Genomic DNA, 114,706 nt, shown 5'->3' on the forward strand with positions numbered 1-114,706 from the left:
CGGTGTTGTTCGTCACGTCGAGGCGCAGCGAGAGCGTCTTGCCGGTGAAGAGGCGCAGGCCGAGCCCCACGTTGACGGCGGGCCGGAAGCCGCCGTCGCGGTCGAGCTTCACCACCGTGCCGCCGCCCAGCAGGAAGGCCTCGATGTGCAGGACGGAGGCGTTGAGGAAGGCCATCTTCCCGTAGAGCGGGCTCCAGATGAGGTCCGAGCCCACCATCCACTGCACCTGGTCCTGGAAGGCGGCGGCGTTGGGCGACGTGTTGAAGTCGCGCTCGAGCTGGCGGCGCAGGCTCGTCTGCAGGTTGTAGCTGTACGTGCCGCGCCCCACCTGCCACGCGAACGTGTCACTGAAGTGGTACGTGTAGCCGACGGTGCCTACCAGGCCCTTGTAGTAGGCGTTGGCCGGGAGCACGCCCACGCCGAGCAGCAGCTCGTGGTGCATCCGGAACTGCCGCTCCTGGATGGCGGAGACTGCGCCGGGATTCTCCAGCGCCTCGGCCTGCGCGCGGACGAGTCCGGGCGACAGGAGCAAGAGGATGAGCAGGGCGTATCGCACGGTGGGGCTTCCTGGGGGAGGGCGGGAACGGGCGCGGGCTTCGGGCCGCGTCAGTAGCCGACCGAGTTGAAGAGGAACGGGTAGGTGATGATGACGACGCCACCCTTGGGGGCAGGGAACGTCCACGACTTCAGGTTCGAGAGAATGCAGGATTCGACGGAGGCATTGCGCAGCGTGGAGGACTTCGTCTTGGCGGCCACCACGCGTCCGTTCGCGCCGATGGTCCACTCCAGCACCACCTTGCCCGCCAGGCCCGGGTCCTTGAGCAGCCCGCGCTCGTAGCAGGCGTGGACCTGGTTGAGGTGGCTGTTGATGACGCGCGCCACCGCCTCGCGGTCCACCGTGCCCTGGGTGGAGGCGATGCTGCGGGCCGTGGCGCGGGTGACGGTGCCGCCCACCTTGCCCTTGCCCACGCCGCCCGCGCCCAGCGCGCCGATGCCTCCGCCGCCCTTGCCGCGCAGCAGCTCGGCGCCCAGCGTGGCGCCGCCGCCCTTGCCGCCACCGCCCAACCCGAAGGTGCCCAGGCCGGCGTTGGCGATGGGCGCCTTCCCGATGAGGCCGGACAGCTTGTAGTTGGAGTTCTTCACGTTCTTGCTGCCAGGGCCGCTGCCGAGCTTGTCCACGGCGGCGAGCAGGTCATTCGTCGCGGGCCCACCGGCGGACAGCTTGGCCAGCGCCTTGAGCGCCTTGTTCTGCGGCGCGGCGGCGGCCACCGCCTTCTCGGGCTGCTTCGGCGGCGGCGCCTTCTCCACCGGCTTGGCCGGGGCCTTCTCCGCCACCTTCTCCTTGGTGGGCTTCTTGGCCTGCTCCTTGATGGCCTCCAGCTTGCGCTTCGCCTCTTCCTTCTTCTTCGGCTCGGGCGCGATGAGGCGCAGCGCCACCGGCGGCAGGCTCTTCTGCTGGAAGTCCGCGACCTCGGGCCGGTGGGGCTTCATGACGAGGAAGGCGGCCAGGGCGGAGGCGAAGAGGCCGAGGAACGTCAGCGTCAGCCAGGGCAGGCCCTTGAGCGGGTTGACGAAGACACGCGCGGGCTTGGGCGCGGCGTAGGCCACCAGGGACATGTGCCCCTGCGTCAGCCGCGCGGCGGCGCCTTCGCGAAGGGTGATGAAGCGGCGGCTGCCGTCGGACTCCAGCGCCGCGCCGGTGACGGGAGTGAAACGCCCGTCACCGCCGCTGCGCTCCACTTCGGTGCCCGGAGGCACGAAGACGCGGAAGGCGTTGTTGAGGGACTCGGCGAGCGTGAAGGGCGCGCCGTCCGGCAGCGTGAAGCCCCACAGGGGCATGGCTCCCTCGAGCTCCAGCGAGGCCTGCACCGGCTTCTTCTTGTCGGGCGCGAAGCGGCGCGCGTCGCGGCGCACGGCGCCCCAGTACAGCTCCAGGTAGAGCTGGGCGGGGCCCTTGCCCGGGCCGATGCGCGGCGCATGCGTGGGCCGTGCCGCGGCGCGTTCCTCCTGGAGCAGGGGGCCGGTGGGCTCCGGGAGCGGGTCGATGGCGAGGTCCGCCATCAGCTCGTCGGCCAGCCGCATGCCCGACTGCTGCGGGGCTGGCGCCGGCTCTGCCGCCGCGCGGCGTCGAACGGAGGGCACCGTCCCCGCGGGGACGTTCGCTGGAGGCTGCGCGGGCCACTGCGCCTGGGGCGCGGCGGGCTGAGCGTGCGCGGCGGCAGGCTGCGCGGGCCACTGCGCCGGGGGCGTGGGCTGAGCTTGCGCGGCGGCAGGCTGCGCGGGCCACTGCGCCGGGGGCGCGGGCTGAGCGTGCGCGGCGGCAGCTTGCGCGGGCCACTGGGCCTGGGGCGCGGCGGGCTGAGCGTGCGCGGCGGGGTGGCCCTGGGGCACCGCGGCGGGCTGTGGTGCAACGCCAGGCGGGGGAAACGCCGGCTGCGCGTACGCAGCGGGATGCGCGGCGGCCTGCTGCGGCGGGACACCCGGGTGAGGAACGGCGGTCGGCCGCGCGTGCGCGGCGGGGTGGGCGGCAGCAGGCTGCGGCGAAGCTCCGGGCAGCGGAATGGCCGGCTGCGCGTGCGCGGCGTGATGCGCCTGAGGCGCAGCGCCAGGCAATGGAACGGCCGGCTGCGCGTGCGCGGCGTGATGCGCCTGAGGCGCAGTGCCAGGCAATGGAACGGCCGGCTGCGCAAAGGCGGGCTCCGCGTGGCTTCCGTTCGCGGCGTGGTGGACCTGCGCGGCCGTGGGGAAGGCCACCTGCGTGGCGGCGTGCGGCACCTGCTGAGGCGCGCGCACAGCGGGGACGGTGGCGGCCGTCGGAGGCACGGCGGTGGCGGGCCGGAGCTGCCGCGCGGGAGCGGCCTGCTGCGGAGGCACGGCCGCCTGCGGCGGAGGCGCGGCCGGGGTTCCGCCGAACAGGGCGGCGACCTCGGGCGGCGGCTGGGGCTTGGCCTCCTGCGGCTTCTGCGACAGCACGCGCGTCTTCAGGACGAAGGGACCGCAGAGGACCTCGTCCACCGGGCGGATTTCGCAGGCGGAGACGCGGTGCCCGTTGACGAACAGGCCCGCGGTGCTCGCGTCCTGGACGGCTGCGCGACCGTTCTGGAAGTAGAGCAGCGCATGCCGCGGCTCCACGGAAGGGTCATCCAGCCGCAGGTCCGAGGCAGGATCCGAGCCGAGCGCATAAGTGCCCGGAACGAACACCTCGGTGCCGACGAGGAGACCGTCGCGGAGGATGACGACTTGCAGGACGCTGGGCTGACCGCTCAACGGTGGCGCTCCATTCAAGGGCGGGTGGGGCGGTGCGGCCTTACGGGTCGTACACCGTGGAGAGCGTCTCGGAGCGGAAGCTCTCGCGCTCGCGGATCATCGACCGCGTCTTCAACTCCTTGCGGTCGTAGAGGTACACGGCTCCGGACTTGTTCGTCTGTCCCTGGATGAGCCGGTCGTCGAAGTCGATGCGCGCGGGGCCGCGCTGGGGGGGCGCGGAGGATACGGCGGTCGTCGTGTCACCCGTCACCGGATCCATCGCCGCGGACTTCTGGGTCTCGATCTTCGGCGGAGTCTTGGGGGCTGCCTTCGGGGCCGCCTTCTTACGCGCCTTGGACTTCGCCTGCCGCGCGGAACGGCCACGACTCTGGGCCCAGGCCTCGCTCGGAGCCATCAACGTACCGATTCCGAGAAGCTGGGCGACAGCCATGCAGAGGAGGAAGCGTCGCATCATCAACAGGTTAAGCGATGCGTGTACCGAGCTGTCAACGCACACGCCGGCACCGGGATGACGCTCTGCGCGCACAGGTGTGGAGGGCACTCCACCCCATGTGGGGCGCGTCCACCACGGTGAGGCGCGGTGTTGCCGGGACGCTGGAAAGATGGCGTGCGGCGCTGTGTCTCAGAGGCGCGATTTCGCCCCCGCGCCCGGGGGGATGGTGGATGCTCCCATGCGGAGGTGATGCGAACGGATGGGCAGCGCTCGCAGGCGGGCCGTGCTCGCGGTGTTGACGGTGTCGATGGTCGCCGCGGGCGGGGCGCTGGTGCGTCATCGCCTGGGGGCATCGTCATGGACGTCTCAGTCGCCGGCCGTCGCGACGCCAAGGCTGTTGTCGGTGGGGCCTCGGCTCACGAGCAATGAGACCTCCCAGCCGCTCACCCTCCGCGGTGAGCATCTGGTTCCGGGCCTGTCGCTGGAGCTGGGGCCGCCGCTGTCGCGGCAGCTTCCGCTCGTGGTGGTCGACGCCGCACATGCCTATGCGCGGCTGCCACCGGACGTGGTGCTGCCGGACGATGCGCCGCAGGTGGTGGTGGAGGTGCGGCTGACCGGACCGGGCACGGGAGCTCGGCCCGAGGGCTCGGCTCGCCTCACTGTGGTGAACGACGCGGTCTTCACCGACCCGACGGCGATGGTGCCCTCGCCGGACGGGCGCACGCTCTTCATCGCCTCCGCGCCCACGGACACCGTGTTCGCCCTGGACGTCGGAACGGGGCGGGTGGAGCGGCTGTCCACGGGAGACGGTCCCTCGGCGCTGGCGGCGTGGACGGACGGCGCGGGGCGGCCCTGGCTGGGCGTGGCGCACCGCCATCAGGCGGAGCTGTGGCTGTATGCGCTCGACACGCCCGGGCGCGAGCGCCGCGTGCTGCCCGCGCCATCAGGCGCCGAGGGCTTGACGGTGGATGGCCCGGCAGGTGTGGCCTACGTGGCGGAGCGCGTGCGCGACCGGGTCCATGCCGTGTCACTGGAGACGGGGCAGGTGCGTTGGTCGGTCCCCGTGGACCCCAACCCGCGTGCGCTCGCGCGGTGGAAGGACCTGCTGGCGGTGGGCAGCCTCCAGACGGGACAGCTGGAGCTGCTGCGTCAGGACGACGGGGCGCGCGTGGCCACGGTGGCGCCGGGGCCGGGTGTGGCCATTGTCGGCGGCAACACCGAGCGCTTCCGGGCACATGTGATGGGGGGCAAGGCGCCCCGGTTCCTGGTGGCCAGCGAGCGGCTGGGGCACGTCTTCATGTCGAGCCTGGGGCCGAACGTGGGGCCCAACCCCCAGCGCATGGAGGTGAGCGCCAACAGCGGCGTGTCAGTGGTGGAGCCCTCGCGGGGCGTCTACGTGCGTCACCGGGGCTTCGGCGCGGGCGGAACGGAGGGGCTGGCGCTGGATGACGCGGCGGGGCTGCTGTACGCGGCGGACGTGGGGCTGGGGCTCGTGCGGGTGCTGGATGCACGGGCGCTCGTCTCAGGCGACGCGGCGGCGCGGGGCGCGTTGCTCCAGGAGGTGGCGGTGATGCCGCCCAAGGGAACGCCGCGCATCCGGCCCGAGGGGGACTTCGGACGCAAGGGGCGGGCGGGGGAGGAGCTCCACTCGGGTCCGAGCGCGCTGGCGCTGTCTCCGGACGCGAGCACCCTCTACGTGCTCAACCGCTTCACCCGGACGGTCGCGATGGTGGACGTCCGCGAGGCAAAGCTGGGGCGGGCACGGGTGGTGCGTCAGCTCCCGTTGGAGACCTCGCGCGCCCAGGCCAAGCGGCGGCTGGGGCAGGTCCTCTATTACGTGGACCTGGGCCGCACGGGCATCACCTGTGACGGCTGTCACATCGAGGGCCACACGGGGGGCGTCTTCTACGAGAAGACGCAGCCCAACCGCATCTACCGCTCCACCACGCTGCGGGGCAGCCGCGACACGCCGCCCTACTTCACGCCCGCGAGCCACGGCAGCCTCGCGGACACCGCGAGCTACGTGGGGGCCCGCAACCGGTTCCACAACCCCGACCCCTCGCCCTCCGAGGTGGAGGCGCTCTCCCTCTTCAACGCGCTCATCGTCACGCCGCCCAATCCGTATCGAACCGCGGAGGGCTCGCCGCTGGAGACGGTGGAGCTGCCGGACGGCGGGGTGGGGCGGCCTGCCCAGGGGCGCGCGCTGTTCGAGGGGAGGGGGGGCTGCGTGACGTGCCACCCCGCGCCGCTCTACACGCTGGACCAGGATGTGACGACGCGGGGCCGGTACCTCGACGTCGGGACGCCGGTGGCGTTGCCCTTGAGGCTGGAGCTGCAGGACCTGGTGCCCGGCGCGGCGGCGCCGTCGCTCGTGGGGGCGTGGGACCTCTGGCCCCTGCTGACGAGCGCCACGGCGGGCTACGCGGTGGAGGACGACCGGCTGGTGGTGGCGACGCGCTTCCCGCTGCGCGCGGTGCTGGAGTCCTCGGGGCCGAAGCACGGCAACGCGAGCGCGCTCACCCCCGAGGAGCGCAACGACCTGCTGGCGTTTCTGCTCACGCTGTAGGCACCCCGGCTGGCAGCACGCCCCGGGGAAGCTGTCACACGTCACCCGGCAGCTCACACCCGGAGGGCGCGGGAGTTCACGGCCCCTCCGGGTGGGGGCACACCCGTTCCACGAGGGGCCGAATTCTCGGGCGTTGCTGTGCCACGAGCGCATTCGTTGCGGGGTTCTTGTCACATGCGCTTGCGTTGTCACGGGGGGCTAAGGTGTAGAATCAAACTGATGCGCGCACTCACGCGGTCCGTCTGGCTTCTCATTCCCGTGCTGTTGCTGTCGTGCTCCGACGCGGGCCTCTATGCGCTCGAGGGCCGGGGCCCGGGCGGGAAGGACCGCGCGAGCTTCGAGGGAACCGTCTGCGTGCCGCTCGCCGGCGGCGAGGCGTTCCCCACCAAGGTGATTTTCGCGCTCCAGGGCGGCGAGGGCGTCGAGCGCGAGGTGGTGGGTTACGCCACCGAGGCGCTGTCCACGCTCTCCAGCCGCTTCTCCGGGCCCTTCGTCCAGTTCGCGCTCGTGGCGTACCACACGGTGGCCACCGGCCTGCTGGGCAGCTTCTCCAACGCCTCCGACTTCCAGGCCGCGCTGCCGCGCTACGCCACCTACCAGGAGTCCGGCCCCGTGAGCGTCCGCGCCGCCCTGCGGCTGGCCAAGACGCTGCTGTCGGGCGACATGCAGACGTCCTGCCGTGGCGAGGTGGCGCGCACGCGCTATGTCGTCGTCGTCGTCGTGCGCAGCCAGGACACCAGCTGCGCCAACCCGGCCTTCAACGTGGGGCTGGACTCGCGCTGCAGCGCCCTGGGCAACACCACGGCGTGCAGCCAGTGCGAGCTCACCGCCATCACCGGCGAAATCAAGGCCCTGGCCTCGCAGTTCAGCGCGGGTGAGGTGGTGGTCCAGCCCATCTACGTGCGCGGCGAGACGCCGGACCCCGTCACGCGCCAGCACGTGGCCGCCATCGCCAACGCGGGGGGCACCGAGCCGGTGGAGACGGACGCGGCGGGCCTGTCGGGCACCCTCACCAGCATCCAGTACGCCGCGCGGACCAACACCCTCAAGCTCAAGCGCTTCTTCGCCTACAACCGCAACGTGGTGGTGCGCGCCGGGCAGGTGCTCATCGACAGCGATGGGGACGGCCTCCCTGATACGGACGAGGAGCTGATGGGCACCGACCCCCTGCGCCAGGACACCGACCAGGATGGATTGATGGACGGCGTCGAGGTTCGCATGGGCCTGGACCCGCTCCAGCCAGACGTCATCAACGGCTGCAACGTGTCCCTGGACGAGGACGGCGACCGGCTCAACACCTGTGAGGAGCGGGTGCTCGGCACCAATGCCTGCATCGGTGACACGGACGGCGACGCGCTGCCCGACCTGGTGGAGTCGCTGGCCATGACCAACCCGCTCATCCCCGAGGACCTGCTGGACACGGACCGCGACGGCCTCACCAACGTGTCGGAGGTGGAAGCGCATGGGGATCCGCTCAGCGCGGACCTCGACTTCCACCGCGAGCGGGGCTACGGCTACGAGCTGGTGGAGACCACGCCCACCGCGGATGGCCGTACCTGCTACCAGGTGCGCGTGGAGAACGTCACCGTCGTCCCCACCCGCGAGCGGCCCCATCCCTTCGTCCCGGGCGAGGTCATCCCGGCGGGCACCAACGAGGTCTACCTCTACCTCCAGGCCGGCCGGGACAATGATCCACGAGGCGCGGGCATCGGCTCGCTCCTCATCCAGGAAATCCAATACAGCGAAGAGGGGGGCCGCCTGCCCGCGGGCATCATCTCCCTGGACCCCGAGACCTTCATCCCCGGGACCTGACCTGGACCTCCAGGTGTGGGGTCTGCCCCTCGCTCCTAATGGGGAGTGCCCCCCACACCCTCTGTTCGATGCGCCCCCTGACGTGCTCAACCTGCTGATATTCCAGGGCTTCTCCCAAGTGTCTGGTACGGATCGTTCCTTGCTAGGCGGCCGGTGTTGAAAGGAGTCACCATGACACGCGCTCGTTTCGCTTCGGCCCTCACGCTAGGGGCCTTCCTCGTCGTCGGTCCCACCTCGGCGCTGGCTCAGTCCAACAACAACCCGGACAACCCGGAGTGCCTGGGCGACCGGTGCGGCATGCCGCAGGAGGTGGGCGGCGGCGGCGGTGGCTGCGGCGGCGGCAGCGTCTGGGTGAACTACACGGACGACGGCGACACGCTGTCGTACACGGACGACGCGGACGGTGACGGCCGCGCGGACGACCGCGACAACTGCCCCTTCGTGTCCAACCGCGACCAGGCGGATGACGACGGTGACGGGGTGGGCAACGCGTGCGACAACTGCTCGACGCTCTCCAACTTCCAGCAGCGCGACGCGGACGGCGACGGCCTTGGCGACGACTGCGACCCGGACCAGGACAACGATGGCATCGAGAACGCGCAGGACAACTGCCCGCTGGTGCCCAATCCGGACCAGGCGGACCTGGACGGTGATGGCCAGGGCGACGTCTGCGACCTGGACGACGACGGCGACGGCGTGGACGACGGCGAGGACAACTGCCCGCGCGTCCACAACGTGGACCAGGTGCTGCCTGATGACGTGACGCAGTGCCGCGTCGATGCGGACAACGACAACATCTCCGACAGCAGCGATAACTGCCCGGGCGTGCCCAACCCGGACCAGCGCGACACCGACGGCAACGGCGTGGGCGACGCGTGCGACTCCGACATCGACGGAGACAGCGTGCTCAACGCGCAGGACAACTGCCCCACCGTCGCCAACCGCGACCAGCGCGACGATGACCGCGACGGCATTGGCGACGCGTGCGACACGCGTTACTGCCTGGTGCTCAACCCTGCGCGCCCGGAGGACTGCCTGGACCCGAAGGCGCCCTTCACCGTCAGCGCCGGTGGCTTCTTCCAGACGGACAAGGCGGGCGTCGCCATCCGGCCGCCGCTGTTCGCCAACCGCAACGGCGCGGCCATGGAGTACGAGTGGGCGGTGGTGAAGCGTCCCTCGGGTTCCACCGCGGTGGTGGAGCGCCCGCAGGGCGCGGTGACGCTCAGCCGCGACTGGCAGTACATGTACGTCGACGACAGCGTGCCCAGCTTCGTCCCCGACAAGAAGGGCGAGTACCAGCTCCAGCTCACGGCGCGCCTGGCCTTCGCCGACCGCGTCTTCCCCGACCAGCGCGTCTCCACCTCCACCCTCACGGTGCTCGTGGGAGATGACTCCGAGGGTGGCAACAACTGCAGCTCGGTTCCCGCGGGCTTCAGCGCCACCGCCCTGGGCGCCGCGCTGCTCAGCATGCTGATGCGTCGCCGTCGCCACCAGCAGTAACCTCGTCGTCCCTCGCCAGGAGGTTCCTTCCGCATGCGCCGCCTCGTTCGTACCTCGCTGCTCGCGGTGGGCCTCCTGGCCTCGGGCCTGTGGTCCTGTTCGGACGCCATGCTCGAGTCGCGCGTGGATGCGATTTCCAACCTCGATGACCGCCTCACGCTGCAGGGGCGCGTCTGCACGCGCCCGCCCAGCCCCTCCGGCTTCCCCGTGAAGGTGGTGGTGGTCATCGACGAGTCGGGCAGCATGTGCGTCTCCGACCCGCCCGGCTCGCAGCTCGACAACGGCTTCTGCCAGCGCCGCGAGATTCTGGACATCATCCCGGAGGGCGTCACCGAGCCGGCGCGCGTGCGCGCCCTCAAGCGGCTGGTGCAGCAGTTCCGCGAGGTCAACGCGCAGGGCGGCAACGTGCAGGTGTCCGTCGCCCCCTTCGAGACCAACGTGCGCAACGTGTGGCCGCCCACCACGACGGGGGACCGCTTCGCCCGTCCGGACAACAACATCGACAGCTACATCGAGGGGCTGCAGAGCCAGCTCGGCAAGGGCACCGACTACCAGGGCGCCCTGTCCTACGCGTACAGCCTCATCTCCAGCGACATCAACGCGGTGGCCCAGACGAACCCGGAGCTGCTGCCGCGCACCCGCTACGTCGTCGTCTTCCTCACCGACGGCACGCCGTATCCGCGCTGCTCGGCCACCGACAACCTCAGCGTCTACGCCGATCCGGACAACCCGGACCTGACGTGGGCGGACTCGCTGACCGACTTCTGCAACCTCACCAACACCACGGACCAGATTGATGGCTTCGAGGTGGGGACGGACCGCAACCAGAACTACCAGCTGTTCAGCTACGTGCGGCGGCTGATGGAGCTGAAGGACCAGCACAACGTGGGCGACGTGCGCATGCACACGGTGCTGCTCTTCAACCAGGAGGCGGTGCGGGCGTGCGGCCCCATCTGCCAGGACATCTACGGCGTGTACCCGGGCGTGGAGCCGGCGCAGTACCCGGAGGCTGCGAAGAAGATTGCCGCGTGGCTGCTGCGCCGCTTCGCGGACATCGGCAACGGCGTGTACCAGGAGTTCAACGACACGGCGGAGATCTCCAACCTGGGCCTGGGCGCGCTGGACTACTCGTCGTTCGCGTCGCGCAACGTGATGAAGACGCTGATGGTGGAGGCGCTCAGCTCGGCCCCGGGCGACACCGGCCGTGTGCTGGACAGCGACGGGGACGGGGTGCCGGACGCCATCGACAACAGCTTCACGCTGAAGACCAACACCTTCGTGGCCGACAGCGACGGTGACTGCCTGGATGATGGCTTCGAGTACCGCCGCGAGGACCAGGGCTTCCGGGCGGCCAATGATCTGGACGCGCGCGGGTGCGACCCGGCGTCTCCGCTCACGCCCAACTGCGTCTGCCGCGACACGGACGGTGACGGCCTGTCCCAGTTCGCCGAGGACTACCTGCGCACGCGCACCGGCATCGTCGACAGCGACGGTGACGGCGTGCCGGATGGCCTGGAGTCGCGCTGGGGGCTGAACCCGCTGGAGAACAGCGTGGCGGGCCTGGACACGGACGGCGATGGCATCCCGGACGCGCAGGAACTGCGCGCGGGCAGCGACCCCACGCGCCGCGACAAGGCCTTCTACGAGCGCTTCGGCTACCAGTACGAGACGCGCATCGCCGAGGTCCGGCCGGACGGCAGCCTCTGCTACGACTTCACCATCTCCAACCTGCAGCTCGTCACGCCGCCGGACCGCGCGGGCGTGAAGCAGGGCTACAACCTCTTCAAGGTGTGGTTCGCCGAGGCGCCGGAGAGCGGCGTGAGCACCGACTACGGCGTCTGGCGCACCGCCTGCGCGTGGGCCCAGTACGCGCCGCCCAGCGTGCGCGTCCCGCTGGGGCCGGAGCTGTCGTTCGAGGACGCTGACTTCCGCCGGCCCGACACCCTGAGCAACCCGTGGAACAACCAGAACGATTGCGTCGGAATCCCGCCCTCGGGGAGCGCCAATCCGTGAGCCGCGCCGTTCGCGTACTGGCCGGCGCCCTGGTCGCCGTGGTGCTGGTGATGGCCTGCACGGATTCGTACCTGTACGACCCGCGCCGTGACACGGACGTGCCGGTGGACCGGGCGGTGACGCTGGAGGGGCGCTTCTGCACCGTCGGCAGCAACGAGGTGGTGCGGCCTATCAAGCTCGTGGTCGCCATGGACGCCTCGCAGTCCATGCGGGTGAGCGACCCGGACGGCACCCGCGCCACCGCCCTGGTGGAGCTCATCCAGAACCTGCCCCGGGACCCCGAGGTGCACCTGGCGGTGATGCTCTTCGCCGGCAGCACCACGGCCTTCCTCACGCAGCAGCCCGGCAACCCGCCCCAGGACGGCTTCGTGCAGGTGTCGTCCCTGGACGACGCCGCGCTCCGGCGCCTGTCGGAGCAGCTCCTCACCTTCCGCAACCCCGACACCTCGCCGAACCGGGACTCGACGGACTTCGTCAAGCCGCTGTCGGACATCTATTCGCTCATCAACACGGACATCGCGCGCAGCCGCCTGGAGCCGGGCGGCGCGCAGGCCCTGGCGCAGGCGCGCTACTCCGTCATCTTCCTGTCGGACGGCAAGCCCACCAACGACCAGGACGACGAGCTGCTCCGCGGTGACGCGGTGGTGCGCATCCACCAGCTGAGGGACTTGGTGGAGGACGTGCGCGTCAACACCGTCCATGTCTTCAACCCCACGCAGCCGGTGTCCTCGGTGTGTGACTTGACGGGCGACGGCGGCTGCCCGCTGCTCATCATCAACCAGAACGCGGACCGGCTGGAGCAGATGGCGGTGCTGGGCGGCGGCAACTTCCGCGACTTCCGCAACAACGAGCCCATCAACTTCCTGGACTTCAGCTTCGGCCAGGTCCGCCGCGCCTTCATCGTGAAGGAGATGGTGGCCTTCAACTTCTCCGCGCCCCCGGGCAGCCCGGTGGGAGAGGGCGACGCGGACGGGGACGGCCTGACGGACGCGCGCGAGCTGGAGCTGGGCACGGACCCGCACAAGGTGGACACGGACGGCGACGGCTTCAGCGACGGCGTGGAGGTGTACTTCCGGGACCGCGGCGTGGACTTCAATCCCACGCAGGTGGCGCTGCCGGACGGTGGCGGCCTGGACCGCGGGTGCCCGCCGGCGCTGCGGGGCGTGGACTCGGACTGCGACGGCCTGCTGGACTGCGACGAGCAGTTCGTGGGCACCAACGCGACGCTCGCGGACAGCGACCGGGACGGCGTGCCGGACGGCATGGAGTGGCTGGGCGGCACCCAGGGCTCCAGCAGTGATTTGGACGAGGACCCGGACAACGACGGGCTGACGAACCGGATGGAGCTGCGGCTCCACACCCGGCCGCTGGAGGTGGACACCGCCGACCTGGCCGCCAATGGCTACCGCTACGCCTTCGAGGCGGACGGTCCGCCCGACGCGCTGGGCCGCCAGTGCTACCGCTTCCGCGTGGAGAACGTCCTGCTGGCGCCCACCCTGGCCTCCGCGGACGACGCGGGCGTGGTGCAGCGCGGGGCCGGCTACAACGACATCGCGCTGTCGGTGGCCATGGTGCCCGGGGACGACCCCACCGCCCGGACGATTGTCCGCACCTTCCGCGTGAATGACGTGCGCTACCCGGTGGGCGGCATCAAGTCGCCCGCCGACGGCATCATCCGCGTGGAGCCCGAGCAGCTCGTCGACGGCTGCCCCGGGCGCCCTGACGACCCGCCCCAGACGCCTTGAGAACCGACGCCATGCCCACGTACGTCCGTCTGCTGCCGCTCACGCTGCTCGTCCTCGCCGCCTGCAAATCCGGAGGCGATGAAACGCCGGATGCGGGCACCACCGTGGTGGAGGACCTGTGCAACTCGCGCGAGGAGGCGCTGTCGCGGCCCGAGTGCGAGCTCAAGCCCGGCGAGCCCCTGGAGCGCCTCCTGGCGCTCGAGAGCGAGCCGCGGGGCGGAGACCAGGACTGGTACCGCATCGTCCTGCCGCCCGGGACCAACGCGCGCACGCTGCTCAACGTCAACGGGACGTACCTGGCGTCCAGCACCGCGGTGAACCTGTCCATCACCATCCTGGGGCCGCTGCCGGATGGGAAGGAGGGCTCGCTGGCGAAGAAGGAGGACAAGCACGCCCAGGGCGCGCCCCGCCCGGTGGACATCGTCGTGCCCCTGCGCGACGGAATGGCCGGGCAGACGCTGCTGGTGCTGGTGCAGGACGCGCCGGACAATCCCTCGCGGCCCAACTTCGACGCGCGCAACCCGTACCGCTTGTCGCTGCGCATCGACCAGAACCCGGACGAGCAGGAGCCCAACGACACCCAGGAGACGGCCACGCCGCTGGTGCTGACGCAGTCCGGGGAGATGCTGATGGGCGCGGCCACCGGCTACCTGGCCACCGACAACGACGTGGACCACTTTGCCTTCGACCTGGAGGCGGGGAAGGTGGCCTACGTGCACGTCATCGCGCCCGACCTGGACTTCGTGCCCAACTGGCGCCTGTCCTACGAGCTGTGGCGCCCCGGTTTCACGGAGAAGGAAGACGAAGGCGTGGTGCTGCCGCAGGTGCGCGGCGGCGAGCTGGCCACCGCGCGCAAAATCAAGGCGGAGCACGCCGGGCGGTGGACGCTGGTCGTGAAGGGCTACCGCGGCACCAATGACCGGGACACCGCCCAGGGAGACCTCGTGCAGCGCTACGAGGTGGAGGTGCGCGTGCTGGAGGAGGAGGACCCGCAGGACCGCACCGCGCCCGGCAACGACCGGGTGCAGGAGGCCACGACGCGCAGCCTGGAGGCCGCCACGCCCGGCGGTTCTGGCTCCTCCGTGTCCTTCGCCGGCCGCTTGGGCTACGTCTCCGATCGGGACTGGTACTCGGTCCGCCTGCCGGCCTTCAGCGTGCCCACGCTGCTGCGCTACCGGCTGGTTCCACTGGACACGGGGGGCCGCTTCCCCGCGCTGCCCGTGACACCGTCGCGAGTGGTACACGTGTTCACCCTGGTGTCCACCGGCGCCAACCTCGACGAGTGGAGGGAGAACTGCGCTACCAACGCCGCCGTGTGCCCTCGGGACTTCGTAGAGAACCCGGACGCGCGGGCGCTAGTGGACCGCTTCTGCCGGCGCACGGACCTGCCGGCGCCCATGTGTGTGCACTCGTCGCGCGAGGAGGTGGTGGACAACCCGCGCTTCATCGCTCTGAGCAACTTCCGGGGCGTCATTCCCGTCCCGCCGCATACGGCGTCGCTGCAGTACTACTTCCTGGTTCAGGACAATGGTTCGTGGACGGATGACCGGGACTACGGGCTGGAGGTGAGCTGGGAGGCGGAGGACGCGGACGAGCTGTCTCGCTACGTCAATGGCGTCGAGACGTCGGTCCACCGGACGCTCGCGTCCACCACGGCCTTCCCCGCGCCGCCCGACACGGCGGAGTTCTCCGTGACGGGCCAGCTGTCCCACGGCCACGGCCGCCTGCGCAGCGGTACGGACCGCGTCAACGGGCTCGGCGTGCGCGGCCCGCTGGACTATGACGCCGTGCCTTCGGACAAGGACACCTACGTGTTCGACCTGCCCTCGGTGCCGCCTCCGGAGGACCGGACGTGGCTGCTCCAGTGGGAGGTGGAGAAGCTGGCCGATGGCGGCACGCCGCACGGGCTGGCGCTGGACCTCACCTTCTGTGACGGGGATCCGGTGGACGGAGGGACCAGCGATACCTGCAGGCCGGTGAACACGGGCAACCGGGGCCCCCTGACACTGGGCTACCGCTCGGATGCGCTGCGGGCCTGGCATACGCCGGCCAACGCGGGAACGAGCAGCCTGCAGCCGCTCTACCTCCTGGAGGAGCGGCCGAACTCCACCGTCGTCACGCTGGCGCCCTACGCCTGTGGCTGCCTGGAGCGGCGCTTCATCCGCGGCGGCACCCTGCAGGTGGCGGTCACGGCGTCGGAGCGGCTGGACTACGAGCGCGTCAACTACACGCTGCGCAGCGGCCATGGCGACTATCCGCAGAGCTACATGGTGGACGGTGGAACGATGGTGTCGTGTCCGGCCGTCACCGACGGCGGGACGACGCCTGATGGAGATGGCGGCGTCATCCAGAGCTACGCCGGGGGCTGCAACTTCACCTATCAGCCATGAGCGTGGTGGCGGCACGGCGGGAGCGCGGGCTCCCGCCTGCGGCCTGGTGGCCCGTCACGGCCTCAGGGCGCGACCCCCAGGCCGTTGAGGGTGATGACCTTCTGGGCGCCGTTGCCGGCATTGGACTCGATGGTAAGCGTGCCGCTGTACTCCGTGTCGTCCGTGGGCCGGAACGCCACCTCGAGGAAGGCGCGGTCGTACGTCTCCAGCCGGAGCGGCGTGCCGGGCGAGAAGCCCTCGGGGAACTGGAGGGTGAACTCGCGCGGCGCGGACAGGGTGATGGCGGTGATGTCCAGCGGGTCCAGGCCGCGGTTCTGGATGGCGAGCGAGTTGAAGGCCGTCTGCCCGACGTAGGTTCCGCGCTCGAACTCGCGGTTGAACGTCAGGGCTTCACGGTCGACGAAGAGGGTGGGCGCTTGGGGAAGCTCCGTCTCGTTTCCACAGCCAGCCAGGGCGAAGAAGATGATGGGGAGCCAACGGGTACGCAGATGCATGGACATCCACTCCTCGCATGAGGGTCTGAAGATGACGCCGGTTGTAACAGTGTTTGGTCGCAAGGCCCAGGCGGCCGCGGTGTTGTTGTTGGCGTCGCTGGTGGGGGGCTGCGACGGCACGCGCGAGGACTTCATCGGCGCACGTGTGAAGGATGCATGCGGCGCGGCCTGGCCCGTCTGCGACCGGGTGGCGGGCTGTATTCTCGGTCCGGAAAGTTATTCGGAAGGTCGCTTCCCGGGACGGCAGCAATTCATCGTCCAGTTGAAGGAGGCCTCCACCGTCAAGGTGAGCGTCTTCCTGGAAGACGCCACCGCGGCGGGCCGGGAGACGGTGGTGCAGTTTCACGAGGAAGGCTGCCGGGCGCGCATCCGCCGTGCGACGGAGGGCCGCGCCGTGCTCGATACGATGGAGCGGCAGGGGGCCTTCACCGAGGAGGCGGAGCTCACCGGCGTGGGAGACCACCTCATCGAGGTCGAGTCCGACATGCAGGCGCGCTACCTCATCAAGGTGGACGTGGTGCCGCTGCGCAATCGCTAGCCGTCAGCCCTGGAGCTTGCGCACCAGGTGGTCCGCCACGCGGAAGCTGTTGGCGGTGATGGTGAGCGTGGAGGGTACGCTGCCGCCGGTGGGCATGAAGCTGCCGTCCACCACGTAGAGGTTGGGCACCTCGTGGGCGCGGCAGTTCCGGTCCAGCACCGACGTCGCCGCGTCGTCACCGAAGCGGCAGGTGCCGTGCTGGAGGATGAACGTCTCGCCGCGGGTGGTGCCGCGCCGGACGTCGTCCGGGGCCAGGCGCCGGAGGACCTCCTCGCCGCGCTCCACCAGGAAGCGCGTGGCCGCCAGGTCCATGGGGTGCCGGTCCACGGTGATGGCCGCCACGGGGATGCCGTACCGGTCCTTCACCCGGCTCTCCACGCTGACGTAGGTGCCCGCGGTGGGAAGGAACTCCGCGTACACCTCGAACTGGAGGATGCGTGAGTCGCGGTACGCCCGCATCCGCTCCTTCAGCGCCTTGCCGAAGACGGCCTTCTCGCCCTTGCCCGCCAGCCCCACCGCCGCGTGGATGGGATTGGGGTGGGCCCACATGAAGCCCAGCGTGCCGCCCTTGCGGAAGCCATGCCGGGCATCCGGCAGCAGGTAGAAGTCCTGGAGGCTGCGGTTGACGAAGGGGGACGGGTCCTTGAGCCAGGGCCGCGCGGCGGCCTGCTTGGACAGGCGGAAGGTGGCGTACGCCTCACCGAAGGAGCTGAAGGTGAGGTTGCGCCCCACCAGCCCGCTGCCGTTGGCCAGCCCTCGCGGGAAGCGGCTGGAGGTGGAGTTGAGCAGCAGGCGCGCGCTCTCCACGGCGGTGCAGGAGACGACGATGACCTTCGCGGGCTGCTCGCGCGCCACGCCGTCCGCGTCGAGGTACACGACGCTCCGCGCGCGGCCCTGCTTGTCCACCTCCACCGTGCGCGCCATGCAGCCGGGGCGCAGGTCCACGTTGCCGGTGGCCAGGGCCGCGGGGATGAGGCTGGCATTCGTACCGCTCTTCGCGCCCGTCTCGCAGCCATAGCTGCCGCACAGCGCGCAGTACGCGCACGGCGCGCGGCCCCGGTAGGGCTTGCTGAGGATGCCGCGCGCGGTGGGCAGCGCGTGCCAGCCCAGGGCGCCGCAGGCCTTGTCGATTTCCTTCGCGACGGGGTGCACGTCCAGCGGCGGCAGCGGGTAGGGCCGGCTGCGCGGCTCGGCGAAGGGGTGGGGGACGGACTCGCCGGACACGCCCAGCTCCGCCTCGGCCTTGTCGTAGTAGGGCGCCAGCTCCTCGTAGGAGATGGGCCAGTCCGCCACGGTGCTGCCCGGCACCGCGCCCAGCGTGGAGCGCAGCCGGAAGTCCACCGGCTTGAGCCGGTAGAAGAAGCCGCTCATGTGGACGGTGCCGCCGCCCACGCAGTTGGCCGTCCACGCCGCGTTCGTCTTCTCGTAGCGGCCCGTCCCGCCCTGGCGCAGCAGGTGGGGCTCCTCCCACGGCACCGGCATGAAGAAGTTCCGGCGGCTGTTCAGGATTTCGTCGTGGATGAAGTCCTGGGGCTGGTAGTGCGGGCCCTTCTCGAGCACCACCACCTTGAAGCCCGCGCGGCCCAGCTCCAGCGCCATGGGCGCGCCGCCCGCGCCGCTGCCGATGATGCAGATGTCCACCTCGGGCAGGCTCACCGGTGCGCTCCGCACTCACGCAGGCACTTCGGCCCGTCGTACCCTTCGGGCGGCGCCGAGGCCACGGTGCCCACCGTGTCGAAGCCCATCAGCCGCCAGCCCACCTTGTCCTTGTTGCCGCCATAGGACGGGTCCCCGAGGAAGCCCTCCAGCGTCATCACCGTGAGCAGCTCGAAGAAGTGCGCCTCGCCGCTGCGGGGCGGGCTGTCCTTGAAGAGGGTGAGCAGCGCGTCCTGCTGCTCGGCCGACAGGGCGGCGAAGCCCTTCTGGTGCATGCGCTGGGCGCGGCGCTCCAGGGCCGCCACGCCGGAGAGGAAGTCCTCGCGCACCGGCTCCAGCTCGGGTGTCTGGAGGATGCGGTCGATGTAGACGGGCACGTCCGCGTCCAGGGCACCCGGGTCCTCGTCGCGCGGGAGAATGCGCTCGGTGGCGGCGGCCACCACCGCGTACTCGAAGGCGGAGAAGGTGCGCGGCGCCTGGTGGCCCTGCTTCGCGGCCCGCGGGCCGGTGTCCGCCGCGGGTGGCTTCTCCTTCGGCTCGGAGGAGCGCTTGCAGGCGGGGCCGAGCAACACCACGCCCCCGCCCAGGAAGGTCAGCCTTTGGATGAGGGAACGCCGGGACAGGCGCCCCCGACTGGAACGCGCGCGTGCCATACGGTGCGAGAGCCTAGCGCACGTGGTCGCTTCGCGCTGGCTTCATGAAACATGCTCGGCCGCTCCCCACCGCGCGCCGCTGGCGTAGGATGCCGCCACGACGTGCAGGGCCGACAACACACGAGGAGTGGCACATGAAACGGCATGCCTGGGCGCTGGGCCTGGTGCTCGCGCTGGGATGTGGCAAGGACAGCAACCCGACGCCCCCTGACGCGGGTGGTAACCCTGACGGCGGTCCGATCGACACCTCGCCCTTCGCGAAGTTCGTGGTGGATTCGAGCGAAGGCCAGTTCGACCCCATCTCCTCCATCGCCATGGCCGTGGGCCCCGAGGACCGCATCGGCATGGTGTACTTCGTCCGCACGGGGACGATGCGGGAGAACGTGGAGAACATGGACCTGATGTACCGCGAGTTCAACGGCGGGCAACTCGGCGCCGCGGAGCGCATCGCCACCGTGCAGCGTGTGTATGGTGTGTCCGTTGCCTTCGGGCCGGATGGCCAGCCGGTGGTGACGTACCTGGGCGGTGACCGGGAAGATCCTTCCTCGTTCTGGTTCCAGAGTGACCTGGCGGTGTCCTATCGCAGCGCCTCCGGCGCGTGGACGGAGCGCATCGTCGTGCGGCAATCGAATGAGGCGCAGCCCGTCAATCCCACGACGGACGTCGGCTTCCTCGTGGGCCTCAATCCCGCCATCGTGTTCAACGGGAGCGAGGCGATCGTCGCTTACCGGGATGCTCACAGCGGGAACTTCCAAAACCAGGACTTTGGGCCCAGTGACCTGGAGGTTGCCAGCGGCGGTCCCACGAACTGGCAGCGCCGGGTCGCGGTGTCTTCCGGTGACAACAAGCTGGGCTACGGTGGCCACATTTCCATGGTGATGGCGGGGGCCCAGCCAGCCTTGGTTCACGACAAGGCGCCAGAAGCCGCACAGGCCACCGGCACGGATGTGCACTTCCAGCGGCGCAACGCGGACGGACTCACCTGGACGCCGCCGGTACGCGTGCAGGCCGTTCCCAACACGCAGCTCGGGGCTTCGCTCGCGCATGACCCGGTCGAGGGGTTCGGCATCGCCGTGCTGAACAGGAGCTCGAACACGCTGACGTACACGGAATGCGCTGACGCCTCCGAGACGTCCTGCACGTCCGAGCGGGACTGGTCCATGCCGGACCCCGTGTTCAACAACGGAACGGGCGGCTGGTATCCGTCGCTGGCCTTCGACCCCGTGCACCACGAGCCGGCCATCGCCTTCTACATCTGCGCGCAGGAGCCCAGCCGCAACGACACCAGCTGCAACCCCAACGACGACGCGCTGGTCATCTCGCAGCGCATCGCAGGCAACTGGCGGGAGACGCTGGTGGACGCGGGCGGCGGCTGGTCGCCGAAGCTGGCCTACCTGTCCAACGGCAAGCGCGTCGTGCTGTACCGCGCGCCGGTGGTGGCGCAGGACAAGGGCGTGCTGAAGCTCGCGGTGGAGCGATGACACGCGCGTTCCGGATACTCGCCGCCGTGGGGTTGGCCGCCGTGGTCTCCGGAGCGGGGCTGGCCGGGTGCGGCCTCGCGGATAATTCGCTGGGCGGCAGCGTGTCCGAGCTCTTCCCGCTGGAGGTGTCCCGCGTGGAGGTGCTGCGCAACGCGGAGGCCTTCCAGGTCAGCTATTACCGGAACAACGACCTGGACGTGGACCTGGTCGTTCGCCTCACCGTGTCCACCGAGGGCCTGGACCTCCGTCCCGGCGCGAAGGTGGACCTCGCGGGCACCACGCCCTCGGGGCAGGCCCGGGCCACCGTGGTGCACCTCGCCGCGGGCGAGCCGGTGCGCGTCTTCGGCCCGGTGCACAAGGGCGACCTGAAGCTGGAGTCCGGAGGCAACCCGGGCGAGTCCACGCGCGGGGACTTCTCCATGTCCTTCAGCCGGGGCGACGGCTATGGCGCCGGCCGCAACCTGGAGGGGACCTTCTCCGTGGTGGCGCAGGACGCGAGCTTCGGCCCGGAGCCGGGTGAGCTGCTCGACGGGGGCGTCCCTCCCGACGCGGGCACGCCTCCCGAATAGGGGAGGGCGCGGAGCGCGCCGGGCGGGGCGCTGTTCGGAAATGTCGGGGGCCTGGTGCCGCGAAGGCCCCGACATTTCCGAACGAGTTACGGCGGCAGGGGCTACTGCGCCACGCAGGCGAGCCCCTGGCTCACGGAGGCCTGGGCCACGGTGTGCTGCGCGAGGGCCTGGGCGCCGCCCTCCTCGTACACGCGGCGGGCCACGGCCAGCGCGTCACGGGCGTGGACCGTCAGCGTGGTACCGGCGGCGTCCGTCACGGCCACCGCGCCATCCGCCGCCTCCTGGGCCTGGATGAGCATCGCGCCCGCGTCGTCACGGACGACCATGCCGTCCTCGAGCGGCTCGAAGTAGCGGACCATCGTCTCGTGGCCCTCGCGCTCCAGCTCCATGCGCATGACGCCGGTCTCCACGTCGCGCGACAGGCGCAGGGTGTCGGTGGGGCTCAGCTTGACGATGCGGGTGGTCTCCGGCTGGCCGTCAGCGCTGGCGACCGGGTTGCTGCCCGTCCAGAACTCGATGCTGTTGATGACAATCGAGTCGATGAACACGCCCAGGCCGTAGACGGGGATGATGGTCAACACGAGGAACATCAGCCACTGCACGAACTTGTTGCCGGAGATGTTCTTGTTGAAGTTCCAGATTTTCTGCGTGAGCTTGAACTGACCGAAGCAGCCGGTCGCGTGCAGGGACATGAAACCGGCGAACGCGATGGCGAGCCAGGGGGACGGACGCTTCATGGTGGACGTCTCCTAAGTGGGGGGAGGCTTGACTCCGATGTGCGCCGTGAACATGCCACGGCCCGCACCGCTGTCACGAGCCGGTTCCACACTCCGTCCGCTGTTTGCCAGTCCAGTTCACCCGAATGTTGCGGGCGGCTCAGTCCGTTTCGCTCTGAACGAGCCCGTACTTGTGGAGCAGCGAGTACAGGTGCTTGCGGTCCAGCTCGGCCTCGCGCGCGGCGCGGGCGATGTTGCCCTTGGCGCGGCCCAGGAGCCGGGTGAGGTACTCGCGCTCGAAGGCACGGATGAGCTCGTCCTTGCAGACCTTGAAGGGCCCGGTGAACTCCACCGGGAGGGAGTCTCCCGCGGCGGCGGGGGCCTCCCGGGTGAATTCGCGCAGCAGGGTGTCCCCGGCCAGCTCGGGAATGTCCACCATGTGGCGGGCGCGCTCCAGGGCGTTGCGCAGCTCACGCACGTTGCCCGGCCAGGTGTGTCCGGTGAACTGCTCGCGAATCTTCTCCGGCAGCCGCGGCCACAGGCCCTCGCCCGCGAAGGCATCCACCAGCAGGGGGATGTCCTCCTTGCGGTCCCGCAGAGAGGGCAGGCTGACGGTGAAGACGGAGAGGCGGAAGTAGAGGTCCTCGCGGAAGCGGCCCGCCTGCGTCTCCGCCCACAGGTCCTTCTTGCTGGCCACGATGATGCGCGCGTCGAAGGAGATGGGTGACGAGGCGCCGAGCCGGCGGAACTCCCGGTCCTCGATGGCGCGCAGCAGCTTGGGCTGGAGGTCCAGGGCGAGGTCGTCGATTTCGTCCAGGAAGAGGGTGCCGCCGTTGGCGCGCTCCAGGCAGCCGATGCGCTGGCTCACCGCGCCGGTGAAGGCGCCCTTCTCGTGGCCGAACAGCTCGCTCTCGATGAGGGAGTCGGACACGCTGGCGCAGTCGAAGACGACGAGCGGCCCGGTCGCGCGGGGGCTGAGCTTGTGGATGGCCTTGGCGGCGGCGCCCTTGCCAGAGCCCGTCTCGCCCACCAGCAGCACGGTGGAGTCGGTGGGGGCGATGCGCTGGAGCAGCGCGAAAATCTGCCGCATGGGCAGGCTGCGGCCCACGAGGTCGCCCAGGCGGTCCTCGAGGATGGGCTCCACCTGCACGGGGGAGACCTGGGGGCTGAAGCGCAGCCGGACGTCGCCGACCTCCAGCAGGGCGCCGGGGCGGAGGAAGGCCTCGCGCACCTGGGCGCCGTCGAGGAAGGTGCCGTTGGTGGAGCCCAGGTCCTGGACGAGGAAGCGGTCCCCCTGGCGGCGCACCACCAGGTGGTTGCGGCTCACGGTGGGGTGGTCGATGACGACGTCGTTGTCCGGGGCCTTGCCCACGCGCAGGGCGTCGTTGGCCAGGGGGAAGACGGTGCCGGCGCGCTCCGTGTCCAGCAGGACGAGGTGGAAGAGCTGCGCGGAGAGCCGCTCCCCTTGCGTCCGTGCGCCGATGACGGTGTGCGAAGGGATGGGGGCGGGGGGAAGAGCGGGCATGACCGGCGGGGATTCTAGACGGCTTCGCGCCCGGTGGTGACTTCCTGTCCCACGGGACGATGCCCGCCCAGCGGCCGGCCGTGCGTGGACAGGGGCCGGGGCTGGCTGTGGGGGCTGGTCTGGAGTGGCTCCAGGCCTCCTCGCGAGGTGGCCCGCGGTCGACGGAGACCGGCAGCGTGCCTGTCCACCGCCTTGAAAGCGCCCGGAACGCTCGATGTGAGCTATCGGTGATGTACGTGACGGCTTAGGACGCTGGGCATCGAGTCCGGAGGCCGGCACGATGTCGAACGCGAGTTCCCTGACGAGGACTGCGCAGTTGAACCGTGATGCGCTGATTGCCGCGTTGCGACAGGACCTGTCGTCGACCCGCCGGATGGGGGCGATCTTCGGGGTCCTGGGACTGGTCGCGGTGCTGGCTGGAATACCGTCCCTGCAGCAGTTCATCGACGCCGGGCCGCGTGAGTTGGCGTACCGTGTGCTGCTCATCTTCTTGGGGGTCCCCAGTTGCGTCGGCGGGCTGCTGTGCTTCTGGCTTGCGCCTCGCTACACGCGCCGGCTCGTGCAAAGCGTAGAGGCCGACGAGCGGTCCCCGATGCTGATGACGGTGGAGCGCGAGGTGCTGCCGGGAGAGGACGAGCGCATTCGCTTCGTGGCTACGCTGTTCTGCCTTCGGAGGCACCGCGTGGTGTTGAGGGACGTGTACCTGCGGCATGGGGACAAGCGCATGGCGTACCCCTACGACGAAGGCGTCACCAACGTGCCAGTGGAAGTTTATGGAATGCCCGGCGAGGGGCCCATCGTCATCGATGCGGGCTGGGGGTTCCTGCTCCCCACGAACCGGACCTATCCGTGGTTTACGTAGACACGCGATACGAACAGTCGACGGCCGGCCTTCCGTGAAGAAGACCGGCCGCCACCCGGGTTCCGCCCGAAGGACCGCTCAATCCCCGGTGTAGATGCCGATGGTGCCCGGCATCACCGTGCCGTCGCTCAACGTGACGCCCTGGAAGGCGACCAGCATGCGGCGCCGCGGGCCGGAGCGGTCCACCTGGATGTCCGGCACGCGCATGGTGGACAGCTCACGCCCGAACACGGAGAGCCCGTAGTGCACGACGGAGCCGCCCTGGACACGCGAGAGGCCGCCGCCCCAGCTATGGCCGGTCCAGATGCTGCCATTGGCCGGGTCCGCGGCGACGCTGGCCACGTGCGGCGCGGCCAGCTCGCTCTTCAGCGTGCGCAGCACCTGGCCGCTTTCGTTCAGCTCCGCGAGCCCGTGGGCGAAGGAGCCCACCCACGCGGAGGACCCCACGACGGCGATGCCGGAGACGACGTCATCCGTGCGCTGCTCCGGACGGGAGTAGACCTCCTCGCCCACCGCGTCCTTCCAGATGTCGATGCGGTTCCACGCGTAGTTCGGATACTCGGTGCGCTCCTGGCCCTCCCAGAAGTCCCGCCCGACGCTGCCGTAGAAGTAGCGCGTCGTCCGGTTGGCGCCGCCGACCCAGACGTCCCCGTCCGGCCGCACACCCAGTCCCCAGTATGCGTCCGTGAGCAGCGCGCCCTGGACGCTCCACCGGCTCCGGTCCTCGCCGTAGCGCTCCCGGTCGCCCGCCGGGTCGGAGTAGATGTACGCGTTGATGCCGGGATGCGAGTGCTCCTCCACGCCCGAGCAGAGGAGCTGGCCGTTGCAGGTGGGATTGCCGGGGAAGTCCGCGTCACCACGGGCGAAGCCGTGGTTGGCGCCGAACCAGACGCTGTTGGTGTTCGCGTCGTAGGCGATACGCCAGATGTTGCAGAGCTTCTCGCGGCCCTGGGGCTCGTCGCCGACGACGCCCGGCCCCGAGGAGATGTCGTAGTGCACGACGTCGAGCGTGCCGTCCGCGCGCAGCGTCACGCGGTCGGCGTCGCCGCTCTTGTAGCGGGCCGGGTCCGGCACATCGCTGTCCCAGTTGTTCTCGCAGTGGAGCGCGCCGTCACCCGGCATGCCCTCGTAGCCCACGAAGACGGTGTCGTTCCACGCGCCCGCCACGGAGATGACCTTGAGGTACTTCGGCCCGGGAGGCGCGCTGCCGTCCGGCATGTAGCCGTAGGGCCGCAGGCCGTCCGCCAGGGTGAAGCGGCGGAAGGTGCGCTCACCCTTCTTCATCAGAAAGAGCCCTTCTTCGCCGCCCGCTACCCAGACGTTGCCGGCCTGGTCGGCGGTGACGCCGTAGATGAAGCGGGGGCCACCGGCCTCACGGCCGAAGAACTCCCAGTTCGCCGCGGAAGGCGTGGGCAACGGCACTTCCACGGGGCCCCCGTCCGGCGTGCCGCCGTCATCCGGCGTGCCGCCGTCATCTGGCGTGCCGCCATCGTCCGGCGTGCCTGAGTCCGGAACGCCCGCGTCGGGCTCCGGCTCTTCGCCTCCATCCGGGATTCCCGGGCCCGCATCCGGGGTGCCTGGCCCCGCGTCGGGGGTTCCGGCATCGTCATCCGGGACATCGGGGGATTCCGTGGGCGGAGTGCCCAGGTCTTCGGGGCCCGTTGTCGAGTCGCTTCCGGAGCCACAGCCCGCTGTCCACACCGCGCCCGCCACGAAGAGCGCGCTCGCCCATCCCCATCCGCGCTTCATCTCGTCACCATCTCCTGCTGGAAAGCACACGGGCCCGAAGTAGGCCGTCGTGTTCATCCCCAGCCGTTCGCAAGGACGGTGCCAGCACGTCTCGCCTGGGAGCATGGGCTTGTCCGTCGAGCGGAGGACACGGTGTGGGCAATCCGCTTCCCTGGGTGCGTACGTGCCTGTCCCGGGCAGGGTCGGATTCGTGCTACTTCCCTTCATGAATGGGTGGTCATGACGCGCGGGGCCGGATGCCACTTTCACTTGTCGGTCAGGAGCCGGACCTCGTCTTCTACACACGCCAGGCGGCCGAGCACGGAGGGCCCGTCCTGGTGCTGGGCGCCGCGAATGGCCGGGTGGTGTGGGCGCTGGCGGAGCACGGCATCGCCGCGGTGGGCGTGGACCCCTCGGAGGTGATGATTCGCTCCGCGGAGGAGCGGCGCGCCTCGGAGCCCGCGGACGTCTCCAGCAGGGCGCGCTTCCTGGTGGCGGACCTCCGCTCGCTGCGCCTGCCCGAGCGCTTTCCCCTGGTGCTCGCCCCCCAGCATGCGCTGGGGCTGATGCCGGGCCGGGATGACCTGGAGGCGCTGCTGGCCACGGTGCGCCACCACCTCACGCCGGACGGCTCCTTCGTCTACGACGTGCTCAACACGCCCCGCGAGCCGGTGCTCCCCCGGGATGACGAGGCGCCCAGCGCCGGACTGGAGCCCCGCCGCCCGTTCTTCGCGCTCCACCTGCGCGAGCGGCGGCAGCCGGGCGGGCCCAGCACCATCCGCCGGCTGAAGCTGCGGCACTTCTCGCCCGAGGAGCTGGACGCGGCCCTCATCTCCGCGGGGCTCGTGCCGCGCGAGCGTTACGGCCGCTTCGATGGCAAGCCCTTCGATTTGGAGGACTCGCGCCACATCGGCATCGCCGGGCCCTGAGCCTCAGCGCTCGAAGCGGTAGCCCAGCCCGCGCACGGTGAGGAAGTGGCGGGGGGCCTCCGGGTCGGGCTCGAACTTCAGGCGCAGCTGGCGCATGAAGTTGTCCACGGTGCGCGCGCTGCCCTCGTAGTGGTAGCCCCACGCGCCCGACAGCAGCTCCTCGCGGGTGAAGGTGCGGCCCGGGTGCGCGAGGAAGTGCGCCAGCAGCTTGAACTCCTGCGCGGTGAGCTCCACGGGCGTCCCCGCGCGCGCCACCGTGCGGGCCGCCATGTCCACGCTCACGTCGCCGAACGTCACCGGCGGCGACCCCGAGCCCGCGGCCGGATAGCGCCGGCGCAGCACGGCCTTGATGCGGGCCAGCAGCTCCTGGAGGCCGAACGGCTTCACCACGTAGTCGTCCGCGCCCAGGTTGAGGCCCAGAATCTTGTCCGTCTCCATGCCCTTGGCGGAGAGCACGACGACGGGCGTGTCCCGGCCGCGCTGGCGCAGCTCCTTGAGGACCTCGAAGCCATTGAGCTCAGGCAGCATGACGTCCAGCACCACCAGGTCCGGCGCGTCGTCCAGCGCGCGGGCCAGGCCGGTGCGGCCGTCCTGGGCCTGCAGCACCTCGTAGCCCTCGAAGCGCAGGTTCATGGACAGGCCGGTGAGGATGGACAGGTCGTCCTCCACGACCAGGATGCTCCGCGTCTTGTCGCTCATGCCTTCCCCGCCGGCAGGTGGATGGTGAACCGGCTGCCCTTGCCGGGCTCGCTGTGCACGGAGATACGGCCCCCGTGGGTTTCGATGATGCGCCGGGCAATGGCCAGCCCCAGCCCACTGCCTTCCGTCCTGCGCGTCAGCAGGTTGTCCACGCGATAGAAGCGCTCGAAGATGCGCTTGCGCTCCCTGGCCGCGATACCCACGCCATTGTCCTCCACTGACAGGTCCACCCACTTGCCTCCGCCGCGCGCCAGCAGGGTGATGCGGCGGTTGTCCGGTCCGCTGTACTTGTAGGCATTCTGCAGCAGGTTGAGCAGCGCGCCGGCGACGGCGGCCCGGTCCACGTCGAGGGCAGGCAGCCCCTCGGACACGTCCACCGTCAGGTCCACGCCGTCCTCCATGCGCTGGGTGCGGAAGGCTTCCACCGCGGCGTTCACCAGCTCCGGCACCGGCACGATTTCGCGCTGGTACACCTTGCGCCCGCCCTCGATGCGGGCCCAGTCCAGCACGCGCTCGACGAAGATGGACAGCCGCTCCGTCTCGCGCATCAGCAGGTTGAGCACCTCCTGCATCTGCGCCGGGTCCTTCAGGCGTCCCAGGGCGAGTGTCTCGATGAACATTCGGATGGACGTGAGCGGTGTGCGCAGCTCGTGGCTCACCAGCGAGACGAAGTCCGTCTTCATGCGCGACAGCTGCGCCTCGCGGTAGAGCGCGCGGCCGGTGTAGACGACGCCGAAGGTGAGCGTCAGGTAGAAGAGGCCCAGCAGCACGCCGTACAGCACGCGGTTGCGCGTGGAGGCCCGGGCCACCGGGTCCTCGCCGGTGGGGAGCACCACCAGCCGGAAGTCCTGGAGGGGGGAGGGCAGCACGTGCTCGGCCAGCCCCGTGGGGCCCAGCGCGCTCGCGCGCGCCTGCGCCACCTCCGACACCAGGCGCCCCATCAACCCGCCCTCGGAGGCGTCGCGCGGCACGGGCAGCAGCGCGAAGCGGACCGGCTCGCTGGTGACGGACCGGGTGTCCACGCGCTCGGCCAGCTCGGCCTCCAGCGCCTGCACGGACAGCCGGACGCCGTGCACCACGCCGCCGCGCCGCTCCGCGGCCACCAGCACCGCGCGCCCACCGGCCGTGAGGGAGAAGACGGTGGGCGCGGTGGGCAGTCCACCTGCTTCCGGCAGTACCGTGGCGAGCGCTTCCGTCAGCTGGGGGTCGCGCGTGCGAATCTGACCGTCTTCCAGCTGAAAGGCGCCTTCCGGCTCGGAGACGCGCTGGCCATCGGGCAGCACGAACTGGAGCTGGCCGTCCAGCACCTCGAGGCTCGCCGAGGCGAGGATTCGAGGCAGCTCCTCGGAGAGCGACTCGAGCGTGCCGCGCCAGGCGGCCTCCAGCCGTTTCTCCACGGCCGCGCGCTCGTTGATGATGGCCACCACGCCGAAGCCGGACAGGCCCGCCGATGGCAGGACCACCAGGACGATGAGCAGCGCGAACGTGCGCCGGAAGTTGAGGAAGCGTGGCGGAGTGCGGGACACGGCCCTTCTCCTTTACTCCTACCCGGCGCTACACGCTCGTGGCGTTTCATCGTCGGTGCCACGGACAGTGTCCGCCACCCGTCTCCCGCGTGTGGACGGCATCGACTTCGGGTGCATTCTGGTGCAAGCATGCGCGCTCGCGGGGCAGGCGTGCGACGTGGGCCGGCCGCCTTCAGCTCCGCTCAGGACGCAGGCGCCCGGAGCCCGACGGGACGGGTGGCCGCGAGGAAGGGACCCCCTCCATGAGACGGCACGTTCTGGCCGCGGTGCTGGCTTCAGCGCTCGGGCTGTCGGCATGTGAAGACCGCGAGGTCCAGGCCACCTGGACCCAGGCCTCGGGCTCGGTGGCGCTCAGCCGGGATGACGCCTTCCTCTACGTGGTGGACTCGGACAACGGCGTCCTCGCCGTGGTGGACACCGCGCGCCGTGAGAAGGTGGGCGAGGTGAAGGTGGGCCTGTTGCCCGAGCGCGTGGCGGTGGGGCCGGACGACACCATCTACGTCTCCAACCGGGGGGCGCGCAGCGTGTCCGTCATCCGCCGGGGCGACTGGAACGAGGCGGCGCGCATCGCGGTGGGGGTGGAGCCCGTGGGGCTGGTGGTCGCTCCCTCGGGAGACACCCTGTACGTCGTCAACAGCACCTCGCTGGAGACCACGCGGTACGGCACGTTGATGGCCGTGGACACGCGCTCGCTGGCGGTGCGCTGGGAGCTGCCGGTGGGGGAGGAGCCCCGAGGCATCGCGCTGGCGCAGGGCGGCAAGCGCGCGCTGGTGACGCGCTTCCGTCAGGGCGACCTGGTCTCCGTGGACCTGACGGACGCGGACCGGCCTCGCGTGGTGCGTGAGAAGACCGACCTGTATGCGCGTGCCAACCTCGGCGTGGATGTGATGGCGCCGCCTTCCGGGCTCGAGCCCCTGCCGCCGTCCTCGGGAGTGGCGCCGCGCTTCCATCCCCGGAGCATGACGAGCATCGCGGTGACGCCCGATGGTGAGCGCGCGCTGGCGACGCTGACGTGGGCCCGGGAGGACCCGCTGTCTCCAGGGGGAACGCCGAACACGCCCCCGGGCGGCTCGCTCTACGGGGGCGGTGGGCCGTGCAACACCGGCGGCGTGGTGGCGCCGGGGCTGGCCACCTTCGACACGGAGACCGGCGCGCCTCGCGTGGATGACCTGGACCAGTGCCGGCCTCCGCCGGACCTGCCCCCTGACTTCCCGCCGTCCACCATCATCAGCCCGGAGCTGACGCACCCCATCCAGGGGCCGGTGGCGGCGGTGGTGGACCCGACAGGGCTCTGGGCCTTCGTGGTGAACCGGGAGACGGACAACGTCGCCATCATCCCCACGGGGCGGCGCTCGGGCTCCGACCTGGACGCCAGCATGGGCAGCACGGTGCGCCAGCTGGTGCGCGTGGGCTCCGGTCCCACCGGCATCGCGATGACGCGCGATGGTCGCAGGGCCTACGTCTACAACGCCTTCGACCACACCGTGACGACGCTGGTGAGCGACGGCTCGAGCGACACGGCCAACGTGCGCACGGAGGGGGCGCCGCTGCCCATCGCGGGGGACACGCTGGCGCCGCAGGAGGTGGCGGGGCGCAAGCTCTTCTTCAGCGCGCTGGACTCACGCATGGCCAGCACCTCCGTGGGGGCGTCCTGCGCCAGCTGTCACCCCGACGGTCGCGAGGACGGCCATGTGTGGGGCTTCCCGGATGGGCCGCGGCAGACGCCGAGCCTCGCGGGCCGCGCCATGACGCAGACCAGCCCGTTCCACTGGAGCGGCGAGTTCTCCACGATGCGGGACTTCCTGGACGCCACGGTCCGCGAGCGCATGGGCGGGACGGTGCTGGACGGCGTCATGGTGGCGCAGCTGTCGGACTTCATCGACGTGCTGCCCGCGCCCGACAATCCGCACAAGCGCGAGGTGCTCACGGAGGCGCAGGCGCGTGGCGCGGAGGTGTTCCGCAAGGCCGCGTGCGACGCCTGCCACGAGGGCGCGCACTTCACCAACAACGCGCAGGCCGACGTGGGCACCTTCGTCACGTCGGGCCCGCTCCAGGACGACCCGGCGGTGCGCAAGCAGGGGCTCAATACGCCTTCGCTGCTCGGGCTGGCGCGCACGGCGCCGTACCTGCATGACGGCAGCGCGCCTTCGCTGAAGGACCGCCTGCTGCAGGGGCGTGAGACGAACCGTCACGGCGCCACGGCGCAGCTGTCCGACGCGGAGGTCGACGACCTCGTGGAGTACCTGCTCACGCTGTAGACGAGAGGCCGGGGCGCCCGCGTCAGGGCGTGCCCGCGTCGCCCGCGGGGGATTGGGCGTCCGGCTCGCCGGCATCCGGGCCGTGGGCCGCGCCCGCGTCGAGGGCGGCGGGCGTGGTGGACATGAGCGCGGAGCGTGCCACTTCCACGGCCCGCTCCATCTCGCCTCCCAGCCACGTGACGACGAGCGCGCAGTCGGTGTCGTCATCCCACGTGAGGACCTGGGACATGCCCTGCGCGGGCGTACGCCGCACCGCCGCGCGTCCGAGCGCGGGGACTTCCACGCCTCCGGCCTGGAGGGTCGGGGCCAGCAGCGCGTGGACGTCCGCCTGGGCATAGCGGGCATTGCAGTCCCAGGCGATGGACACGGAGACATCGGGCTCCGACTCCGAGCGGAAGGTGCACAGCGGGCCGCAGGTGGGGCAGGTGCGCTCCTGCTCCTGCTTCAGGGTGAAGCCGGGCAGCATCAGCTCGCGGTCGTCGGGCGGGAGCAGGACCTCGCAGTCGGGGAGGGCCGCGCGCTCGACGGGCGGCGTCGTGTTGCCCGCGTCCACCGCGGGCGCGTCCGCGGAGCGGCTTCGGCACCCCACCAGTGCCAGTGCCATGAACAGTGCCGCGCGCCCTCCAGCCCTCATCCCGTGTGACTCCCTTGTGCGCTTGCTGAAGCGGCGCGGATGGTAGACCGGAGGATGCCTCACGCGGCCACGTTTCCCACCAACGGCTGACTGCTTCCGGACGCAGCCCCAGGCAGGGGCCCGGGCAGGCGGGCTTGCCTCGTGTCTTCGGAGCCCGCTGGACTAAGCTGCCGCTCGCTTCCATGGTCTCCACCTGCTCCCTGTCCTTGCTCGTGCTCGCCCTGGGAGGGGCTGCCCCGGCGCGCCCGCCGGAGGGCACTTCCACAGCGCCAGGGGCGACGAGGGCTTTGGAGTCTTCCGTCGCGCGTCATCTTGCAGCGAAGAGGGCTCAGGCCGGGCCGACTGGGGCCCATGAGGGAGCGAGCAGGGAGCCTCTTGGCGGTGCAGTGCAGGCGGGGCCGACCGAGGGCACGGCTCCCACGCATCCCGGGCCTCCCGGCGGTGCATCGCAGGCAGGGCCGACCGAGGTCCAGGCGCCCCCACGCAACCAGACTCCCAACGATGCGGAGTGGGAGGCCTTCCCGGGCGCCACCTCCGTGCCCGAGTCGAATGACGCGGCAGCGCTGCCCCGGCTCCCCGAGGTGCCCCCGCTGGTCCCGGTGAACGAGGTCCCCTTGCCCGAGCCACGGCCACCACCGGTCATTCGACCGCCGCCCATCCCCAATCGGGTGAGCCTGCTGGGCGCACGGACGATGGGAGCGGGTGGCCTGGCGGCGGGACTGTTCCTGGGCTTTCCCGTCGTGTCCGCACGGGTCGCGGTGGGGCTCACGCGCCGCATCGACGCGCTGGTGGGCGTGGACAGCGTGTACGGGCTGATGAACGAGCTGCGGCTCGGCGCGCGGTGGATGGTGTTCGATGGAGGTGCCCGCTGGAGCGTGGGCGTGGCACTGGAGGGGAGCCACGCCTTCTTCCTGCGCTCCGCGAGCGTGGAGGACCGGGGCGCGCGCTACATCAGCGGCCGCCGCAACTGGAACGTGCTGCCTGGCGTCGTCGGCAACTTCCGGCTCGCGGGAGCCCGGGCGCCGCGCTTGTTCCTCGACGTGCGCTACCTGCTCGCGCTGGACACCGAGCCCGTCCAGGGTATGCCGCTGGGCGGCCTGCCCCCCGACGTGGAGCTGTCCAGCGCCTTCCCGGTGCGGGTGGGCGCGGAGGTCCCCGTGAGCGAGAAAACGTCCTACGCTGTGACGTTGGGCGGGGACATCCGGACCCGTCCCGGCGAGGCGGGCTTCATGCCCGTCATCACCTTTGGCGTCGTCACTGGTTTCTAGCGAGGTCCTCATGCGTGGCAGTGTGATTGGCTCCGGCTCCTTCGGTACCGCCCTGGCGAACGTGCTCGCGGTGAACTGCGAGGAGGTGCGCCTGTGGGGCCGGGAGCCCTCCGTCGTGGAGGCCATCAACACCCAGCATGAGAACCCCGCGTACCTGAAGGGCATCCCCATCTCGGAGCGCGTGCGCGCGACGAACGACCTCCAGGAGGCACTCGCCGGCTCGGAGCTGGTGGTGCTGGCCACGCCCAGCCACGCCACGCGCGAGGTGGTCGCCAAGGCGAAGGCGTACCTGCCGCGCCACGTGCCCATCGTCACGGTGTCCAAGGGCATCGAGAACGAGACGCTGCTGACGATGACGGAGCTCCTGGAGGACTGCCTGCCCGAGGAGTTCCACCCGTACCTCGCGGTGCTGTCCGGCCCCAGCTTCGCCAAGGAGCTGGCGCGGCGCATGCCCACGGTGGTGACCATCGCCTCGCACTGGGACAAGGTGGCGCTGCGCTGCCAGAAGGCGCTGCAGACGGAGACCTTCCGCAGCTACACGTCCACGGACGTGGTGGGCGTGCAGTACGGCGGCGCGCTGAAGAACGTCATCGCGATTGCCGCTGGCATGGCGGACGGCCTGGGCATGGGCCACAACGCGCGGGCGGCCATCATCACCCGCGGCCTGGCGGAGATTACGCGCCTGGCGGTGCGCAAGGGCGCCAACCCGCTGACGCTCTCCGGCCTGTCCGGCATGGGCGACCTGGTGCTGACGTGCACCGGCGAGCTGAGCCGCAACCGCCACGTGGGCATGGAGCTGGGCAAGGGCCGCAAGCTGCCGGACATCCTCGCGGACATGAAGGAGGTGGCCGAGGGCGTGAAGACGGCCCGCAGCGCGCGCGACCTGGAGCTCAAGACGGGCGTGGAGCTGCCCATCTGCCACCAGGTGTACCTGATTGCCCACGAGGGCAAGAGCGCCCGCACGGCGGTGGTGGACCTGATGACGCGCCAGCCGAAGTCGGAGCTGGCGGGCGTCTAGCGCCTCAGTAGCGCCGGGCGCTGGCCTCCGGGGCCGCGCCGCGCACGCGCCACACGGTGAGCCGCTGGGAGTTGGTGTGGCTCACCACCAGCCCCTCGTTCTGCATCTGCTCCAGCAGGCGGTTCGTCTTGAGGCGGTCCAGCCCCACGGCCTTGGCCAGCAAATCACCGGGCATGCCGCTGATGTTGCGGCGCAGCTCGTTGACGATGGCGCGCTTGAACTCGTTCTTCTGGAGGCCGTCCAGGTCCTGCGTCCGCCAGGCCTGGAGGATGCCCGCGGCGATGAGGACCAGCGTCAGCACCGCCAGCGCGGGGTAGATGATGTGGCTGTTCTGCTCCAGCAGCTCGAAGTACTTCGGCGACAGGGAGGAGACAGGCTTCGCGTAGTCAGCCTGGGCCAGCAGCAGCGGAAGGGGCGTGAGGGTGGAAATCGACACGGCCCCCCGACTCTACGGGGAGCCGTGCCCACCGGGCAACCGCCCGCCTCAGACGGCGCCGATGGCCTCGGTGGCGCCCTCGGCGAACAGCGTGGTGTCCGCCTTGGCCAAGAGCGTCGCCAGGCCCTCGCGCGTCGCGGCGCTGATGGCCACGCCGCCCCGGGAGCGCAGCAGCGCCTCCACCTCGTCCGGCGGCAGCAGGTCCGCCTTGTTCCACACCATGAGGCGCGGCTTCTCCATCAGGTCCAGGGACTCGAGGATGTTCTCCACCGCCTCCACCTGGTCGTCGCGGGCGGGGTCCGCCGCGTCCACCACGTGCAGCAGGAGGCTGGCGTCGTACAGCTCCTCCAGCGTGGCGCGGAAGGCCGCCACCAGGTCCTTGGGCAGGTCGCGGATGAAGCCCACCGTGTCGGTGATGATGACCTCGCGCTCCTGCGGGAAGCGCAGCCGCCGGCTGGTGGGGTCCAGCGTGGCGAACAGCTTGTTCTCCGCCAGCACCTCGGCGTTGGTAATCGCGTTGAGGAGCGTGGACTTGCCGGCGTTGGTGTAGCCGACAATGGAGATGACGGGCAGCTCGCGCCGGTTGCGCTGCGCCCGGCGCACGCTGCGCTCGCGGCCAATCGCGTCGATGCGCTTCTCCAGGTGCGTAATCCGCTCGCGCACGCGGCGGCGGTCGATTTCCAGCTTCGTCTCGCCAGGGCCCCGGCCCCCGATGCCGCCCATGAGCCGGCTGAGCGAGTCGTCGCTCTGCACCAGCCGTGGCAGCCGGTACTTGAGCTGCGCCAGCTCCACCTGGAGCTTGCCCTCGGCGCTCTGCGCGCGCTGCGCGAAGATGTCGAGGATGAGCTGCGTGCGGTCCAGCACCTTGAGGCTGGTGGCCTCGCCGATGTGCCGGCCCTGCGACGGTGAGAGGTCCTTGTCGAAGATGAGCAGGTCCACCATGGACTGCATGGAGCGCAGGTTGAGCTCCTCCAGCTTGCCGCGGCCGATGAGGTAGCGCGGGTCCGCCTCGCGCTTCACCTGGAGCACGGAGTCGATGACCTCCACGCCCGCGGTGCGCGCCAGCTCCTTCAGTTCCTCCAGGCTGGACTCGGCCCGCGCGCGGTTGCCGTCCAGGCACACCGCCACGAGGATGGCCTTCTCCCGGCCGCCCACCTTGCGCGAGGCCGCCTTGCGGTTGAACTCCTCCTCCAGCGCGCCCAGCGTGGCCAGCAGGTCCGGCTGCTCGACGTGGACGGAGGGGAGGGTGTCGACGTGCCAGAACTCGCCGGTGCCGTTCTCCGGGACGAGGTAGGCGTAGTGCAGGACGCCGGGCAGGCCCTGGTCCTCCACGCCAATGGCCGCCACGCAGTCCAGGCGCAGCAGCGCGAGGTCCGTGAGGTCGTCCTTGGTGAGCGGCTCGCTCTTCAGGTGGGTGTGGACCAGGCGGAGGCCGCGCAGACGCACCTGTCCGGCGCGGGCGCGGCCAATGTCGGGCAGCTCGAGCTTGTGGGCGTTGCCCACCACCACGTGCTCGATTTCGCCCTTCCGGTTGACGAGCACACCCACCTGCCGGTTCGTCTCACGCGACAGCTCGGTGAGGTGCCGTGCAAGCTCGGGCGACACGATTTCGTGCGGAGACACCCGCCGGCGGAAGGTGTTGCGCAGCCGGTGCTGCTCGCTCGACTTGAGGCCCAGGGTGTTGCCGTAGATTTCCTTCAAACCTTGCTCTCCTGGCGGAGGCAGGGGCCCCCACCGCTTTCGGGTACGACTTTACGACTGCGACCGTAGGGAAAACACGCAGGACGCGCGCGCCTTCCATTTCTGACCTACGCTGGCGCCCCGTGAGTTCGATTCCCACTGGACGCACCGCCCTGCGCGCCGCCCGGCGCGTGGTGGTGAAAATCGGCACCAACGCGCTGACGCACGCCACCGGGCGCTTCAACCGCACCCACTTCGATGCACTGGGCCAGGATTTGTTGTGGGCCGCGCAGGGCCGGGAGCTGGTGGTGGTGTCCAGCGGGGCCATCGCCCTGGGGGTGGAGCGGCTGGGCCTGCCCTCGCGCCCCCGCGACATCCCAGGCAAGCAGGCGTGCGCCGCGGTGGGCCAGAGCCGACTGATGCAGGCCTACGAGGAGGCCTTCGCCGCGCGTGGCAAGGCGGTGGCCCAGGTGCTGCTCACGCACGAGGACGTACAGGAGCGCCGCCGGTACCTCAACGTGAAGCACACGCTGGAGCGCCTGCTCTCCGCGGGCGTCATCCCCGTCATCAACGAGAACGACACCGTCTCCGTGGACGAGCTGAAGTTCGGTGACAACGACACGCTGGCCGGCCTGGTGGCGGGCGTGGTGGAGGCCGACGCGCTCGTCCTGCTGTCGGACGTCGAGGGGCTCTACACCGGAGACCCGCGGCGCGACCCGGACGCGGAGCTGCTGGCCACGGTGATGCAGGTGACGCCCGAGGTGCTGGCGCTGGCCACGGGCACCACCAGTGGGGTGGGGACGGGCGGCATGAGCACCAAGGTGCGGGCCGCCGCGCGCGCGTCGGAGTCCGGCATCCACTGCGTGATTACGTCCGGCGCCGTCCCGGGCCGCCTGCGCGCGGTGCTGGAAGGAGAAGAAGTCGGCACGCTCTTCGAGCCCATGGGCAGTCGGCGCAGCGCCCGGGCCGCGTGGATTGCGCACGCCCTGCGCGCGCGGGGAACCCTCACGGTGGACGCGGGGGCCCGCGAGGCGATTGTCGGCGGCAAGCGCAGCCTGCTGCCCAGCGGCGTGCGTGGCGTCGAGGGGGACTTCGGGCGGGGCGACCCGGTGGACCTGGCGGACGCGCACGGTGCCGTGTTCGCACGGGGCCTGGCCGCCTACGACGCCAACGAGCTGCGGCGTATCGCCGGACGGCACACCGCGGACATCGAAGCGGTGCTGGGCTACCGCTACCTGGACGAGGCGGTGCACCGCGACGACCTGGCCGTGCTGTAGCGCGAGAGCGCGGACCTAGATGGAGGAAGTGGACGTCGACTTGCCGCTGTCGTCGCTGAGCTGCATCAGCGCGCGGAACTCCGGCGAGTCCACCTTCATCAGCAGCAGGGAGACCTCCAGCTCGCCCGGCACGCGGCCCAGCTGGAGCTTGCGCTCCTGGCCGTGGAGCAGCGCCAGCTCGGAGTGGCCCTTGGCCTCGGGCAGCATCAGGTCCAGCTCGAGGAGGAACGACTGGCCCTCGGCCTTGGGCGTGAGGACCAGCCGGTAGTCGGGGCTCGGCGCGCCGGGGCGCCGGCGCTCGGCGCGCAGCGTGCGGCCCGTCTCGCCCAGCAGCTTGGGCTGGGCCACCAGGCGCCCGTCACGGCGGACCTCGACGGCGAAGTACAGGGGCTCCGCGCGCACGGGGGCGGGTGCCGCCATGCTCGTGACACCCACGAGCACCGCCAGCCCGGCAACCACATTACGGACGAGGGTGATGCTGCTCATCGTGAGGCCCCTTCGGAAACGCCGCCCGCCGCGCCGGCCATGCGGCATCCGGACGGGCATGCCCCGTCCACGTCGTTCCCTATTCCACGGAATGGTGCAGGAATAACCCAGATCATGCCCGCAGTGCGAGCCCTCCGGTGGTGCGGCTCCCGTCCGGACTGAAGACAAGCGCACGTACAGGTGAATACCTGCTTGTCTGTTCAGTTGGGTCCGGCTATCTCGCCGGACGCGGACGGGCGGCCCGTCTGTTCTGCACCCGCACGTCCACTTCTTGACCCCCCCGGATCCGCCCGGCATCGTCGCCGACCTTTCCAATGGACCGCACCGAACGCATCCTCGACCTCGTGGCCCTCCTGCTCGACGCTCGCGAGCCCGTCTCCTGGGCCGAGCTGCGCGAGCATTTCCCCGGTGACTACGGCGGCTCGGACGATGCCGCCGAGCGCAAGTTCGAACGTGACAAGGCAGAGCTGGTCGAGCTGGGCTTCCCGCTGACGTACGTCCAGGGCGACGACGAGCGGCGCGACGGCTACATCGTCGACCGGGACGCCTATTACCTCCCGGAGGCGGACCTCTCGAAGGAGGAGCTGGCCGTGCTCTACGCCGCTGGCTCCGCGGCGCTGGCCTCGGGGGCCTTTCCCGGACGGGATGACCTGGCACACGCGCTGCGTAAAATCGGCTTCTTCGCGGGCCAGTCCCTGCCCACACCCCGCGTGCGCATGGAGCTGGGCTCGGTGCACGAGGGGCAGGAGAAGGAAGTCTCCGCGCGCCTGGAGCAGCTCTGGGACGCGTGCGCGGCCCGCAAGTGGGTGGACCTGACCTATGCCAGCCCCAAGCAGGCGGGCACCACGCAGCGGCGGGTGGACCCGTATGGCCTGGCGCTGCGCCGGGGGGCCTGGACGCTGGTGGGGTACTGCCACCTGCGCGGCAGCCTCCGGAGCTTCCACGTCCACCGGATTCGCGAGCTGAAGGTGAACACCGCGCGGCCGCGGACGCCGGACTTCCAGGTGCCGGCGGACTTCTCGCTGGATTCCCATGTCGCCTACTTCCCGTGGCAGCACCGCTTCCACGAGCAGGTGGAGGTGGTGCTCCACCTGTCGGGAACGCTGGCCTCGCGCGCGGCGAGCCTGCTGCCCGGCGCCACGCTGGAGCCGGCGGAGGAGGGGGCGGTGCGGGCGCGGCTGCCGGTGACCTTCGTGGATGGCCTGCTGCGCTTCTGCCTGGCGCTGGGGCCGGACTGCCGCGTGGAGGGCCCGGAGCCGGCGCAGGCGCGGCTGCGGGAGATGGCCTCGCGCATCATCGCGCGGCATGAGGATTCGCAGGACAAGGTGAGCGCATGAGCAACGTCCACGAGCGGCTCCGCCGCCTGCTGTTCCTGGTCCCCTACGTGTCCAAGCACCCGGGCGTCACGGTGGACGCGCTCGCGCGCGCCCTCAACGTCAGCCGCGAGGACCTGCTGGAGGAGCTGGACCTGCTCACGTGCGTGGGCCGGCCGCCCTTCAACCCGGACGACTACATCGACATCTACGTGGACAACGACCGCGTCTACGTGGACCTGGATCAGCGCCTGTTCGCGCCGCCCCGGCTGACGCCCGGCGAGGCCGCGGCCCTGGCCGCCTCGGCGGAGCTGCTCCGGCCCGCGACGGGGGACGCCTTGCAGAGCGCCCTCCAGAAGCTGGAGCGCGTCCTGCCGCCGGCCACCCGGGAGCGCTACCGGGAGATGTACCGGAAGATTGACGCCTCCACGGAGGCGCCCCAGGCGCTGGGGCCGCTCACCCGCGCCATCATCGAGCGGCTGGAGGTGACGTTCGCCTATGCCAGCCCGGGGCGCTCGCCGGAGCCGCGCACGGTGCGGCCCTACGAGCTGCTCAGCCACCGGGGGCAGTGGTACCTGCAGGGTTACTGCCACACCCGGCAGGACGCGCGGCTGTTCCGCCTGGACCGGATGGAGGACATCACCGTCACGGACGTGGCCTTCCAGCCCCCCGCCGACGCGCGGGCGGACGTGCCCAACCCGGCGCGGGGCCGCACCGACGCCTCGGTGCGGGTGCGCTTCTCCCCGGTGGCCGCGCCCTACGTGAAGGAGCGCTTCGGCCGGGACGCTCGCCCGCTTGCTGACGGCGGCGTGGAGGTGCTGGTGGCGGGGGATAGCGAGCGCTGGCTGACCCAGTGGGTCCTGTCCTTCGGAGGCGAGGCGGAGGTGGTGGAACCGCCCTCGGCGCGTGCGGCCGTTGCCCGAGCGGCGCGGGCCTCTGTAGGATTGTGACCCCCCATGCCTTTCCAGCTGACGATCTCCGAGGGTAGAGAAGCCGGCAAGGAGTTCGTCTTCGACCAGGACTCCGTTCTCATCGGCCGTTCGACGGATTGCGACGTCGCGCTGTTCGACCCGGGTGTGTCCCGGCGCCACTGCCGCATCTTCCTCGACGGCGATGCCTACACCGTCGAGGACCAGGGCAGCGCCAACGGGTCGCTCGTCAACGGCAGTCCGGTGAAGACGCATGTGCTCGAGGACGGCGACAAGCTGACCCTGGGCCCGGTGACGTTCGTCTTCGCGATGCTGACGGACGAGCCCGCCACGGGCGAGGAGGAGCTCCCCGCCGGCGCCCAGGAAGGCGATGGCAGCACCCGCATCGTCTCCCTCGACACCCTGAAGCGGCAGCGCAACAAGGGGCAGGCGCTGGCCCCCGAGGGCGCGAACCAGGAGGAACTGGACGAGCTGCGCGAGGGCGCCACCCGCTCCAACCTCCGGGCCCTGCGCCCGGTGTCCCAGGGCCAGAGTGGCTCGCGTCCGGCCGCCATCGAGCGCTCGGCGCCGGCCGCGCCTCCCGCGAAGCGGGCCCCAGGCGCGCCACCTCCGGTCCGGGCCCGTCCGGCGCCGTCCGCGGGTGCGGGCGGCGGACTGTCCGCGGCCGAGCGCGCCCGCATCCGCCGCGAGTCTCCGGGCGTGGTGTCCAGCGCGAAGCTCTTCTGGGCGGACGCCAGCCAGGGCGTGCGCACCGGCATCATCGGCGGTGGCGTGGCCATGGTGCTCGCGCTCTTCGGCGTCCTCTACTGGCTCGTGCTGAGCGGCGATGACGGCCAGCCGAAGGGGGAGGAGCCCGCGTGGCTCACCGGGCAGCCCATCCGCGACTCGTTCGGCCTGGGGCCGGGCGTCATGTGGGAGCGCCCGGACATGAAGGTCTTCGAGTGGGAGTACACCGCCGCCACGCGCGCGGTGGTCATCCTCCACTACCAGGCCCAGGGCATCTCCAAGGACGAGGTCGTGGTGAGCGTCAACGGCGTGGACGTGGGCAAGGTGCCGCCCGACACGCTGGCCAGCCAGGACCGCGCCATCGAGCTGATGATTCCGGCCCAGCACCTGAAGAAGGGCGAGCCCAACCGCATCATCTTCGACAACGTGAAGAATCCCCCGGGCGAGGACCCCTGGAGCATCTGGAACATCTGGGTGGAGCGCGCGTTGCTGCCGGACCTGCTGCCCGAGGAGCTCGTGCGGGAGGCCAACGAGTACTACAAGCGCGGCCGGACGAACTTCGACAGGCCGGACATCGGCGCCCGCAACCGCTACGAGGCGTGGAAGTCCTTCCGCGTGTCGTGGCTGATGCTGGAGGCCCACCCGGAGCCGAAGCCGGACCTCTACTACGAGGCCCAGGAGCGCATGAAGGCGGCCCAGCAGGAGCTGGACCGAACCTGCGCCAAGCTCCTGCTGGAGGTGGAGGGCTACTACAACCAGGGCAACTACAAGAGCGCCTCCGCCACCCTGGACCACGTGAAGGAGTACTTCCCGGAGTTCGACCAGCCGTGCGCCACCCGCGCGGAGAACAAGCGCGCGGAGTACGGCCTGTAGGGCGTCAGCGGGCCCGGCTGATTTCGCGGGCTTGCTTCGTCCGGTGCCGGACACACGCTGGCACCGGGAGCCGGGCTGCGGAATGCCTCGGGTTGCCGGGGGGCGCGGGCATCCTCACCGTTAGGAGGCCATGGGTGACCGGGAGGCGTTGACGGAGCAGTCGGGTGAACGGGGCGCGGAGGCGCCTCGGCGCGCGCCCACGCCCCCGGGGCCGGTGCCGGAGCACGGGCCGGTGTGGAGCCCGAACGTCTCCGGCCGGCTGCTGGCGCGCTACTACCTGCCTCGCCGTCACGCCGTGGTGCAGGGCAACGCGTGCACGCTGCTGCGCGACGGCGTGGAGGCCTACCCGGCGATGCTGGAGGCCATCCGCCGGGCGCGCCGCTCCATCCGCCTGGAGACGTACATGTTCGTCTCCGACGCCGTCGGCGAGCTGTTCGGCGAGGCGCTGGCGGAGGCGGCCGAGCGCGGCGTGCACGTGAAGGTGTTGTACGACGCGGTGGGCTCGTGGACGAGCCGCCGGAGCTTCTTCGAGGCGTTGCGCGCGCGGGGCGTGGACATCCGCGCCTTCAAGCCCTTCAGCCTGTCGCGCGGGCTGCGGCATCTGCTGCGCAGGGACCACCGGAAGATCCTCGTCGTGGATGGCGAGGTGGCCTTCACCGGCGGGGTGAACATCTCCTCCCACTGGGCGCCCGCGGGCGTGGGCGCGGCCTGGCGGGACGACGTGCTGCGCATCGAAGGGCCCGCCATCCACGAGCTGGAGCGGTGCTTCTCCGCGACGTGGCGGATGATGTTCCAGGGCCGCTTCCACCGGCTGACGCAGCGGCTGGAGCGCCTGCGGCAGCCGTCACCCCGGCGCGGGCAGGTGGGGCTGGCCGTGCTGTCCAGCCGGCGGAGCATCCACCGGGCCTACCTCCATGCCATCCGCCGGGCCCGGCGCAGCGTGCTGGTGGCCGCCGCCTACTTCATCCCCGACCGGCGCATGGTGACGGCGCTGCGCGAGGCGGCCCGGCGGGGCGTGGAGGTCCACCTGCTGCTGAACGCCCGCAGCGACCACCCCATCCTGGAGTTCGTGGCCCGGGCCTTCTACGAGCGGCTGCTGGGCGCGGGCGTCCGCATCTTCGAGTGGCAGCGGGGGGTGCTGCACGCCAAGACGGCCGTGGTGGACGGCGTCTGGGGCACCATCGGCTCCTTCAACCTGGAGCGGCTGAGCCTGGCCTTCAACCACGAGGTCAACGCCGTCTTCGCGGACCCCCGGTTGGGGCAGCAACTGGAGGACTCGTTCCGCAGCGACTGCGGCGACTGCCGCGAGGTGACGCTGGCGGAGTTCCGCCGCCGGCCCCTCTGGCAGAAGCTGCTGGAGCGGGTGCTGTATTCGCTTCGCAAAATCATTTGAGTCCAAGGCCTCCTGGCGACCAGCCTGACGCATGGTTCATATGAGCGGTGCTGCACGCCTCCGGTCCGAAGCGTCCGGCCTTGGATGCGCTCGCAGGAACCCTTTGCAACGCGTCAAAGGGGGACCTAGAAGTTGCCGCATCCCGCGCAAGGAAGGACGGCAACACACATGACCGACAGTTTCGGTACGAAGTCCCAGCTCAAGGTGGGTTCTGCCACCTATGACCTCTTCAGCCTGGGCAAGCTGGCCAAGGCCCACCCGGCGGTCAACCGCCTGCCGTTTTCCCTGAAGGTCCTGCTGGAGAACCTGCTGCGGCACGAGGACGGCCGCGTGGTGAAGCGCGAGCACGTGGAGAAGATGCTGGCCTGGGACCCCAAGGCCACCCCGGACGTGGAGATTTCCTTCCACCCCGCCCGCGTGCTGCTCCAGGACTTCACGGGTGTGCCCGCGGTGGTGGACCTGGCGGCCATGCGCGAGGCGCTCGCCTCCATGGGCGGCAACCCGGACAAGATCAACCCGCGCAACCCGGCCGACCTGGTCATCGACCACTCGGTGCAGATTGATTCCTTCGCGACCTCGGCCGCGTTCAAGGAGAACGCCGAGCTGGAGTTCGAGCGCAACCGCGAGCGGTACGCGTTCCTCCGCTGGGGCCAGAGCGCGTTCAAGGGCTTTGGCGTGGTGCCGCCGGACATCGGCATCTGCCACCAGGTCAACCTGGAGTTCCTGGCGCACGTGACGTTCCGCCAGGGCAGCACGGTGTACCCGGACACGCTGGTGGGCACCGACAGCCACACCACGATGATCAATGGCCTGGGCGTGGTGGGCTGGGGCGTGGGCGGCATCGAGGCCGAGGCCGCGCTGCTGGGCCAGCCGATTACGATGCTGATTCCGCAGGTGGTGGGCTTCAAGCTCGTCGGCCAGTTGCCCGCGGGCGCCACCGCCACGGACCTGGTGCTCACCGTCACGCAGATGCTTCGCAAGAAGGGCGTGGTGGGCAAGTTCGTGGAGTTCTACGGCAGCGGCCTGAAGAACCTGTCCCTGCCGGACCGCGCCACCATCGCCAACATGGCGCCCGAGTACGGCGCCACCATCGGCTTCTTCCCGGTGGACGAGGAGAGCCTCAACTACCTGCGCTTCACCGGCCGCCCGGACGACCTCGTCGCCCTCACCGAGGCCTACGCCAAGGAGCAGGGCCTGTGGCGGCGTGACGACGCCGAGGACCCCATCTTCAGCGACACGCTGGAGCTGGACCTGGCCACCGTCGTGCCCAGCCTCGCCGGCCCGAAGCGCCCGCAGGACCGCGTGCCCCTCAAGGACATGAAGTCCGGCTACGAGAAGTCGCTGGTGGAGATGCTGTCGGCCGGCAAGAGCAAGGGCGGGGAGGAGGAGGGTGGCAAGGCGAAGGCCGCCCCCGCCGCCGCGGTGCCGCCGGAGCGCCTGGCGCAGACGGTGACGGTGAAGAACGGCCGCCAGAGCTACCAGCTGGGCCACGGCGCGGTGGTGATTGCGTCGATTACGTCCTGCACCAACACCTCCAACCCGGCGGTGCTGGTGGGCGCGGGCCTCCTGGCCAAGAAGGCCGTGGAGCGCGGCCTCAACCCGAAGCCATGGGTGAAGACGTCCCTGGCCCCGGGCAGCCGCGTGGTCAGCGAGTACCTGCGCGACGCCGGCCTGCTGCCCTACCTGGAGGCCGTGGGCTTCCACATCGTGGGCTACGGCTGCACCACGTGCATCGGCAACTCCGGCCCGCTGACGGAGCCCGTGGCCAACGCCGTCACCGAGGGTGACCTCGTCGTGGCCGCGGTGCTGTCCGGCAACCGCAACTTCGAGGGCCGCATCAACCCGCACGTGCGCATGAACTACCTGGCCAGCCCGCCGCTGGTGGTGGCCTACGCGCTGGCCGGCGAGGTGGGCATGGACCTGGACAACGAGCCGCTGGGCACCGACCCCAACGGCCGCCCCGTGTTCCTCAAGGACATCTGGCCCACCAACGAGGAAATCCAGCAGGTCATCCGCACGTCCGTGAAGCCGGAGCAGTTCCGCCGCCAGTACGCCAACGCCATGGAGGGCGACGCGCTCTGGCAGCAGCTCCAGGTGGGCAAGGGCTCCACCTTCAAGTGGGACGAGACGTCCACCTACGTGCGCAAGCCGCCCTTCTTCGAGAACCTGCCGAAGGAGCCCAAGCCCACGCAGGACATCAAGGGCGCGCACGTGCTGGCGCTGCTGGGTGACTCCGTCACCACGGACCACATCTCGCCCGCCGGCAACATCGCGAAGACGAGCCCCGCGGCCAAGTACCTCATGGCCAACGGCGTGGAGCCCAAGGACTTCAACTCCTACGGCGCGCGCCGCGGCAACCACGAGGTGATGGTGCGCGGCACCTTCGCCAACATCCGCCTGAAGAACCTCCTGGTCCCCGGCGTGGAGGGCGGCGTCACCGTCCACATCCCCACCCGCGAGCGGATGAGCATCTACGACGCGTCCATGAAGTACCAGGCGGAGGGCACGCCGCTGGTGGTGCTGGCGGGCGCCGAGTACGGCACGGGCTCCAGCCGTGACTGGGCGGCCAAGGGCACCATGCTGCTGGGCGTGAAGGCCGTCATCGCCAAGAGCTTCGAGCGCATCCACCGCTCCAACCTGGTGGGCATGGGCGTGCTGCCGCTGCAGTTCGAGGCGGGCCAGGACGCGCAGTCGCTGGGCCTCACCGGCCACGAGACGTTCGAAATCACCGGCGTGGCGCAGGACCTGGCGCCGCAGAAGAAGCTCACCGTGAAGGCCACGGGCGAGGGCGGCACCAAGGAGTTCACGGTGGTGTGCCGCATCGATACGCCGAACGAGCTCGACTACTACCGCCACGGCGGCATCCTGCAGTACGTGCTCCGCCAGCTGGCCAAGGCCTAGCGCGCGGAAGGCGCAGTCACCCGCGGCCCGGAGTGCCCTCGGTGGTGCTCCGGGCCGTCGTGTCTTCAGGGCTCGCGCAGGCGGGCCCAGGCCGCGCGGTAGCGCGCCAGGCGCTCGGCGTCCTTCGGCGTCACCACGCCGAGCCGCCGCACGTCCATGTTGTCTTCCAGGTCCGCCAGCTTCACGCGGCGGGCGAGCGGGTGCGGGCGAACGCGCTCGATGAAGGCCTCGTACGTCTCGCCCTCGCGCCGGGTGAGCGCGTCCAGCGCGTCCAGCACCGCGTCCGGGTAGCCCAGCGCGCGCAGGCGCTCGAGCGTATAGGGCGTGTCCTCCACCACGTCGTGGAGGATGGCGACGGTGCGTTCCTCGTCGGTGTCCAGCCGCATCATCACCCGGAGCGGGTGGAGGATGTACGTCTGGCCGGCCTTGTCGCGCTGGCCGTGGTGCGCGGCCACCGCGAGCGCGATGGCGTCTTCGAGTGCGGGCATGCCCTCCTTCTAGCCCCGGCGCCCTCCCCAGGCGAGTGGGGAGGGCGGGGGGCCCGGGGCACCTCAGGGCGTGCAGTTGGCCGCGCTCACGTGGCGGCAGGCGTGCTGCTCCTGGGTGAGGGGCAGCTCGTACACGTTCTGCAGCACCTCGCTGTTCTCCGACACGTGCACCGCGGTGGCCTGGACCTGTCCGGGCTCCTGCATGACGACGCTGTATCTCACGCTGCCCGTAGGCGAAACCGACACCGTGGGGCCGACGTCGGTCGGCGGAGACAGCACGTCGCGCTCCTTGAAGCGCCCGTCGAAGGACGCGGCGCAGTTGGGCAGGCCGCTGAGGAAGTCCGCCTGGTAGAAGCGGGCCTTCGCGGCGGTGCTGCTGCACACCTCGCCGCCCTGCGACGGGTAGATGGTGTTCCACAGCGTGCAGCTGGCCACCGTGGCCGCGCCGCCCGCCGTCTTGTGGGTGACGTTGTCCGTGTACTCCAGCATCCACCCGTCGCCATCCGGCTGCGCTCCCGGCGCGGAGCACGCTCCGGACGCCTCGCAGGTGATGTTCGTCACGTCCACCAGGTCGCCGCTGGTGTCGTTGTCGCTGCTGCGGTCCGTGAGGCGGGCCGCGTCGAACTGGAGCGCCGTCATCGGTCCGTTCTCGTCCTCGGACACGGCGGTGGCGTCCTCGGCGAACGTTCGGCCGGTGACGCCGTACACGCGCACGCCATAGAAGCGGTTCTTCCCGATGCCGCTGATGTTCCGGGTCAGCTCCAGGTCGGCGAAGTTGGGCGCCACGTTGCTCACGTCCTGGCAGCGGAAGTTGCCCGCGGCGTCCTTCCCGCACTCGACGCGCGCGGGGCTGAGGGACGTGTAGTCCTGCGGCGCGCCCGGGCAGGAACGGGCCTCGAACGTGGCGAAGCGGGCGGACACCACCGTCTGGCCCGGATCGCCACACGCCTCCTGGGTGGACGCGGTGCGCGTCAGCGTCGTCTGCGCCAGCGCCTTCTGGGTCCACTGGTGCCGCGCCTGCGTGACGTTCTGGCCGAGCCGGTCCACGCGGTAGTCCACCTCCACGTTGCCGCACCCGTAGCGCGCGCACGCCTGCGGGTTGTCGAAGCGGCAGATGCCGGCCTGGTCGTCCAGCAGGGCGTAGCGGTCACCGGTGCCCACGAGCGCGCGCATGGCGCCGGTGCCCGGCTGGATGCCGATGGAGGGCACGTAATAGAAGGGCCACGTGCGCGTCAGGTTGTTGCCCTGCGTGCCCCCGGGCCCCACCGCGTCCCGGTCCATCTGGAAGGCGCGCGCGGCGCTCCAGTTGCGGATGAGCTTCGTGGCCGGGTCCAGCGCGCCGGGCACGGACATGCGCGCCACCCAGAGCTGGCCGCGCATATCGCCGAAGACGGCGGTGTCGAAGAAGCCGTCCTGCTGCACGCTGCCCGCCACGCCGTAGTCCACCAGCGCCACCGGCGCCGCCACGCTGTGGGTGAGGTAGCGGGCAGGCCCGTGCTGCTCGCCGCTGGCGTTCGGGTCGTATTCGAACTTCCACCACAGGTTGTCCGTGCGGCCATTCACCTCCGGCGACCACGCGTCCACCAGGTAGATGCCGCGGCCCTTCTCCTGGCCGGGAGACCAGCCGCCCGACAGCGCCACCACCCAGCGCTCCTGGGTGTCCACGTTGTAGCGGGACACGGGGCCCGGCGCGGTGCCCGCCTCCACCAGCACGGGCCCGATGGGCGGCGGCTTGGGGCTGAGCGAGAAGAGCGTCTTGCCGAAGAGGGCGGCCTCCGCGGAGTCCGGCTGCGGGTACATCCACTGCATCCGCGGCGCGCCGAAGCGGCCGGTGCCCGGGTCCGCCCGCAGTTCCAGCGCCAGGTAGTGCACGCCGCCGCGCCCCTCGGAAATCACCGCCATCGTGTGGTACTCGGTGGACTGCTTGATGCCGTCCGGCTGCGAGCCGTCCGAGCCGTCCGCCCACACGTCACGCACCATGATGTCGCCGTCCACGTAGTACTGGTGGCCATTGGCCATCTCGTGCAGGCGCGACAGCAGGTCCGGCGGGATGAAGGCCCACTCCTCCTCGCCGGTGCTGGGCGTGTACTCAATCATGGGCAGGCCGCCCTCGCAGTTGTCGGCGCTCGCGGTGCTGTCGCGGAAGGCGTGCAGCATGCCGTCGTTGGCGCCCACCAGCACCAGCTTGTCGCGGCGGCGGTAGCGATGCAGGTAGGCGTCATAGGCGTCCACCTCCACGGTGTTGCCGCAGCGGCTGATGGTCTCCTGGGCGAGCGGCGTGGGCGACACGCCCAGTTGCTGGCTGTAGAGCGTGCGCGCGCACTGGTTGCTCATTCCCAGGTTGCACAGGAACTTGTCCATGGGCGGGTCCACCAGCACCGGTGCGGAATGGAAGATGTCGCCCAGCACGGAGCGGCGCACCTCGGTGCGGTTGTTGTTGCCGTCCTCGTCCGCCAGGTCCTGGCCGCGCACGTACTGGATGAGCGTGCGCACGCAGATGTCGTTCAGCCACGTCTGTGTCTGCGTCATGCTGCTGAAGCCAGGCACCGTGACGTTCATGGCCGCGGCTGCCTGCTGCGGCGTCAGCCTGAGCCCCGTCAGCAGCTTGCCCGGGTCGATGTCCAGCGGCGACACGGATTGGACGGTGGGGCAGATGGGCGTGCCGAGGATGCCGAAGTAGCTCTTGAGCACCTCGCGGTTCTCCACCGTGAACTCGATGGGGGCCGCCGTGTTGTCCGCGGCGGTGATGCGGCCGTCCTGGTTGGTGTCCGTCACCGTGTAGATTTTGCGGCTGGCCAGCGACCGGGCCAGCAGCGCGCGGCGCGCCTCCCAGAACTGGGTGGCGGGGGTGCTGGTGCCGTCCTTGACGAAGTTGCCGGCCGTGTCCTCGACGACGATGTCGCCATCCCGGTCCACGACGAAGATGTCGTCCATGTCCCCGTCGCCGTTCTTGTCCGCGCCCTCGACGAACTCGTTGAACTGGTTGAAGCGCCACAGGTCGCCGCGCCAGGCGCTGTCGCCCGAGGCCGGAGACATGCGTGGCATCAGCGCGCTGAGCGTGGAACTGCCCGTCTGGAACGAGGAGATGGCCGCCGCCGCGAAGGCGATGTTGCGGTTCGACACATCGTCGACGATGGACTGGAGCGCCGTCTTCAGCTGGCTGGAGTTGGTGGCCGCGTAGAAGCGCCCGCCGCCCGCGTCGGCGGTGACGCGCAGCAGGTTCAGCGCCCTTGTGTTCGTCAGCGCGAAGCCCACGGTGTAGGTGGCCACCTGCTGCGACCCGTCCAACTCCGGCCGCAAGTCATGGGTCCACATCCACTTGGCGATGCGGTGGATGTGGCTGTTGGAGCCGCCGCTGTAGTTGCCGCGCCCTGCCGCGGCGCAGTTGTCACAGGGAACGTCCTCGTTCCGTACCTGATAGGGAATCTGGTCGTCGCCGTCGCCTGGCTCGTTGGGCTCGCCGTCCGTCAGCAGAATCATGGCGTTGAAGCCGCACGAGAAGCAGGTGGCGGCCCGGCCGGGGGCGGCCTCGTCGTCGAAGTCCGAGTCACGCAGGTAGCCACTGCCGAACCAGTCGGGGAACGGGTCGTCGGAGGCGGAGCGGAAGTAGGTGCTGGCGCCCCACATGGCCTGCGTCAGGGGCGTGCCCGTGTTGAAGCGCAGCCCGTTCTTCATCTTGGCGAGCAGGTTGCCTCGGTGTTCGTCGCGCTTCGCGGTGTCGAGCGACTCATCACACTTGGGACCGAAGCGCTCGAAGCGCACCACGTCCTGGCCGTCCCACTTGACCGTTCCGGTGGCGCCGCTGCCCGCGGAGAACGTCACCACGCCGAAGCGCGTGCGCTCCGAGTCCTTGAGGACCTGGCTGATGACGTTGACGGCGGAGTGGCCGCGCGGCGAGTAGAAGTTGAGGAAGTTGCCGGACGCGACGCGGCGGCTGGAGGTGTACTGGAAGTAGCCCTTCGTCGCGAGGCACTGCGCGCACGCGGCGCGCGCGGCGCTCAGGTTGTTGCCGGTGCCCACCAGGTTGGAGCACGCCTGGGTCGCGGAGTCACTGATGACCGTGTTGGGCGGGTCCTGGTCGAAGCGCACCGGGTTGGCGTTCATGCCGAAGCTGGTGTGCGTGGTGCTGCCGTTGCCGTCGAAGCGGTAGTAGCGGGTGGGCACGAACCAGGGGGAGTCCTGGTTGGTCAGCGACAGCCACATGCGCGGGTACTCGACGCTGGCGTCGTAGTTCAGCGCGTCGATGTTCTCCTGGCGGCAGCCGGGAAACTGCCCGCCCGAGTTCGAGCTGTAGCTGTAATGGTTGTTGTTGTTCCAGGCGATGGGCCAGTACGCCATGGACCCCGACGTGTCGAGGATGAGGAGGATGTTGGGCGGGCCGCTGGGGCTGGTGAAGAAGCGCTCGTCGCTGCCGCGCGCGGGGTTCATCAGCGCGTCCAGGCGGGACGTCGACTGCAGGCTGCACGAGGCCGGGTCCTGCGCGAGCGCGCCGGGGGCGGTCAGCAGCACGGCCAGGGCCGTCAAGGTGGAGAGGAGTGCCTTCATGGGGGGCTCGGGGAAGGACGGAGTCAGAAGGGGTCAGATGCCGAAGCGGAAGACGAACTCGGTCTCGGCCTGCCGGCCGCCGGGCTCGTCGCACATGACGACCACGCGGTAGTAGCTGCCGCCGGTCGTGCCTTCTCGGAGGGTGTTGGCCGCGTCGCTCACCTGGTCCTTGCCGCTGCTGAACGAGGACGAGGCCAGCACCGCCGCGGTGGGCGCGGACTCGGTGTCGCCCAGGTGGGCGGTGCGCATGGTGCTGCGGTCGGCGACCACCTCGTCATCCATCAGCACCTGCTCCAGGCTGATGCTGGTGACGGGCACCGCGCCGGTGCCGAACACCTTCAGCCGCGACAGCAGGTAGCGCCGGGCCGTCTCCGCGCAGGCCTCCACGCGGTCGCTGCGCGTCTTGGACACGGCGGCGGACTGGTTGCGGCCGGTGAAGGTGATGGCGCCCACCACCAGCAGCAGCAGCACGGTCAGGGCAATCAGGGTGATGGCCAGGGCGCTGCCCCGGCGGGAAGAGAAGGTTTTCATCGTGGCTAGCCTCCCCAGACGTTCTTGATGTCACCGGCGACGCCCGGGGAGCGCAGCTCGGGGATGAAGAAGGCGCGGGACGTCATGTTGGGAATGCGCACGGACGTCTCCACGGTGGTGCGGAAGAACGTGTCCTCGTCGGCCACGGGCTCGGCGTTGAAGAGCTTGCGGGCCTGGCTCCTGGTGCCGGAGGGCAGCTGGCGCACCGAACGAACCGTGAGGCCCACGCCCACCGAGCGGATGTTGGCCGGGTTCTGGTTGTAGCGAAGCGGGTCGTCGTAGGGCGTGCTGTACGTGGGCGCGGGGACGTCCGCGTCGTACTTGGGCAGCACGACGGCGTCCTCGTCCCCCAGCACCCAGGCCATGCCGCTGCCCACGGCGGCGTCCACGGCGACGTGGCCGGCGCAGCACGCGGAGTTCGCGGGGGGCCGGTTCATCTGGTAGGCGACCTGGAAGGACTCGACGTCGGAGGCAATCGGGTCGAAGTCGGCGTCGCTGGCCCAGCCGTGCTTCACCACCAGGTAGGGGCGGCCGCCGTGGGCCTCCACGCGCAGCCGCTTCTCGTGCACCAGCATGACGAAGGGAATGCGCCCCGCGTCCGCCATGCAGCCCTTGGGCACATCTCCCGGAAGGCCCGCGGCGAGCGCGGGCACGAGCGAGGCGGTGGAGGCATCCGCGGCCACGTCCGCGTCCAGCCGGCCCAGGAAGTAGTCCTGGCCACCCGGGCAGGCCACCAGCATCGCCTGCCCCCGGCGCAGCGGCTGGCCGAAGGTCGCCGGTGCCTCCAGGTCGAGCTGGTACGGAGGGGGCCCGGCGGGAGCGAGCTGGCCGCGGCGCAGGAACTGCGGGTCGCGGTAGCGGAAGGCGAGGTCGTCGGTGACGACGGTGCCCCAGCCCTCCACCTCCAGGGTGTAGTTGTCCTTGCGCTCGTCAGGCAGGTCGGTGGTGTTGAAGTCGAACGCGATGGCCGGGTCCAGGCCGTAGCCCGCGTAGCGCAGCGTGTGGCTCAGGTAGTCCATGCCGACGCGGCTGCCTTCGACGGCCGTCTTGGAGATGGTGTTGCTCTGGAAGATGTCGTTGACGGCGATGATGGTGCCCGCCACCGCCAGCAGCACCACCGAGGAGACGGTGATGCCCACCAGCAGCTCGATGAGCGTGAAGCCGCCGGGCGCCTTGCGCGGATGCGTCCTCACAGCTCCACCCCCGCGCCGTTCTCCGCCGGGTTGTAGAGCCCGACGAACTGCTTGACGTACTTCCGTTGACCGGCGCTCCGGAAGGACACCACCACCGCCACCGAGTCGATGGCCTGCGTCGGCGTCCACACGAGCACGCGGCGGTAGGCGTCGCGCTCTTCGTCCGAGTAGCCCGGCACCACCCGCAGCAGCGGATCCGCGGTGGCGCTCTCGTAGGCGTCGAGGTCCACCACGCACGCGTCGGGAAGCGAGGAGAGGCCGCCGGCCAGCTCGAGCGTCTCCGCGGCGCCGCTGCAGCGCGCGTTGGACAGCGGCCCGGTGTCGGCGAAGAGGCGGGCCCGGCCCTGGAGCTGGAGGCCCGCGCGAACCTGCGCGGCGATGGCGCTCGCCTGCGACAGGCGGTTGGCGGCGGCGTTCTGCTGGCTGGCGAACAGGAGCCCGCCGAAGACGCCGCTGATGCCGAAGGCGAGGATGGCGGCGGCGGCCATGCCCTCGATGAGGGTGGCGCCGCGCTGGGGCGCTCGGCGGCGAGCCGAGGGAATCAGGCGCTTCATCGGTTGGTCCTCGTGTCGACGAAGCCGACGGGCGCGGAGATGGCGAAGATGTACTCGCGCTGGCCGTCGGTGGAGAGCAGTGCCAGGGACGCGGCGCGGTTCAGCGCGCCGTTGCCGGCGGGAAGGACGGGCTGCCCCGCGCCATCCACGAAGCGCGCGGAGCCGTCGCTCCGGAAGACGATGGCGCCGCGCCGCGGGGCTCCGCTGCAGAAGCTGCAGTCCGACACGGGCAGGCCCGCGAAGATGCCGTCCCATTCCAGGTTGCCGCTGGCGCCGAAGCGCACGGTGCGCTGCGTGTAGCGGTCCAGGTACATGGAGTCCATCAGCCGGCCCTGCTCCTGCGAGGGGTGGATGTCCTCCGGGGGCGAGAAGGTGTTGAAGCTCAGCTGCCCGGCGGGGGCGCCGACATCGCCGAAGGTCCGCAGCCGGTCCTCGACGAGGAACCACGCCCCGTGGCCCGCGCCGGCCTGTCCCGCCGGGTCGATGTCCGGGTAGATGATGAGCCACACGTCGGACTGGCGGTCCACCGCGCGAGCCCGGGCCTCGGCGAAGGCGCCAGACAGGTCCGCCGCCGCGTTCTGGGGGCCGGTGCGCGCGCTGAGCTGCGCATAACCCGCGTACGCGAGCGCGGCCAGCACACCGATGATGGCGAGGACGACGCAGACCTCCAGCATCGTCATGCCGCGTGCGCCGCGGCGGCTCACTGCGCGACCTCCACGCGGACGCTCAAGGGCTGCTTGACGCCTTGCCGCCACACGAGCACTTCCGACACGCCCTGGGCCAGGCCCTGCACCATCAGCTGGTTGGGTTCGCCCACCGCGACCTCCACCACCTCCGGGGCCTGGACCCTCACGCGCTCGGCGTCCTTGATGATGAACTGCGTCTGGTGGCCAGGCGCCACGTGCACCACGATGCCGGAGGGGGCCGCGTTCTTCGCCTCGGTGGCGAAGGCGGGCTCGGCGACGACGGGAGGCTCGGGGGCGACGGTGGTGTCCTGAGCCCAACCGGTGGCGGCGGTCAGCGTCAGCGCCAGCGGCGCCCAGCGCATCCAGTGGGAGCGGCGGGGGCGGCCGCCTTGGGGGGAAGACGAAAAAGCCGTGAGCAAGGGCATGGGGGGATGTCCTGCAAGCACAATTGCCCCTGGGGGCTGGGGCGAAGGAGACACGGGGGTGCATCTGCACACCTCATGCCTTCCTGGCCCGTCACCCAAGCCCGCGACACTCCTGGGGAATTCAGCTTGCAGTGGGCGCCAGGAGTGGCTGGCGACCTCGCAACGTCTGCGAGTCCGCAAACTTTAGGCGCACCCGGACTGTTCAACGACAGGGAGACTGGAGTCGAAATAGACCCGGGTCACCAGCCGGATTTACTGCTTCTCATGGCTTTCTTTTCGGACGTGCGCTTCTTGCCTTCCAGGCGCCGCCGCTTGGAGCCGGCGGTGGGCTTGGTGGCCCGCCTGACCTTGGGGACGAAGGTGAGCGCCTTGAGGCCCTCGCGCAGCCGCTCCAGCGCCACGCCCTTGTTCTGCACTTGGCTGCGGCGCTCGGTGGCGCTGACGGACAGCTCGGTGGGGGCATGGGTGAGGCGCACGCCGCTGGCGGTGGTGTTGCGGTGCTGGCCGCCCGGTCCCGAAGCGATGAAGTAGTCCACCTCGCACGCCTTCAGGAGGGACTCGTCGTCCAGCTTCAGGGCGTCCAGCGCGGCCTGCCGGCGGGTCGGTGAAATGCTCATGGCTGCTTTCAAGGTATCCCTCCCGGGCCCTTTCGTGCACCGATGCCGTGCGCGCAGCCCCCGGCGCCGGACGCGGGCACGCCACCCGCCTGACATGGTGGTGGCGAAGGCGCACGGACGCTTCACCCGCTTCAAGGCCATGTGGGTGGTGCATGGCGATGACCTCTCGCGCGGCTCGGCTCCGAGGAGGCGAAGCCCAAGGCGGCGACCATCGACACGGGCGTGGAGGGGCGTGACCCCCCCCCCCGCTGACCGCAAGGACTTCGGGTTGGCGTGGCGCCGCTGGGAGCGGGCGGCCTGCTGGCGGGGGAGCGGGCGGCCTGCTGGCGGGGCAGCAGGCGGCGTGAGCCGAAGGTCACGCCGGCCCGCCGCGGGCTAACGCACGTTGAGGGTGATACCCGTGGTGGCCTGCCGCCCATCCTCGCTGGTGGCGACGATGCTGGCGGCGACGGGCACGCGCGACATGCCGCGCGAGGTGTCGATGTAGGGCTCGACGAAGGTCTGGTCCGCGGGGATGGTCACCGTGGGCATGGTGATGCGCGTCGTGGGCGAGTCCAGCGAGACAGTCACCGGACCGGTGAAGCCCTCCGCTCGCGTCACGGTGATGCGCACCTGCGCGTTCTGCCCCGCGAAGAGGTCCACCTGCCGCGGCTCCACGCTGACGGAGAAGTCCGGCTGCGCGACGGGCGGCGGCAGGATGACGAGGAAGATGTTGGCGCCCGTCGCGAACGACTCCGTGGCGTTGGTGGCGAGCAGCAGCGCGCGGGACATGCCGCGCGCCTGCGTCTCGGGCGCCACCGTGAGCGTGGCCGTGGTGGTGACGGACGGCTCGCCCTCGGGCAGGACGATTTCCGGGGCGAGGGTGACGCCCTCGGGCGCGTTCGCCAGGTTGATGCGGAACGCGCTCTGGTCATCGCCTTCCCGCTGCACGGTGATGTCCACCGGCAGGCTCTCCCCGGGCACGGCGGTGAGGGTGTCGGGCAGGCTGAAGCCGATGCGGAAGTAGGGGCCGTCGCTGCCGCAGGCCATGGCCAGCGCGCAGCCGAGCAGCAAGAGGCCCCGGAGCACAGGGCGGCGAAGGGAAGGGTTCATGGGCTTGGGTCTCCTGGTGCGTGCCAGCATCGGTCCACCGTGTCACCCGGGCAAGCTGCTCCAGAGCAGGCGAGCTCAGCCGAACAGCACACGGGCCACTTCGTACGTGCCCACATGGGCATCAATGGTCGCGGAGAGCGGCCTGGCGTAGCCGCCCCCCAGGGTGAGCACCACGGGCAGGCCTCGCTGGCGGGCGGCCTGGAGCACCCACCGGTCGCGCTCGCGCAGTCCGGCCTGGGTGAGCGAGAGCCGGCCGAGCGCGTCCTCCGCGAGCGGGTCCACGCCAGCCTGGAAGAAGAGGATGTCCGCGCCAGCTCGGTCGAGCACCTCGGGCAGGTGGAGGGCGAGCGCGTCGAGGTACGCCGCGTCCCCGGTGCCGTCCGGCAACCCCACGTCGAGGTGCGAGGGCTGCTTGCGGAAGGGGAAGTTCTTCTCTCCATGCATGGAGAAGGTGAAGACGGAGTCATCGCCGGTGAAGACGGCCGCGGTGCCGTTGCCCTGGTGCACGTCCAGGTCCACCACCACGGCGCGGCGGATGGCGTGGGAGGCCTGGAGCACGCGAATGGCCACCGCGATGTCATTGAAGACGCAGAAGCCCTCACCATGGTCGGGGAAGCCATGGTGCGTGCCCCCGGAGAGGTTGCCGCCGATGCCGTCATGGAGCGCGGCGCGGGCCGCGCCGATGGTGCCGGCCACGGCCGCGGCGAAGCGCCGCACCAGTGCGGGAGACCAGGGAAAGCCGAGGCGCCGCAGCTCGTCCTCGGTGAGCGTGCCCTGGAACAGGGCGTCGAGGTAGCGGGGCGTGTGGACGCGCTCCAGGTCCTCACGCGGGCAGGGCGTGGACTCGGTGAGGGCGTCCGGTGCGAGGACGCCCCGCTCCAGGAGCGCCTCGCGCAGCAGCCGGTACTTCTCCATGGGGAAGCGGTGCCCGGGAGGCAGGGGGACTTCGTAGCTGTCCGAGTGGAAGACGCGCACGTGGGCCAGCCCTAACGTCCAGGCGGGGCAGGTGCAACCGAGGGCGTGCGTGAGGAATCAACCAGGGGCGTAGACCTTTCGGCGGGGCTGCTCGTTCCAGGGACAACGCGCGCGCCGAAACCCTCTCAACCCGCTGTCGCCCCACTCATTCCTTGGAGAACGCCATGGACTTCAAGTCCCTGTCGCGGGCCCTGCTGCCGGCCGCGCTCGTCACCTCTCTGTCCGCCGCCCTGGTCCTGGCCAAGGAGGCCCCCGCCGTGGGTGCGTCGGCCAAGACGGCCCCGGCTCCGGCTCCAGCCACGCAGGCCCAGAAGCCTGCCCCGGCGCCCGCGCAGCCCGCGCCCCATCCGGCACAAGGCGCACCGTCACGGGCTCCGGCCGCCCGGCCGCAGATCGAGGTGGTGTTCGTGCTGGACACGACGGGCTCGATGAGCGGGCTGCTGGAGGGCGCGAAGCGGAAAATCTATTCCATTGCATCGCGCATCGCGCAGGGCCGGCCGACGCCGCACCTGAAGGTGGGGCTGGTCGCCTACCGCGACGTGGGCGACGACTACGTGACGAAGCGCTTCGACCTGAGCGATGACCTGGACACGGTGTTCGCCAACCTGCGCGAGTTCGAGGCGGGTGGTGGCGGCGACACGCCGGAGCACGTGGGCCGCGGGCTGGGCGAGGCCGTGTCCAAGCTGTCCTGGAGCCCCAGCCGCGAGGTGATGAAGGCCATCTTCCTGGTGGGGGATGCGCCCCCGGCGCGGCGCAATGATGACTGGGACTTCAAGCACTGGGCGAAGAAGGCGCGCGACAAGCGCATCGTCGTGAACACGGTGCGGTGCGGCGGCGACTCGGACACCGAGGTGTCGTGGCGGTATGTGGCGAAGCTGACGGATGGCACGTTCGACTCCATCGACCAGTCCGGTGGCATGGTCGCCGTGGCCACGCCGTATGACGCGGAGCTGGCGAAGGTGAACGCGGAGCTGGCCTCGAAGACGCTCTACGCGGGCCGCAAGGAGGTCCAGGCGGTGAACAAGGCCCGCGCCGCCTCCATGGCGGAGCTGGCGCCCGAGGCGGCGGCCGAGCGCATCAGCTACATGAAGAAGACGCGTGGGGGCGGCTCCGCGGCGGCGCCTTCGAGCAGCGCGCCCAAGGTGGTGGGCGGCGGGGTGGACCTGGTGGAGGCGCCGTCGGCGCTGGCGGGCGTGAGCGCGGACGAGCTCCCCACCGAGCTCCAGGGCCTGGCGCCCGAGGCGCAGCGGGCGAAGGTGAAGGCGCTCGCCGAGGAGAAGAAGTCGCTGGAGAAGAAGGCGGAGAAGCTGGCCGCGGAGCGCGAGGCGTGGCTCTCGAAGAACGCGCCCGAGAAGGAGGACGCCTTCGACGCCAACGTGATGAAGGGCGTGAAGGCGCAGGCCGCCCGGCACGGCATCACCTACTGAGCGCCGGGGATGCCTGACGCCGCGGGCCCGCGCTCCAGCGCGCCCGCGGCGTCGCCGCGTCACGCGTAGGTGCGCAGGAACTCCAGCAACGCCGGGTTGATGGCTTCCGGGTGCGTCATGTTCGCCGCGTGCGCGGCGCCGGGCACGGGCACGAAGCGCACGCTGCCCGGAAGCGTCTGGTGCAGGTGCTCGCCATGGGACGGCGGCATGCCGTGGTCCTCCAGCCCGTGGAAGACGATGGCGGGGCAGCGAAGCTCCGCCAGCCGTCCGGAGATGTCGTCCCGGTCGATGAGCGCGCGGATGGCGTGGACGAAGTTCCCGCCAGGAACCTGGCGCCAGCGGGGCAGCCACGTCTCGATGTAGCGCGTGTCGCCGATGATGGCCTGCGCCAGCCCCTGTACCAGCGGGTCGATGGGGCCCTGCGTCGACCAGATATCGGCGGACTGCTGGTAGGCGGCGCGCGTGGCGTCGTCGTCGTTGGTGCCCCGGGTGCTCATCAGGACCAGCGCCCGGACGCGCTCGGGATGCTTCAATCCCACGCGCAGCGCGCTGTAGCCGCCCTGGGACATGCCGCCCACCACGGCCTGGGCGATGCCCAGGTGGTCCAGCAGCCCCACGCAGTCCGCGGCCGAGTCCCAGAGGCTGAAGGGCTTGCCGTCCCAGCGCGTCTGGCCGAAGCCGCGCGCATCCCAGCGGATGACGCGGAACTCGGGGGCGAGCGCCGCCACCTGCGCGTCGAACATCCGGTGGTCCATCAGGAAGCCGTGGCCCAGGATGATGGGCCGGCCGCCGCCACCGGAGTCCTCGAAATAGATTCCCTGTCCGTTCAGCTCGGCGATGGGCATGGCCCACCGTCTATCACTACTCCCGCGTCACCGCCTGGAGCACCACCTCGCGCCGCTGCTCCAGCAGCTTCAGCGACAGGGGGAGCACGGCGCGGTACAGCGCCACGTTCAGCCCGGCCGCCAGGGCAATCATCGCCGCCGTGCCCCAGGTGGGGCCCTCCTTGCCGGCCAGCTTGAGCGCCCAGCCGAAGGGCATGCAGCCCGCGCTGGCCGCGAGGATGCCCAGCATGGAGGCCGTCAGCGGAATCTTGTCCCGCCGCTTCAGGCTCGCGTGGAACTTCACCGGGAAGTACAGCGACAGGAAGTTGCCCGCGGCCAGCAGCACCGGCACCACCGCGAGGACGGCCGCCATGGCGCACAGGATGTCCACCGCCGTCCCGAAGCCGAAGTACACGCGGTAGAAGAGCGCCACCAGCGCCGCCATGCCGAGCGCCGCCGCGCCCTGGACCTGGTTCTTGGCGCGCAGCACGTCCGCCAGGTCCAGGGGCGCCGCGAGGAACGCCGCGAAGCCCTGCCCGTCGTACGCGAAGGTGTTCTGCGAGAAGGTGGAGGCAATCACCACCGCGCCGTAGATGCACAGGCCGCCCATCAGCCACGCGTCCGCCGAGGCGCCCAGGACGAAGACGAACAAGTCCCGTCCGGACAGCAGCTTCAGCAGGATGGCCAGGATGAAGGGCACCGACGCGAGCAGCCGCGCACGCGGGTTGCGCCACAGGTCCAGCGCCTCGCGCGTCACCAGCGTGCCGTAGCGCGTGCGGGTGGTGGCGAACGGGTTGCTGTCTCCGGAGTCCTTGCGCTGTCCGCCCGCGCGCCCCGCCTGCCGGTGGAAGCGCATCAGCAGCGCGTACGCCACCGCCATGCCCACGGCCGTGAAGAAGAGCAGGGCCGCCGCCTCCACCATGGCCACCCGGGGCCGGTGCCAGGCGAGGTTCGCCAGCCCGTCTCCGAACAGGCCCGGGGGCACGCGGCTCAGCGCCACCGTCGCGTTGATGATGAGCGACATGTCCAGCGCGCCCACGCCGGCGTCGCCCACCGCGGTCAGCCACGAGGTGTCGATGGGCGGGATGAACGACGCGGCCAGCAGGAACAGCGCCAGCCCGCCGCCCATGATTTCCGCGCTGTGCTTCTCGCGCAGCACGTTGATGACGGCGTACAGCGCCACCCGGCTCCACGCCGCGCACAGGAGCGCGAAGAGGACGTAGAGGACCACCGCCAGCCACGGCGCGCGCAGCACGTACACGGACGCGAAGCCCAGCGCCGCTCCGGTGAGCGGCGCGTAGAACACCAGCGCGCGCGGCTCGAAGAGGCTGGCCACGGTGGAGGCGATGAGCAGCCGGAAGGGGGAGATGGGGAAGGCGGCGTAGCGGCTCAGCTCGGAGTGGTCATCCACACCCGCCGACAGCAGCGGCCACGTCACCCACACGGAGAAGGTGACGAAGCACAGCAGGTTGAGGATGAAGAAGGGCCACACGTCGCTGTTCGCGATGGTCCGCAGCCGCATCAGCGCGAAGAAGGAGAGGCCCAGGAAGAGGCCCGGCGCGCTCGACGCGACGAAGGCGGCCACCGCGAGCAGGCGGCTGCGCCCCGGTCCCTGGTTCAGCCCGATGTCGAAGCGCAGGCCCCACAGGAGCCACAGGTGCCGGAAGAAGCCGGGCACGGCGGGGCGGCTCATGCGGACTCCTGGCGCAGCGGCGCCACGGGCGCGGGGGCCTCGCCGTAGAAGGACAGGCGCGCGTTGCGGGACGCGGGCACGGAGATGAGCTTCTCGAACACCGCCTCCAGCGAGGGGCACTCGTAGCGCGACAGCAGCGTGCCCACCGGGCCCTGGTCCAGCATGCGCCCGCCGCGGATGATGCCCGCGTGGGTGGCCAGCCGCTCCGCGATTTCCAGCACGTGCGTGGTGAGCAGCAGCGTCACCCCGCGGCGGCTCAGCTCGCGCAGGAGCTCGCGGATGACGCCGGCGGCCAGCACGTCGATGCCCTCGAAGGGCTCGTCCAGCAGCACCAGCTCCGGCGCGTGGATCAGCGCCGCCGCGATGGCGAGCCGCCGGCGCATGCCCTTGGAGTACTCCGCCACCAGCGCGCCGGCCTTGTACGTGAGCTCCGTCAGCTCCAGCAGCTCCGTGGCGCGGGCCGCGGCCTCGTCGCCGTCCAGCCCGTACATGCGCGCGCAGAAGGTGAGGTACTGCCGGCCGGTGAGGCGCTCGAAGAGGCTCAGCTCCTCCGGCACCACGCCCACGCGGCGCTTCACCTCCATGGGCCGGGCCACCGCGTCCACGCCGAGCATGCGGATGGTGCCCGCGTCGGGGCCGTACACGCCCGTGAGCAGCGCGATGCTGGTGGACTTCCCGGCGCCGTTGGGGCCCAGGTACGCGTAGAAGGCGCCGCGGGGAATCTGCAAGTCCAACCCGTTGAGCGCGCTGAAGCCGCCAAAGCGCTTCCGCAGGCCACGGGCGTCGACGGCCAGGTCATCGGTGGGAGAGGGCGTCATGGAATGCCCTGCATCTGACCCGAGCCCGGCACCAGGGGACAATCCCCACCCGTCATCGGGAGGATGTCCGCCGCCTTCTCGTCGGTGCTGTCTCAGTGGACGAGCGACATCTCCGGCGGACCGGCGATCTGCTGCACCGTCATCCGCACCTTGTCCAGGTCCACGGGCTTGGAGATGTAGCCCGCGGCGCCCACCAGCTCGGCCTCCCACTCGAAGCCGTAGCCGGAGATGATGATGATGGGCAGGCCGCGCGCGCGGGGCATCTTCTTGAGCGCGTCGAGCAATCCCCAGCCGCTCATGACAGGCATCCGCAAGTCGAGCAGCACGGCGGAGGGCATGTCGCCCTCCAGCAGGTCCAGCGCCTCGCGGCCGTTGGCCGCTTGAACCGTGGGATAGCCCATTTCCTCGAGGGCATCGCAGATGAGCGTGCGGTGGCTCGCGTCGTCGTCGACGACCAGGATGTGGGACATGGCAGGGCCTCGGGAAAGCAGCGGCTGGGTCTCTCGCCGCGAAATTCTATGGGCAGCATGATGGGAACTCCTCTTCCATTCCGGAAGGGGCTCCGCTGCTTTTCAACAGCGAACGGCACGGGAGGACGAGGCTTGCGTCCCGGGCCTGCGCGCACCGGGGCTCACGCTCCGTAAAGGCGCAGCGCGTTCTGCCCCAGGATGCCGGCGAGCGTCGTGTCCTCCAGCTTCATCCCCAGCAGCGTCCGCAGCTCCCGGTCCCACGCATAGGGGAGGTTGGGGAAGTCCGTGCCGTAGAGGATGCGCTCGGGCCGGACCTCCAGGGCCCGGCGGGGCAGGGGCACGGGGAAGTACCCGGCCAGGGCCATGGTGGTGTCCAGCCAGAGGTTGTCGTAGCGCTCGAGCAGCCGCGCATAGGCGTCGAACTCGTCCGCGCCCAGATGGGGCACGCACAGCTTCAGCGTGGGGTGGTCCTGGAGGACGCGCTCCACCCGCTCGGCGGCGCAGAGCGCGTAGGTGTCGCAGGCGTAGTGGGGGCTGGAGGGCTCTCGGCCCGCGTGCATGACGAGCGGTCGGCCCGCCTTCGCGCACGCGGCATAGACCTCGTGGAGGTGCGGCGCGTCGGGTGAGAAGCATTGCACGTGGCAGTGGATCTTCACGCCGCGAAGCCCCGCGGCGAACGCTTCTTCCAGCACGGCCGCCGCGTCGGGCTCGCCCGGGAGGACGGTGGCCAGCCCCAGCACGCGGGGCTCCTCCCGCGCCACCTCCGCCACGTAGGCATTGAGCGCGCGCGCCATGCCCGGGCGGTGGGCGTAGTGCAGCGCCACCACGCGGCTGACGCCCCGGGACAGGAGGAAGGACACGACCTGCCGCGTGTGCAGCTTGTAGCGGATGGGCCAGCCGTACTGGTCGAACCAGCGCCACACCGCCTCGAACACCCGGTCCGGGAAGAGGTGGACGTGGGCGTCCACCACGGGCGGCAGCCCCTCGGGCAGGCGCGGGCCTTCCTCGTCCCGCAGGGCAGGCATGGGCATGGAGATGCCCGCATCGCGCCAGGTGGGCGCGGAGGCCAGGCAGGGCGTGGGAGCGTCCGGGTCAGCGGCCATCAGGTGCCTGGCGTCTACGCCTTCTTGCCGTCGCCATCCGCGCCGTCGTCGGCCCGCCGCAGGTAGGTGTTGTGCGTGTAGCCCTGGCGGGACAGCCGCTGCGCCTCGATGGCGTCCGCGACCTTGCTGCACACCTGACCGAGCATGCGCAGGGATTCGGCCAGGAGGCGCTCAGCGTGATCCTGGGCGTCGGCGGCCTGGATGGTGGTGCGCTCTTTGCGGAACAGTCCGGGCAGCTTCATCTCCCTCGAATCATAGGTGACGCACTGCTCCCGTGCCACCGCCCCGCGAGGCAGCGCTTAACGGCGTTGACGGCCCGCTGAATTTACATTTTTGAGCACTTGCCGTCGGCTCCTCGCCCGGATGCCTGCCGTGTGTACGCGTAACCCCTTGGACTTCGAAGGTTTTGACGAATTTTCAAGTGGGGGGATGACACGGCGTTAATCCGGCCCTAGATTGGGTTCCGTTGGATTTACGGCAGAGGAGCTGCGCATGGCTTACGACGGCGAGCTGGTGAAGATGGAGAACGGTCGCTGGGCGCGGTTCCAGCGGTGCCAGGTGTACCGCCCGGGCGTCGAGGACGCGGGCGAGACGATGCTGCTCATCGCGGTGGAGCTGGAGGAGCGCTTTCAGCGCCAGCTGGATGCGGCGGCGGATTCGCTGGCCCAGTACCGCTATCAGGGTGTGCCCGTTCAGGTCCGCTTCGACGCGGACGCGCAGGGCATCACCCTGCAACCCGAGCAGACGATGGCCGCACCCGCGGTGCACTGAGCGCTGACCTCGCGTGCGCGAGGGCGGTCGGTTTGACGGATTCACAACACCTGGGGCCTCGCGATTCACATCGCGGGGCCCCTCGTTTTTACACGCCCTGACGGGGAGCGTCAGGCGTCATCGAGCCAACGGGTATAGGCCTCGAAGCCGTAGTCCCTGCCCAGGAATGAGCGCACCAGGTCCGCGGCATCCCGGGAGCCGCCGGGCGCGAGCACGGTGTCGCGGTAGCGCCTGGCGGTGGCCGGGTCCATGAGGCCGCGCTCCAGGAAGGGCGTGAGCAGGTCCCGGGCAATCACGAGCGACCACAGGTAGGCGTAATAGGCCGACGAGTAGTAGCCGTCCAGCTGGACGAAGGAGAGGTGGGCATAGGTGTCATCCAGGGCGGGGAAGGGCATGTACCGCTCCTGGAGCGCATTCACCTGGGCGGTGGTGTCCATGCCGGCCGGGTTGCTCGCGTGGAGCTGGAGGCTGACGGCCGCGTAGAAGAGCTGCTGGCGCAGCCACAGGCCCTTGCCGAAGGCGTCCGCGCGGCGCATGCGGGTGATGAGGTCCGTGGGGAGCGGCTCGCCGGTGACGACGTGGCGGGCGAACGTCTGGAGCGACTCGGGGCGCCAGGCCCACTCCTCCAGCACCTGGGCGGGGGCCTCCACGAAGTCGCGCTCGGTGCGCGTGCCGGACAGCCCGGCCCAGCGCGCGTGGCCGCCGAGGATGTGGTGCAGCAGGTGGCCGAACTCGTGGAAGAAGCTCTGCACCTGGGTGTGCTGGAGCAGCGCGGGGTGGGCGCCGGGCCGGGGGAAGTTGCTGGTGAGCACGCCCTCCGGCAGCGTCCTGCCCGCGCGCCCGGTGGCCAGGTCCCACTGCGCGGGGTGGGCGTACTTGTTCGGGCGCGAGTGCATGTCCAGGTAGAAGCGCCCCAGGCGGGTGGTGCCCTCGTAGACATCCCAGGCCTCGATGTCCGGGTGCCACACCGGGGCGTCCGGCACGCGGCGGTAGGTGAGCCCGAAGAGGCGCGAGGTGATGTCCAGCACGCCCTGCTTCACCCGCGTGTATTCGAAGTAGGGCCGCAGCTCGCGTGAGTCGGAGCGGTAGCGCTCCACGCGCACCAGCTCCTTGAGGTACGTCTGCTCCCAGGGCTCCACGCGGGTGGCGCCGGGCGTGTCGCGACGCTTGCGCTCCAGCAGCGCGGCGTAGTCGTCCCGGACGCGCGTGGTGGTCGCGGCGGCCAGCTGCTCGATGAAGTCCTCGGCCACCTGCTGCCGGCGGACCATCTTGTCCTCGGACGCATAGGCGGCCCAGTTGGGGTAGCCCAGCAGCGTGGCCAGGTCGTGCCGGGCCTGGAGCAGGCGGGACAGCGTCTCCAGGTTGCGGGGATGGCCGCGCTGCTGGCCCGCGCGCCAGAGCGCCTCGCGGGCGCGGCCGTCGCGCGCGTACGTCAGGAAGGGCAGGGCGTCGGGCGGGTCGGTGGTGATGCGCACCTTGCCGTCGGGGCCGGGCGGGTGGTTCCGCACGTAGTCGTCGGGGAGCCCCGCCAGCGCGTCCGGGGTGACGTCCACGTGCCGGACGTCCTCGCGGATGTGCTGGCTGAAGGCCTGCCCCAGCCGCGTGAGGGCGTCATTCAGCTCCCGCAGGCGCGCGCGCGTCGCCGCGTCGCGGTGCACCCCCGCGCGCCGGAAGCCGCGCAGCACCAGGTCTACCCAGCGCCGGGTGGCGGCGTCCTGGCCGCCCAGGTCCAGGGCCTCGAGCGCCGCGTACACGCGAGGGTCCAGCGACACGTCCGTGCGCATGCCGTCCGCGGCCTGGGCGCAGCGGGCCGCCGCCGCGCGGAAGGCCGCGTCCGGGTGGGTGTTGGCGCCAAGCCCGCCGCGGGCGCTGGCGTCGTCCAGCAGCGCCATCGCGTCGTCGTAGGCGGTGAGGGCCGGCTCCGGGGCTCGCGGCGTGGGCAGCGCCAGCAGGGCCTCGATGCGCGTGCGGGCGAGCTGGATGTCGCGCAGGCAGGCCGACAGGAAGTGCTCGGGGGCGAGCGTCAGTTGACGGCCCGCGTCGGGCGCAGGGGACGCTCGCGGCCCGGGGGGTGGGACGGCCTTGCTCGAGGCCGCGGGGCGCTGGGCCGAGGTGGGGCCAGCGCAGCTCGCGAGCGCGAGGCTGACGACGAAGACGACCAAGCGATGCAAGTGCCACTCCCAGCGCGGGTAAGGGGGCAACGTGCGCGGGACAGGCGTATTTCCGCGGCGTGCTCCTGGAGGGAATGACGATGAGCGCGCCGTTTCATCGCAAGATTCCGCCACGAATGTCCGCGACCCGGGTCAACTCTCCGGGACCGAGAACCCACCCGTGCGTCAGCCGCCCACCTGGAAGAAGCGGGCGGCATTCTCATGGGTGATGCGGCGGACGATGCGCTCGGACAGGTTGGCCTTGGCCAGGAGGTTGGCGGTGCGCGCCAGGCCGAGGATGTCCCCGGCGCCGTCGCCCGCGTCCGAATTGAGCACGAGCCGCTCGCTGCCCAGGCGCCGCACCAGCGCCACGGCGCGCTCGGCCTTGAGGGCCTCCGGGTGCAGCGTCAGGCCCGCCCAGTGGCCCACCTCCAGGATGGTGCGCACCGTGCGCGCGTTGGCGTGGTCCACCAGCGCGCGCGAGGGCAGCAGGCCGGACTGCCGCAGCAGGGTGAGGATGCGCCGTGTGTGGCGCTCCTTGTCGGTGGTGGGGGTGTGCACCACCACGCGCAGCTTGAGGCTGCGGGCCAGCGCGAGCTGCTCCAGGAAGGCCTCCTCTTCCTCCTCGCCGCCGGCGTGCAGGCCCGTCTCGCCCAGCGCCACCACGCGCCCGCCCTGGAAGTAGTCGGGCAGGGCGGACAGGACCTCGGACAGGCCGCGCCGGGGGATGCAGCGCGGGTGCACGCCCAGGGCCGCGTACGCGCGGATGCCCAGGCGCTCCAGCCGCGGGAGCTGGCGCTCCACCAGGTCATCGAAGTGCCGCAGCAGCGCCTTGGACGTGGGCTCCGGGAAGTGGTGGGCCACCACCAGCGCCCGCTCCACGCCGAAGAAGCGCATGGACTCCAGGTCCTGGTCGCTCAGGCTCTCCGGATGGAGGTGGGCGTCGAAGATGGGCGGCAAGGTCGGCACTGCTCAATCCTGCCCCAGGGCGGCGCCCTCGTTGCGCGGGTCGCTCGCCGAATAGCGCAGCCCCGTCTTCGGGTCGCTGTAGACGGCCTCCGCGTCGCCCCACTGCTCCACGCGGCGCACCTTGTGGCCCTTGGCCTCCAGCGCGGACAGCGTGGCCGGCTCCAGGCCCCAGCGGTCCACCCACAGCTCGTCGGGCAGGTACTGGTGGTGGATGCGGCCCTCGTTCACCGCGCGCGCCACGTCCATGCCGTGGTCCACGATGTTGCTGATGACCTGGATGACGGTGGTGGGGATGGTGGAGCCGCCCGGGCTGCCCACCGCCAGCATGACGCGCCTGGGGTCCTCCTTGGAGAACACCAGCGTGGGGGACATGGAGGACAGGGGCACCTTGCCCGGGGCAATCGCGTTGGGCTCGCCCGTCACCAGGCCGTAGGCGTTGGGCACGCCGGGCTGGGCGGCGAAGTCGTCCATCTCGTCGTTGAGCAGCACGCCGGTGCCCCTGGCCACCACGCACGAGCCGAAGCCGTAGTTCACCGTCGTCGTCATCGCCACCGCGTTGCCGTCCTTGTCGATGACGGAGATGTGCGTGGTGTTCTTCTTCTCCGGCTCGGGCGTGAGGACGGTGTCCTCGTCCGTCAGCGTGGAGCCCTGCACGCCCTCCTTCGGCGCCAGCAGCGACGCGCTGGGCGTGGCCTTCTTCGGGTCGATGGAGCCCGCCAGGTCCGCGACGTGGCCGGCGGACACCAGCCGCGCCAGGGGCACGTCTACGAAGGCCGGGTCGCCCAGGTACTTGGCGCGGTCCACATACGCGCGCCGCACGGCCTCCGCGTAGAGGTGCAGCGCCTCCGGGTCGCGGAAGCCCAGGCCCCGCGGGCGCAGTTGCTCCAGCGCGGTCAGCACCTGGATGACGGCCACGCCGCCCGCGCTCGGCGGAGGCATGGTGAGGATGCGGTGGCCGCGGTAGCGCCCCTCCAGCGGGGCGGGGCTGCGCGTCTTGTAGCGGGCCAGGTCCTCCACCGTCAGCACGCCGCCGCCTTCCTGCACCGTGGTGGCGATGGCCTTCGCCACCGGCCCCGCGTAGAAGGCCTTGGCGCCGCTCTTCGAGATGGCCGTCAGCGTGCGGGCCAGGTCGGGCTGGCGGAGCACGTGGCCCACGGGCGGCGCCTCCCACTGTCCCTGCGCGTTCTTCACCAGGAACACCTTCGCGGCCTCCGCGTCCCGGCTCAGGCAGGCCAGCCGGCCCTCCGCCATGGTGCGGTAGCGCGGCGTCACCCACACGCCCTTCTTCGCCGCCGCGATGGCTGGCGCCAGCACCACCGCCGGCTTGAGCTTGCCGTGGGCCTTGAGCAGCTCCAGATAGCCGGCCACCGCGCCGGGCACCGCCACGCTCAGCGCCCCGTCCGTGGACAGGCCTGGCACCACCTTGCCGTCCTTCACGTACATGTCGCGGGTGGCTTTCGCGGGCGCCACCTCCCGGAAGTCCAGGACCTTCGTGTCGCCGCTCTTGCCGTCGTGCACCAGCGCGAAGCCGCCGCCGCCAATGCCCGAGTGGTAGGGGCCCACCACCGCCGCCACGAAGGCCGCCGCCACCGCGGCGTCCGTGGCGTTGCCGCCCTTCTCCAGCATCTCCAGCGCCGCCGCGCTCGCCTGGGGATACGCGGTGGCCACCGCGCCGCCCCGGTAGGGCCGCGCCGCCTGCGCCACGCCCGCCACCAGCATCACCACCACCACCAGCCCGCGTCGCATCACCGAACTGCGGAAGCTCATCTCCTTCACGGGTTCAGCCCTCCTCGCGCTGTCGGAACAGTCCATCGCTGGCTTTCGTCCTGGGTGATGTGTTACCCGGGCGACACAAGCCTACCCTTCAGTCCGGCGACTCCAGGGGACCAGACGGACTACATGTGTCCGGGTATGCACGAACCGTGTGGCCGGGACCAGGATTTCAGCCCGGCAACATTTTTCTTCTTGGATTGTTCACCATCGGCGTGCATCCTTGTTCCACCATGAATCGCGTTCGGGGGAGCGTATGAGCACGCCGGCCATACCCGAGAAAAAGACGTCACCTGGCGCCGCGCCGTCCACGGCCGAGGTGACGGTCTTCTTGAAGCCCAGCTTCGGCATCACGATTCAACGCAACACCCTGTGCGTCTCGGTCAGTGCGAAGCCACGGCCGGTCGACACCGTCCCGCCTTCTGATCCACGCGCGGTTGACGACTCGATGGGCTGACCCTAATTCTCCGCCGCATGAGCGTTCTGGCGGCGGTGGTGTTGTGCGCGGGCAAGGGCACGCGGATGAAGTCGGAGAAGGCGAAGGTCCTTCACCCCATCCTCGGTCGGCCCCTTTGCGCGTATCCCCTCAAGCGAGCCCTCGAGCTGGGCGCCACCTCGGTGGTCCCCGTGGTGGGCCACCAGGCGGAGGCGGTGGAGAAGGCGGTCCGCGCCCTCTTCCCGGACGCGCCCCTGCGCTTCGCGCTCCAGCGCGAGCAGCGCGGCACCGCGGACGCGGTGCGCTCCGCCGAGGAGGCCCTGAAGGGGTACTCCGGGCGGGTCCTCATCCTCTATGGCGACGTGCCGCTCCTGCGCCGCGAGACGCTGGAGGCGCTGCTGGCCGCCCATGACCAGGCGGGCGGGAAGCTGGCGCTGGTGTCCACCGTGCTGGAGGACCCCACGGGCTATGGCCGGGTCATCCGCGAGGGCGGCCAGGTGACGCGCATCGTGGAGCACAAGGACTGCACCCCGGAGCAGCGCGCGGTGCGCGAGTGCAACGCGGGCATCTACTCCGTGGACGCGGACTTCCTCTGGAAGGCGCTGGCCGAAATCAAACCGCAGAATGCCCAGGGCGAGTACTACCTCACCGACCTGGTGGAGATGGCCGCGAAGCTGGGCCCGGTGGGCTCGGTGGAGGCGGACGCCACGGAGACGGCCGGGGTGAATGACCGGGTGGAGCTGGCCGCCCGGGCGCGTGTGCTCCAGCAGCGCATCAACGAGGCGCACATGCGCGCCGGCGTCACGCTGCTGGACCCCGCCACCGCCTACATCGAGGAAGGCGTCATCGTGGGCCCCGACACGGAGGTGGGCCCCAGCGTCACGCTGGCCGCCGGCACCGTGGTGGGCAAGGGCTGCACCATTGGCCAGGGCAGCGTGCTGCACGCCTCCACCGTGTCGGACGGCACCGTCATCAAGCCCTACTCCGTGCTGGAGGAGGCCCAGGTGGGAGCGCGCAACGTCATCGGGCCCTTCTCGCGGCTGCGCCCCGGGACGGAGCTGGCCGAGGACGTGCATCTGGGCAACTTCGTGGAGACGAAGAAGGCCCGCATCGGAAAAGGTTCGAAGGCCAACCACCTCACGTACCTGGGCGACGCTGTCATTGGTTCAGGGTGCAACGTGGGGGCGGGCACCATCACCTGTAACTATGACGGGGTGAACAAGCACGTCACCGAGCTGGGGGACGGTGTGTTCATCGGCTCCGACACACAGCTCGTCGCGCCTGTGAAGGTGGGGGACGGTTCGTATGTCGGCGCGGGCACCACGGTGACGAAAAATGTGCCTCCCGGGAGCCTCGCTGTGTCCCGGACGCCACAGGTGACCAAGGAAGGTTGGGTGGCCGCCAAGAAGGCACGGCAGGCGAAAGCCCGGGCCGGATAGGCGGCGCGGCTCTTGCTTGGACGACAGGCAGAGCCTTGCCCGGCAGGGATGTAGGGGAATCCCGCGGATTGCTCCGGCGGGCGTGGGCGTGAGAGAGAGGTGCAACTATGTGCGGGATTGTTGGTTACGTCGGTGACAAGGAATCAGCCCCCATCCTGGTGTCGGGCCTGAAGCGGCTCGAGTACCGTGGCTATGACTCGGCGGGCGTGGCGGTGCTGAATCAGCGCAAGCTCAACGTCGTCCGGGCCACGGGCAAGCTCCGCAACCTGGAGAACCGGGTGGTGGCGGACCAGCCGCCGGGGAACATCGGCATCGGCCACACCCGCTGGGCCACCCACGGGCGTCCCTCCGACGAGAACGCGCACCCGCACACGTACAAGGACGTGGCGGTGGTGCACAACGGCATCATCGAGAACCACCTGGCGCTCAAGGAGCAGCTGCGCTCGCGCGGGCACGTCTTCTCCTCGGAGACGGACTCGGAGGTGTTCGCGCACCTCATCTCGGAAGAGCTGGAGCGCGGCCTGGAGCTGCCGGACGCGGTGCGCGCGGCCATCGCCCAGGTGAAGGGCACCTACGCGCTGGCGGTGCTGACGGCCAATGACCCCAGCCGCATCGTCTGCACCAAGGACGCCTCGCCCATGGTGCTGGGCCTGGGGCAGGGGCAGAACTTCGTGGCCAGCGACGTGCCGGCGCTGCTCGAGCACACGCGCGACTTCGTCTACATGGAGGAGGGGGACCTGGCCGTCATCTCCGCGACGGCCGTGGACATCTTCAACCGCCAGGGCCAGAAGGTGAACCGGCCCACCCGCCGCATCGACTGGACGCCGATGATGGCGGAGAAGGGCGGCCACAAGCACTTCATGCACAAGGAAATCTGGGAGCAGCCCCGCGCCATCGCGGACACGCTGCGCGGCCGGATGCTCCTGTCGGAAGGCGACGTCCACTTCGAGGGCTGGAACCTGTCGGCGGAGAAGGTCCGCTCGCTCACCAAGGTCACCATCCTCGCGTGCGGCACCTCGTGGCACTCCGGTGTCGCGGGCAAGCATATGATCGAGTCGCTGGCGCGCCTGCCGGTGGAGGTGGAGCTGGCGAGCGAGTTCCGCTACCGCGACCCCATCGTCGACAACACGCACCTGGCCATCGCCATCAGCCAGTCGGGTGAGACGGCGGACACGCTGGCGGCCTTCAAGGAGGCCAAGGCCCGCGGCGCCACGGCCATGGCCATCTGCAACGTCATTGGCAGCGCGATGACGCGCGAGGCCGACTTCTCCGTGCTCACCAACGCGGGCCCGGAGATTGGCGTGGCGTCCACCAAGGCGTTCACCACGCAGCTGGTGGCCCTGTACCTGCTGGCCGTCAAGCTGGGCCGCATGCGCGGCACCCTGTCCGTGCCGGCGGCGCAGGAGCACCTGACGCACCTGACGAAGGTGCCGAAGATGATTGAGGACGTCCTCAAGTGCGAGCCGGCCGTGACGCGCGTGTCGCGCGAGTTCATGAACGCCCAGGACTTCCTCTTCCTCGGCCGCGGCCCCATGCACCCGGTGGCGCTGGAGGGCGCGCTCAAGCTGAAGGAAATCTCGTACATCCACGCGGAGGGCTACGCGGGGGGGGAGATGAAGCACGGCCCCATCGCGCTCATCGACGACAAGCTGCCGGTGGTCGTCATCGCCCCGAAGCAGCCGCACGTGGCCTACGAGAAAATCATCGGCAACATCGAGGAGGTCCGCGCGCGCGGTGGCAAGGTGATTGCCATCATCGACGAGGACGACGAGCACGTGGCCTCGCTGGCCGACCACGTCATCCGGATTCCGCCCGCCTGCGCGCTGCTGGCGCCGGTGGTGGCCACCATCCCCCTGCAGTTGCTCGCCTACCACGTGGCGGACCTGCGCGGGAACGACGTGGACCAGCCGCGCAACCTCGCCAAGAGCGTGACGGTGGAGTAGCCGCGGCGACGTCGCGGACGTGAAGCTCCCGGAGCCCGGGCCCCACGTGGGGGCTCGGGCTTCGTCGTTTCAGTCGTCCCGGCTCAGCTCCAGCAGCAACTCCAGGTCCCCGGCGGCGTCGAGGTCCTCCAGCAGCTCCAGGTGGTCGACGACCTCGCGGTCCTCCTCGGTTGGCGTGGCCTCGGGGCGCGGCGGCTCGCCGGGTGGGGGCGGCTTCGCGGGGCCGGCGGGCGGAGGCTCCTCGGGCGGCTGGGCCGTGGCGGACGTGGCGCCCAGCACCAGCGCGCACAGCACGGCGGACAGCGGCCTGCTCACCGGCGCCGCCTTTCGCGCAGCCGCTCCCGGACCTCCTGCCGCTGCTCGGGCGACATCTCCCGCCAGCGCCGCATGTTCTCCAGCAGCTGCTCGCGGCGCTCCGGGTTCTCCTTCAGGTACTGGCGGATGCGCTGGCGCAGCTCGGCGCGCTGCTCCGGGTCCAGCTTCCTCAGCTCACGGACGCGCTCGCGCAGGGCCTGCCGTTCGGCGGGAGGGAGGCGCTGGAGCTCGCGCAGGTTGGCGCGGATGCGCTCGCGCTCCTCGGGCGGCAGCTGGCGCCAGCGCTGCAGGTTGGCGCGGATGCGCGCCTGCTCCGCCGGGGGCATCGCCTTGAACTCGCGCAGCTTCGCGCGCAGCGCGTCCTTCTGCGCCGGCGTCATCTGCTCGAAGCGCTCGGCCGCCGTCCGGGGCGCCTGCGTCTGCGCGCGCGCGGCGGCGCCCGCCACCAGCGCGACCACCAGCCCCAGCGCGGCCAGGTTCCGTCCCATCATTGCACCCCCTCCAGCTCATGGAGGTTCGCGACCACCTCCAGGTCATCCAGGCTGTCGAGCCCGAGCAGCTCATAGTCCTCGGCCAGCTCCAGGTTCGCGGCCAGCTCCATGGCGGACGCCTCCTCCAGCTCCAGCGGCGCGTCCTGGGCCGGGCCCACCGTGAGCAGCGACACCGCGAGCACCGCCGCCAGCCCGGTGGCGGGCACCAGCACCGCTGGCCGCAGCCAGGCCTTCAGCCGTTCCCACCCGGGCGCCGGCAGCGCGTCCAGCTTCGCGAGCACCGCGCGGCGGGTGGCCTGGGAGGGCTCGAAGGCGGGCAGCTCCGCCATCCGCGCCACGGTGGTGCGCAGGAGCGCCGCCGTGGCGCGGCAGGCCGCGCAGGTGTCCAGGTGGGCACGCACCTGGGCTTCGCGGGTGGCTGGCAGCTCGCCGTCCCCCCACGCCGTCAAATCGTCCTCGAAGTCAGCACAGCTCATGCCCTGCTCCTCGCGAGCATGGTGCCCGCCTGCAGCGCTTCAATCCTGCGCGCCACCGCCAGCGTGGCGCGGTGGATGAGGCTCTTCACGGCGGACTCGCTCGCCTCGAGCGCCTCCGCGATGTCCCGGTACGCCATGCCCTCGAAGCGGCACATGGTGAAGGCCGCGCGCTCGCGGGCGCTCATGTCCGCCAGCGCCGCGCTCACGGCCTGCTCCAGCTCCCGGCCCTCCAGCGCGGCATCGGGCCGGTCACCCTGGGCGCCTTCCACCTCGACGCCGCCTGTCTCGGCTGCGTCCGGCGCGCTGGAGGACGTGGGCGTCATCCGGTACTCGCCGCGCCTCAGCTCGTTGAGGCAGTGGTTGGTGGCCACGCGGAAGAGGAAGGTCTTGAAGCGCGCGGTGGGCTGGTAGGCCCGCGCGTTCCGGTAGAGCTTCACGAAGATGTCCTGCGTCAGCTCCTCCGCGCGCTCCCGGTCGCCCACGAAGCGGAACGCGAAGCGCGCCACGCTCGCGTGATAGCGGTCGAACAGCCAGGCAAAGGCCTGCCGGTCCCCCGCCGCCACCTTCAACATCGCTTGTGCGTCCGAGTCCGCGTCGTCCACGCCGACATCAACCCCGTTGTCCGGTGGAAGTTGCGGGGACCCTTCGCTTTGAACCTTCCCGGGGGCCGTGGCTACAGTTTCCGCCATGTCCGATGCGCCGCGCCTACATTCGCCTACGCCGCGGTCCACGGAGGGGGAGGACGCGGCGCCGCGCACGGACGTCGCGGCGTGGGTGCCGCCCGACGACGACGCGCCCACGCTACCGCCCACCGGCGCGTTCGCGCGGCACCGGGGAAAACCCACGCCCCACCTGGACCTGCCGCTGCCGGTGCTGGTGCTCATCGAGCAGGCCCAGCAGGCCCGGGGCCTTCCGGAGGCGCATCGCCATGCGGTGGCGGAGCGGCTGAACGCGCAACTGGCCCGGATGGCCCAGGCGGGGGGAGACCGGCTGGTGGCGGACACCTTCTTGCGGCTCCTGGAGCGCGGTCAGCTCGAGGGCCTGGTGGATGCGAAGGGGCGCTCCTGCCGCGCGGCGGCCGTGGAGGCCCTGCTGTCGCTGGGCTTTCCCTATGCTTTGGAGGTCCGCCCGGAGGACCTGGAGCACCTGCGCGACAACGCCCGGCAGCAGCAGGCCATGTCGCGGGTAAGGCCCTATGCGTCCATGGCGGTGGTGGTGGGAGGCCTCTGGGCCCAGTGGCTCCAGGAGGCCCTCCGTCCGAACAAGGACGCCGGCCTGCTCACCCTGCAGGTGGGGCTGACGCTGATGGCCATGGCCGCCTTGTGGCTTGCTCCGCCCCGGACGCCCGTGTACCGGGTGGGGATGCTGCTGCTGGCGGTGGTCTCCCTCGTCGGGGTGGCGCTGCCGCTCCTGGCCGGGGCGCCCATGGGCATCTGGGCGGGGTTGGCGGGGCTGGTGGCCGCCTTCCTGGCTGCCCTCCGCGAGGGCTGACCGGCAGGATGCAGCGCGGATGTCAGAGGGGTGGACTAGGGTCTACCCATCGCGTACTAAAAGCGCGTTCAGGTGAGCCGGGGTGGCTTGCCAATACAAGGAGCTACGAACAATGGCCGTGAATCAGGAGAAGGAAAAGGCGATCGAACTGGCGATGTCCGCGGTGGAGCGCCAGTTCGGCAAGGGGTCCATCATGCGGCTCGGCAATGACGAGCCGCTGATGCGAGACGTTCAGGCCATCCCGACGGGCTCCATCTCGCTGGACATCGCCCTGGGCGTTGGTGGTGTGCCCAAGGGCCGCATCATCGAAATCTTCGGGCCGGAGTCCTCCGGTAAGACGACGCTGTGTCTCCACATCGTCGCGGAAGCGCAGAAGCGCGGCGGCATCTGCGGCTACGTGGACGCGGAGCACGCGCTGGACGTGGGCTACGCGCGCAAGCTGGGCGTGCGCACCGATGACCTGCTGCTGAGCCAGCCGGACACCGGTGAGCAGGCGCTGGAAATCGCGGAGATGCTGGTGCGCTCGGGCGCCATCGACGTGCTGGTGGTGGACTCGGTGGCCGCGCTCGTTCCGAAGGCGGAGCTCGAGGGTGAGATGGGCGACGCGCACATGGGCGTGCAGGCCCGCCTCATGAGCCAGGCGCTGCGCAAGCTCACGGGCACCATCGCCAAGAGCCAGACGTGCGTCATCTTCATCAACCAGATCCGCATGAAGATTGGCGTGATGTTCGGCAACCCGGAGACGACGACGGGCGGCAACGCGCTGAAGTTCTACGCGTCGCAGCGCCTGGACATCCGCCGCATCGGCGCCATCAAGAATGGTGAGAACGTGGTGGGCAGCCGCACGCGCGTGAAGGTGGTGAAGAACAAGGTCGCGCCGCCGTTCAAGGAAGTCGAGTTCGACATCATGTACGGCACGGGCATCTCCCGTGAGGGCGACCTCATCGACCTGGCCTCCAACGAGAGCATCGTGGAGAAGAGCGGCAGCTGGTTCTCCTTCAACGGAGAGCGCATCGGCCAGGGCCGGGAGAACGTGAAGGACTACCTGCGCGAGCACCCGGAGGTGATGAAGGACATCGAGGCCCGCGTGCTGGAGAAGTACGGCATCACCAAGACGCAGGGGCCCCTGGCCGCGGTGCCGGACGAGGCGCCCGCGGACGGCGGTGGCGAGAAGCGCGGCCGCGTGAAGGCGGTGAAGTAGTCCGGCCCCCGGGGCGCTGTTCCCGGAATGCCGTGATTGCCGTGTGAAGTGAGAGGGCCGTCCACCGCGAGGTGGGCGGCCCTTTTGCTTGGCGTCCGGTGTTCCCGAGGGGCTTTTCGTACCGGGCGTGGGTGACACGGCGCGTTGTCATTTCATCCCGCGGGATGTTTCCTGGCAGGCGGAAGGGCGCTCTAGACTCGCGGCCCTGTTTCCTAACCCGCGCAACCGGAGTTCCGCCTTGTTCGACCGATTCAAACGCCGCAGTTTCCTCCAGGCCGCCGTCGCCGTTGCCGCGACCACTGCGTTCGGATGTTCCGATGACGAGACGTCGTCGGATGCTGGCGAGAGGTACTTCCCGCAGTCGGTGTGCTCGGGTGATCCGCGTCCGGACAGCGTGGTGCTGTGGGTGCGCGCGGTGGACCCGGACAACGCGGGGGCGGACACGCAGGTGCGCCTGGAGGTGTCCACCAGCGAGTCGTTCAACAGCCTGGTGCTGGACCAGCAGTTCACCGCGCAGGCGCGCTTCGACCATGCGCTGAAGGTGAAGGTCACCAACCTGTCGGCGCGCACGACGTACTACTACCGCTTCAGCATCAACAAGGATGGCCAGCGCTACACCACGGCGACGGGCCGCACCCGCACCGCGCCGGCCGCCGGTGATGACGTGCCGGTGAAGTTCGTCTTCGCCAGCTGCCAGGACTACATCGGCCGCTACTACAACGCCTGGCAGCGGCTCCTGCAGCTGGACGAGGACCTCGACTTCATCGTGTTCCTCGGCGACTACATCTACGAGACGACGGGCGACGCGTCCTTCCAGTCCGTGGATGGCCGCGGTGTCGTCTTCAGCGAGCCGGAGAAGGCGCTTCGCCAGGGCACTGGCCTGACGGCGTTCTACGCGGCCAACTCGCTGTCCAACTACCGCGACCTCTACAAGAACCTGCGCACGGACAAGATCATCCAGCGGGTGCACGAGCGCTACGCCTTCATCATCACGTGGGATGACCACGAGTTCTCCGATGACTGCTGGGGCGACGTCGCGACGTACACGGACGAGCGCGCCAACGAGAAGCAGACGGAGCGCCGCCGCAACGCCGAGCAGGCCTTCTTCGAGTACATCCCCATGGACCACGGCGCGAGCGCCGGTGCCATCGACATCAACGCGGTGGTGAGCCAGCCGACGCGCATCTACCGCGACTTCGAGTTCGGCCGGAACCTGAAGCTGCTGGTGACGGACACGCGCACCTACCGCCCGGACCACCTCATCCCCGAGGACGCGTACCCGGGCGCGGTGGCAATCGTGGCGGAGCAGCTGCAGATGGTGCTGCCGACGCTGCCCGAGGCCGTCCAGGCGCAGCTCCAGTCGGACATGTTCGCCTACGTGGACATCGACGCGCCGGAGCTCGCGCCGTACAAGGAGGTGCTCCAGGGCGTGTACGTGCAGCAGGCGGTCGCCGCGGGCCTGACCCAGGAAGAGGCGGCCGCCAAGGCCGCGCACTGGGTGCAGGGCGGCCAGGCGCTCCTCTACGTCAACCAGGTGCTGGCCGCGGTGAACCAGGCGCGGGTGGCGGCGGGCGAGGACCCCATCCCGACCCTCCCCGCCACGGGCGCGCCGCGCGGCCTGGCCTACGCGCACATGGGCAAGACGGGCCTGTTCGGCATGCAGGGCTCGCGCTACGTCGTGGTGAAGCCCATCTTCGACCTGTTCGCGGCCATCAAGTACATGGGCTCCACGGGCGCCACGGAGAACATCTTCGGCGCCGAGCAGCAGGCGTGGCTCCAGGAGTCGGTGACGCAGGCGACCAACGCGTGGAAGATCATCGTCTCCTCCATCTCGCTCACCTCCATGGTGTTCAAGCTGAGCGACAAGGCGGACGTCCCGGACCCCACGCTGCGCCAGGACTTCTACTTCAACGTGGACCAGTGGGACGGCTTCCCCACCAAGAAGCAGGAGTTCTTGAAGTTCCTGCGCGACAACCAGGTGCAGAACGCGATGTTCATCTCGGGTGACATCCACGCGTCCTTCGCGTCCGTGGAGTCCGGCATCCCCGCGCTGACGGCGCCGGCCATCTCCTCGGGCTCCATCAAGGAGCTGGCGGGCCTGGCCGTCATCGGCGCCGGCTTCTCGACGGGCAGCACGGTGTACCGGTACATCGTGACGGAGCTGGACAAGTCGCTGAAGGAGGCGCACCCCGGCATGACCTTCGTGGACGGAGACGCCCACGGCTTCGTGGTGCTGGAGGTCAGCGGCACCGAGGCCAAGGCCGCCTTCCACCTCATCCCGAGCTCCGAGGTGGCCAAGGACTACTCGCTGCGCCAGCCGAACGAGCTGACGGAGAAGTTCGTCCGCCGCGACTTCGTCATCCGGGACGGCGCCATCACCGCCGCCTGAGTGGAGAAGGCCTCACCTTCATGGTGATGAGGTGCGAGGGCCGCGCCGGGAGCCACGTGCTCCGGGCCGCGGCCCTCGGCCGTTTCGGGGCGGGGTGGGCCCGGTGTAACGTAGGCGTCGCATGGATGCCTGGGTTCCCTTCAGCAACGAGCGAGTGGCGTGAGTCGGAAGGCTTCTGCAAAGGCCTTTCGGCGCCTGGGCCGCTGGCTGGTGGTGGCCGCGCTGACGGGCGCACCCGGGGTGGGCGCGAAGCCGCCTGCCCCGGTGGCGCCGGAAGAAGGGCGCGCGTCCACGTCGGATTCGCTCGTGGGCGTGGTGGTCGCCCACCACTCGCTGGACATGACGTCGCAGCAGAGTGGGCGGCTCCAGGTGCTCAAGGTCCGGTTGGGCGAGCGCGTCGAAGCAGGGCAGGTGGTCGCCCAGCTGGAGCTGGAGCCGCTCCAGCTGGAGACGGCGGTTCGCAAGGCCCAGCTCCAGGCGGCCCAGGCGGAGGTGAGCCGCACCGAGTTGCTCCTGGTCCAGGCACAGCAGCGGCTGAAGCGGGAGCAGAGCATCCGCGAGTTCACCGCCGCCGAAGCGGTGGAGTCAGCGGAGACGGACGTCGCCCTGGCGAAGGTCAACGTGGAGGTCGCGCAGGCCCGCCGCGCGGAAGCGAAGGCACTGCTCGACGCGGCCAGCCGCAACCTGGAGACCGCGATGCTCCGCGCGCCCTTCGCGGGCCGCGTCACCGAGCTGTACCAGGCCCCCGGCGTCATGGTGGGCCCCGCGACGGCCATCCTGCGGCTCGTGAGTGAGGAGCTCCGGCTGCGCTTCGCCGTGCCGGAGCACCTGGCGACCTCGGTTCGCGCCGGCACCCGTATCCAGGTGCGCCTGCCCGCGCTCGGCATGACACTGACCGGGGCGGTGGACAGCCTTGCGCCCGAGGTGGACCCGGCCTCACGCCACCAGAAGGCCGAGGCCCGGCTGTTCCTGGAAGGGGCACAGCGCGAGCAGCTCGCCACCGGCCTGCTGGCCGAGGTGGAGCTGGTGCCCGCCCCCGTGTCGAAGCACACGCCCTGAGGCGGCGGGCACGCCCGCCGCCCGCTCAGCCCGCCAGCTTCTGCTGCTCGTGGCGGTCATGGTTCGCCACGAGCTCGAAGTAGTGCCCCTGCTGGGCCATCAGCTCGTCGTGGCGACCCTGCTCCACCAGCCGTCCCTGGTCCATGACGAGGATGAGGTCCGCGTCACGGATGGTGCTCAGCCGGTGGGCAATCACGACGCGCGTGCAGCGAAGCTCCGCGATGGCGTCCTGGACGGCGCGCTCCGTCTTGGTGTCCAGCGCGTTGGTGGCCTCGTCCAGCAGGAGGATGGCGGGGCTGTGCACGAGCGAGCGCGCCAGCGCGAGGCGCTGGCGCTGGCCTCCGGACAGGGAGTGGCCCATGTCGCTCAGGACGGTCTCGTACTTCATGGGCATCGCCATGATTTCGTCGTGAATCTGCGCCCGCCGGGCCGCATCGAGTACCTGCTCGAAGGGGAGGTTCGGGTCGGAGTAGGCGATATTCCGGCGGATGTCTCCATGGAAGAGCGCGGGGTTCTGGAGCACGGCCCCCATCTGCCGTCGCATGTCCCGCAGGTCCAGCTCACGCAGGGAGACGCCGTCGTAGAGGATGTCCCCCTGGGTCGGCAGATAGAGCCCGAGGAGCAGGTGCGCCATCGTCGACTTGCCCGCGCCAGAGCGACCCACGATGGCCACGAACTGTCCGGGCTGGATGCTCACGCTGACGTCGTGAATGACCGGCGTCGCCCGGCTGCCGTATTGGAAGGAGACGTGTTCCACCTGGATGCCCCCCTGGAGCCTGTGGGCCCGGCGGGGCGTGTCGTCCGTCTGCTCCGGCTTTGCCTGGAGGATGTCGTCCACGCGGTCCAGATAGCTGCCCACCAGCTGGAGCTGGAAGGCGGTGGCGACCAGGCTGGAGATGGGGGTCAGGAAGTTCCCCGCCAGGGCGTTGATGGAGAGCATTTCTCCCAGCGTCAGCTCCTGCTGGTCCAGGACGAGCCAGGTGCCCACGGCCAGGGTGGCGAGCGGGGACGCCATGCGCAGGGTGGCGGTGAGCGAGTCCGTCAGCGCGGAGAGGCGGCCCCGGTCCAGTGAAACGTTGAGCACGTCGACGTAGAGGTTGGACCAGTGCTGCACGGCCCGGTCCTCCAGCCCCATGGCCTTGAGCGTCTGCATGCCGTTGAAGAGCTCCACCTCGTAGTTCTGCGCGCTGGCAGTCACTTCCAGGCTGCGGGACATCAGCTCCCGCTGGCGCTTGCGCGCGAAGAGGAAGACGAGCACCTGCAGCGCCGCGAGCCCCAACGCGAGAAAGGCGAGCGGCCGGCTGCCGTAGAACAGCAGCGCCAGGTAGATGAAGACCAGGAGCCCGTCCAGGACGGCGGACAGCGCGCCCGAGGTGAGCAGCTCGCGCACCGTCGCGTTGCTGTTGAGCCGGCTCATCAGGTCGCCCGTCGAGCGCAGCTGCAGGAAGGAGAAGGGCAGCCGCACCAGGTGGTCCAGGAAGCCCACGGTCATCCGGGCATCCAGGTAGGTCCGCAGGTGCAGCAGCAGGTGCGCGCGGACCAGCGAGGAGATGAACTGGAAGACGACCAGGAGCCCCATGCCGGCGGCGAGGATGCCCAGCAGTGTGGTGTCCCCGCTGGGGACGACGCGGTCCACCACCGCGCCGGTGAGGGAGGGCAGCGCCAGCGCGAACAGCTGCAGGAGCACCGACATGACGACCACCCGCCGCAAGGTGGCGCCACGCTCGGCGATGAGCCGGACATAGCGGCGGGGACCGCGGACGGTGCCGCCCGGCGCGAAGGCCTCGGACGGTTCGAAGAGCAGCGCGACGCCGGTGAAGGACTTGCGGAACTGCTCCATCGGGACGATGCGCCGGCCGAAGCCCGGGTCCACCAGCTCCACGCCCTTCGAGGTCAGCCGCTCGAACACGACGAAGTGGCGGAACTCCCAGTGGAGGATGGTGGCGGGCTCCAGCAGGTGCAGCTCGTCGATGTCCACGCGCGCGGCCCGTCCCACCAGCCCGAAGCGCTGGCCCGCCTCGAGCAAGGCCGTGGCACTCACGCCGCGCAGCGTGAGGCCGGTGGCGGTGTGCACGTCATCCAGCTCGACTCGCCGCCCCCAGTAGCCGAGCACCATCGCCAGGCACGCGGCGCCGCAGTCCGTGGCCGTCAACTGGGCGATGAAGGGCACGCGCCTGCGCCGCAGGTGCTCGCCGATGCGTCCCAGGGCCGGAAAGCGGTCGAAAAGAGAGTTCGACACTTCGTTGTCGTCAGCCACGCTTTTTCCCGAGAAGCTCGAGCACTGGCAGCAGCGTCGTCCAGCCGTTGCGGACGCGCACGCGGACCCAGGCGATGCCAGGCATGCCCGTGTAATAGGAGTAGCTCCGCCCGTCGACGTCGAAGGTCGCTCCAGGCAGGCGGCCTTCCACCGCGACGTGCGGGCCTTGTAAGGGCAGGGCGTCCCCCAGGCCGGGGCCCAGGTAGCGCCGCACCTCGGCGGGCCCCACCAGCTCGTCACTGACGGAGGTCACCTGGAAGTACTGGTAGGCGTAGGGAAAGCCCGCCACCTCCATGCGAATCTGCTGGCCGGGCTCGAGCATGGGCCGGTACTGGCCCGGCACGAGCGCCAGCGCGAAGGCCTCGGAGCCGTCCTGGAGGATGGAGGCCACCGCCTGTCCCGCGCTGAGGTACTGGTTCTCCCGCACGCGCACGTCGTAGATGCGACCGCTGACCGTGGCACGCAGGATACGCTCCGACAGCCGCGCCTCGCTCAGGTCCACCTGGCTGCGCAGCGAGGACAGCGCCTGTCGGGACGCGGCGTCGAGCGGGTTCAGCAGGCCGGCCGCCAGCTGGGCGCGGAACTCCTGCGTCATGCGGCTGCGCTCGGCCTGCTCCACGGGCGAGTGCAGCTCCACCAGCGGTTGGCCTGCCTGGACGTATTGTCCCCGCTCCACCAGCACCTTGCTGACGCGTCCAGCGGAGGTGACGGTCAGGTCCTCCAGGCCTCGGACCTGGATGAGCACGGGCCCCGTCGCATAGTCATTGATTTCCACGACGGTGAGGCCAATGGCCAGGATGAGCGCCAGCACGAGGATGATCCAATACGTGACGCGTGCCCAGAGCGGGTCGACCCGGAGGAGGTTTCCCCGGACCTCCGGACGGGCATAGTGGTCGAGCGCTTCCTGGCGGAAGATCGACGACTGGTGCGGGTTCTCGCTCATCCCTTCCTCGGTGCGCAGGCTCGAAACGATAGCGAATGCGCCGGAGCACACCAACCGTGTGGCCCGGCTGCTGCCCGGCCAGCCAGGCGTGGACCGATGCGCTCGGGACTCATGCCACCCCCTTGCGCGTCCGCGCCCGCTGCGAGCGGTAGAGCCGCGTCAGGAAGTCGTAGAGGATGAGCTCCTGGGCGCGGTGGTCGCTCACGAGCAGCCGGTTGACGTGCATGTGCAGGAAGCCCTCTGCCAGCATCGCCAGGGGCACGGCCAATCGACCCGCCTGGTCCGCGGCCTGGAGTTGCTCCGCGATGGGACGGAGCCGGAGGTCGCGCTGGGCGAAGGCGTCCAGGCCCGCGCGCCAGGGCTCGGTGCCGGGGGACGCGCCGTCGAGCAGCGTCTCCAGCGCGCGGCGCTCCTTGCGGAAGCGCTGGCTTAGCTGGTCCTCGAAGTGGGCGTTGACCTTGAACTCCACGCCAAAAGCCGCCCTGCAACGGCTCACCAGGGCCAGCTTCGCCTCGAGCGACAGGCCCAGGATGTTCATCAACGCGTCCATCCCCCGCAGCGCCAGCTGCCAGCGCAGGTCGGCGCCGGTGTCGCCTGGATAGGCCTCCAGGATGGCCAGCACGGCGTCGCTGTCGGCCGCGAAGAGCTGCTCCGCCAGCGCGATGCCCGCGGGGCCGCCGTAGCGTTCGACCTCGCGCTCATAGGTATCGAGCTGGAGCTTCCAGCCCTCCCCACTGGCCAGGGCGCTCGCGCACGCGCGCTGGAGCAGCGGCAGGGCCTCCGCGTGCAGGCGCTCCGGGCTCCCGTGCAGCCGAAGGCGCAGGTGCCAGTCCGGGTCCCCGAAGCGGAGGAAGAACCAGTGGGACAACGCCCCGGACGCGGTGAGCTGCCGGAGGATGGGCGCGAGCGTGAGGCCCAGGAGCCGGTCCACGGTGGCCGTGCCCGTGTAGAGCTTGGCGTAGAGCCACTCGGAGCCCGGGGGGAAGGTGCGCACGACGGGCGTCGGCGCGGCGGGCGGTTGGGAGACGGTGGTCTTCAGCGGCTCGCGCCGGTGGAAGCTCAGCACCACTTCGTTCATGTAGTGGCCGTCCGGACCGGTGACGCAGAGCTCGCCGCGTGTGGGATGGAGCTCCTCCAGCGTCACGCCCGTGGGCCGGTTACGGGTGAGCTGGACGAAGGTGTCCACGCTCAGCACGTTGTCCAGATCGATGGGGAGCTGGTTGTCTCCATCCTTGAGGCAGACCCAGCGGGGCAGCCGTGCGTCCTGGCGGAAGCGCTGGAGCGCTTCGTAGCGGAGGCTTCGCTCCGTCGCGCCCCAGGCCTTGAGCGTGTCGGCGCTCACGTTCCAGCGGGCCAGCGCCAGCACCGTCCGGCCATGGACCACCCGGGGCAGGAAGGGAGCGTGGACCAGGGGGCCCCAGGAGAACGCGAGGTTCTGGACGCCCTGCTGTTGGAGCTGGCCCAGGAAGCGGTAGGGCCCCAGGCCGAAGGAGCTGTAGTTATGGGCGTGCGTCAGGCGCGGAATGACTTCCTTGCCCAGCGTGCGTGAGCGGAGCACGAGGCGGTCTTGCTCCACGGAGAGCCACAGGTCCGATAACTCGAGCTGGTGCTCGGCGGGAACGCCGGACTGCCCCATGAAGACGATGTCCATCTCGCGCAGCGCGGGGCGGCAGATGACGTTGCCCATGCGGCCTTGCGGCAGGTGGACGACCTCCGCGAAGACGGCGTGGGGCCGCAGGGCCTCCTCCGCGCGCAGGTGCGCTCGCGTCGCCGCCTCGAGCTCGGGGTCGGCGTGGCAGAAGCGCCCCAGCATCACCGCGCCGGAGGGGCCGCTGACGCTCTCCAGGATGAACTGGAAGTCGCCACGGTCCACGTGCTCGCCGCTTGGGGCCAGCAGGGTCCCCATGACGCCGAAGGCGTCCGGCAATGGCAGTCTGTTCTTCGCCTCCATCGCGCGGAGGTCGTCCTCCGTCAGCTCGAGCTCCCGCGACTTCTCGCGCCAGCACGCTTCCAAGCGGCCCAGCAGGTGCTTCCACCGCGCGCCCTCGGCGAAGCGCCGCTCTCCGCCCTGCGGTGGAAAGCCAAAGCCCTGGAGGAGCGAGCCGGTGCCACTCCCGCCGCCACCGTCGAACGCGAACCCGACGCCCGTTTCCTCGTCGAGCGCCTCCAGCAGGGGGACTGCGCGGTTCTCATAGCGCGCGGCGAAGCGCCGCTGGAACCGCGCCAGCGCGGTGTCCGAGGCATTGCTGGGTGAGATGCGGTGGAGGGCCTCGACGCCGTCCCGGATGGCCTCCACGACCTTGGGCGAGAGCGACGCCTGCTGCGTGGGGCGGACCATGTCCACCTGGAAGAGCCGCGGCAGCTCCGCGGGGACGGGCAGCCCTTGCAGGAGCTGGGCGGCGGCCTGATACGCGTCGGTGGGGACGCCGGGAGGCGAGGCGTCGATGCGGCGGAGTGCCTCGTGCACGGCGGCCAGCTTCTCCCGAGTGGCCTGAAGCGCTGGCAGGCCTTCCGCCTTCTCCAGCAGATACGGAACGGGCTCGGGCCCTGTCAGCGGGGGCGCCCACGTGGGCACCAGGACCTGGGACTCGACGAGCTCGTCGATGAAGGCCCTGGCGTCCTCCATGCCGACCTCTGCGTCATCCACGGTCAGCGCGGTGGCGAGCGCCTCCAGGGATTGGCCTCCGCGGGCGCGCTCCAGCGTGGCTTGCAGATAGGGGGACGTCTCCACGGCGACCAGGTGGTAGCGCCGCTCGCGGCCGGTATGCCGCATCTCCATGTAGCGAAGCCGCCCGGCGACTGAATAGAGGCTGGAGTTCGGCACGTACTGGAGCGCGTCACGGACCCCCGGCTCGCGCTGGACCTTCTCCACGAGCGCGCAGACATAGTCCATGTCCAGCCGCGTGTGCCGGCGCAGGTGCTCACGGGGCGCGAGGCTCAACTGCGTCGTCTCGCCCAGCCGGCCCACGGAGAGCCCCGCGAACAATCCGAAGGGCGTGCAGCGCCCCGCCATCCGGGCGAAGTACCGCACCAGCGTCCGCTCGACCTTCTTGCCCTGCTCGGAGTCGGCATCCTTCAGCCAGTAGTGCATGCTCTCGATGAGCGGTGGCGAGGCGATGAAGAGCGACTCCCGGATGAGCGGGTCCTCGAGCCGCTCTCTCAGCCGAGCTCTGAGCAGCCGTTGGTCGCTCTCGAGCGCGGCCTCCCGTGTCTCAGGTCCCGCGCCAGGCGCGGTGAGGCCCTGGCTCCACGATTCCAACGCGTCGAATGAGAGCAGCGGTGTCCTCAGGACGAAGCACTGACCGGCAATCCAAGGAGAGTCACGCTCGACGCGGGAAGTGCGATTGGACTCACGCACTTGAGCCTTGTGCAGGGACGAAGACGGGGGATGCATGGTGGGCTCACCTGGGACAGGGCTTCGTAAGACATCTACCCGTATTCTATTCTAGTCCAGCAAAAGCAGGGCCCCGTCTTGAAACGCTGATGGGGACGTGGAAAGCTGGTTTGGCAGTTCCCTGAATGTGCATGTGTGTTGTCCCGCCTCAATTCACCGGAGATGAACGAGATGAATGCTCAGGCCTCCAAGAAGCTGTCCCTCAAGAAGGAAACCCTCCGTCCGCTGAATGAGAGCGAGATGGGGCAGTTGGACGGCGCCGTCGGCGGTGTTTCCCTCATCACCATCACGACAGGCCCTTCCGTGACCATCACCATCACGACCATGACCATCACCGAGACGGTCGTCGAACGCTGACGGAACGCCCCTCCAGGAGTCCAGGCGCGGGCCGTCCGCTGCCTGAGCCCGCGGAGGCTTCAGGGCTGACTGAAGGCTGCGGTGATTGTGATGCAATGTGTTGAGGCGACTTCGGGCAGGCTCGGTGGCCTGTCTGGAGGTGCATCCGTTGCAGGGCGCTGCTCTCTCGCTGCAGCGTGTTTCATCACATGCCGAGTGTTGATGCTGCAGGGGGGAGTCTGGGCTTCCCGCAGCGTGTTGTTGCTCGTAGGGTTATTCCTGGATAAAGCATATTGTGGAAAATGCTTTGACTCCTTGAAATTGTTACTTTGCGTGAACTACTCTGCGTGGTGCCGCGACGCCACTGCGTGACGCGGTAATCACCCCTAGACAAGGAGCAATCGCGATGAGCGGTCAGGCCCCCAAGAAGCTGTCCCTGAAGAAGGAGACCCTGCGTCCTCTCGATTCCAACGAGATGGACCAGCTGAACAACGCGGTGGGCGGTGTGACGGTGACGGTCGTTACCGTTACGGCGACCACGGCGACCACGGCGACCACCGTGATGACCCGCGAGGTCGAGGCGAAGTGAGCCAATCGGCAGTGACATCCGTCATTGCCGATGGTGGGCTGCCATCCCGTGGGATGGCAGCCTTTTTACCCGGGGCCTGTCGGACCCGGCTTCATCAATGGACTGTGTGATGGATGGGGTCGCCGCTCCGTGAAGCGTAAGCGTATTTGTCTCTCCGAGGGTGGAGCAGGCCAATCCCACTCACGCGTTCGTGCCGCACCGTCCGTCCAGGAACCATCCGCCTGCGGTCCGCCGGCGCTTCTCTTCGCACCACACCCCATCTTGCCGGCCAGGCGCGGCCCGTCTGAGATGACCGGCGAAATCAGGGACGTCTCACATGCGCATCCTCCTCGTGGCAATGCCCTGGCATTCGTTGGATACACCGTCTCTCGCGATTGGCATCCTGCATGAGCGGGTCAAGCTGTGCCGGAACCCTCACGAGGTCGTGGATATCTACGCGAACCTGAAGTGGGCGGAGTTCCTCCATCAGCGCTCCGGAGGACGGGTCAGCATCCGGAGCTATACCAACGTCTCTGATCGCGGCATCTGGGGTGGGATGGGCGACTGGCTCTTCGCTCCGGCCCTGCACGGCGTTTCGGAGTGGAAGCAGGAGGAATACGCCTCCACCCTCCTGGACCCGGACTGGAACAAGGAGTTGCTGTTCGAGGTGCAGCAGTGGACGCCTGGTTTCATCGAGGCCCTGGCCGACGAGCTGATCGCGTACAAGCCTGACCTGGTTGGTTTTACCAGCACCTTCATGCAGAACGTCCCGGCGCTGTCACTGGCACAGGCGCTCAAGCGGCGCGACCCCGGGATTCTGACCGCGATGGGCGGCGCCAACTGCGATGGTCCCCAGGGGCTGGCGCTTCACCGCAACTTCTCGTGCCTGGACTTCGTGGTGCGTGGCGAGGGAGAGGCTGCCTTCGTGGAGCTGCTGGACGCGGTCGATTCAGGAGGACCGCTGGACGGCATCGAAGGTCTGTGCTGGCGCAAGGACGGGCAGCACGTCGCCAATCCGGCGCGGCGCGAGTCCTTCCCCACCGCGCAGATTCCCGCCCCCAACTACGACGCCTACTTCGAGCAGCTCAATGCGTCGCCGCTGCGCACGCTCATCGAGCCGAAGCTGGTCATGGAGGGGGCGCGGGGATGCTGGTGGGGAGAGAAGCACCACTGCACCTTCTGCGGCCTCAATGGCTCGTCCATGGCGTTCCGGAGCAAGTCCCCGGAGCAGCTCTGGGAAGAGGTGCAACGCACCGTTGCCCGCTACCAGGTCCTCGACATCTTCATGGTCGATAACATCATCGACATGAAGTACTTCAAGTCGCTGCTCCCGCACATCACCGCGTCGGGACTGAACCTGCGACTCCAGTACGAGGTGAAATCCAACCTGACCCAGGAGCAGGTCCGGGCGCTCAAGAGCGCGGGGGTGGTCAGTGTCCAGCCGGGCATCGAGAGCCTGAGCAGCCATGTCCTCAAGCTGATGGACAAGGGGGTGCATGGCTGCCACAACATCCAGACGCTGCGGGACTGCGAAGAGCAGAGCGTGACCGTCACCTGGAACTACCTCTTCGGCTTCCCTGGCGAGAAGGTGGCTGACTACGACGCCGTCATCGAACAGATGCCCGACCTGGTGCACCTGCAGCCGCCCAGTGGCGCGGGCCGCATCCTGTTGGAGCGCTTCAGCCCCAACTTCGAGAACCCTTCGCTCGGCTTCACGGAGCGGCTGCCCGCGCCTTTCTATCCGCTCGTCTATCAATTGCCGCGCGAGGAGTTGATGGACCTCGCCTACCTCTTCAGTGCCGCGCCGAAGGGGATTGGGGAAGCGGAGGCGGTGAAGCTGAAGGATGCGTGCGCGATGTGGCAGGACCGGTACCCGCAGAGCGAGCTCAGCTACCGGGAAGAAGGCGGGCGCATCTTCATCCGTGACCGCCGCGCGGGACGTACGCCCGCCGACCTGGTGCTGGAATCGCCCCTGGAAGTGGCGATGTTCCAATTGCTTCGCAAGCCGCAGACGCCGAGCAGCCTGGCAGGCGCGTTGCGGACGCAGGGCCACGAGCGCACGCCGGATGAGGTCAGTGCGCTCCTGGCGGACTGGCGAAAGCTGGGCCTCGTCTTCCAGGAGGATGGCCGGTTCATCGCGCTGCCCCTGCGTGCCGCGCCGCAGCGTGTGCGAATCGCCGATGAGAAGGCCACGCTGCCCGCGGTGCGGCTGGACGGGCTGCCGGACGCGGCGCCGGGCTGGGTGGGGGAGCTCCCCGAGTTCACGCTCAAGGCACTCTCGGAGGCAGAGCGGTTGGGGGCTCCCCGCGCGACCGTGCGCGTGCGCCCGGATGAGTGGAGCGAGCTGACCCGGATTCTGGAGTCACGGCGTGGGGGCCCGGCGCTGGCGGTGACGCTGGACGCGGAGGCTCCGGGGCACTGGCCGTCCGCGGAGGAGATTGAGCGGCTCCTCCAGCTCGGGGTCGTGGAGGTGAGGGTCCCCTGGGAGATGGCGCTCGACGAGCGGCAGCCGGAGCGAAGCGTGCACTTCATCCGCTTCCTTCGCGACAGCGCCGCCGCGCGCCTGCGTGTCCACTGGAGCGGCTCTGCGTCCGGGGCGGTGAAGGCGCGCGCGCTCAATCACCTGGAGCCCCCCATGGCTGGCGGTGAGGAGACCCTCCGCGCTTGGAAGGAGCGGCACGCCTATGGCCGCTGCTACTGGCGGGCGGGGCCCGACTTCGTCCTCATCAAGGATTCGCGTGCGGGCGGCGACTTCGCGCGCTTCACGCTGGAGGATGGACCGCTGCGGGACGTGTTCACCCGGCTCTCGGTGCCTCAGCGCCTGGATGCTTTCGGCACGGATGAGACGGACCGGGAGGCGCTCGATGTGCTGATGGAGGAGGACCTGGTGCTCCGCCTGGGGGATTGGGTGGTGGCCCTGCCCTACCAAATCAAGCACTGGCCCGTGCCCTTCATGAGCATCTGAAGCTGCGGCACGGCGCGCCCGCCCGGCTTCACGGGCGGGCGGCAGCACAACGGCTGGCTACAACGCCTCTCCCAGCGTCGTCACGATGCCGCGGATGCGGCCCTTCAGGTCGTCGCCGTTGTACATGGATGGCCTTGAACCCCTCCACGAGCGAGTCGACGTAGAGCTTCGTCCACCGCTGCTCGTCGATGTGGTCGTGATTGGGCTCCATGAGGGGCTCCCGGTCCGCCTCGATGGGAACCTCGAACCCCGCCGCCTCGGCGACACGCTGCACCTGCTTCGGAAAGACGTTCGTCTCGTAGATCTGCTGTGCCCTGCGTTCTGCGAGCCCCATCTGTTGCTCCTCGCAGTTGGGTGGGCAGGGGGATGCAACGGGGGGCTGGTGTAGATGGATATCCCATGGGACTTGAGATGGTCAGCCCCACCCCCTGGGAACCAGGGCGGGGGCTGAGGTCCAGCACGCAGGGCGCGGTGTCATAGCGTCGTGACACTTGCTGCGCCACGGCGTGAGGCGCGCTAGAAGCGCGGCATGGTGTCTGGCGCTCCCGCTTCCGATGTCCGCCTCGTTCCCGCCCGGCCGGAACACGTGGACTTCTGGCTGGCCATGCGGGCGGCCCCCGGCGCGCGGCGCTTCGTGGACACGGAGGGCGACACGCGGGAGTTGCTCCTGCGGCGCATCCTGGAGGCGGGGACGCTGGGGGAGCCTCGTGCCCGGAGCTTCCGATGGTTCGTGGCGTCGGACGGAGAGCTCGTGGGGACGGTGTCCGCGCGGGAGCTGTCACGCGCGCACGGCCGCATCGAGCTGGGCTACATGATGGCGGATGCCTACCACGGCCGGGGTCTGGGCACGCGCGCGGTGGGGCTGATGCTGGAGCAGCTCTTCACGCTGCCGTACCTCCAGCGGGTGTGGCTGACGACGCTGGCGGAGAACGTCGGCTCGCAGGGCGTGGCGCGCAAGCTGGGCTTCACGCTGGAGGGCACCCTGCGCGGGCACAGCCTGTTCCAGGGACAGCGCAGGGACCAGCAAATCTGGGGCCTGCTGCGGCCGGAGTGGGAAGCCCGGCGCGCGTCGCTCGGCTGAGCTTCCCTGGGGCGCGATGTCCGTTCTGGACCGGGCGCTTCGGACGGCCGGTCTCTGGGAGCAGCATGGGGGGCGGGTTATAGAAGCGGCGCCATGCACCCCTACGCCGCTGAGCTTTCCCAGGAGCTGGGCCTGAGGCCCGAGCAGGTGGACCGGACCCTCGCGCTGCAGGAGGACGGAGCCACGGTTCCCTTCATCGCGCGCTATCGCAAGGAGGTCACCGGCGGCCTGGACGAGGTCCAGATCCAGACCATCCTCGACCGGGCCACCGAGCGTGCCGAGCTGGACGCCCGTCGCGACACCATCCTCCGCTCGGTTGAGGAGCAGGGGAAGCTGACGCCGGAGCTGGCCAAGGCGCTCAAGGCGGCGAAGACGCGCACGGAGCTGGAGGACCTCTACCTCCCGTACAAGCCCAAGCGCCGCACCCGTGCCGCCATCGCGCGGGAGCGCGGCCTGGAGCCGCTGGCGGACCTGCTGTGGAAGCAGGACGGCCGGCGCGGCGAGGACGTGTCCGCGCGCGTGCGCCCCTTCATCAACCCGGAGAAGGATGTGCCGGACCAGGCCGCGGCGCTCGCGGGCGCACGCGACATCTGCGCCGAGCGCGTGGCCGAGGACGCCGACCTGCGCCGCGAGGCCCGCGAGGTGAGCGCGCGCCGGGGCACCCTGCGCTCGGACGTGGTGCCCGCGAAGAAGGGCGAGACGACCAAGTTCGAGAACTACTACGGCCACGAGGAGCCCCTGTCCCAGGCCCCCTCGCACCGCGTCCTGGCATTGCTGCGCGGGGAAGAGGAGGGCGTGCTGAAGGTGAAGCTCTCCCTGCCGGACGACGAGGTGAAGGGCCTCCTGGCCGCGCGGGTGGTGACGAAGCCGCAGGCCCTCTTCGCGCAGGAGCTGCGCGCCGCCGTGGAGGACAGCTGGGACCGGCTGATGGGGCCGTCACTGGAGGCGGAGCTGCGCGCGGAGCTGAAGGAGCGCGCGGACCGGCAGGCCATCGCGGTCTTCGGGGAGAACCTGCGCCACCTGCTGCTCGCGCCGCCCGCCGGGGCCCGCGCCGTGCTGGCGCTGGACCCGGGCCTGCGCACGGGCACCAAGCTGGCGATGATGGACGTCACCGGCAAGGTGGTGGAGACGCTGACGCTCTACTCGGAGCGCGGGGCGGACGAGCGGGCGCGCGCGGCGAAGCTGCTGGCCGCGGTGGTGCAGAAGCACAAGCCGGAGCTCGTCGCCGTGGGCAACGGCACGGGCAGCCGCGAGGCGGAAATCTTCGTGCGCGACACGCTGAAGGCGCTGGGCTCGCAGATTCCCGTGGTGTCGGTGAGCGAGCAGGGCGCCTCGGTGTACTCGGCGTCCGAGGTGGCGCGCGAGGAGTTCCCGGACCTGGACGTCAGCCTGCGCGGCGCGGTGTCCATCGGCCGGCGGCTCCAGGACCCGCTGGCGGAGCTGGTGAAGATCGACCCCAAGAGCATCGGCGTGGGGCAGTACCAGCACGACGTGGACCAGGGCCTGCTGAAGAAGAAGCTGGGCGAGGTGGTGGACTCGTGCGTCAACGCCGTGGGCGTGGATGTGAACACCGCGTCGCCGCAGCTCCTGGAGCACGTGTCCGGCGTGGGGCCGTCGCTGGCGAAGAAGCTGGTGGCGCACCGCGCGGCGAAGGGCCGCTTCACCACGCGCCGTGAGCTGCTGAAGGTGAGCGGCCTGGGGCCGAAGACGTTCGAGCAGGCCGCGGGCTTCCTGCGCGTGCGCGGCACCGAGCCGCTGGACGCGAGCGCCGTCCACCCGGAGCGCTACGCGGTGGTGGAGCGCATGGCGAAGGACCTGGGCGTGGCCGTGAGCGCGCTGGTGGGCAACGCCGAGCTGGTGCGGAAGATTGACCCGAAGCGCTACCTGGGCCCGGACCTGGGGGAGATGACGCTGAAGGACATCCTCGCCGAGCTGGAGAAGCCCAGCCGCGACCCGCGCGGCGACTTCACCGCGCCCCAGCACCGCGAGGACCTGCGCTCGCTGGAGGACGTGAAGGAGGGCATGGTGCTGGAGGGCGTGGTGACGAACGTCACCGCGTTTGGCGCCTTCGTGGACGTGGGCGTGCACCAGGACGGCCTGGTCCACGTGTCGCAAATCGCCACGCGCTTCGTGAAGGACCCCGCGGAGGTGGTGAAGGTGGGGGACCGGCTGAAGGTGCGCGTGCTCACGGTGGACCTGGCGCGCAAGCGGCTGGCGCTCTCGGTTCGCGCGGTGCAGGAGGGCGTGGCGCCGCAGCCGTCGGGCCGGCCCGCCGTGGGCGGCGCCACGGGCGCGGGACGGATGACGGAGCGCGGCGGCGGGAGCGGCGGGCCCCGGCAGGGCGCGCGGCCTGCTGCCGGCCCGGGGCCGAAGGGGCCTCAGGGCTCTGGTGAGAAGAAGGGCCCGGAGCCGTTCAACAACCCGTTCAGCAAGCTCAAGCGCTGACGACGGGGCCGCTCAGTCCGGTCTGTCGAGCCGAAGCTGCCGTTCAACGCCCCCGTCAGCACGCTTGAACACTGACGGGGGCCGCTCACTCCGGGATTTCGAGCCGGAGCGCTCGTGCAACCATGCTGTCAGCAAGCTCGCGCCCTGACGGCGGAGCCGCTCACTTCACCGCGTCGATGGCGAAGGGCTGGACCTCACCCGCCAGCGTCTGGTTGCGCGCGAGCAGCTTCGCGAACCGGTCGGTGCCGTTGCGGGCGTCGAACCGACTCGCGATGTCCCGCGCCTGTCCCAGCGTCCACGCGTGCAGGGCCCGGACCTCGTAGCCGCCGTCCGCCTGGTGCTCGGGGAACGCCTTCGGCAGCCGCAGGCTCACCACGTCTCGATCTCCCGCGGCCAGCATCCGCTCCAGCAGGAAGGCGGCCGCCGTGTAGAAGGTGAAGCGGTCCCGGTAGCTGGGGTGGTCCAGCGCCCAGCCCAGGTGCTTCTCCAGCAGCGTCAGCCCGCGTGAGAGGTTGTCGGTCAGCGCCAGGAACTCCAGGTGCTCGCCCACGGTGGAGAGGAACTCGCGGTTCTTGGTCACCATCGCGTAGCCGCGGCGGTGCACCTCGCGCGCTTGCTCCAGCGCCCCCAGCTTGAACAGCGGGTAGAGCACCGTGCCCAGCGTGAGGTGCGGAATCTCCGCGCAGGACTTGCGGCCGTCCAGGATGGGCCGGGCCTTGCTCAGCACTCGCTGCCACTCGCCCAGGTCGACATGGTGGTCCAGCTCGTCATCCAGCTCGCACACGCGGCAGTCGGTGAGGTGGTCCCGCGGCGCCTCCAGCCACGCGTTCCACAGCCGCTCCACCTCCTCGGGGGCGTCACCCATCTCCCGCGCGGCCTGGTAGCGCAGCTTCAGCACCGCGCGCTCGCCCGCGCCCGAGGCCTGGTAGCACTGCTCCACGTCATCCAGCGCGTCGGCAATCTGCTTGCGGGTGATGTTCGGGAACTCCTTGATGCGCCCCACCACCCACTTCTGCTTCCAGAGCATCTCCTCCGGGTCGAAGCGCTTCGGGTCCTTCTTCTGCTGACCCCGGCACCACGCGAAGGCCACCAGCGCCTTGTCCGGGAAGCCGCCGAAGGTGGCCGCGTCGATGAGGGCATCCCGCAGGCGGTACGAGAGCCCCACGTCCTTGTGCGAGTCCGCCAGTCGCACGGCTTCTTCCAGCAGGCGCACCTTGCTCTCGCCCTCGGCGAGCCCGTCCGCCTCCTCCCAGAGCGCCTCTGCCTGTTCGCGCCAGTCCCCCGCCATCAGTGAAGCCCCCGTGGACCCGCGCCGCCGCTGCCCTCGCCACCGTTGCCGGCGTCGCCGCCCAGCTGCGCGGAGATGAGGCCCAGCAGCCCCTGGTTCAGCAGCACCATCTCCTGTGCATTCAACGGGTGGTGTCCCAGGAGCAGCGCTTGCACGTAGAGCATCTCCACCGACAGCTTCATCATGTCCCGGTCCGCCACCGCCGCCAGCCGCCGCACCACCGGGTTGTGGAGGTTGAAACACAGCTGGGCTGGCTCGCCGTCCGCGGCCGCCATGAGGCCGTCCAGCACGCCCGCGTACAGGTCGTCCGACTCCTCGCGGGCGCGCTCCGCGTCGCGCCGGAACGCGCCCTCCGCGTCCGAGCTGTAGAGGGTGGGCACCTCCGCCGGAAAGAACTTCTTCACCACCGCGCCGCAGCGGAACGGCGCCAGCACGCGCTCCGCCATGCGCAGGAGGGGAAAGGTGGCCTCGCGCTCGTCCAGGGTGAGCTCCTCGAAGCTCTGCGGCAGGTCCGCGGAGGAGAAGAGCTCCACCTGCGCGTCCGGCACGACGTGGGGCAGCTTCTCCAGCAGTGCCGTGTCGTGCGTGTACGCCGCGTTGATGATGCACAGCCCCTGCGCCCCCGCCACCTGGGCAATCTGCCGGAAGCCGTCCATGGTGGACGTGTAGCGCACCACCGGGTGCGCGCGCCGGTAGTCCGAAAGCGTCATCATGCCCAGCGACGTCTCGAAGGGCAGCCAGTGGATGACGAGCCGGTAGAAGTCGTCGTCATCCAGCGCCAGGGCCTTCACGCTCAAGCCATGGAGCGCAATCAGCCGCTGGAGCGCGCGCGGGTCCTCGCGCGCCAGCTCCATCAGGTAGGCGCGCAGCCCCTGGCCCAGGGCCTCGCGCGCGGCGGCGAGCGACTCGTCCTCGTAGAAGGACTCGCGGCTGGCGGTGGGGCGCAGCGCGTTGGCGTTCACCACGCACTTCACGAAGAAGGCCCAGTCCGGCAGCAGGTTCTCCGCGCTCTCCGACAGCAGCATGTGCTTGAGATAGACGCGGTGCTTCTGCCGCGCGTTGAAGTGTGGCGACGCGGGCAGCACGAAGGCCACCCCGTCCACGTCGCCCGCGGTGGAGCGCAGCGGGATGCAGTCGATGAAGTCCATGTCGAACAGCGAGCGCCCGTAGGCGAGCAGCGCCTTGCGCCGCTCCGCCGCGCTCTCGTATTCGCGGCGCCAGGGCGCGCCGTCGGTGTCCAGCCGCTGGCTGCCCTGGTCCGTGGTGAGCTGGATGGGGAAGGGCAGCAGGCCGCCGTAGTGGCTGGCGAGGTTGCGCAGGCGCTTGAGGGTGAACCACTCCGTCATGTCCTGGCGGGCCACCAGGAAGACCTGGGTGCCTGGCTGGGCGAGCGGGTGCTCGGACTCGCGCACGGCGTAGGTGCCATCATGCCGGCCGCGCCACTCCAGCGTGCGTCCGTCGCCCCGCGCCGAGCGCGTCACCACCAGCAGCTCGTCGCACACCATGAAGCACGACAGCAGGCCGATGCCGAACTGGCCGATGAAGTCGTTGCGGCGGGTCTCCAGGGCCTCGCGCTTGGAGGACTCGCCGATGGTGGCCAGGAAGCGGTGAATCTCCTCCTCGGTCAGCCCCACGCCGTCGTCCGTGAAGAGGAGGGTGGGCGGGCTGCCGTCCTGCTTCTCCATCAGCTCCAGTCGGACGGTGCCCACGTGGCCGGGCTCCAGCAGCTGACGGGCGCGGATGGCATCGGTGGCGTTCTGGAGCAGCTCGCGTACGTAGACGCCCGGGGAGCTGTACAGGTGGTGAGACAGGAGGTCGATGACCCCGCGGAGGCTGACTTGAAATCGGTGGTCCACGTGGCGCCGACGTTAGCGCACGCCCCCTGTCGTATCGACAGCCGAATCGAGCTTGAGACGCGGGACGAGGTTGGGCATCCATGGCAAGCCCTTGAATGGCCGCCCGGTCAGTGTCAGGTGGCGTTCAGGCCGTGGGGAAAGCGGCACCACGGTGGCAGGTCTCATCTCGGAACAGGAGTGGATGGATATGCGGACGAAGCTCATGGCAGTGGTGGCGGGCGCAGCGATGACCTTCGGCGGGACGGCCCTGGCGCAGGGCGCCGCGGCGCCGGCGAAGCTCTCGGCCACGAAGGCCCCGGCGGCGGCCGCCCGGGGCAAGGCGGAGGCGACGTGGTGGGGCCACGCGGCCTTCATCATTCGCAGCCCGGGCGGAGCGGTGATTGCCATCGACCCGTGGCTCACCAACCCCAAGGCCCCGCAGGGCGCCGCGCAGCCGGAGGCGCTGGACGCCATCCTCCTGACCCACGGCCACTTCGACCACGTGGGTGAGGCCAAGGCGCTGGCAGAAAAGACGGGAGCGAAGGTTTTCGGCTCCTTCGAGCTCATCAACCTGCTGGGGCTTCCGGAGGCCCAGGCCGTGGGCGCCAACGCGGGCGGGACGTTCCAGGTGAAGGACGTCACGCTCCACCTGGTGGAGGCGGTCCACTCCAGCAGCTACGCCGCGGACCCCAAGGCGGCCCCGCAGTACGCCGGCGCGCCCCTGGGCTACGTGCTGGCAATCGCCAACGGCCCCACCCTGTACCACGCGGGGGACACCGGCCCCTTCGAGGGCATGGCGCTCATCGCCACCCAGTTCAAGCCCACCGTGGCGATGCTGCCCATCGGCGGCCACTTCACCATGGGCCCCGCGGAGGCGGCCCAGGCGGCGCGGCTGCTGAAGGTCAAGAGCGTGATTCCCATGCACTACGGCACCTTCCCGCTGCTGCAGGGCACCCCGGAGGCGCTGACTGGCGAGCTGAAGAAGGTTCGCAGCACGGCGAAGGTGGTGAACCTCCAGCCCGGCGCGGCCACCGCGCTGTAGGGGCCGGACGCGGAGGGACAGGCCCGGTAGAAGGAGCGGTTCTACGGCCGCTGATTTCCGGGCCCTGACCCTGTCCCTCGGCCGAGTGGAAACCGGCGGGCCGCTGGGTTACATCCCGCTTCTCTCTCCGCGCGTGGGTGCTTTCCGGCGGCCCGGGGGTGTTCCGGTGTTGGACTTCAGCAAGGCGGGGTGGCTCATGCCACTCCTCGCGGAGACGGTCGCCTTCGAAGCGGGCGCTCCGGCTCCGGCCGCGCCGGCGCTGGGCTCCGGACGGGCGCGGGCCCGCGCGTACCTGCGCCGCACGCTGCGCGCCAGCGGCCTGCTGTATGGCACGCCGGCGGATGCGCCCTCCGCCGCGGAGGTAGCGCCTCCCTCCGAGCTCGAGGCGCGGGCGGTGGAGGACCAGCTCTTCCGCGCCGTCGTGCGGACGCTGGCGCTGATGGCCCTGGAGCTGGGGCGGCTCGTGGGGGCTCCAGCGGGGGCGCGCGCCGAGCAGCTCCTGGTCCTGTTCGCGGTGCTCACCGGGGAGCTGGCGCTGGCGGAGGCGCTGGATGCCCGGCTGGCGTCGGGACGCCCCCTGTCCCGGCGGCTGGTGCTGAAGGTGGAAGCGGCGCTGGCGAAGCGCTCGCCGGTGCTGGCGGGAGACCCCGTCTACGGGCTGGTGCTGCACAACGGCGCGCAGTACGCGGACGCGCAGCTGTTCTGCCGGCAGGCCATCGACTACTTCTCGCGGGGCACGCTGCACCGTGAGCGCGCGCAGCGGCGGCTGGACTTCGCCGCGCGGCAGAAGGCGCTGCTGGTGGACGTGCTGACGGGGCTGGCGTGTGTGGACCGGCTGCCCGGACTCGCCGCGCGCCGCGCCATCCTGCGGCAGGTGGAGGACCTGCGGCTGCCCCCGGCCATGACGTCCGAGCTGAAGGCGGCGGTGAAGCAGTCCTTCGCGCGCCGCCGCCCGGTGCGGGACGTGGTGCGGCAGGTGCGCAGCGTGGACGTGCGCCACTTCCTGCTGGAGCAGACGCTGCTGGCGGCGCTGGTGGATGGCCGGAAGACGCGGCGTGAGCGTGTCTTCATCCGGGAGCTGGCGCAGGCGCTCCACGTCCCCGACGCGGAGCTGCACCGGCTGGAGCTGGAGATGGCCGAGTTCTACGCCCGCCACCGCGCCATCGTGGATGTCTTCACCGTGTCCGACGCCGCGGTCGCCATGGGCGAGGACATGGTGGCCGGCATCCAGGAGACGCTGGAGAAGAACTTCTACCGGCTGATGCAGGAGGTCCGCGAGACGGGGGACCTGGCAGTGCTGCTCACCAAGGCCGCCCGGCGCCAGCCGCTCACGGGTGACGAGCGCCGGCGCATGCGCGCGCAGCTCATCGACGTGGCCAAGGCGATTCCCGCGCTGGCCATCTTCGCCGCCCCGGGCGGCATCCTGCTGCTGGCGGCGCTGGCGAAGGTGCTGCCCTTCAGCCTGCTTCCCAGCGCCTTCCAGGAGCCCGAGCCCACGGACGACGAGGCCGACGAGGTCGGCCTGGAGCGCGAGGCCGGGTAGGGCGCCGTGTCGCGAAGCTCCTCCGAGCCCGGAGCCGGGGCCCGGCTGCCTGCCCACCGTCCACTCGACGGCACGGGCGCGGCTCTTGTCGCGGCCGGGTACCAGCTTGGGGAGGAGGGCTCATGGGAAACGTCGATGCGCGCACGCACAGGTGACAGGTCGCCAGAAGGGAGTGGGTTGCCAGGGTGGAGGAACGAGCGCCACGTCACGCGATGAGTCCGCTGCGCCATCACCTGCAATCGTTCCTCCGGGTCGAGCCGGGCCGCCCCGCCTACGGCGCGGGGCTCCGTGCCGCGCTCGCAGTGGGCGGTCCCATGGCCGCCGCGGCGCTGCTGCACCTGCCGGCGGCCACCTGGGTGGGACTGTCCGCGCTCTTCGTCGCGCTGGTGGACCGGGGCGGGCCGTACCGGTATCGCGCGCGGGCCATGGGGGCGATGACGCTCATGGGCGCCGTCGTGGGGCTCGCCGCGGCGCTGCACCTGCCCCCCTGGGCCGCCGTCGTCGTCACGTTGTTCTGGGTGACCGCCTGCGGCTTCGCGCGCTCCTACGGTGACACGCCTGGGCTGATGGGCGTGGTGCTCGCCAACTACTTCGTGGTGTCGCTGGCGATTCCCGCGAAGGACCTGCCGGATGCCCTGCTGCGCTCGGGTCTGTTCGTGGTGGGGGGCGCGTGGGCCATGTTCCTCGCGTTGAGCCTGTGGCCGCTGTTTCCCTACCGGCCCGCGCGGCTGGCCATCGCCCGGTGCTACGACGCGCTGGCGGACCACGCGGAGGAGGTGGGGCGCTGGCCCCTCGAAGGGCTGCCGCCGTTCGCCGTGGGCGTGCTGACGGAGGCCCCCTGGCAGGCCCGCGTCCGCCAGTTCATCGAGCAGGCCCGCACCGTGCTGGCCTCCACGCGCATGGGCCGGGCAGGGGAGAGCGGCCGGGGCGAGCACCTGCTGGTGCTCCTCGAAGGCGCGGACGCGATGATGGTGGCGCTGATTGCGCTCACGGAGATGCTGGAGGTCGCGCCCGCGGAGCCGCGCTACCATGCCCTCCGCGCGGAGGTGCAGCGCGCGCTGTCGGAGCTGGCCTCGGACCTGCGCCGCGTGCGGCTCGCCCTGGAGAAGGGCACCGAGGTGAGCGGCCGCCCCGCCTGGAGCGCCGGGCGAGTCAAGCGCGCCCTGGAGGCGCTGGAGGCCTCCGGGGAGGTCCCGGAGCAGGTGCGCGCCGGCTATCAGTACGTGCACACGCTGCTGGACCGCCTGCGGGACTATGCCCACGCCACCGTCGAGGTCGCGGCGCGGCTGGAGGGCAGTGCGCCCGTGCCAGACACCCTGGCCCTGCCGACGAAGCCCGCGGACGTGGCGCCCAGGCAGTCGCTCCTGGAGCCCCTGCGGGAGAACCTCAACGTCCGCTCCGTCATCTTCCGCCACGCGCTGCGGCTGGGCGTCGCCGCCTCCCTGGCCATGGCGCTCGTGGGCGCGCTGGGGTTGAACCACGGCTACTGGGTCATCATCACCGTCACCGTCGTGCTCCAGCCCTACGCGGGAGTCACGTTCCAGCGAAGCCTCCAGCGCATCGCGGGAACGCTGCTGGGCGCGACGCTGGCAGCGGGGCTGGTGGCGCTGGTGAGGGACCCGGCTGTCATCCTGCTGGCCATCGTGGTGCTCTTCGCCGTCGCGATGAGCATCCAGCCGCTCAGCCTGTCCGCGTTCCAGGTGATGCTCACGCCGGCCCTGGTGCTGCTGGCGGAGCTCCAGTCCGGAGACTGGGAGCTCGCCGGGGTGCGCATCGTCAACACGCTGCTGGGCGGGCTGATTGCGCTCACGGGGATGCGGCTGCTGTGGCCCAGCCCGGAGCATCTGCGGCTGCCGGAGCAGGTGGCCGCCGCTCTGCGCGCGGAGCGGGAGTACCTGATGGCGGTGGCCTCCGCGTCCTCGGATGCCGAGCCCCCGGTGCGCGCGGCGCGGCGGAAGACGGCGCTCGCGCTGCTATCGGCGGAGGCGTCCTTCCAGCGGCTGCTGGGGGAGTGGCGCGGCCACGCGAAGGAGCTGGAGCCGGTGATGGCGCTGCTCGTCTACGCGCGGCGGTTCACCTCGGCGGTGACGACGCTGGCCGCCAGCCGAAGGGAACCGGGAGCGCCCCGGGAGCTGGCGGGCGTGGTGCGGTTCACCGGGTGCGTGCTGGATGAGCTGGCGGCCGCCATGGAGCAGCAGCGGAGGCCCGCCCCCATGCCCTCGCCCGCGCCGACGGGGGGCGAGGACCCGTTGATTCGCACGCACGTGGAGCGCCTCTTGCGCCAGCTCACCGTGCTGCACCACGCGGCGGAGCGCGTGCCGCCGCTGCTGCATCGATAGGGGCGGCGCTGAGGCATTATCGCCCGTCCTGGGCCATCGCCGCCTCAAAGGGCGGCCAGGGTGGTGTCGTTGCGCACGCGGCCTCAGCGCCGGCGCATGCCGACGCTGGCGTGGGCACCTGCCCGCGCCACGGTGTGCGCGAGCCATCATGCGTGCTCGCCCAGCCAGGGCCTTGAGCCTGCGGGCTCAGGGCCTGTCGAGCGTCGTCACCAGGCGGCGCAGGTCCTCGTTCACGCTGACGAACTGGGTGTAGCCCTGTTCGTCCTGGAGTTGCTTGCGCAGCCGCTCCAGCGACGCGTCACGCACCTTCTTTGTCGCGTCTGGCGAGCCCTCCAGCAGCCAGCTCACCCCGAGGATGAGCGCGAGCCGCGCCTCCGTGTCGCGCTCGCCCACCCGCGCGGCCAGGGCGCCCGCGTGCTCCGCCGCGCCCGAGCGGCCCACCTCCAGGGCCGCTCGCTCCAGCAGCCGCGGGTCCGCCTTCTCCATGCGCTGCACCCAGCAGGCCGCGTTGCCCGCGCAGGCCTGCGCCGCCTCCAGCAGCTTCGCCTGCGCGGCGAGCGAGTCCGCCCGCTGCTTGCCCAGCGCCGCCGGGTCATCACAGCCGTCGTCCTCCATCTGCTTGCAGTCCGCCGCCGTGCGCGCGGGCTCGGCCGCGGCCAGCTTCTGCAGCAGGGGCAGCTCGCGCGCGTCCCCCAGCATCGCGATGCCCTTCACCGCCGACTCGCGGGCGTACCAGTCGCCGGTGCCCGCCGCCTTCTCCAGCGCGGGCAGCGCGTCGCGCCCGCCCAGCCGCACCAGGGCCCGCACATAGGCGTCACGGACCGTGGCATCCGTCTCCGACACCAGCCCGGCCAGCGGCTTCACCGCCTCCTGGGCGCGCATGCGCGCCAGCGCGTCCGCGGCCTGCATCCGCACCAGCGCCTGAATCTGCGGGTCCGAATTCGTGTAGGCGAGCTGCTTCAGCAGCGCCGACACCGCGCGCTTCTCCCGCAGGTCGCCCAGCACCGTCGCCGCCTTCATCGCGTAGCTGGCGGGGTTGACGCCATTCGACTGGGCCCACTTCAGCAGGTCCGCGTCCTGGCCCTCCAGGGCGGGCAGCAGCACGTCCGCCGCGGGCGCCCCCAGCTGGTAGAGCGCGAAGGAGCTCTCCACGTAGAAGGACTTGCCCTTGCGCTCCTTGGTCAGCATCCGCACCAGGGCGGGCGCCGCGCGGGCGTCACCGATGTTGCCCAGCGCCTCGATGGCCTTCTTGTTGAGGAAGGGCTCCACCGTCTCATCCGTGGCCAGGGCGATGAGCGGCTCCACCGCCTCCTTCGCCTTCATCGCTCCCAGCACCTGGATGGCCTCGATGCGCGAGTAGTTGTCCTTCGCCCTCAGCAGCGGGAGCAGCGCGGGGATGGCGCGGCGGTCGCCAATGCTCCCCAGCGTGGCGACGATGGCCTTGTTGGCCAGCTGCGCGGACGAGTCACCCGCGGCCGGGTCCAGCGCCTTCATCAGTGGCTCCACCGACGAGGCGTGACGCAAATCACCCAGGGCCCGGGCCAGCGCGGCCCGGACCTCCGGCTTGCGCTCGGAGCCCAGCTTTTCGTGGAGCATGGGCAGGAAGCGCTCGTCCATCTTCCCGGAGGAGCGCATGGCTTCCACCAGGCGGATGCGGTCCTCGGCCCGCCGGGTCTGCTGGAGGTTGGACTCCCAGTAGTCCGGGGTCGCCGGGTCCCCCTTGCACCCAGCCAGCAGCAGGAACGAGAGCGCAATACACAACGCGGTCAGAGAGCGGGTCATGCGGTCTCCATGGCGTCTGCGAGGTTGTCCTGTCTTCCGTGTAAACCTCACGCGAGGAAGGAAGCAAACCGCCCCCGGCACCTGGGGTACGCTGGTCAACGACATGTCCGATGGAAATCAAAAGACGGTGCGCCCGAGCCACGTCCGCCGGACGTACATCCTGGACCGACCGTTCCAGCTCAAATACATCCTGCTGCTGGCAGGGATTGGGGCGGGCAGCATCTTCGTGTTCGGGCTCCTGGCGCACCGCGTCCACGTGTCCGCCGTGGCCTCGGGCGTGGACGGTGGGCAGACGCTGCTGTGGCTGACGGTGCTGGGCTCGCTGGGCACCGCGGTGGCGTTGGGGCTCTTCGGCCTCGTCTTCACGCACAGGGTGGCTGGCCCCGTCCATGTCATGAGCCTGTATGTGGCGGCGCTGGCCGCGGGCCGCTATCCCCGGTTGCGGCCGCTGCGGCGCGGCGACGAGCTCAAGCAGTTCTTCGACCGCTTCACCGAGGCGGTGACGCGAATCCGGGAGCGCGAGGCGGATGAGGCCTACGCCCTGGAGACCGCGCTGGAGGCCCTGAGGCCGGTGGCCACCACGCCCGAGGCCCTGGAGGCGCTGGGCACCTTGAGCGCCCTGCACACGCGCAAGCGTCAGGCAGTGGACAATCCCACCGGGAGCACCTTCAAGTCCGTGGCCTGAGTCGCCCGGCGCAGGAGAAGCGCAACACCATGAGCAGACCCCGTATCGTTTTCATGGGCACGCCCGACTTCGCGGTGGCGTCGCTGGCCGCCTGCTTCGAGCTGGGCGACGTGGTGGCCGTCGTCACCCAGCCCGACAAGCCGAAGGGCCGCGGCAACACGGTGACGGCGCCGCCCGTGAAGGAGCTGGCCCTGTCGCGCGGCGTGCCCGTGCTCCAGCCCACGAAGCTGCGCACCCCGCCGTTCTCCGAGGCGCTGCGCCAGTACGCGCCCGACGTCTGCGTGGTGACGGCCTATGGCCGCATCCTCCCCAAGGACCTGCTGGAGCTCCCCACCCGGGGCTGCGTCAACGTGCACGCCTCGCTGCTGCCGCGCTTCCGGGGCGCGGCGCCCATCCAGTGGGCCATTGCCCATGGCGACACGGAGACGGGCGTGTCGCTGATGGTGATGGACGAAGGGCTGGACACCGGCCCGGTGCTCGCGATGAAGCGCATGCCCATTGCCCCGGACGAGACGAGCGCCACCTTGTACCCGAAGCTGGCGGCGCTGGGCGGCGAGGTGCTGCGAGAGTTCCTGCCGGCCTACCTGCGCGGGGAGCTGAAGCCGGTGCCGCAGCCTTCCGAGGGCATGGTGCTGGCCCCCATCATCGAGAAGGACCAGGGACGGCTGGACTTCACGAGGCCCGCGGTGGAGCTGGAGCGGCGCCTTCGGGCCTTCACCCCGTGGCCCGGCGCCTTCACCTCGCTGGGCGGAAAGCTGCTCAAGGTCCACCGCGCGAAGGCCAGTGGTGGTAGTGGCACTCCCGGCACGGTGCTGGCGTCGGGGCCTGACGGCATCGAGGTGGCATGCGGCGAGGGCTCGCTGGTGCTGCTGGAGCTCCAGCCGGAAGGAAAGCGGGTGATGCGCGCCGCGGACTTCCTGCTGGGGAACAAGCTGGCGCCGGGCAGCCAGCCCTTCGCCGGGGCCTGACGGGAGAACGGGTGATGGGCATGAGACTGCTGGTGTTGCACGGACCCAACCTCAACCTGCTGGGCGTGCGGGACGGCGCGTCCGGGGGGCGGCTGGAGGACCTGGACGCCGCGCTGCACGCGCGCGCGGAGGAGCTGGGCTTCGAGCTGACGGTGGTGCAGTCCAACCACGAGGGCGACCTGCTGGACACGCTCGGCGCCGAGCTCGAGGAGCTGGACGGCATCATCATCAACCCGGCGGGCCTGTTCGGCTCCTACCCGCTCAAGGAAGGGCTGGAGGCCGCGGGGCTGCCCGCCATCGAGGTGCTGCTCAAGCCCCCGGCCCGCGAGTCCGTGGTGGGCGAGGCCTGCGTGCTCCAGATTCACGGCGGGCCGGGCTTCGAGCCCTACCTCCAGGCCCTGGAGACCTTTGGCAGCGGCGTCTTCACGACGGAGAAGCCGGAGCCGAAGAAGCCGCTCGGGCGCAAGAAGGCCAGTGTCACCAAGGGCGCGAAGGTGACGCCCATCACCGTGCTCGAGCGGGCCCACCGCAAGGACGGCTCACCCGACACGGCGAAGTCCCTGTCGCGGGCGGCGAAGACGGCGGGGCCCACGAAGACGCTGGGCCGCAAGCTGGCGCCCGTGGAGGACCTGCGCGCGGCCCGTCAGGCGAGGACGCTGGGGCGCGGCGGCTCCAAGGGGCTGACCCCCGCGGCGGACCTGCTCACGCGCGCGCTGGTGCGCCAGAAGATCTCGGACCGCCTCGCCGGGAGGCTCTCCGCCGCCGAGCTGGCCGCCTGGGCCCGCTCCCAGTACCAGGCGGTGCAGCGTGGCGCTCCCGCGGAGAATGGCCATCGTGAGCTGCTGGAGGAGAGCCTCCAGAGCCTCACCCTCTCCAACCTGCCCGCGACGCGGCTCTCGGACGAGCAGCTCGTGGACCTCTTGACCCGGCTCGACGAAGGATGAACGCCCGCGCACTCGCCATCCAGGTCCTCGCGCGTGTCCGCGCGACGGACGCCTACCTCAACGTCGTGCTGGACACGCAGCTGTCCGAGTCGCCGCCGAAGGACGCCCGCGACGCCGCGCTCGTCACCGAGCTGTCCTACGGCGCCACCCGGCGGCAGCTCGCGCTGGACTACGCCATTGCCCGCTTCGCCGACCGGAAGCTGGACGCGCTGGAGGACAAGGTGCTGGCGGCGCTCCGCATCGGCGCCTACCAGATCTTCCACACCCGCGTGCCCGCGCGCGCCGCGGTGGCGGAGACGGTGCAGGCGCTGAAGGAGGTGGGGCTGGCCCGCGCGTCCGGCTTCGCCAACGCCATCCTCCGCAAGCTGGCGGACCTGCCCGGGCCGCCGCTGCCGCCCGCGTCGGACCTGGCGCACCACCTGTCCGTGCGCGAGAGCCATCCCCAGTGGCTGGTGGAGCGCTGGCTGCGCCAGTTCGGCCGTGAGCGCGCCGAGGCCATGCTGGTGGCGGACAACCAGGCCCCGCCGGTGGTGGTGCGCGCCAACACCGCGAAGGTGACGCGCGACGCGCTGCTCGCCCAGCTCCAGGAGATGGGCGTGGACGCGAAGGCCACCACGGTGTCGCCGGTGGGCATCACCCTGCCGTCCGTGGGCCGGGTGGAGGACGTGTACGGCTATGCCGAGGGCCTGTGGCAGGTGCAGGACGAGGCCGCGCAGCTCGTGGGCGTCTACGGGGCCATTCCGGAGACGGCGCGCGTGCTGGACGCGTGCGCCGCGCCGGGCGGCAAGGCGTGCCACCAGGCGCAGTCGCACGACGTGGTGGCGGTGGACCTCCACGCGCACAAGCTGCGGAAGATTGAGTCGGAGGCCCGTCGCCTGGGCCTGGACGCGCGCCTGAAGGCCTACGCGCACGACGCCGCGGAGCCCTTCCCCGAGGACTGGGGCGAGTTCCATGCCTTCGTGGTGGACGCGCCGTGCTCGGGGCTGGGCACGCTGCGCCGCCACCCGGAGCTGCGCTACCGCCGCAAGGAGGAGGACATCTCCCGGCTGGCCACGCTCCAGCGGCGCATCCTGGAGAACTGCCAGGAGGCGGTGCCTCCCGGCGGCCTGCTCGTCTACGCGGTGTGCACCATGGAGCCCCAGGAGGGGCAGGACCAGGTGGAGATGTTCCTGCGCAGCCACCCGGAGTGGACGGCCGAGCCGCCCGTGCTGCCCGGCCTCAAGCTGCCGCTGACCCAGGCGTACCTGCGCACGCTGCCGGGTCCGGAGGGCTTCGACGGGTTCTTCGCCGCGCGCCTCCGGAAGCTCTACTGACGCTCAGGCGTCGTCGGCGGGCGGCTGGTTGGCGGCGTTCTTGAACGCCTCCAGCACCGCCGCGGAGGCGCGGTCCAGGTACTTGCCCTTGCGGATGAGCAGGCCGATGGGGCGCGACACGGGCCCCTCGGCGAAGGGCTTGGCCACCAGCGTGCCACCCTTGATTTCACCCTGCGCCGTGGCCATGGGGAGGATGGCCACGCCCAGGCCCATCTCCACCGCCCGCTTGATGGTCTCCACGTTGTCCATCTCCATCACCGGGTTGATGTCGATGTTCTTCTCGCGGAAGAGCCGATCCAGCGCCTTGCGCGTGGGCGCCTCGCGGTCGAACGCGATGAAGGGCACGCCCGACAGCGCGGTGAGGCTCACCTTCTGCTTGGTGGCGAAGGCATGGCCAGGGGCACAGACGACCGACAGCCTGTCATCGCGGAAGGGGAGGATGTCCACGCCCGCGCGGGGCTGCGGATAGGCGACGATGCCAATCTCCGCCGCGCCCAGAATCACGTCGTCGTACACCTGGTCGTTGCGCCGGTAGTTCAGGCGCATGTTCACCTTGGGGTGCGACTTGAGCAGCTGCTTCTGCACCGTGTTCAGCTCGTGCAGGCCCACCGAGTAGATGGTGGAGACCGTCGTGGTGCCCGCCACCTCGGTGGCCTGCTCGCGAATCTCCTGCTCCACCTCGGAGAAGCGGGCGAGGATTTCCTTGCACCCACGGAACAGCCGCTCGCCGGCCGGCGTCGGCGTCACCTGGCGCGCGCTGCGCGACAAGAGCTTCTGCTCGTACCGATTCTCCAGCGCGCGAATCTGCTGGCTCACGGCAGACTGGGTGACGTGGTTGAGCTGCGCGGCGCGGGAGAACGAGCCCGTCTCGACCACGTCGCAGAACATCTTCAAGGATTCGAGCTGCATAAGGCCATCTCCTACCCTCAAACCCAATAATTAGGCCAGAAGTTAATTAGAAGGCCTTTCCTTCGCGGGCAAACTACCTAACCCGCCCGGCGGCCGTCTGGCCATGCATCGGCCGACAGGGGGATTGCACTCGGAGCTCAAACGTCCTCCGGGCCCTCGGGCGGGAGGCGGGGGCGGAAGAGGACGAAGAGGGAGGCGGCGAGCGCCGTCAGCGCGCCGCCGCCGAGCGCCTGGGCGCGGCCGACCTCCCGGGTGGCGTCCTCGAGCAGCTTGCACTCGGGGCCGGTGAGGCCCTCGCAGTCCACGGCCATGAAGCGGTTGCCCAGGCCCACGGCGAGCAGCCCCAGGCCGCCCAGGAGCAGGCCGCCGAACAGGCCCGTCGCGGCGGAGCGCCCGAGGGACGGCCGCGGGGGAGGGGAGGGCGCCGGGGAGGAGGACATGCGGGCAGCTATAGCCGCGAGGGCGGGCGGGCTCAACGGGGCGCGTGGCGGGCGCGTATGCTGCCGGGCATGCGAATCCTCTACGGTGTCGTCGGCGAAGGCATGGGCCATGCGACGCGCTCCCGCGTCCTCCTCGAGGAGCTCACGAAGGAGCACGAGGTCCACATCGTCGTCTCCGGCCGGGCCCAGGACTACCTCGCCAGGCGCTTCCAGAACGTGCACGGCATCTGGGGGCTGACGCTCGCGTACGAGGGCAACTCGGTGAAGAAGTGGCAGACGGTGCTGCAGAACCTCACCGGCGCCGTGAAGGGCTGGCCGCAGAACATCCGCCAGTACTTCGAGCTGGTGGATGACTTCCGCCCGGACGTGGTGGTGAGCGACTTCGAGTCGTTCAGCTACATGTTCGCGAAGAACCACCGCCTGCCCGTCATCAGCGTGGACAACATGCAGATCATCAACCGATGCAAGCACGAGCCGGCGCTGCTGGCGGGCTATGAAGACAGCTTCGAGACGTCGCGCGCCATCGTGAAGGCGAAGCTGCCGGGGGCCTTCCACTACCTCGTCACCACGTTCTTCTACCCGGAGGTGCGCAAGCGGCGCACCACGCTGGCCCCGTCGATTCTCCGGCCCGAAATCCTGGAGGCGAAGTCCGAGCCGGGCGAGCACCTGCTCGTGTACCAGACGGCGACCACCAACACGGCGCTGCCGGACATCCTCAAGGCCGCGGGCATCCCCTGCCGCGTGTACGGCCTGCGCAGGGACCTCACCGAGGACCTGGTGGACGGCAACCTCACGTACCGGCCCTTCAGCGAGCAGGGCTTCATCGACGACCTGCGCACCGCCCGGGGCGTGGTGGCCAGCGGCGGCTACACGCTGATGAGCGAGGCGGTGTACCTGCGCAAGCCGGTGCTCAGCGTGCCGCTGCTGGGCCAGTTCGAGCAGGTCATCAACGCGCTGTACCTGGAGCGGCTCGGCTACGGCATGTACGTGAAGGAGCTGACGGTGGACGCGATGAAGGACTTCCTCGCGCGCGTGCCCCGCTGCCAGCAGGCGCTCCAGGGCTACGAGCAGGAGGGCAACACGCGGATGCTGGCGGCCCTGCGAGAGCAGCTGGCGCTGGCCTACGAGCACCGCGGCCACTGGGCCATGGAGATGGCCCAGGACTAGCGCGCCCGCGTGATACCAGGGGGTCGGTCAGTGCAGCGGCACTCCGGTCTCGTTGTTGCGCTCGGCGGCGCGGCGGTTCAGCTCCGTGAGCCAGGACTGCGTCAGCGGCGTCTCGCTCTGGCTGCCGGTGTAGCGGTCCTGGCTGCTGTCCTGGGGCAGGAAGCGGTTGGCCCAGGCGGCGAGCGTGGCCGTCAGGTCGGGCGCCAGCGCTCGGCCCACGGCGGCGAGCTTCGCGGGCATGCCCAGCAGCAGCTCGGCGTCGCCGCGCCGGCACGCGTCGAGAATCCTGCGCGCGGACTGCTCCGCGCTCACCGAGGTGACGGGCAGCGAGTCCCCCATGGAGAACCACGCGTACTCCGCCTCGTGGTTCCCTTTGAAGTAGGCGTTGCGCGGGCTGCCCGTGCGCATCAGTCCCGGACACACCGTGGTGACGAGGATGCCGTCCTGGCGCAGCTCCGCGCGGAGGCCGTCGGACAGGCCCACCAGCGCGAACTTGCTGGCGGAGTACGGCACCAGGTGCGGGATGCTCAGCTTGCCGCCCACGGAGGCGATGTTGACGATGCGGCCCTGGCCGCGCCGCTTCATCTCCGGCAGCACGGCCAGCGTGGTGTACAGCGGCGCCCACAGGTGGGTGTCCACGGCCTCCTGGAAGTCCTCCAGCGTCATGGACTCCAGCGGCCCCACCTGGATGATGCCCGCGTTGTTGATGAGCACGTCCACCGGGCCCCAGTGCTCGTGAATGGCGGAGACCATGGCCTCCACCTGCACGGGGTCCCGGACGTCGCAGGGGATGGCATACACCTCGCCGCCGGTGCGCTCGAGCTCCTCGCGGGCGCGCTCGAGCGTCTGCTCGTCGCGGCCGCAGATGGCCACCCGTGCCTCCTCCTTCAGGAGCTGACGGGCCAGCACCAGGCCCAGGCCGCGAGAGCCTCCCGTGATGAGGACGGTGCGGTCCTTGAACTGGTAGCGCGAGCGCAAGAGCCGGCGCAGGCCGAGGACCGCACCGATACCTGCCGCGGCCACCGTGCCGAACGAGAAGCGGGAAGTGTCTGGGTGTTTGCGGCGAGTTGCCATGGTGGACTCTCCTCGTGGGTGTCAGGGAGCGGGGGCGGGCGCGGCGGCGCTGGAGCGGACGAAGCGCTCCAGGACTCGCCGCGCGTGGTGTGCGCCGTTCTTGCCGACGAAGTGGTGGCGCAGCCGGCCGGAGTCCGCGTCGAACACCAGCCACGCGGGCGTGTCCAACACGTCATAGGCCTGGGCCATGGAGCCGTCGTCCACGGCGATGGCGTGGAAGAGCCCGTGCTTTCGCGCGAAGGCCTCCACCGCGTTGGTGTCGCGCAGCTCCTTGTCGGAGCCGGTGACGTCCACGCTGATGACCCGGAGCCCCTGCGGCGCGAACTCCGCGATGATGCGCTTCACCGCGTCGATGTCCTCGTCGCTCCCGCGCTGCTTGAGGGAGAAGAAGTGGAGGAGGACGGGTTGCTCATCCAGTTCGGACACGTGGATGGGCGTGTTGATCCACCCGCCGTCCGGGTCCAACAGGGTGATGGGGATGTCGAGCTTGGGCATGAGGGCTCCCGCGAGGCCTGGGGTTGGAAAGGACGCGACTCAAGCTAGGCACGGGAGGACGGCTCCGGGCGTCGCTGGACGGCAGGCCGCGAAGCAGGCAGACATCCACCGCATGCGCATCCCCGACTTCAAGCTGGAGCGGTACTTCGCGCGCTGGGAGTTCGCGGCGCCCTACCTGCTGTGCACGTCGGACATCGAGGGCTGGCGGATGAGCGACCTGCTGGCGCTCGCAGGCCCGGACGAGCAGGCCCGCTGGGAGGGGCTCACGCTGGGCTACACCGAGTCCACGGGCCTGCCCGCCCTGCGCGAGGAGATTGCCGGGCTGTACCCCGGCCTCTCGCCGGACCAGGTGCTCACCTTCGCGGGCGCGGAGGAGGCGCTCTTCGTCCTCGTCAACGTGCTGCTGGGCCCCGGCGACCACGCCGTCGTCACCTGGCCTGGCTACCAGTCGCTGCACGAGGTGGCGCGCGCCACCGGCGCGGACGTGACGCTGCTGCCGCTGCGCGAGGAGAATGGCTGGGCGCTGGACCTGGACGCCCTGCGCCGCGCGCTGCGCCCCCAGACGCGGCTCCTGGTGGTGAACTTCCCCCACAACCCCACGGGCGCGCTGCTGGACCGCGCCACCTTCGACGCGCTGTGTGAGCTGTCACGCGAGCGCGGCATCCACCTGCTGTCCGACGAGGTGTACCGGCTCCTGGAGTACGACGCCCGCGACACGCTCCCACCCGCGGCCAGCCACACGCCGCACGGCATCAGCCTGGGGGTGATGTCGAAGGCCTTCGGGCTGGCGGGGCTGCGCGTGGGGTGGCTGGCCTGCCGCGACGAGGACCTGCTGCGGCGGTGCGCGGCCTACAAGGACTACACCACCATCTGCAACAGCGCGCCCAGCGAGGTGCTGTCGCTCATCGCCCTGCGCGCGAAGGCGCGGGTGCTCGCGCGCAGCCGCGAGCTGCTCGCCGCCAACCTCGCGCTGCTGGACGCCTTCTTCGCGCGCCACGCGGACACCTTCCGCTGGGTGCGTCCGCGCGCCGGCAGCGTGGCCTTCCCCAAGCTGCTGCGTGAGACGCCGGTGGCCCACTTCACCGAGTCGCTCCGCGAGCGCGAGGGCGTGCTGCTGCTGCCGGGCGACGTCTATGACTTCCCTGGCAACCACTTCCGCCTGGGGCTGGGCCGCGCGAACCTGCCGGACGTGCTGGCGCGGCTGGAGCGCTACGTGCTCGACACAGCGCGTTGACCGCGGTGCGACGAAGTGTCGCCCGCTGGTGGGAATCCACGAGGGTGATGCGCTGCGTCAGTTCTCGCGTGCACTTCCAGATTTCCGTGACCTCGACCTTTTACACCGCGCGCCTCTACAGTACGCCTCCCCGCCAGGTCCCCCGCCTGGCGGGCTCCCCTTCGTAGCGCTGGAGGCGCTCATCATGAAGAAGCTCTTCGGTACGGTCATTGCCGCCGCCACGATGCTGGTTGGCTCGGAGGCCGCCGCGGCCAACTACACACTGTGGATTCACGGCCGCAACGGCGGCACGACGCAGGCCGGCAACTACAACGACTTCAGCTATTGGGGCCCCGCGAGCACCGCGGCGGGCGTGAACAAGAAGGCCGTCAACTGGGATGGTCGTCAGCGCATCGGCTCGCAGAACTACCGCATCCGCGACGCGCTGGACTGCTTCTGCACGGGACAGAACTGGTGCTACATCGCCGCGCACAGCGCCGGCAACCTGCAGATTGGCTACGCGCTGTCGATGTACGGCGGCTCGACGCGCCAGGTGAAGAACGCGTCCCCCAACGCCAGCGGCGTGTGCGGCAACGTCAGCGGCAACCCGACGCAGACGGGCTGGAACATCAAGTGGGTGAACGTGGCGTCGGGCGCCGGCGGCGGCAGCGAGCTGGCGGACATTGGCGAGTGGGCGGTCAGTGAGCCGCTGGTCAGCGACCTGGTCACCACCACCGCGCGCACCCTGTACAACCACAACACCACGCGCAACGTCTGGTTCTACATGTTCGCGGCCTCCAAGGGCACGGCGTACTCCTTCGTGCTCCCGGGCCAGGACGACGAGGCGGTGTCGTATCACTCGACGGGCGGCGTCTCGGGCAGCTCGGGCAGCTCGCAGTGCAACCCGGGTGACTGGTTCTGCGGCGGCACGCTGAACCTGGGCACGGCCGCATGCAGCGACGGGCGCGCGAAGTGGAGCTACCACACGGTGGAGCTGCGCGACGACCGGGAGGCGTACAACCACTACGCCGGAGGCAACTGGGGT

The 114,706-nt window shown here is 70.5% G+C and carries 93 protein-coding genes (2 of these 93 running past the window's edge); 43 read left to right on the forward strand and 50 right to left on the reverse strand.

Annotated features, from left to right (window positions below; all coding sequences use genetic code 11):
* The 3 genes in view from VZL07_RS20765 to VZL07_RS20775 are tightly spaced (at most 50 nt apart) and all read right to left on the reverse strand, a layout consistent with a single transcriptional unit that may run on beyond the window.
* Positions 1–556, reverse strand: the 5' portion of a protein-coding gene (locus tag VZL07_RS20765) for an outer membrane beta-barrel domain-containing protein (protein WP_426749315.1). 80 nt of this gene lie to the left of the window's left edge; the window shows 556 of its 636 coding nt (coding positions 1–556); its start codon is at positions 554–556; its stop codon lies off the left edge, out of view.
* 50 nt (positions 557–606) lie between these two features.
* Positions 607–3,267 (reverse strand): AgmX/PglI C-terminal domain-containing protein, encoded by a 2,661-nt coding sequence (locus VZL07_RS20770; RefSeq protein WP_426749316.1) that lies wholly within the window; start codon positions 3,265–3,267, stop codon positions 607–609.
* A gap of 40 nt (positions 3,268–3,307) precedes the next feature.
* Entirely contained in the window at positions 3,308–3,661 is a 354-nt protein-coding gene (locus VZL07_RS20775) for a hypothetical protein (protein ID WP_426749317.1), read from the reverse strand.
* A 298-nt stretch (positions 3,662–3,959) separates the two neighbouring features.
* On the opposite strand from VZL07_RS20775, the gene VZL07_RS20780 reads away from it, so the two are divergent.
* The 6 genes from VZL07_RS20780 (at position 3,960) to VZL07_RS20805 (ending at position 15,726) form a co-directional block, all read left to right on the forward strand.
* Positions 3,960–6,266: an MtsA protein gene (locus tag VZL07_RS20780; protein WP_426749318.1), complete on the forward strand. Its 2,307-nt coding sequence runs from the start codon at positions 3,960–3,962 to the stop codon at positions 6,264–6,266.
* Positions 6,267–6,485: 219 nt separating this feature from the next.
* Positions 6,486–8,078 (forward strand): calcium-binding protein, encoded by a 1,593-nt coding sequence (locus tag VZL07_RS20785; RefSeq protein WP_426749319.1) that lies wholly within the window; start codon positions 6,486–6,488, stop codon positions 8,076–8,078.
* Positions 8,079–8,249: 171 nt separating this feature from the next.
* A complete protein-coding gene (mtsC, locus tag VZL07_RS20790; RefSeq protein ID WP_426749320.1) occupies positions 8,250–9,578 on the forward strand; it encodes a cell-cell cohesion MYXO-CTERM protein MtsC in 1,329 nt (442 codons plus the stop codon).
* 33 nt (positions 9,579–9,611) lie between these two features.
* Entirely contained in the window at positions 9,612–11,591 is a 1,980-nt protein-coding gene (gene mtsD / locus VZL07_RS20795) for a cell-cell cohesion protein MtsD (protein ID WP_426749321.1), read from the forward strand.
* Positions 11,588–13,336 (forward strand): VWA domain-containing protein, encoded by a 1,749-nt coding sequence (locus VZL07_RS20800; RefSeq protein ID WP_426749322.1) that lies wholly within the window; start codon positions 11,588–11,590, stop codon positions 13,334–13,336. Before mtsD ends, VZL07_RS20800 begins: the two co-directional genes overlap by 4 nt.
* An 11-nt stretch (positions 13,337–13,347) precedes the next feature.
* The gene (locus VZL07_RS20805; RefSeq protein ID WP_426749323.1) at positions 13,348–15,726 is read left to right on the forward strand and encodes a hypothetical protein; all 2,379 of its coding nucleotides are present in this window, start codon (positions 13,348–13,350) and stop codon (positions 15,724–15,726) included.
* A 62-nt stretch (positions 15,727–15,788) separates the two neighbouring features.
* Here VZL07_RS20805 and VZL07_RS20810 read toward each other — a convergent pair whose 3' ends face one another.
* Positions 15,789–16,220: a hypothetical protein gene (locus VZL07_RS20810; protein ID WP_426749324.1), complete on the reverse strand. Its 432-nt coding sequence runs from the start codon at positions 16,218–16,220 to the stop codon at positions 15,789–15,791.
* A 31-nt stretch (positions 16,221–16,251) separates the two neighbouring features.
* On the opposite strand from VZL07_RS20810, the gene VZL07_RS20815 reads away from it, so the two are divergent.
* A complete protein-coding gene (locus VZL07_RS20815) occupies positions 16,252–16,758 on the forward strand; it encodes a hypothetical protein (protein ID WP_426749325.1) in 507 nt (168 codons plus the stop codon).
* 3 nt (positions 16,759–16,761) lie between these two features.
* Here the strand turns inward: VZL07_RS20815 and VZL07_RS20820 are convergent, their stop codons facing one another.
* Entirely contained in the window at positions 16,762–18,414 is a 1,653-nt protein-coding gene (locus tag VZL07_RS20820; protein WP_426749326.1) for a GMC family oxidoreductase, read from the reverse strand.
* The gene (locus VZL07_RS20825) at positions 18,411–19,067 is read right to left on the reverse strand and encodes a gluconate 2-dehydrogenase subunit 3 family protein (RefSeq protein ID WP_426749327.1); all 657 of its coding nucleotides are present in this window, start codon (positions 19,065–19,067) and stop codon (positions 18,411–18,413) included. The genes VZL07_RS20820 and VZL07_RS20825 overlap by 4 nt, the downstream gene beginning before the upstream one ends.
* A gap of 134 nt (positions 19,068–19,201) precedes the next feature.
* Here VZL07_RS20825 and VZL07_RS20830 point away from each other — a divergent pair, with 134 nt between their 5' ends.
* Positions 19,202–20,548, forward strand: coding sequence for a hypothetical protein (locus tag VZL07_RS20830; protein WP_426749329.1), 1,347 nt, complete (start codon positions 19,202–19,204; stop codon positions 20,546–20,548).
* Positions 20,545–21,117 carry a hypothetical protein gene (locus VZL07_RS20835; RefSeq protein ID WP_426749330.1) on the forward strand — a complete coding sequence of 191 codons (573 nt, stop codon included), beginning with the start codon at positions 20,545–20,547 and terminating at the stop codon, positions 21,115–21,117. The genes VZL07_RS20830 and VZL07_RS20835 overlap by 4 nt, the downstream gene beginning before the upstream one ends.
* Positions 21,118–21,218: 101 nt before the next feature.
* Here the strand turns inward: VZL07_RS20835 and VZL07_RS20840 are convergent, their stop codons facing one another.
* Both VZL07_RS20840 and VZL07_RS20845 read right to left on the reverse strand, forming a co-directional pair.
* Positions 21,219–21,854: a DUF3332 domain-containing protein gene (locus VZL07_RS20840; protein ID WP_426749331.1), complete on the reverse strand. Its 636-nt coding sequence runs from the start codon at positions 21,852–21,854 to the stop codon at positions 21,219–21,221.
* A 139-nt stretch (positions 21,855–21,993) separates the two neighbouring features.
* Positions 21,994–23,358 (reverse strand): sigma 54-interacting transcriptional regulator, encoded by a 1,365-nt coding sequence (locus VZL07_RS20845; protein ID WP_426749332.1) that lies wholly within the window; start codon positions 23,356–23,358, stop codon positions 21,994–21,996.
* 280 nt (positions 23,359–23,638) lie between these two features.
* Here VZL07_RS20845 and VZL07_RS20850 point away from each other — a divergent pair, with 280 nt between their 5' ends.
* The gene (locus tag VZL07_RS20850; RefSeq protein WP_426749333.1) at positions 23,639–24,220 is read left to right on the forward strand and encodes a hypothetical protein; all 582 of its coding nucleotides are present in this window, start codon (positions 23,639–23,641) and stop codon (positions 24,218–24,220) included.
* Positions 24,221–24,298: 78 nt separating this feature from the next.
* Here VZL07_RS20850 and VZL07_RS20855 read toward each other — a convergent pair whose 3' ends face one another.
* Positions 24,299–25,969, reverse strand: a complete 1,671-nt coding sequence (locus tag VZL07_RS20855) for a hypothetical protein (protein WP_426749335.1) — start codon at positions 25,967–25,969, stop codon at positions 24,299–24,301.
* A 236-nt stretch (positions 25,970–26,205) separates the two neighbouring features.
* On the opposite strand from VZL07_RS20855, the gene VZL07_RS20860 reads away from it, so the two are divergent.
* Positions 26,206–26,877 carry a class I SAM-dependent methyltransferase gene (locus tag VZL07_RS20860; protein ID WP_426749337.1) on the forward strand — a complete coding sequence of 224 codons (672 nt, stop codon included), beginning with the start codon at positions 26,206–26,208 and terminating at the stop codon, positions 26,875–26,877.
* Positions 26,878–26,880: 3 nt separating this feature from the next.
* Here the strand turns inward: VZL07_RS20860 and VZL07_RS20865 are convergent, their stop codons facing one another.
* Together VZL07_RS20865 and VZL07_RS20870 are read right to left on the reverse strand one after the other, a co-directional pair.
* On the reverse strand, positions 26,881–27,576 hold the full coding sequence (locus tag VZL07_RS20865; protein WP_426749338.1) for a response regulator transcription factor: 696 nt from the start codon (positions 27,574–27,576) through the stop codon (positions 26,881–26,883).
* Positions 27,573–29,102 (reverse strand): sensor histidine kinase, encoded by a 1,530-nt coding sequence (locus tag VZL07_RS20870; protein WP_426749340.1) that lies wholly within the window; start codon positions 29,100–29,102, stop codon positions 27,573–27,575. Before VZL07_RS20870 ends, VZL07_RS20865 begins: the two co-directional genes overlap by 4 nt.
* Positions 29,103–29,344: 242 nt before the next feature.
* On the opposite strand from VZL07_RS20870, the gene VZL07_RS20875 reads away from it, so the two are divergent.
* The gene (locus tag VZL07_RS20875; protein ID WP_426749341.1) at positions 29,345–31,360 is read left to right on the forward strand and encodes a c-type cytochrome; all 2,016 of its coding nucleotides are present in this window, start codon (positions 29,345–29,347) and stop codon (positions 31,358–31,360) included.
* Positions 31,361–31,382: 22 nt separating this feature from the next.
* Here the strand turns inward: VZL07_RS20875 and VZL07_RS20880 are convergent, their stop codons facing one another.
* Positions 31,383–31,994, reverse strand: a complete 612-nt coding sequence (locus tag VZL07_RS20880; RefSeq protein WP_426749342.1) for a hypothetical protein — start codon at positions 31,992–31,994, stop codon at positions 31,383–31,385.
* A gap of 386 nt (positions 31,995–32,380) precedes the next feature.
* Between VZL07_RS20880 and VZL07_RS20885 the strand changes: the two genes are divergently transcribed.
* Both VZL07_RS20885 and VZL07_RS20890 read left to right on the forward strand, forming a co-directional pair.
* Entirely contained in the window at positions 32,381–33,262 is an 882-nt protein-coding gene (locus tag VZL07_RS20885) for a hypothetical protein (RefSeq protein ID WP_426749343.1), read from the forward strand.
* Positions 33,263–33,272: 10 nt separating this feature from the next.
* Positions 33,273–34,280, forward strand: coding sequence for an NAD(P)H-dependent glycerol-3-phosphate dehydrogenase (locus VZL07_RS20890; RefSeq protein ID WP_426749344.1), 1,008 nt, complete (start codon positions 33,273–33,275; stop codon positions 34,278–34,280).
* A gap of 4 nt (positions 34,281–34,284) precedes the next feature.
* Here the strand turns inward: VZL07_RS20890 and VZL07_RS20895 are convergent, their stop codons facing one another.
* Entirely contained in the window at positions 34,285–34,716 is a 432-nt protein-coding gene (locus VZL07_RS20895; protein WP_426749345.1) for a hypothetical protein, read from the reverse strand.
* 48 nt (positions 34,717–34,764) lie between these two features.
* Positions 34,765–36,417 (reverse strand): GTPase HflX, encoded by a 1,653-nt coding sequence (gene hflX / locus VZL07_RS20900; RefSeq protein ID WP_426749346.1) that lies wholly within the window; start codon positions 36,415–36,417, stop codon positions 34,765–34,767.
* A 122-nt stretch (positions 36,418–36,539) separates the two neighbouring features.
* Between hflX and proB the strand changes: the two genes are divergently transcribed.
* Complete coding sequence (proB, locus tag VZL07_RS20905; RefSeq protein WP_426749347.1) at positions 36,540–37,673, forward strand: glutamate 5-kinase; 1,134 nt, start codon at positions 36,540–36,542, stop codon at positions 37,671–37,673.
* A 15-nt stretch (positions 37,674–37,688) separates the two neighbouring features.
* On the opposite strand, the gene VZL07_RS20910 is transcribed toward proB, so the two are convergent.
* Positions 37,689–38,159: a hypothetical protein gene (locus VZL07_RS20910; RefSeq protein WP_426749348.1), complete on the reverse strand. Its 471-nt coding sequence runs from the start codon at positions 38,157–38,159 to the stop codon at positions 37,689–37,691.
* 314 nt (positions 38,160–38,473) lie between these two features.
* Between VZL07_RS20910 and VZL07_RS20915 the strand changes: the two genes are divergently transcribed.
* The 5 genes from VZL07_RS20915 (at position 38,474) to acnA (ending at position 46,294) form a co-directional block, all read left to right on the forward strand.
* The gene (locus VZL07_RS20915) at positions 38,474–39,496 is read left to right on the forward strand and encodes a helix-turn-helix transcriptional regulator (RefSeq protein ID WP_426749349.1); all 1,023 of its coding nucleotides are present in this window, start codon (positions 38,474–38,476) and stop codon (positions 39,494–39,496) included.
* Positions 39,493–40,422, forward strand: a complete 930-nt coding sequence (locus VZL07_RS20920; RefSeq protein ID WP_426749351.1) for a helix-turn-helix transcriptional regulator — start codon at positions 39,493–39,495, stop codon at positions 40,420–40,422. The genes VZL07_RS20915 and VZL07_RS20920 overlap by 4 nt, the downstream gene beginning before the upstream one ends.
* A gap of 6 nt (positions 40,423–40,428) precedes the next feature.
* Positions 40,429–42,000 (forward strand): FHA domain-containing protein, encoded by a 1,572-nt coding sequence (locus VZL07_RS20925; protein ID WP_426749352.1) that lies wholly within the window; start codon positions 40,429–40,431, stop codon positions 41,998–42,000.
* A 130-nt stretch (positions 42,001–42,130) separates the two neighbouring features.
* A complete protein-coding gene (gene clsB, locus VZL07_RS20930; protein WP_426749353.1) occupies positions 42,131–43,393 on the forward strand; it encodes a cardiolipin synthase ClsB in 1,263 nt (420 codons plus the stop codon).
* Positions 43,394–43,561: 168 nt separating this feature from the next.
* Positions 43,562–46,294, forward strand: coding sequence for an aconitate hydratase AcnA (gene acnA, locus VZL07_RS20935; protein ID WP_426749354.1), 2,733 nt, complete (start codon positions 43,562–43,564; stop codon positions 46,292–46,294).
* 65 nt (positions 46,295–46,359) lie between these two features.
* On the opposite strand, the gene VZL07_RS20940 is transcribed toward acnA, so the two are convergent.
* The 10 genes from VZL07_RS20940 to VZL07_RS20985 all read right to left on the reverse strand — a co-directional run bounded on the left by VZL07_RS20940 (position 46,360) and on the right by VZL07_RS20985 (position 57,400).
* On the reverse strand, positions 46,360–46,782 hold the full coding sequence (locus VZL07_RS20940) for a GTP pyrophosphokinase (protein ID WP_426749355.1): 423 nt from the start codon (positions 46,780–46,782) through the stop codon (positions 46,360–46,362).
* Between the two features lie 63 nt (positions 46,783–46,845).
* Positions 46,846–51,327, reverse strand: coding sequence for a pilus assembly protein PilY (locus tag VZL07_RS20945; RefSeq protein WP_426749356.1), 4,482 nt, complete (start codon positions 51,325–51,327; stop codon positions 46,846–46,848).
* Between the two features lie 33 nt (positions 51,328–51,360).
* On the reverse strand, positions 51,361–51,858 hold the full coding sequence (locus tag VZL07_RS20950) for a hypothetical protein (protein WP_426749357.1): 498 nt from the start codon (positions 51,856–51,858) through the stop codon (positions 51,361–51,363).
* 5 nt (positions 51,859–51,863) lie between these two features.
* Entirely contained in the window at positions 51,864–53,051 is a 1,188-nt protein-coding gene (locus VZL07_RS20955; protein WP_426749358.1) for a prepilin-type N-terminal cleavage/methylation domain-containing protein, read from the reverse strand.
* A complete protein-coding gene (locus tag VZL07_RS20960) occupies positions 53,048–53,605 on the reverse strand; it encodes a type IV pilus modification PilV family protein (RefSeq protein WP_426749359.1) in 558 nt (185 codons plus the stop codon). The genes VZL07_RS20955 and VZL07_RS20960 overlap by 4 nt, the downstream gene beginning before the upstream one ends.
* Positions 53,602–54,309 carry a pilus assembly FimT family protein gene (locus VZL07_RS20965; protein WP_426749360.1) on the reverse strand — a complete coding sequence of 236 codons (708 nt, stop codon included), beginning with the start codon at positions 54,307–54,309 and terminating at the stop codon, positions 53,602–53,604. The genes VZL07_RS20960 and VZL07_RS20965 overlap by 4 nt, the downstream gene beginning before the upstream one ends.
* Positions 54,306–54,716, reverse strand: a complete 411-nt coding sequence (locus VZL07_RS20970) for a pilus assembly protein N-terminal domain-containing protein (RefSeq protein ID WP_426749361.1) — start codon at positions 54,714–54,716, stop codon at positions 54,306–54,308. The genes VZL07_RS20965 and VZL07_RS20970 overlap by 4 nt, the downstream gene beginning before the upstream one ends.
* Before the next feature lie 239 nt (positions 54,717–54,955).
* Complete coding sequence (locus VZL07_RS20975) at positions 54,956–55,333, reverse strand: peptide chain release factor-like protein (protein ID WP_426749362.1); 378 nt, start codon at positions 55,331–55,333, stop codon at positions 54,956–54,958.
* 375 nt (positions 55,334–55,708) lie between these two features.
* The gene (locus tag VZL07_RS20980) at positions 55,709–56,425 is read right to left on the reverse strand and encodes a hypothetical protein (RefSeq protein WP_426749363.1); all 717 of its coding nucleotides are present in this window, start codon (positions 56,423–56,425) and stop codon (positions 55,709–55,711) included.
* Positions 56,426–56,500: 75 nt separating this feature from the next.
* On the reverse strand, positions 56,501–57,400 hold the full coding sequence (locus tag VZL07_RS20985) for a histone deacetylase family protein (RefSeq protein ID WP_426749364.1): 900 nt from the start codon (positions 57,398–57,400) through the stop codon (positions 56,501–56,503).
* A 164-nt stretch (positions 57,401–57,564) separates the two neighbouring features.
* On the opposite strand from VZL07_RS20985, the gene VZL07_RS20990 reads away from it, so the two are divergent.
* Positions 57,565–58,827 carry a vWA domain-containing protein gene (locus tag VZL07_RS20990; RefSeq protein WP_426749365.1) on the forward strand — a complete coding sequence of 421 codons (1,263 nt, stop codon included), beginning with the start codon at positions 57,565–57,567 and terminating at the stop codon, positions 58,825–58,827.
* A 59-nt stretch (positions 58,828–58,886) separates the two neighbouring features.
* Here the strand turns inward: VZL07_RS20990 and VZL07_RS20995 are convergent, their stop codons facing one another.
* From VZL07_RS20995 to VZL07_RS21020, 6 genes are all read right to left on the reverse strand, one after another.
* On the reverse strand, positions 58,887–59,672 hold the full coding sequence (locus VZL07_RS20995; RefSeq protein ID WP_426749366.1) for an alpha/beta fold hydrolase: 786 nt from the start codon (positions 59,670–59,672) through the stop codon (positions 58,887–58,889).
* Positions 59,673–59,688: 16 nt separating this feature from the next.
* Positions 59,689–61,344: a hypothetical protein gene (locus tag VZL07_RS21000; RefSeq protein WP_426749367.1), complete on the reverse strand. Its 1,656-nt coding sequence runs from the start codon at positions 61,342–61,344 to the stop codon at positions 59,689–59,691.
* A complete protein-coding gene (locus VZL07_RS21005; RefSeq protein WP_426749368.1) occupies positions 61,341–62,162 on the reverse strand; it encodes an ABC transporter ATP-binding protein in 822 nt (273 codons plus the stop codon). Before VZL07_RS21005 ends, VZL07_RS21000 begins: the two co-directional genes overlap by 4 nt.
* 92 nt (positions 62,163–62,254) lie before the next feature.
* Positions 62,255–62,632 carry a response regulator gene (locus VZL07_RS21010; RefSeq protein ID WP_011551495.1) on the reverse strand — a complete coding sequence of 126 codons (378 nt, stop codon included), beginning with the start codon at positions 62,630–62,632 and terminating at the stop codon, positions 62,255–62,257.
* 161 nt (positions 62,633–62,793) lie between these two features.
* Complete coding sequence (locus VZL07_RS21015) at positions 62,794–63,735, reverse strand: amidohydrolase family protein (RefSeq protein ID WP_426749369.1); 942 nt, start codon at positions 63,733–63,735, stop codon at positions 62,794–62,796.
* Positions 63,736–63,749: 14 nt separating this feature from the next.
* Positions 63,750–63,977: a hypothetical protein gene (locus VZL07_RS21020; protein WP_426749370.1), complete on the reverse strand. Its 228-nt coding sequence runs from the start codon at positions 63,975–63,977 to the stop codon at positions 63,750–63,752.
* Between the two features lie 250 nt (positions 63,978–64,227).
* On the opposite strand from VZL07_RS21020, the gene VZL07_RS21025 reads away from it, so the two are divergent.
* Positions 64,228–64,506, forward strand: a complete 279-nt coding sequence (locus VZL07_RS21025) for a hypothetical protein (RefSeq protein WP_426749371.1) — start codon at positions 64,228–64,230, stop codon at positions 64,504–64,506.
* Between the two features lie 110 nt (positions 64,507–64,616).
* Here VZL07_RS21025 and VZL07_RS21030 read toward each other — a convergent pair whose 3' ends face one another.
* The 4 genes from VZL07_RS21030 to VZL07_RS21045 form a co-directional block, all read right to left on the reverse strand.
* Positions 64,617–66,677 (reverse strand): M3 family metallopeptidase, encoded by a 2,061-nt coding sequence (locus VZL07_RS21030; protein ID WP_426749372.1) that lies wholly within the window; start codon positions 66,675–66,677, stop codon positions 64,617–64,619.
* 165 nt (positions 66,678–66,842) lie between these two features.
* Positions 66,843–67,625, reverse strand: coding sequence for a TatD family hydrolase (locus VZL07_RS21035; protein WP_426749374.1), 783 nt, complete (start codon positions 67,623–67,625; stop codon positions 66,843–66,845).
* Positions 67,626–67,628: 3 nt separating this feature from the next.
* Positions 67,629–69,392 carry a gamma-glutamyltransferase gene (ggt, locus tag VZL07_RS21040; RefSeq protein WP_426757339.1) on the reverse strand — a complete coding sequence of 588 codons (1,764 nt, stop codon included), beginning with the start codon at positions 69,390–69,392 and terminating at the stop codon, positions 67,629–67,631.
* Positions 69,393–69,599: 207 nt separating this feature from the next.
* Positions 69,600–69,749 (reverse strand): hypothetical protein, encoded by a 150-nt coding sequence (locus VZL07_RS21045; RefSeq protein WP_426749375.1) that lies wholly within the window; start codon positions 69,747–69,749, stop codon positions 69,600–69,602.
* 108 nt (positions 69,750–69,857) lie between these two features.
* On the opposite strand from VZL07_RS21045, the gene glmU reads away from it, so the two are divergent.
* Together glmU and glmS are read left to right on the forward strand one after the other, a co-directional pair.
* Positions 69,858–71,270, forward strand: a complete 1,413-nt coding sequence (gene glmU, locus VZL07_RS21050) for a bifunctional UDP-N-acetylglucosamine diphosphorylase/glucosamine-1-phosphate N-acetyltransferase GlmU (RefSeq protein ID WP_426757340.1) — start codon at positions 69,858–69,860, stop codon at positions 71,268–71,270.
* A gap of 107 nt (positions 71,271–71,377) precedes the next feature.
* Complete coding sequence (gene glmS / locus VZL07_RS21055; protein WP_426749376.1) at positions 71,378–73,213, forward strand: glutamine--fructose-6-phosphate transaminase (isomerizing); 1,836 nt, start codon at positions 71,378–71,380, stop codon at positions 73,211–73,213.
* Between the two features lie 69 nt (positions 73,214–73,282).
* Here the strand turns inward: glmS and VZL07_RS21060 are convergent, their stop codons facing one another.
* Genes VZL07_RS21060 through VZL07_RS21075 form a run of 4 tightly spaced genes read right to left on the reverse strand, consistent with a single transcriptional unit; the run spans position 73,283 to position 75,097 of the window.
* On the reverse strand, positions 73,283–73,528 hold the full coding sequence (locus VZL07_RS21060; protein WP_426749377.1) for a hypothetical protein: 246 nt from the start codon (positions 73,526–73,528) through the stop codon (positions 73,283–73,285).
* Positions 73,525–74,019: a DUF3106 domain-containing protein gene (locus tag VZL07_RS21065; protein ID WP_426749378.1), complete on the reverse strand. Its 495-nt coding sequence runs from the start codon at positions 74,017–74,019 to the stop codon at positions 73,525–73,527. The genes VZL07_RS21060 and VZL07_RS21065 overlap by 4 nt, the downstream gene beginning before the upstream one ends.
* Complete coding sequence (locus tag VZL07_RS21070) at positions 74,016–74,495, reverse strand: anti-sigma factor family protein (RefSeq protein ID WP_426749379.1); 480 nt, start codon at positions 74,493–74,495, stop codon at positions 74,016–74,018. Before VZL07_RS21070 ends, VZL07_RS21065 begins: the two co-directional genes overlap by 4 nt.
* Positions 74,492–75,097: an RNA polymerase sigma factor gene (locus VZL07_RS21075; RefSeq protein ID WP_426749381.1), complete on the reverse strand. Its 606-nt coding sequence runs from the start codon at positions 75,095–75,097 to the stop codon at positions 74,492–74,494. The genes VZL07_RS21070 and VZL07_RS21075 overlap by 4 nt, the downstream gene beginning before the upstream one ends.
* An 85-nt stretch (positions 75,098–75,182) precedes the next feature.
* Here VZL07_RS21075 and VZL07_RS21080 point away from each other — a divergent pair, with 85 nt between their 5' ends.
* The 4 genes from VZL07_RS21080 to VZL07_RS21095 all read left to right on the forward strand — a co-directional run bounded on the left by VZL07_RS21080 (position 75,183) and on the right by VZL07_RS21095 (position 80,635).
* A complete protein-coding gene (locus VZL07_RS21080) occupies positions 75,183–75,986 on the forward strand; it encodes a hypothetical protein (protein ID WP_426749382.1) in 804 nt (267 codons plus the stop codon).
* A gap of 112 nt (positions 75,987–76,098) precedes the next feature.
* Entirely contained in the window at positions 76,099–77,187 is a 1,089-nt protein-coding gene (recA, locus tag VZL07_RS21085) for a recombinase RecA (RefSeq protein ID WP_426749383.1), read from the forward strand.
* A gap of 238 nt (positions 77,188–77,425) precedes the next feature.
* On the forward strand, positions 77,426–79,576 hold the full coding sequence (locus VZL07_RS21090) for an alkaline phosphatase D family protein (protein WP_426749384.1): 2,151 nt from the start codon (positions 77,426–77,428) through the stop codon (positions 79,574–79,576).
* A gap of 159 nt (positions 79,577–79,735) precedes the next feature.
* Positions 79,736–80,635 carry an efflux RND transporter periplasmic adaptor subunit gene (locus VZL07_RS21095; protein WP_426749385.1) on the forward strand — a complete coding sequence of 300 codons (900 nt, stop codon included), beginning with the start codon at positions 79,736–79,738 and terminating at the stop codon, positions 80,633–80,635.
* 25 nt (positions 80,636–80,660) lie between these two features.
* On the opposite strand, the gene VZL07_RS21100 is transcribed toward VZL07_RS21095, so the two are convergent.
* The 3 genes from VZL07_RS21100 to VZL07_RS21110 form a co-directional block, all read right to left on the reverse strand.
* Entirely contained in the window at positions 80,661–82,874 is a 2,214-nt protein-coding gene (locus VZL07_RS21100; RefSeq protein ID WP_426749386.1) for a peptidase domain-containing ABC transporter, read from the reverse strand.
* A gap of 10 nt (positions 82,875–82,884) precedes the next feature.
* Complete coding sequence (locus tag VZL07_RS21105; protein WP_426749388.1) at positions 82,885–83,835, reverse strand: efflux RND transporter periplasmic adaptor subunit; 951 nt, start codon at positions 83,833–83,835, stop codon at positions 82,885–82,887.
* Positions 83,836–83,944: 109 nt separating this feature from the next.
* Positions 83,945–87,229 carry a lantibiotic dehydratase gene (locus VZL07_RS21110; protein ID WP_426749390.1) on the reverse strand — a complete coding sequence of 1,095 codons (3,285 nt, stop codon included), beginning with the start codon at positions 87,227–87,229 and terminating at the stop codon, positions 83,945–83,947.
* 162 nt (positions 87,230–87,391) lie between these two features.
* Here VZL07_RS21110 and VZL07_RS21115 point away from each other — a divergent pair, with 162 nt between their 5' ends.
* The 3 genes from VZL07_RS21115 (at position 87,392) to VZL07_RS21125 (ending at position 91,098) form a co-directional block, all read left to right on the forward strand.
* The gene (locus tag VZL07_RS21115; RefSeq protein WP_426749391.1) at positions 87,392–87,586 is read left to right on the forward strand and encodes a class I lanthipeptide; all 195 of its coding nucleotides are present in this window, start codon (positions 87,392–87,394) and stop codon (positions 87,584–87,586) included.
* 385 nt (positions 87,587–87,971) lie between these two features.
* A complete protein-coding gene (locus VZL07_RS21120) occupies positions 87,972–88,154 on the forward strand; it encodes a hypothetical protein (RefSeq protein WP_426749393.1) in 183 nt (60 codons plus the stop codon).
* 316 nt (positions 88,155–88,470) lie between these two features.
* Entirely contained in the window at positions 88,471–91,098 is a 2,628-nt protein-coding gene (locus tag VZL07_RS21125) for a RiPP maturation radical SAM C-methyltransferase (protein WP_426749394.1), read from the forward strand.
* 28 nt (positions 91,099–91,126) lie between these two features.
* Here VZL07_RS21125 and VZL07_RS21130 read toward each other — a convergent pair whose 3' ends face one another.
* A complete protein-coding gene (locus VZL07_RS21130; protein ID WP_426749395.1) occupies positions 91,127–91,432 on the reverse strand; it encodes a hypothetical protein in 306 nt (101 codons plus the stop codon).
* A 195-nt stretch (positions 91,433–91,627) separates the two neighbouring features.
* On the opposite strand from VZL07_RS21130, the gene VZL07_RS21135 reads away from it, so the two are divergent.
* Positions 91,628–92,179: a GNAT family N-acetyltransferase gene (locus VZL07_RS21135; RefSeq protein ID WP_426749397.1), complete on the forward strand. Its 552-nt coding sequence runs from the start codon at positions 91,628–91,630 to the stop codon at positions 92,177–92,179.
* A 93-nt stretch (positions 92,180–92,272) separates the two neighbouring features.
* On the forward strand, positions 92,273–94,624 hold the full coding sequence (locus VZL07_RS21140) for a Tex family protein (RefSeq protein WP_426749399.1): 2,352 nt from the start codon (positions 92,273–92,275) through the stop codon (positions 94,622–94,624).
* 160 nt (positions 94,625–94,784) lie between these two features.
* Here VZL07_RS21140 and VZL07_RS21145 read toward each other — a convergent pair whose 3' ends face one another.
* Complete coding sequence (locus tag VZL07_RS21145) at positions 94,785–95,912, reverse strand: hypothetical protein (protein ID WP_426749401.1); 1,128 nt, start codon at positions 95,910–95,912, stop codon at positions 94,785–94,787.
* Entirely contained in the window at positions 95,912–97,768 is a 1,857-nt protein-coding gene (locus VZL07_RS21150) for an HSP90 family protein (protein WP_426749403.1), read from the reverse strand. Before VZL07_RS21150 ends, VZL07_RS21145 begins: the two co-directional genes overlap by 1 nt.
* A gap of 181 nt (positions 97,769–97,949) precedes the next feature.
* Between VZL07_RS21150 and VZL07_RS21155 the strand changes: the two genes are divergently transcribed.
* From VZL07_RS21155 to VZL07_RS21165, 3 genes are all read left to right on the forward strand, one after another.
* On the forward strand, positions 97,950–98,789 hold the full coding sequence (locus tag VZL07_RS21155; RefSeq protein ID WP_426749405.1) for a metal-dependent hydrolase: 840 nt from the start codon (positions 97,950–97,952) through the stop codon (positions 98,787–98,789).
* Between the two features lie 196 nt (positions 98,790–98,985).
* Positions 98,986–100,332: a hypothetical protein gene (locus tag VZL07_RS21160; RefSeq protein WP_426749407.1), complete on the forward strand. Its 1,347-nt coding sequence runs from the start codon at positions 98,986–98,988 to the stop codon at positions 100,330–100,332.
* Positions 100,333–100,544: 212 nt separating this feature from the next.
* Positions 100,545–102,671, forward strand: a complete 2,127-nt coding sequence (locus VZL07_RS21165) for an FUSC family protein (protein WP_426749409.1) — start codon at positions 100,545–100,547, stop codon at positions 102,669–102,671.
* A gap of 186 nt (positions 102,672–102,857) precedes the next feature.
* Here VZL07_RS21165 and VZL07_RS21170 read toward each other — a convergent pair whose 3' ends face one another.
* On the reverse strand, positions 102,858–104,453 hold the full coding sequence (locus VZL07_RS21170; protein WP_426749411.1) for a HEAT repeat domain-containing protein: 1,596 nt from the start codon (positions 104,451–104,453) through the stop codon (positions 102,858–102,860).
* 103 nt (positions 104,454–104,556) lie between these two features.
* Between VZL07_RS21170 and VZL07_RS21175 the strand changes: the two genes are divergently transcribed.
* From VZL07_RS21175 to rsmB, 4 genes are read left to right on the forward strand one after another with little or no spacing between them, the layout of a single operon-like run.
* Complete coding sequence (locus tag VZL07_RS21175; RefSeq protein WP_426749413.1) at positions 104,557–105,138, forward strand: signal protein; 582 nt, start codon at positions 104,557–104,559, stop codon at positions 105,136–105,138.
* A 29-nt stretch (positions 105,139–105,167) separates the two neighbouring features.
* Entirely contained in the window at positions 105,168–106,106 is a 939-nt protein-coding gene (gene fmt, locus VZL07_RS21180; protein ID WP_426749415.1) for a methionyl-tRNA formyltransferase, read from the forward strand.
* A 20-nt stretch (positions 106,107–106,126) separates the two neighbouring features.
* On the forward strand, positions 106,127–107,050 hold the full coding sequence (locus VZL07_RS21185; protein ID WP_426757341.1) for a type II 3-dehydroquinate dehydratase: 924 nt from the start codon (positions 106,127–106,129) through the stop codon (positions 107,048–107,050).
* Complete coding sequence (gene rsmB / locus VZL07_RS21190; protein ID WP_426749417.1) at positions 107,047–108,363, forward strand: 16S rRNA (cytosine(967)-C(5))-methyltransferase RsmB; 1,317 nt, start codon at positions 107,047–107,049, stop codon at positions 108,361–108,363. The genes VZL07_RS21185 and rsmB overlap by 4 nt, the downstream gene beginning before the upstream one ends.
* A 3-nt stretch (positions 108,364–108,366) precedes the next feature.
* Here the strand turns inward: rsmB and VZL07_RS21195 are convergent, their stop codons facing one another.
* Both VZL07_RS21195 and VZL07_RS21200 read right to left on the reverse strand, forming a co-directional pair.
* Positions 108,367–109,272 (reverse strand): LysR family transcriptional regulator, encoded by a 906-nt coding sequence (locus tag VZL07_RS21195; protein WP_426749419.1) that lies wholly within the window; start codon positions 109,270–109,272, stop codon positions 108,367–108,369.
* 137 nt (positions 109,273–109,409) lie between these two features.
* Positions 109,410–109,712 carry a hypothetical protein gene (locus tag VZL07_RS21200; RefSeq protein WP_426749421.1) on the reverse strand — a complete coding sequence of 101 codons (303 nt, stop codon included), beginning with the start codon at positions 109,710–109,712 and terminating at the stop codon, positions 109,410–109,412.
* A gap of 69 nt (positions 109,713–109,781) precedes the next feature.
* On the opposite strand from VZL07_RS21200, the gene VZL07_RS21205 reads away from it, so the two are divergent.
* Positions 109,782–110,879, forward strand: a complete 1,098-nt coding sequence (locus tag VZL07_RS21205; RefSeq protein ID WP_426749422.1) for an MJ1255/VC2487 family glycosyltransferase — start codon at positions 109,782–109,784, stop codon at positions 110,877–110,879.
* A 27-nt stretch (positions 110,880–110,906) separates the two neighbouring features.
* Here VZL07_RS21205 and VZL07_RS21210 read toward each other — a convergent pair whose 3' ends face one another.
* The gene (locus VZL07_RS21210; protein ID WP_426749423.1) at positions 110,907–111,953 is read right to left on the reverse strand and encodes an SDR family NAD(P)-dependent oxidoreductase; all 1,047 of its coding nucleotides are present in this window, start codon (positions 111,951–111,953) and stop codon (positions 110,907–110,909) included.
* A 21-nt stretch (positions 111,954–111,974) separates the two neighbouring features.
* The gene (locus tag VZL07_RS21215; RefSeq protein ID WP_426749424.1) at positions 111,975–112,448 is read right to left on the reverse strand and encodes a TlpA disulfide reductase family protein; all 474 of its coding nucleotides are present in this window, start codon (positions 112,446–112,448) and stop codon (positions 111,975–111,977) included.
* 112 nt (positions 112,449–112,560) lie between these two features.
* Between VZL07_RS21215 and VZL07_RS21220 the strand changes: the two genes are divergently transcribed.
* Positions 112,561–113,682, forward strand: a complete 1,122-nt coding sequence (locus tag VZL07_RS21220; protein ID WP_426749425.1) for an aminotransferase class I/II-fold pyridoxal phosphate-dependent enzyme — start codon at positions 112,561–112,563, stop codon at positions 113,680–113,682.
* 184 nt (positions 113,683–113,866) lie between these two features.
* On the forward strand, positions 113,867–114,706 hold the 5' portion of the coding sequence (locus VZL07_RS21225) for a hypothetical protein (RefSeq protein ID WP_426749426.1). The gene runs 48 nt beyond the window's last position; 840 of the gene's 888 nt are visible here — the first part of the coding sequence; its start codon is at positions 113,867–113,869; the stop codon falls past the right edge of the window.

The organism is Pseudomyxococcus flavus, from assembly GCF_050038885.1.
In the GTDB taxonomy this organism is placed as follows: Bacteria; Myxococcota; Myxococcia; order Myxococcales; family Myxococcaceae; genus Myxococcus; species Myxococcus flavus.

Excerpts from the sequence above, each read along its gene's own strand:
- VZL07_RS20990 (WP_426749365.1), top strand. The coding sequence starts at position 57,565 with ATGGACTTCAAGTCCCTGTCGCGGGCCCTGCTGCCGGCCGCGCTCGTC.
- VZL07_RS21160 (WP_426749407.1), top strand. The coding sequence starts at position 98,986 with ATGCCACTCCTCGCGGAGACGGTCGCCTTCGAAGCGGGCGCTCCGGCT.
- VZL07_RS20980 (WP_426749363.1), bottom strand. The coding sequence starts at position 56,425 with ATGAACCCTTCCCTTCGCCGCCCTGTGCTCCGGGGCCTCTTGCTGCTC.
- VZL07_RS20855 (WP_426749335.1), bottom strand. The coding sequence starts at position 25,969 with ATGAAGCGCGGATGGGGATGGGCGAGCGCGCTCTTCGTGGCGGGCGCG.
- VZL07_RS21140 (WP_426749399.1), top strand. The coding sequence starts at position 92,273 with ATGCACCCCTACGCCGCTGAGCTTTCCCAGGAGCTGGGCCTGAGGCCC.
- VZL07_RS20910 (WP_426749348.1), bottom strand. The coding sequence starts at position 38,159 with ATGAGCAGCATCACCCTCGTCCGTAATGTGGTTGCCGGGCTGGCGGTG.
- VZL07_RS21080 (WP_426749382.1), top strand. The coding sequence starts at position 75,183 with ATGTCCGATGCGCCGCGCCTACATTCGCCTACGCCGCGGTCCACGGAG.
- VZL07_RS20845 (WP_426749332.1), bottom strand. The coding sequence starts at position 23,358 with ATGCCCGCTCTTCCCCCCGCCCCCATCCCTTCGCACACCGTCATCGGC.
- VZL07_RS21185 (WP_426757341.1), top strand. The coding sequence starts at position 106,127 with ATGAGACTGCTGGTGTTGCACGGACCCAACCTCAACCTGCTGGGCGTG.
- VZL07_RS21125 (WP_426749394.1), top strand. The coding sequence starts at position 88,471 with ATGCGCATCCTCCTCGTGGCAATGCCCTGGCATTCGTTGGATACACCG.
- VZL07_RS21115 (WP_426749391.1), top strand. The coding sequence starts at position 87,392 with ATGAACGAGATGAATGCTCAGGCCTCCAAGAAGCTGTCCCTCAAGAAG.
- VZL07_RS20780 (WP_426749318.1), top strand. The coding sequence starts at position 3,960 with ATGGGCAGCGCTCGCAGGCGGGCCGTGCTCGCGGTGTTGACGGTGTCG.
- VZL07_RS21145 (WP_426749401.1), bottom strand. The coding sequence starts at position 95,912 with ATGGCGGGGGACTGGCGCGAACAGGCAGAGGCGCTCTGGGAGGAGGCG.
- VZL07_RS21215 (WP_426749424.1), bottom strand. The coding sequence starts at position 112,448 with ATGCCCAAGCTCGACATCCCCATCACCCTGTTGGACCCGGACGGCGGG.
- VZL07_RS21000 (WP_426749367.1), bottom strand. The coding sequence starts at position 61,344 with ATGAGCCGCCCCGCCGTGCCCGGCTTCTTCCGGCACCTGTGGCTCCTG.
- VZL07_RS21220 (WP_426749425.1), top strand. The coding sequence starts at position 112,561 with ATGCGCATCCCCGACTTCAAGCTGGAGCGGTACTTCGCGCGCTGGGAG.
- rsmB (WP_426749417.1), top strand. The coding sequence starts at position 107,047 with ATGAACGCCCGCGCACTCGCCATCCAGGTCCTCGCGCGTGTCCGCGCG.
- mtsC (WP_426749320.1), top strand. The coding sequence starts at position 8,250 with ATGACACGCGCTCGTTTCGCTTCGGCCCTCACGCTAGGGGCCTTCCTC.
- fmt (WP_426749415.1), top strand. The coding sequence starts at position 105,168 with ATGAGCAGACCCCGTATCGTTTTCATGGGCACGCCCGACTTCGCGGTG.
- VZL07_RS20830 (WP_426749329.1), top strand. The coding sequence starts at position 19,202 with ATGAAACGGCATGCCTGGGCGCTGGGCCTGGTGCTCGCGCTGGGATGT.
- VZL07_RS21175 (WP_426749413.1), top strand. The coding sequence starts at position 104,557 with ATGTCCGATGGAAATCAAAAGACGGTGCGCCCGAGCCACGTCCGCCGG.
- VZL07_RS21015 (WP_426749369.1), bottom strand. The coding sequence starts at position 63,735 with ATGGCCGCTGACCCGGACGCTCCCACGCCCTGCCTGGCCTCCGCGCCC.
- VZL07_RS21155 (WP_426749405.1), top strand. The coding sequence starts at position 97,950 with ATGGATATGCGGACGAAGCTCATGGCAGTGGTGGCGGGCGCAGCGATG.
- VZL07_RS21010 (WP_011551495.1), bottom strand. The coding sequence starts at position 62,632 with ATGTCCCACATCCTGGTCGTCGACGACGACGCGAGCCACCGCACGCTC.
- clsB (WP_426749353.1), top strand. The coding sequence starts at position 42,131 with ATGGGTGACCGGGAGGCGTTGACGGAGCAGTCGGGTGAACGGGGCGCG.
- VZL07_RS20940 (WP_426749355.1), bottom strand. The coding sequence starts at position 46,782 with ATGCCCGCACTCGAAGACGCCATCGCGCTCGCGGTGGCCGCGCACCAC.
- VZL07_RS21120 (WP_426749393.1), top strand. The coding sequence starts at position 87,972 with ATGAGCGGTCAGGCCCCCAAGAAGCTGTCCCTGAAGAAGGAGACCCTG.
- VZL07_RS21065 (WP_426749378.1), bottom strand. The coding sequence starts at position 74,019 with ATGATGGGACGGAACCTGGCCGCGCTGGGGCTGGTGGTCGCGCTGGTG.
- VZL07_RS20815 (WP_426749325.1), top strand. The coding sequence starts at position 16,252 with ATGACGCCGGTTGTAACAGTGTTTGGTCGCAAGGCCCAGGCGGCCGCG.
- VZL07_RS21025 (WP_426749371.1), top strand. The coding sequence starts at position 64,228 with ATGGCTTACGACGGCGAGCTGGTGAAGATGGAGAACGGTCGCTGGGCG.
- VZL07_RS20860 (WP_426749337.1), top strand. The coding sequence starts at position 26,206 with ATGCCACTTTCACTTGTCGGTCAGGAGCCGGACCTCGTCTTCTACACA.
- VZL07_RS20975 (WP_426749362.1), bottom strand. The coding sequence starts at position 55,333 with ATGAGCATTTCACCGACCCGCCGGCAGGCCGCGCTGGACGCCCTGAAG.
- VZL07_RS20805 (WP_426749323.1), top strand. The coding sequence starts at position 13,348 with ATGCCCACGTACGTCCGTCTGCTGCCGCTCACGCTGCTCGTCCTCGCC.
- VZL07_RS20835 (WP_426749330.1), top strand. The coding sequence starts at position 20,545 with ATGACACGCGCGTTCCGGATACTCGCCGCCGTGGGGTTGGCCGCCGTG.
- VZL07_RS20840 (WP_426749331.1), bottom strand. The coding sequence starts at position 21,854 with ATGAAGCGTCCGTCCCCCTGGCTCGCCATCGCGTTCGCCGGTTTCATG.
- VZL07_RS21205 (WP_426749422.1), top strand. The coding sequence starts at position 109,782 with ATGCGAATCCTCTACGGTGTCGTCGGCGAAGGCATGGGCCATGCGACG.
- VZL07_RS20850 (WP_426749333.1), top strand. The coding sequence starts at position 23,639 with ATGTCGAACGCGAGTTCCCTGACGAGGACTGCGCAGTTGAACCGTGAT.
- VZL07_RS20785 (WP_426749319.1), top strand. The coding sequence starts at position 6,486 with ATGCGCGCACTCACGCGGTCCGTCTGGCTTCTCATTCCCGTGCTGTTG.
- VZL07_RS21130 (WP_426749395.1), bottom strand. The coding sequence starts at position 91,432 with ATGGGGCTCGCAGAACGCAGGGCACAGCAGATCTACGAGACGAACGTC.
- VZL07_RS20950 (WP_426749357.1), bottom strand. The coding sequence starts at position 51,858 with ATGAAAACCTTCTCTTCCCGCCGGGGCAGCGCCCTGGCCATCACCCTG.
- VZL07_RS20890 (WP_426749344.1), top strand. The coding sequence starts at position 33,273 with ATGCGTGGCAGTGTGATTGGCTCCGGCTCCTTCGGTACCGCCCTGGCG.
- VZL07_RS21105 (WP_426749388.1), bottom strand. The coding sequence starts at position 83,835 with ATGAGCGAGAACCCGCACCAGTCGTCGATCTTCCGCCAGGAAGCGCTC.
- VZL07_RS21200 (WP_426749421.1), bottom strand. The coding sequence starts at position 109,712 with ATGTCCTCCTCCCCGGCGCCCTCCCCTCCCCCGCGGCCGTCCCTCGGG.
- VZL07_RS20960 (WP_426749359.1), bottom strand. The coding sequence starts at position 53,605 with ATGAAGCGCCTGATTCCCTCGGCTCGCCGCCGAGCGCCCCAGCGCGGC.
- VZL07_RS20825 (WP_426749327.1), bottom strand. The coding sequence starts at position 19,067 with ATGGCACGCGCGCGTTCCAGTCGGGGGCGCCTGTCCCGGCGTTCCCTC.
- VZL07_RS21070 (WP_426749379.1), bottom strand. The coding sequence starts at position 74,495 with ATGAGCTGTGCTGACTTCGAGGACGATTTGACGGCGTGGGGGGACGGC.
- glmS (WP_426749376.1), top strand. The coding sequence starts at position 71,378 with ATGTGCGGGATTGTTGGTTACGTCGGTGACAAGGAATCAGCCCCCATC.
- VZL07_RS21210 (WP_426749423.1), bottom strand. The coding sequence starts at position 111,953 with ATGGCAACTCGCCGCAAACACCCAGACACTTCCCGCTTCTCGTTCGGC.
- VZL07_RS21170 (WP_426749411.1), bottom strand. The coding sequence starts at position 104,453 with ATGACCCGCTCTCTGACCGCGTTGTGTATTGCGCTCTCGTTCCTGCTG.
- VZL07_RS21195 (WP_426749419.1), bottom strand. The coding sequence starts at position 109,272 with ATGCAGCTCGAATCCTTGAAGATGTTCTGCGACGTGGTCGAGACGGGC.
- acnA (WP_426749354.1), top strand. The coding sequence starts at position 43,562 with ATGACCGACAGTTTCGGTACGAAGTCCCAGCTCAAGGTGGGTTCTGCC.
- VZL07_RS20925 (WP_426749352.1), top strand. The coding sequence starts at position 40,429 with ATGCCTTTCCAGCTGACGATCTCCGAGGGTAGAGAAGCCGGCAAGGAG.
- VZL07_RS20995 (WP_426749366.1), bottom strand. The coding sequence starts at position 59,672 with ATGCCCATCGCCGAGCTGAACGGACAGGGAATCTATTTCGAGGACTCC.
- VZL07_RS20880 (WP_426749342.1), bottom strand. The coding sequence starts at position 31,994 with ATGAGGGCTGGAGGGCGCGCGGCACTGTTCATGGCACTGGCACTGGTG.
- VZL07_RS20875 (WP_426749341.1), top strand. The coding sequence starts at position 29,345 with ATGAGACGGCACGTTCTGGCCGCGGTGCTGGCTTCAGCGCTCGGGCTG.
- ggt (WP_426757339.1), bottom strand. The coding sequence starts at position 69,392 with ATGAGCTTCCGCAGTTCGGTGATGCGACGCGGGCTGGTGGTGGTGGTG.
- VZL07_RS20920 (WP_426749351.1), top strand. The coding sequence starts at position 39,493 with ATGAGCAACGTCCACGAGCGGCTCCGCCGCCTGCTGTTCCTGGTCCCC.
- VZL07_RS20970 (WP_426749361.1), bottom strand. The coding sequence starts at position 54,716 with ATGCCCTTGCTCACGGCTTTTTCGTCTTCCCCCCAAGGCGGCCGCCCC.
- VZL07_RS20865 (WP_426749338.1), bottom strand. The coding sequence starts at position 27,576 with ATGAGCGACAAGACGCGGAGCATCCTGGTCGTGGAGGACGACCTGTCC.
- VZL07_RS20810 (WP_426749324.1), bottom strand. The coding sequence starts at position 16,220 with ATGCATCTGCGTACCCGTTGGCTCCCCATCATCTTCTTCGCCCTGGCT.
- VZL07_RS21135 (WP_426749397.1), top strand. The coding sequence starts at position 91,628 with ATGGTGTCTGGCGCTCCCGCTTCCGATGTCCGCCTCGTTCCCGCCCGG.
- VZL07_RS20915 (WP_426749349.1), top strand. The coding sequence starts at position 38,474 with ATGGACCGCACCGAACGCATCCTCGACCTCGTGGCCCTCCTGCTCGAC.
- VZL07_RS21110 (WP_426749390.1), bottom strand. The coding sequence starts at position 87,229 with ATGCATCCCCCGTCTTCGTCCCTGCACAAGGCTCAAGTGCGTGAGTCC.
- VZL07_RS21005 (WP_426749368.1), bottom strand. The coding sequence starts at position 62,162 with ATGACGCCCTCTCCCACCGATGACCTGGCCGTCGACGCCCGTGGCCTG.
- VZL07_RS21165 (WP_426749409.1), top strand. The coding sequence starts at position 100,545 with ATGAGTCCGCTGCGCCATCACCTGCAATCGTTCCTCCGGGTCGAGCCG.
- recA (WP_426749383.1), top strand. The coding sequence starts at position 76,099 with ATGGCCGTGAATCAGGAGAAGGAAAAGGCGATCGAACTGGCGATGTCC.
- VZL07_RS20945 (WP_426749356.1), bottom strand. The coding sequence starts at position 51,327 with ATGAAGGCACTCCTCTCCACCTTGACGGCCCTGGCCGTGCTGCTGACC.
- VZL07_RS21020 (WP_426749370.1), bottom strand. The coding sequence starts at position 63,977 with ATGAAGCTGCCCGGACTGTTCCGCAAAGAGCGCACCACCATCCAGGCC.
- mtsD (WP_426749321.1), top strand. The coding sequence starts at position 9,612 with ATGCGCCGCCTCGTTCGTACCTCGCTGCTCGCGGTGGGCCTCCTGGCC.
- VZL07_RS20775 (WP_426749317.1), bottom strand. The coding sequence starts at position 3,661 with ATGGCTCCGAGCGAGGCCTGGGCCCAGAGTCGTGGCCGTTCCGCGCGG.